Origin of the sequence: Legionella maceachernii, assembly GCF_900167045.1 — a bacterium.
Classification (GTDB): Bacteria; Pseudomonadota; Gammaproteobacteria; order Legionellales; family Legionellaceae; genus Tatlockia; species Tatlockia maceachernii.
The window spans coordinates 141920-257262 of record NZ_FUXJ01000003.1; the positions used below are offsets into that span (position 1 = coordinate 141920).

The window sequence follows — 115343 nt, forward strand, 5'->3', positions numbered from 1 at the left end:
GGTTTAGCGGAAGCTGTATGTATTGTCATAGCTGTCTTCATGGCGATCATAATCTTTGTCCAACAGCAGAACAGACTATTGTCGGGCGACATGGCGGATTTGCAAACTTAGTACGTTGCAACTCTCTATGGGCTATTGCGCTGCCTGATAAGCTGAATGTTAATGATGCAGGCCCTTTGCTATGCGGGGGTATCACAGTGTTTAATCCCATTGTGCAATTTGATGTGCGTCCAACTCACCGTGTTGCTGTAATAGGTATTGGTGGTCTTGGCCATATGGCGTTGCAGTTTCTTAATAAGTGGGGGTGTGAGGTGACTGCATTTTCCTCTACACCGGCTAAAGAAGCTGAAGCGAAGCGGATGGGAGCTCACGATGTGGTTAATACAAGTGATAGTAACGCGCTTAAAAAATTAGCCGGAAGATTTGATTTTATTCTTAATACGACAAATGCTGATCTTGATTGGCCCGCTTACCTTAATCTATTGGGCACCCGCGGGCGATTGCACACAGTAGGTGTGGTTCCTAATCCCCTACCTGCTCCAGCTTTTTCCCTTATTTTTAAGCAACGAAGTGTATCAGGTTCACCACTCGGAAGCCCCTCAACCATTGAGGATATGCTCGAGTTTTGTGTCCGTCACAACATCAACCCATTAACAGAACACTTTGCTATGAAGGACCTTAATCAGGCAATTGAACATTTACGAGCTGGCAAAGCACGTTACCGTATTGTTTTAGACAATTAGCCTTATGAGCTATAAGCCTTATTGTCTAAATAATCAATGCTATAATGAATTAAAATAGCTCAAAAAGGTTGGAGAGTATGGCAAAAGATAAACTTGAGAAAAAAGGCTTCTCTAAAGGTAAGTTTGAGGGGTATAAGTTTCAAGAAGATAATATAGCTAATCAAATGGCTTTCCTTTTTGCTGATGAGGAAGGTGAAAAAGAGGCAGCACGAATAGCCAAAGAAGCTCAAGAACGCTATCCAAACCCTATCCAAATGGTTGAGAGAAAAAAATTTATAGAGGATGAAGTCAGGAAGAGAGCTGAAACTGTCGATACAAAATTTCAAAACGGACTTTTGGATATCTTTAATACATTAAAAGATAAAAAAGAACCCCTTTCTGGCGAAGAGGCAGGCAAAGAGCTGGCTTTCAACTTGATGAAAGGTCTCGGGCTCAATGTCGATAAAGACAATCTACAAACTCACTACGACCCGGGCCCTCCCCAAGTTTTTCAAATCACTTGGATAAATCGTCCTTCTAAAAATCTGGCCGACGAAAATTCAAACATAAACAAGCTTGCACAAAATTATGCGGATAACTGTGATCAGAAGCAGAAAGAAGAGTTTAATAAAAATTGGAAAAATCACGTGGATAACGCAAAAATCGGCGGTCCTAAAATGGATAAACAAGAATTTTTGGAGAAGGCAGATAAATCATTTAAAGAAACGGTTGAGCATTATAAAAAACAGGATTTATCCGCTCCTACCGATTCTAAAGATTCTCAAGAAGAGGCCAACTCTATGCCACACCTATAACTCCTTAATTTTTAATCATCATGATTACAAAGGAAAAATGGGAAAAATTAGCAGTATGGATGCATAAACTTCAAATCACCGATGCTGATCTCATCGAAAAATTTATCTTAGGTAGTGGAAAAGGCGGGCAGAAGCTTCATAAAACAGCTTCGACGGTTTATTTGAAGCATGTGCTTTCTGGTCTTGAAATTAAATGCCAGGAATCAAGGAGCCGTGAAGATAACCGATATTTCGCGAGGGTGCGGCTTTGTGAAAAATTACATTCAATTGTCAGTGATGAAAAAACAAAAGAGCAACAACAAGTTGAGAAAATAAAGCGTCAAAAAAGAAGACGCTCGCGGCGCGCAAAGCAAAAGATTTTGGCTGAAAAATTTAAACAAAGTGAGATAAAAGAGTTAAGAAAAAAACCCAACTCTTATGAATAGTCTTAGCCTTAAGTCCGAAGAGAGCACTCTTTTAATTTCTATCATCTATACTGATGTTATATCACCACTTTACTCAAAAACACCATCAGCGAATAAGGATAAATGACAAGCAATTGTATGCGTTTTAGCATGAGATAAAAGGGAATTTTAATTCAATTTCGGAGGTGTGCTAGGAGAATCGGAGGATGCTGCAATCGGAAGTTATTATTGTTATAGAAGTAAGGAGTCTGTCAAAGCAGCCGCAGAGCTAATGCGCACTCCTCCTGTCGGTAATTTAGTGATAGTCGCATAGCAAAATACTCAACAAGTGCCGATTGGTGTGGATTTGATGATTGCAGGACTTGTAGCTGAGAGGATGAAAATAGAATGGATGAATTTAATGAAAAGCTTAATCAAGAGCTCGATTTTATTGAGCGGCAAATATGCAAGCTACATGATTCATTATTAATTCCTTGTGGGAATGTGTTGCAGTTACGAGCCTGGCGACCGTGTACGGATATTTATGAAACAGACAAAGCAGTTATTGTGAAAGTTGAAGCTGCAGGAATGCACCTCAACGATTTTCAAATTGCGTTTGCAAACTCTGTACTAACGATTCAAGGAATACGCAGAGACACAGAAGCTAAATTGAGTTACCACTGCTTAGAAATTCCCTATGGTGAATTTCAATTACGCGTGTTAATTCCTGGTTCTTTCGTTGGAGAGCACGCTGATCTCACCTACGAAAACGGATACTTGTACATCGAGCTACCTAAAATAACGAAACCAGGTCGTAAGCGTCGCGAACAATAAGGAATTGACGGGATTTTTATGGAAATATTACCAGAAAAAAAAGAATCTGAAGACCAAAAATCCCTAATGGGACTGGAGATTCCATCTGAGCTTCCTATTTTGCCCTTGCAAGATACAGTTGTTTATCCATTGACGATGATGCCGCTCAATATTGGTCAACCACATGTCATTAACTTAATCAATGAAGTGGTGGTTAAACAACCTCGGGTTATTGGATTGGTGGCGATGAAGGAGGGCGCCAAAGAAGCGGGTAATTCAAATAATTTGTACTCTATAGGGACTGTCGCAGTGATTCAGCGGCTCTTTCATGCACCAGACAATACGATGCGCTTGATAGTTCAAGGGATTGACCGCATTCGCATTAAAAAATTTATAACCTCTGATCCTTATCTTAAAGCAGCAATAGAAGTGTATAAGGAACTTGCTTATAAAGATAAAGAAATTGAAGCGTTAATGAGAAACACCATTGAATTGCTTCGAAAATTAACGGCGCTTGCCCCTCATTTGCCGGAAGAATTACTTCCATTGGCTTTAAATATTGAAGATCCTCGCCAGCTTGTTTATGTCGTTGCGAGTGGTTTTCGGGTAGGGTTGCAAGACGCGCAAGAAATCTTAGAGCTTAATTCAATTGAGCAAAAACTAACCAAGCTCAATGCGCTGTTAACGAAAGAGGTGGAAATTCTTGAGTTGGGAAAGAGAATTCAGCTCCAAGCACAACTTCAGCTCGACAAAACTCAGCGCGAATATATTTTGCGCGAACAGTTGAAACAAATAAAAAAAGAGTTGGGCGAAGAAAGTGAAGGAGCGCTCGAGATTAAGGAATATGAGAAAAAAATTAATTCCACACCTATGTCTCAAGAAGCAGAGAAAGAGGCTACGCGTGAACTTAATCGCATGAAAACAATTCCACCTGCTTCAGCTGAATACCCCATTATAAAGACTTATCTGGATTGGCTAGTTGAATTACCTTGGGAAACCATGACTAAAGATGATCTTGAGATTGCACGTGCAAGGCAAATTCTGGACGAGGATCATTACGACTTGAAAAAAATCAAAGAAAGAATATTAGAGTATCTGTCAGTGCATAAACTTCGGCTTGAGCGTAGTAAATCCGATGAATCGCAAGCGCATCAGGGTTCTATTCTATGCTTTGTTGGGCCTCCAGGCGTAGGTAAAACATCCCTTGGTCAGTCTATTGCTCGGGCGCTTGGTCGCAAGTTTGTCCGAATGTCATTGGGCGGTATGCACGACGAAAGTGAGATTCGTGGACATCGTCGTACTTATATCGGTGCATTACCTGGTAGAATTATTCAATCGATTAAGCGGGTGCAATCGCGAAATCCAGTAATGATGCTGGACGAGGTAGATAAACTAGGCAAGGACTTTCGTGGTGATCCTTCATCGGCCTTGCTTGAAGTGCTTGATCCTGCACAAAATAAATCATTTCATGATCACTATCTTGATGTTGATTTTGATCTCTCAAAAGTCATTTTTATTTGTACGGCAAACCAACTTGATTTGATTCAACCGGCTTTAAGAGATCGGATGGAAGTGATTACGCTTGCTGGCTATACCGAAGATGAAAAATTGCATATTGCAAAAGATTACCTCATTCCACGCCAAGTGATTGAGAATGGGTTAAAGCCTAAAGAAATTAAATTTAAGGATGAAGTCATTAGACTCATTATAAGAGAATACACTCGTGAAGCGGGTGTCCGGCAACTGGAGCGTGAAATAGGAGCAATCTGTAGGAAAATTGCAACCATGATTGCGCAAGGAACACCCTCATCTGCTGTGATTACGAAAGAGAAGATCGCGGAATTATTAGGATTACCTAAATTTTATTCAGAAGTGGCTGAGCGCACGACAATTCCTGGGGTTGCCACCGGGCTTGCAGTGACGTCTAGTGGCGGTGACATTTTATTCATTGAAGCAACAAAAATGCCTGGTTCAAAAAGATTTATTGTGACAGGGCAACTTGGCGATATCATGAAAGAGTCAGCTCAAGCAGCGCTCTCTTATGTTCGCTCTAAGGCTCCTACCCTTGGAATTGAGAGTCAAGCTTTTGAAGAAAGCGATATTCACCTGCATGTTCCAGAAGGAGCAACCCCTAAAGACGGGCCTAGTGCTGGGGTGGCTATGGCCACAGCATTGGCCTCCCTCATGACCAATCGTTTAGTCAAGAGTGAAGTGGCGATGACAGGGGAAATTACTTTGCGGGGACGAGTGCTTCCTGTGGGAGGGATTAAAGAAAAAGTTCTTGCAGCACATCGGGCAGGCTTAAAAACAGTAATTTTACCTAAACGAAACGAAAAAGATTTAGAGGATCTGCCCGCAGAAGTGAGTAAGAAAATGAACTTCATTTTGGTGAAAGACGTTAGCGAAGTGTTTGATGCTGCCTTAAGTCGCAGAAGTCGGCGTAAGAAAAGAAGCGATGGATAAGTGACTCAAATTAAAGATAACCTATGGAACAGAAAACGCCTTTAATTTTTGAACAAAATACCTTTTTTTGCCTGCTTTCAGCGCTTTATGCGCGTAATGTAGACTTTTTAGGTTTTATATAGTGCTATTTTAATGTAGCTACCCTACTAGGGAACGTTAAACCCCGCCAACTTGATAGTGATGCCCAGTATGCACAGTGAAGTTATTACTGAGATTAAGCTATTGTCGGGTTAAAAAAGAGCTAAATTCTGCACTTAGCCCTTTTATCATAGGATGAATCAGATGAAACAATGCTTATAGATAGTATCCATCTCTTGTTTTGAAAAACATTGCGCGAGCACGGACATTATTTTAAGCCAATGGTTTTCTGAAATAAGATCTTTAGCGGTAGTTATCATATTAATGACCTCATTTACGCTTAAACTGGGAAGAGTGAATTCCATTCCTTCAGCAAATTGTTCTTTTGACAAACTTTGAGTAAATTTTATCATTATTTCAGCAAGTGCTTCATCACTGTAATTCGTCCACAAGATTTCTTTTTGCAGCTGTTCTTCTTCATCGATATGTTGCAGATAAGCAGCTACAAATTGATTAAATAAGGAATATAACACTTCAGGTTCATCGGCTAAGCTTTTTTCCAGCTTATTGAGTAATGGTTCAAGTGTCTCGTGTTGGGAGTCTAGTAACGCCAATTTTTCTTTAAAAGGTTGGTAATACGAGTGAATAAAAGTTTCTTCATGTTCCATATGCTCTTTTAAGTGATTGATCATTCCTTGAAGCTCAGACTTTAATTGTGTGTATTGAAGGGAATCATTAACATCTATTTTTCCAATTTTTATAGATAAATTAAATAGATGGTAGCGTTGGGCTTTGTGCACAAACTTATATAAATCGACTCTCATTATTTCTCTCCACATTAGTAGGTAACTGAATTCCTTTTGCTTTGTAATCTCCTTTTCAATTCGGAAAGTATGAAAGAATGAGAGGGGGAAAAATTGTAAAAAAACGACAAATTAAGTGTCCCTTGTGACTTATTAATAATCCAAACTTATTGAGTTGTCTCTTTGTCAAGGAATTGATTGGGTGTCATTCCCGTGAGTTGTTTAAATTCTTTAATAAAATGGGACTGATCATAATAACTGAGATTTTGAGCAAGTTCTGTCCAGGAGGCCGCTGTTTTTAATGATTCGAGTGCTTGCTGAAACCGAGCTGAAATAATAAATTTCTTGGGTGTTATCCCCACACAATTTAGAAAATGCCTTTCCAGGGTGCGCTGACTATATCCATAATGTGCTCCTATTTCGGAAATTTTTATCAAATGCGGTTGTCTGCTGAGTGTATTGGCAATACTTATAATTCGCTTAGGTTCAAAATCTTCGTTGAGGGAATACTGTTTTAAAAGAAAATCTTGGATCTTATGGACTATTTCATTTGGAGAACGAGAGTAAGCAATTTTTTCTTCAAGCGAATGAAGGAATGTTTCATCCAAGATTTCTGATAATCCAATCGACGCATTGCACAAGGTGTGCGCGGATTCCCGAAATAATTTTGGAATACCCCAAGGATAAAGTTTTACCAGGATGGTTTTAGTGTTTGGTGATAGAGCCTGAAAATCCCTTGAGTTGAGTAATAATCCTGTCATGCCAATTTTTTTAAGCTTATGAATGCCTTTTAGAGAATCCATCACCGCTAATTCTCCTTCATATTGGTATCCAAGTGCGGGATAAAGGCTTGGAAAAACGCGATAAGGTTCTATAGAAAGGGTGGTGTGCGCTTCAATGGAATTAACGTAAAGCTGTAAACTGGGATGAACAGGATAAATTTGCATAGTCTAGTGGTATGATTTCATGCGCTTAAGTATTAAAGAGCATGTTGTAGTTTAAGAGATCTTCTTGTACATGCCAAGTGTTTACATTGCAATAAGTAATTTTTAAGCGCCATGCTCATTATACAATGAGGTTTTTATGAAGAATTAAACGATTTTTTATCGCAAGATGAGTGTAAAACAAGTTTTTTTTCATAGAATAATTCATTCGACCACTATTAAAGATTTCATTGAATCCCCTGGGTGGTCCCATACGGAAGAGGATCTAATTTTAGTGAATGGAAATCCAGTTAATTAAGTTATTTTATCCACAATCAGAATGGCGTTTCTGTGTATTTTATTTTGAGACTATACAGCGCAAAATATGGCATTTTGTTATGAGGTGAAGGTGATGCCGACAGTACATATATATGAAAAAGTAAGCGATAAAGTCAAAGAGATCTTGCAGAAGTTAGCGGACGGATATCAGGGCAAGGGATTAGGTCGGGAGAAACTGAAGGGGACGAAAAATACTATATCGGTGAGGTACAACGACGAAATTCGTTTAATTTTGATAGTAAAGAAGGATGATTTGGGTCATCGGCACTACCATTATATAGGGCAGATGGATAATCATAAACACGCGAGTAACAGTTTGGTTCAAGGCCGTAAAGATATCGAGGCAATGTGTGCACGTAACGGTCTTAGTGAAGATTATCAAGTATTAGCTAAATCCACGGCGTATACGTTTGTTCCATTAACGGAAGAAGATGCGCATTTATTGCCGAAGACGGGTGATAAGCGAGAGGAGGCGCAGTGGGTGCGTGATTACTACCTCGGTCAACGATTAGAGCTGACCTCAGAGCAAGAAGAGCCATTAAGAGCAGCGCCTGGTTTTGGGTTAACCGGCGCTCCTGGTGGCGGTAAGACGTCGGTGGGTACCCTTTATTTAATTGAGAAGATGGCTTATCAATTATTGGAAGCAATAAAGGTGGGGCTTTTGCCTGAGGGAAGTTTTCTCTGCTATTTAACCCTGTCGGAAGCCCTGCAGCAGGAGATGGAGGAGAAGCTTAGGACAGCGCCGGAATTTAAAGAGATTGGTCATTTAGTGTTTTCGATGACCTATAAGAAATTAACTTTAAGGCTGCACCCGGAATTAACAGCCTTAACAGCGGTTGAGAAGGACGACTGTACGCGTTGGTATAAGAATTTCATGAAGAGTGAGCGTCATGTTCTTTTGGCCAATCTGAGTAAGCGAAATGAGGCGACAAAAGCGAAAAAGAAAGGCGAGGCAATCCCTCCGCCAGCGAAGGAGTACCCCCTTATTAGTTTAGAAGTCTTTGATGAGTTACAACAAGCCGATGTTGAAAAGGTATACCAAGAATTTCGCATCATCAGTGGTTATGCGCAAGAGCGAGACGGAAAGAAAAATTATTTAGCTTATAGTAGTGCGGAGCACCATAGTCATTATTCCAACAGCGAACAAAAACGCGATTTTCTTTTTTACGTGTATTGTCGCTACCTCCAAAAATTAGCCGAGAAGCGACAATTTAATCTTGAGTTTTTTCGCTGGACAAACAAGGGGGAGTTCTGCGGTGGCTATCTGGATGAGGCTCAGCAAGTCTCCTTAGCGATGTTGGAAAACTTTATAAGAGCTTCGATGTGTCCGCGGGAAGGGAAAAACGAAGAGCCTTTTTTTGTTGTCTCCATTGGTACGCATCAGCAGGGCTCGTATAGCCCACTGAGTAATGCAGATTTTGTCAGTAGTCGATTCCCGATGTATACGCTAACCAAAACGCATCGTTGCCCTAAAAAAGTCATTGAATCGGCGAATCAGGTTGTGTCAGCAAAGCGAATAGCTTCTCCTGGAGCTAGTTCAGAGACGGATATTTCATTTATTAGACCTTCACGGGAGATGGAAAACGTTCTCGGCGAAGTGAAGTTTTTTCCGCAATTAATGCCAGATGATTGGGAGAAATTAAGAGCGCACGTGAGTGGGAATCTTCATTTTGCTGTTTTGACCTGGGAGTGTTATCGCAAGGAAGCGCAAGAGAAACTTGGAACGTCGTTAGTGTTTACCTTCGATGAGGCCACGGGTTTAGAATACGACGAGGTTATTATTTATTTGCCGCTGAATAATAAAAATCTTATCAAGGTAGCTCCTCTTTTTGCGCAGGCAAATGCAACGAAAGACTCGGAAGATAAAACTAAAATTCCGACAAATGAATATGGGAGTCAGAAAGTAAATTTTGCAAAACCAGGACAAAAGAATACCGAATTCGATCGCATTTTTGATGGGATATATATAGGAAAGACGCGTGCACGAAAGGCAGTCTGGGTGATTCAATGGATTACGCATTTTAATAAAGATTTGTTGAACTATTTATACAGTCAATGCACGTTTAAACATGTGGATGCTGTGGAAGCGACTCGCGTTCTCTGCACGAATGCAGATTGGGAAAACGAACTGGTACGTTTGTACAAGCTTGGGCAAAAAGAGATGAGCCGTAATATTTTTGTCAGGGAGCTAAAACGAAAAATTGAAGATTTTGATGCTTTCCTAACGGAGAAAGGCCTGAGACTGCCTGATGCTGCTCCAACTCCACCACTTCCATCCTTGCCTAAAGCAAAAAGTACACCGCCAACGAAAAAGGAAAAAAACAAAAAGACGAGTTTAGCCAAGCCCTCTAGCCTGACCTCAGAAGATAATGCGTTTTTTAAGGATTTAAATAAGGGAATAGACATTATTAAAAAAGTATTCCTCAATTCATCTTCTTTTCCAGAAGGCCTATTCGATTTGGATGATTCTGACGATGATTGCGAGGAAGAGGGGTTGCCAGCATTACCTAAAGAAACATTAAAGCGCATCGAATTTATTGAAGATGAAATCCCAGTAACAAAAGATTTACAAGGGCTTGCTCAGAATTTATCACAGCAATTTACTCTTGAGAATTTGCGCCAACAATATGAAAAAAGGATAGGAAGTAAAGAAAAATTCTTTGCTTTATTTTTTAAAACACTACTCCCTCTCTCTCAAGCACGGCAAAAAAACAATTGCTTACTGGAAGAAATATTACAGAATGCAGAAAAAACAAGCATATTATGGCGGTTTTTAGAGGAAAAAAAGGAATTATTTGATGTCCTGCAATCCATTTTTATTTGTCGGGAATGGCTAGTGAGCGATTGGAACCGCCAACGGGCACAATATTATTTCCCCATAGAAATATTTCTTAGATCCGCTTATGGCCCTAGGCTGTTAAATAATATTATAAATTTTTTTCAAAAAAACACGCTGAAATTTGAGTTAGGCATGACTGCCCGTATATTACTTATGCCAAAGAATATGCAAAAGCAAAGATGGCGAGAACTCAATCCAGAAAACGAATGGTTCATGTATTTACTCAACTCCAGTATTGCCGGTCCTTTATTAAGCAACTTATTAGCGAATGAATTAAAAGAAGCGATTTTTTTAATCGATAAAGCAGGAGATAATTTTCTTCATTATTGTGTTTCACGATGTAATTATGCATTAATTACCCAGTTAGATTTTCGTTCAGGAGAGTGTCATCGATTATTGGATCATAAAAATAATGCACAAGAAACGCCTGAGCAATATGCTGAAAGGTTGTCATTGGCCGCAGAATCACAGCCGGCTATGCGCCAAGCTTATAAAAACCTTCACGTATTGTTAAAAAATATAAGAGAAGGAGTCGTTCATAACAAGCAGCCTGATGTTCATTTACTTAAAAATTTTTCGGTTGCTTATTTAAAGGAAATGTTTATTGGTAATAATGATATTGAGACACTTAGTCCAGAGAAGTTACGTGATTTAGCTGCTAATTTTATGCAGGTTTTCTTTAAAATGAAAATTTCACCGCTGGAAATGCCGACAGCAAAGGGGAAAAAACTCTCCGCACGATTAATTTATCATGTTCTCCAAGACGATAAAAAAACACAAGTGTTGCTTGAGTTTCTGAAAGCAAACAAACTTTTATTTGCGCATCTGGATTTTGAATATTTAAATAAAAAATCAACACCGTCAAATCCGGTCACTCAAACTTATCACTGGCTAGAACGATTGTTTAGACCGAAAAATGGTCTATTGCTGGTTGATTTGTTCCTTTCTAAGGAGTTTGGTCTCAGAGAAGGGTTATTAAAGCAAATTAAAGGCGCTGAGAAAAAATTTTATATACGAGGTCTAGGCAAGGCATGGGATCACTCTGAACCCACCATTGATGAATTATTATTAAAAAATCTCCTGCAAAAAGAAAATTCTCCCGTCAAATTTAGGGTGTTAAATGAATTATGCAGTCTAGAAAAAGAAGATCCCCCTTTTTGCAGTACGCAAAATTCGATGTTTATCGAGGCGATTGACGAGAATAAGGATTCAATTTTACATCATTTTATTAAGACGTTATGTGTTGAAGGTGTCGAGGAATTCTGCAAAATACCTTGTTTCTCTCTTCTTAATTTATATTTACCTAATCAGCGAAAAGTTACGCCCAAAATGGCAGTAAGTATTTTAATTAATTTACATTTAAAATATAAAGAACAAGGCAATAATGATGCGATTTCAAAGACGGAAGAAAAATTAGAGAAATTACGAAAAATAAGAGAGTTACTTGATAGCAAAGAGAAGGAATTGCTATCCTTTTCCACGGATGTAAGAAAAGTTGCGGAGAAAGAGCCGGAAAAAGAAGATAAAATAAAAAGAAATGATCCACGATTTTTTACGCAACAACTAGCAAAAGAGATAAATGCCGACCCCCGGTTTCAAATTGAATCCTTACCAGAGGGTTCGGCGGATACTTTATCCAAATCAGGATAGGTTATTCCTCGAGTTTTGCTGTCAGCAATAACGTTTAGGGCCGCTGCCTAGTATGGATAATGTCCTTCTGGGCTGCATTACTCTCAATGAATGAACTCATCGTAGAGGATTGTGCAAAAATTCTCAATTAGGTATTTGTGCATTTTTTGACTACAATTAGATAAATTGGTGAGCTATAGTGAAATCTGGGTAATGGATTATCTATGATTAAATCATTGTTTCTCTATGCTTCTTTATTCTCTTCATTTTGTTTTGCTCAAGAACGCGAAATCGCTATTACCATTGATGATTTGCCTCTCGTCGCTTCAAAAATGAGTACGCTGCATGATCAATTGCTCGCTATGGAACGGTTCACCAATATTGTGAGCGCATTAGTGGAATACAAGGTTCCTGCTACAGGTTTTGTCATAGCGGGTGCGATTGAAAGGGGGCAATGGCGATTTTTAGAGCAATTTAGACATGCCGGTTTCTTACTCGGTAATCACACTTATTCGCACTATAACTTGAATCAAATGAGCGCTGAACAATACATTGCAGACATAGAACGGGCGGAAAAAAAACTCTCTCCTCTTATTTCTAAACCCAAATATTTTCGTTACCCCTACCTTGCGGAAGGTGATTCAGTTTCAAAGCAGAAGGTAGGTGCTTATCTAAGTAAACACCACTACACGATTGCTCCTGTAACCATTGACAGCAGGGATTATGATTTTAACGCCTTAATTTATAAAATTCCGTTTCATTTAAGAGCCTATTATATTAAGGGGCTTAAGCCATTTTATTTAATTTATATTTGGCAGAAAACGTTGCAGGCTGAGAAAAGAGCAGAGGAAGAAGGGCAAGGCACGAGGCAGATACTGTTACTCCATGCCAATCTGCTAAATAGCTATTTATTGAAAGATGTTTTAGAGCTATATCGAAAAAACGGTTATAAATTCATTAGTCTATCGGAAGCCTTAGAAAATCCGGCACCGTTGCTGACTGTACCTACTGCTGAAGAGAGGAGAAAGATGAAATTAGAAAACAATCCTCTTTTCAACCATCATCATTACCCTTACTGAGCTATCAATGGACGATAAGAGTGGTTTGCTCTTACCGTCTATTGGAATGAACTTAGTGTGCTTTTCGTCGAGAGCTTGGGCGTTTTCTGATCGGTTGATCCATAGCCTCCCGAGATTGCTGCATCCCTTGTCTTAAATTGGTCATGGCTTGATGAGAAGAAGAAAGCCAATTTTTCTCTAAAATCTCGGTCGCATGTTGAAAATATTCAAGCATTTTGTGGCCATTATTGATAAACATTCTCATGCTTTTGTCAAATAGCTCTTGAGGATTTTTTAAACTTGACAAATCCCCCGGTTGAATAAAACTTATGTTTCTTAATGTTTGCATGTTCAGTTCAATTAATTCGGGAACTGGATTTTGCATCGAATTAAAAAGATTTCTTCTGTTGCGAAAAGTTTCAGTTTGCATGGCATTCTCCTTATGCTGCATTGCACAAGTAAGGATAGTTTCTGAATCAAATTTCGTCAAATGGAAGGAAGGGAAAGCGAATGAATAAAGGCAGAAGAAGCGAACCCTTCTGCCTTTAGATTGTTAAGAAAGTGCCATTTCTTTTTGAATGGCTTGTGCTTTTTGAAGGTGGGCCATAACGTGATGACGCGTTGCCTCTAGATCTCTCACGACCACAGGATTAGATGTCATTTTAATGAGGCCGTTGAGCAAATTAACTGCTTCTGTGTGGCCTTTTACCATCATGTTTATATACATTTGATCAAATTTCACACCATTTGCATGGTTTAGAGTAACTAGCTCTTGCTTGCCTTTCTTCTGGAGCTTCATTGCTACAGGGCCATTTTGTGGCATAACACCTATTGTCTTACTTAAGGCAAGTGTGTCTTGTAAATTTTTGCTATGTTCTTTATACATCCAGTCTGCATATCTTCTGACCGCCATATTGCTCGCTCTATTTTGTGCAAGTGTCGCAAGTGCAATTTCATTCTGATTGAGAGTAGCTACTGCACCTAAAATTTTGGCGTCGGTTTGAGCTTGAGCGGGAGTGAGTGTGCCATTCACAGGAGGAGGATTATTATAGTTAGTAACAGGGGTACAGGCCGGTAACGCAATAACCGTACCAATGAGTAAAGACATCGCTAGTTTCAGTTTCATCGTATATCCTTATTTGATTTTGGGAAGAGAAAATCAGCATACAATATTTATAAGCAAAAAAATACTAGGAACAACCTTAAAGTTTTGCCGCTAGCGAAAAAGCCTCTCTCGGGAGAAAAGTTCCGTTTGATCAAGACAATAGCTCACGCGATACCTCGAAGGATAGTGCTATTTCTTTAGCCCATTCAGCGTTTTTGAGCCCGAAATCACTGATGGCGAATTGCTAAATAATTAACGTATTATCCTTTTATTTCCTTGGTCGCGACGGAATGATAGATAATTTGACATAATTATCATTTAATGGATAATAAGAGCTTATTTTGAGAAAATTGTTTTTGATTAATGCTTGCTAATTATCAATCAGTAAAGGCAGTTATCGTTTTCTGCTTAATTATCAATACGTTGCTGTGTTATCCAAGTGCGCAAAATCAAGAGGTAATGGGTCGAATATATTATCATCTGAATTTTCCTACAGCGATTACTGAGCAGACTGAAAGTTTAACCCTTGATTCCAATACAGCTGATTTAGTTATCTCTAATTTCGTTGCTGGAGCCATGTATGCTTATCTAATAAATCATCGTTACCCTAATCTCTATTTTAATCAAGAATATTTGAAGGGATCATTGTTTGCGCAATTATTGCAAGAAAACCTGCAAACAAATGGCTATAAAGCCGAGTCCAATTGGATTAATCCCGATGAGGCGATTCGTAATATGTTGTTGGCACCCGGCCAAGGAGGTCCTTATCAAATTAACGATTATGGTAAACGGTTAGAACATGGTCTGGGCTTAATCAATTTCGTAGTATTGCAGAAAAGCTTAGATTATCGTATTGAGGATCAAGACAGTGGAGAGCAAACTCTCAAGCAAGGGCCGATTATGCTTGATAATAAATATTTTGGCCCTTTAGCGGCTGCTTTTTTTCAATACAATACCATGCTCCGTTTGGAGGCCATCAATAAGGATCCATGGGGACCTTCTGCAAACGATTTTGGCGATTGTATGGCTAATCTAAAAGCAAATCCAAATAATTTCTTGGACATGATTTTAAACGCAGCTTATAACGCGGGTCCTTGGGCTAATATTACAAAAACATATATTAATTTGTGTGCTAATTTAACTAATCCCTCCTATGCGGATAAAATTAAACACATTAACGATTATTCTTTAGCTGATATCGAATACCAACAGGCTGTTGGTACGAATGAATCCGCAGGGAGTACTTTTATCCTATATCCTCGTCAAATTCGCGTTTATTTGGATCAACTTTATAATAACCCCACTTCCTTAAATACCTACTCTTCCACGATGCTTCCTTTGAGTTTAGTGCGCGAGGTGTTTAGTCAGGCGATGAACACGCTAGCCTATGAAATGAATAACCGTTATGAATTGATCCCCATTCGTGAGGCACAAACTGCTTTTGATGACGCTTCATCCGCTTTATCACTCAATAATCAATCCATAGACTTGGGGGACTATGCGAAGCGACAGCAATTTTTCGAGCTCCTTGATTTGGCTATTGCTAATTTAGCCGGGAAATTAAATATTGATTTCGCTGAAACAACCGAAATGAATCTAAATTCATGAATCAATTAGGGAGTTTTCCTAATACTCTATAATAAAGCTCCCTAAAGTGGTTGGAATAGGGAAGTATTTCATTCTCTTCCAGAAGGACGATGTCAGCATCGAGAATATCTTGATAAGAAGCTGGATCCTCTCGATTAATCGGCATTTCAATCTTTTTCCCTTTTTCCGCAAATTGGTAATGATTTAATATTAAATAATAATAATGATCCAGTTTGCTAAAATAGTTCGATTCAGTAAACATCTCCTTAAAAAAATGCGTAAAACTGCCTCCAATAATGGCGAGTTTTAACGGAGAGGGCTTCTCATTTGCTTTAAACGTAACATAAGGAACTTGGTAGTGCTTTGGTGGAAAAAGTAGCTTACAGAGATGTAATAAATCTTTATCCACACCAAGCGGTCGGGTACTCACTGTGTACGTAAAAGCCAAGGGCGGAAAAACAGTTTGTGTTTGTTGAGCAATTACATCAATTATTTTTTGTCCAGCTAATGCAGCACCAAGCATGGTCCAATGGGTTCCTCCGCGCGTAAAAAGCAAATTGCCGTATGGTTTTTGTTTATGAGCCAGCATCAATTCGCTTGCGTCGACATAAGGAACCTGAATTTTTTTTAAGGCTTCAAGTTTTAAGAAATAATCAGGACGAGGATTCGTAATGATTTTTGCGTAACTCTCTGGCAAATATTCCGGATAAAATGTTGCTTTTGAAGGAGTAATAAGATAAATAAATGTCTGTCCGCGTTTTGAAAAAAAATCAGCTAACTCTTTAAGGTCCATTGCCCATTTATCAAATTGCTTTGGAGTATAAGGCAGATGATGCGGATTAGTGTATTGATCGGTGTAGATTTTTTCATAAAGAAACCCTTTTTTGCCTACAACAATATTGGAGTTAAACATAAGCGAGGTTGAAAAAAGACTGTAATAGAATTGATTGTTAAATTTAGTGAAAGTTGATTTCAGAGGATTATGATCATTAAACCAAGTTTCATATTCCTTTTGTAAGCGATTATTCAGCAATTTTTCCATGCTGAAATCAGGTAGTTTTTGGGTATGTTTGGTCTGAAAAGAAAGCATTCGCCCTAATTGCTTTATAACAAATAAATTAAGTGGCAGTGCTAAAACGATCATGACGACAAAAAAGGGAATAAATTGTCGATAGGTTTTTAAGAATTTTCTAACAGAAATGAGCCAATTTTCCGATGCTTCTTTCGGAAGTTCATTAGAAGTGTGTTCTATGCTCATAATTAAAACCTAAAGTAGAGAAACGATTTGAAAGTTGCAGCCACTACCCTGGAAATTGCAAAAAAGGAGAGTGTGCTAATCATCCAGTGTTCTATGAGGCGATTATTTTTTACTAAGCGCCAGGGCTTTATTGAATTTATGCTCGGGATGAAACTGACAATGATAGCAGCAATCATAGCCGCCCAAATATCATGAGTAATATAAATAAAACTGCTTTGCTGGGAAGGATGAAAAAGTGCGCTTAAAAAATGTTCTAACTGTGCTAGTGAATTGGTGCGGAAGATTGCCCATCCGAACATCACCAAAAGAAAAGTAAGTGCAATGTTGACATAGCGCGGTAAATAGCTGCTAACACGTAACCACCCAAGTTTATCCAAGACTAAAAATAAACCGTTATAGGCTCCCCAAATGACAAAGTTCCAATTTGCTCCGTGCCACAATCCTGAAATTAAAAAACAGGTCCACAAATTAAAATAAGTACGTAGTGTTCCGTATCGATTGCCGCCTAAGGGGAAATAAAGGTATTCACGAATCCATGTGGATAGAGAGATATGCCATCGTCGCCAAAAATCAGTAAAGCTCGTTGCAAGATAAGGCATGTTGAAATTTTCAAGCAGATTAAACCCAAACATTTTAGCAAGGCCAATGGCCATGTCAGAATACGCTGAAAAATCTAAATAAATTTGTAAGCTAAAGCAGATGAGTCCAAGCCAAGCATTGTAAAATCCGAGCTGATCGCCAGGAAGAGAAAAGACCTGATCGGCGAGTTCGGCTACGGTGTCAGCAATCAGCACTTTTTTAATAATGCCCAAAAGAAAGCGCTTAAAGCCTTGAATAAAATTTTCTATGCTTTGATGATGATTTTTTAATTGAGTGGCAATGTCATGATATTTGACAATTGGCCCCGCTAAGAGTTTCGGGAAAAAAAAGATATAGAGAAGATAGTTTTTTAATGAATTGGCTGGAGTAGAAATACCACGATACACATCCACTAAATAAGTAATTTTTTCAAAAACAATGAAGGAAATGCCAATGGGTAATGCGATATTTAACAGAGGCAGAGATTGGATATTTAAATAGGAAAAGAAGGCATTCGTGGAACTAATAAAAAAATCGAGGTATTTGTAATAAAATAATAGGAAGACGTTTAAAATTATCCCTATATTCAAAGAGATAAGTGCTTGATGCTTTTTCTTTGCACGATAAATTTGCTGACATAAGTAATAGTCACAGCAGGTGGACAACACAGCAATAAAGAAGAACCGTGGCTCACCCCAAAAATAAAATAGAAAACTAGCTATCAATAAAACAGTGTTTTTGGCTTTTAACGGCACCATAAAAAACAGAAATAAGACAAGAGGCATAAAGAGGAATAGGAAGAATGGACTTGAAAAAAGCATAAAGTAAGCGCGGGTTTAAAAAATGAAGCTTGATTTTAAATAATGATCTTGTGGAGTGCAATCTTTAAGCGCGCAGACACACTTAGCTCTATTCGAATCTTGTGGTTGCCGTAATTGGTTTAGATTTAGTGAGAAACTTTCAGGCCCAGAGTTAACGGCTTTAATGCTTGCGTTGTGTCAAAGTGGATAATGCAATCGAATTGATGGGTTAAATGCGTAAAAAAATAGTGGCTTAATCGTTCAGTTTCAGGACGATAAATCACTCCGATTGCCCTTTGTAGTCGTGGAATTTTTAGAAAATGCTCCAGTTCTTCATTATGAAGGTGCAAAATAAAAGTGTCGTATTTTAATTGATGAAATAAATCTTCGTAACTTCCCTCAAGTCCGGGTGTAATCCGTTTATATTCATAAGGCATATCCCAATCATCAGCCGCGGTCACAAAGCCGTCATACGTTGAAAATCCGATTGAATAACATTGCTTGTCGTACGCTTCACGAATTAATTGGCCAATATTCACTTCGCCTTGTTGGCTCATTTCGGTAGCCCGTGCGTCACCGATGTGTGAATTATGGGCCCAGATAATGATTTTTGCGGGCTTTTTAAAACGATTTTCCAAATGGTCAACTAATTGTTGTAATGTTTCCATCATATGTTTGTCGCGTATATTCCAGGAGGAAGCACGTCCTGCAAACATCGTGCGATAATACTTTTCGGCATTTTTAACTAAACGAGCATTCTGTGCAGCAAAAAAATATTCATCTTCAGCGCGAATCCCATCCTTGTGAATATAGTCCAATGATTTTTTTTGTAATTCGATTAAGACGGAAATTGCTTCATTGATACATGTTTTTTTAACTCCCAAATTCGCTAAATACCCATAGGTTTGCGGTTCAGTATGATCGAAACAGGCGTATCTTGATTTCGCCCTCCGGGCCGCTTCCCGATCAACTTTCATTAAGTAATCGATTACTGCTTCCATAGAAGCGTTAAGACTATATAAATCCAGCCCAAAAAAGCCAATTTTTTCGGAGGGAAGTAAGTTATCGTTGTAATCACGAAGCCATTGGATAAATTGAGCGATAGAGGTGTTACACCACATCCAGGTAGGAAAGCGAGTAAAATGATGTAAAGCGTCTTGCCAACTCTCTTTGGAGCCTTTGCCTTGCACATAGCGATGGATGTTATAAGCATCAGGCCAGTCCCCCTCAATGGCGATAGCCATAAACCCTTTTTCTTCGATAAGTTTCTGCGTAATCTCTATACGCGCTTGATAAAACTCTTGCGTTCCATGAGAGGCTTCACCAATCAAAACAAATCGCTTGTCTTCTATTTCTTCTAATAAGGAAGAATATCTTTTATTGGTATTTTTTAAAGGAATAATTGCATTGTTAAGCAATTTAATTAACTTTTTATAGACGTCCGTATGCATAAGCGCTATTCCAATAAAAACTAAAATTATATATAGATTTTAGTAAATCTCGCTCACAGATTGTGATTTATTATCTTGCATAATGTAATTAATAGTTCCTTAATGTTTATAAAATATAATTACCTGCGTAAAATGAGAGGAACAGCAGAGGAAATTTAAAACATTAGCTCAAGTTATGCAGGAAGAATTAGTGCTAACGGATGGTCGGTTAGAAAAATTAGGTGATTGCATTATTGCTTATCATGCTTTGCGAGAAGCCATTGCCCTGCATAATTTAAAGCCTAACGTGGATTTTAAAACCAAACAAATTGGCTACGGCCCCCTTGATCAACGCCTTCAGGTTATTTTCAATAAAGAAGTTACGCCAGCAGTCATACAAACTGTAGAGAAAGCCTATCCTGGCTTAGTAATTCAGGGTAAAGAGTTTTTTGATCTGGACAGTTCAGTAAATTCCAGTTTAACGCGCTGAGCTTAATAAAGAGCGTGGCAATCATTTGATGATATTCAATAAAATTGCTACGCTTTCCAACCTCCTGCTTCAACTAGAAAGATCATAATTTATAACTGATGAAATTATTTTTTTCATTAACAATCCTAAAAGATTATAAATAAATTTTTCAAAAAAAAATGCAATTAAATTCATAGCATTCTATACGAATTTCCCATTAAATTTTTCACTTAACATTTGCGTTATTTATTTTATTGTTCTATCCCTATAGATGGGTAACCAATAAGGAGATTTACAATGGAAAATAAAGAATGGAATCAAAATCAACAAGATCCTAAACATCAAAGCCCTGGTCAGCAACGTCCAGGACAACAAGGGCAAGGACAACATGGTAAAGGAGAATCACAACGTCCTGGTCAGCAAAATCCATCCCGTGGTAAATAGCAGTAAGCCAAAGCGGTGTATTTACTTATGGAGTAAATACACCGCTCTTTAGTTAATAGCCAAGCGTGGAAATAGTTTTTTACATAAAGCAAAAAATAACAGCCATAAGGGTAGGAGAAAATTATGAAAAGGACATTGGTTGCATTAGCAATACTTGCTTTCTCTTCAGTGGGTTTAGCAACAGGAACAAGCACAAGTACTGGATCCTCAACCGGGACTGGAACCACTTCCGGAACAGGAATGGACACAGGCACTACAGGGACTGGTAGCACTGGCACAGGTACAACTGGAACGGGTACAACTGGCACAGGTACTACTGGCACAGGAACAACGGGTACTGGCACAGGAACAACAACTACTCCAGGCGGTTCGAGTGGAGGAACCACTGGATACTAAGCCAAACGGGTATAACTAATCACCGAGGGAACTCTTCTCGGTGATTAGTGAATTCTTATTTGCTCAGCTTTTTAATCATCGTATCGATATCTTCGACATCTCCGGAATAATGATAGTAAATTCGTTTATATTGGCAGTCGATGATGCAAAGCGGTTCTTTCGGTTCCCCATCCCGTTGCTTAAAAATCCAATAAAGTCCTTCTGAATTAGCCGCGTTAATGTCTTTTAGCATGTCGATCATTTTCTCTTCTTCAAAATCAGAATGAATTTGGGCGTTAACACCTTTAGAATCATTGGTTATTTTATAAGCAAAATGCTTTTCTATTATCATAGTGTCCCCCTGAATCTTTCGATAGAACTATCATTTAACAGGATTTAATGGGTAATGCCAAGGTGTTTTGCTTAGCTGATTGGAATTGCCTCACTGATTATCTGCATAATGGATTCTGTACCCCTATAAAATTCCATGACACGCCTATTTTGAACACAAAAAAGGAGTGTGGCTCTACTTGTCATGATTTTTGCTAGTAATACCTGGCAAGAATGGGGTTGCAGTCGGTGTAAGAGGTTAATTTGAATAAAATGATAAACCGAATGAACTAAAATTAAGAATATTAAGTTTATTTATTATTGGAAGGAAATGGCCATGTCGACGACAAGTAATATGAAAAATAAATCGAAGGGGCACATCATTTTAACTTCTCATCCTTCCGGTCATCGAACTGTACCATTGCCTATTAAGTGGGGAGCGAGGGATCCTAAAGAGCGCGGGCCAATTATTGCTTCTCTTACGAACATGAAGCATCGTAATGCAATTGGCACTCATTCTGGCTCCTATTCACTCTATCGAGCATTGGCCGTTGCGGCAGGTGTTTTGGATCCAGAACATAAGCCGGATTTAACTGATACCATGCCTCCGGTGGTCATTGGCCCACACGAGCAGTGGTTTGATCCTACCAAAATTGTTTCTATTGATCCTTGGGGGCACAGGGTAGCAGAGGTTTTTGCTGAAGAAATTGCAGGAGGTTACGATATAAGGCCAACCATCGCTGTCACCAAAGCACACATTAATTTACCTGAGATTCATAATGCTATTCGTATGGGGAGACTCAAGCCTGATGGGAAAATACTAGAAGAATCAGGAGATGTGGTGGTCACTAAGGCAGCAATTGATCCCGTTTGGTATTTACCCGGTATCGCTGAGCGATTTCAAATTTCAGAATCAGAATTACGGCATATTCTTTTTCAATACACAGCAGGAATGTTCCCCGAGTTAGTAACGAGAAGTGATCTCAGTGTATTTTTGCCTCCGATTGGTGGTTTAACCGCTTACTTCTTTGGTGATGTGACCACGATTCATGATCCAAAAATTGAATTATCTTGTCGCATCCATGATGAATGCAATGGTTCTGATGTATTTGGTTCTGACATTTGTACTTGTCGTCCCTACCTTGTGCACGGAATTGAATTATGTATTGAATCGGCTCAACGAGGGGGAGCAGGCTTGATTGTTTACAATCGCAAGGAAGGCCGTGCTTTGGGTGAAGTCACCAAATTTCTTGTCTACAATGCGCGCAAAAGACAAAAAGGCGGGGATACCGCGGCGAAGTATTTTGAGCGCACAGAATGTGTTGCCGGTATCCAAGATATGCGTTTCCAGGAGTTAAGCACGGATGTTTTGCAATGGCTAGGCATCACCAAAATTCACCGTTTTGTTTCCATGTCGAATATGAAATACGATGCATTAACAAGAGCAGGGATAGAGGTAATGAATCGAATTAAAATTCCTGACGACTTGATTTCGCCGGAAGCTCAGGTGGAGATGGACGCAAAACGAGCCGCAGGCTACTATTCACCGGATCAAATAATTGATATCAATGAATTGGCTAAACCCAAAGGGCGTGGGCTTCATGAATAATAATCAGGACGCAAGCAAATTATTGCAATCGTTGGGTGATTTGCAGACTATTCGCAAACAAGCAAAACGGATGTTAGCGTTAGCCCGTCAGAATAAGTTAACTTATTTTTCCTTTGTGGAAGAGAGAATGCCTGCTGCAGTGGACTATATTCTGCAGGTGATTTATGACCAATACCCCGATCTCGTTATTCCTTATCACAGCCGCTGGCGACATTTTGAAGTGGGAGGCATTGATCGCCTGCAAACAATGCGAGCTACTCTTGACCTTTTACCCCAAGAAGAACAGGGAAAAATTCTTTATGAATTGGTGATTATCAGCGTCTTACTTGATGCGGGAGCTGGTAAACATTGGCACTATCGAGAAGCCAGCACAGGTCATGAATACAGTCGCTCTGAAGGGTTAGCGATAGCTAGTTTATCCCTTTATTTAAATGGAATTTTCAGTGCGAAACCCAGTGAGCCTTGGCGTGTGGATGCCTCCCAACTTCTCACCTTTAACAAAGACACGTTTATAAAAGGGTTCCAGGTGAATGCCGAAAATCCACTTGAAGGGGTGGAAGGCAGGGTCGCTTTATTAAATCGCCTCGGTGCTGTCGTGAACAAATACCCTCAGTATTTTGGCAAGGAGGGACGCTTAGGCCATTTTTATTCGTATATTCTAAGCCTTAAAGATAACCACTGCATTTCAGTCCGTCGAATTTTTCAAGCAGTGCTTACTGTTTTTACTGAGATCTGGCCAGAGCGTCTACGCTATGAGGGTACGCCACTCGGGGATGTTTGGATCCATTCAGCACTAAAAAATGATGAGCTAGGATCTGAATGGGTTCCTTTTCATAAATTATCTCAATGGTTAACTTATTCTTTGATTGAACCTTTAGAGCAATTCGGTATAAAAGTAACTGATGTGGATGAACTTACTGGACTACCTGAATATCGAAATGGTGGTTTGCTTATTGACACAGGCCTATTAGAAGTAAAGGATAAGCACTTGTTGCAGCAGTTGCAAGCTCCCGATTCCGAAATGATTGTTGAATGGCGTGCTTTAACCGTTGCTGTGTTGGATGAATTAGCTGAGGCCATTCGTCACCGCCTTAAAATGAATGCTGCTGAGTTACCTCTCGCTAAGATTTTACAAGGTGGAACATGGGAAGCAGGACGTCGAATTGCCAAACAAAAACGGAAGGAGGGCACGCCTCCTATTCAAATTGTCAGTGATGGTACTATTTTTTAATCTAAGCTTGGTCAAGGACCGAAAATGAACGAGAAGCAAGTAATCGTAATTAAGCATCCCCTTATTCAACACAAATTAACAATTTTGCGAAAAAAAGACACGAGTACAGTCAAATTTCGCACGTTAGTGCAGGAAATTAGCATGCTATTGGCTTATGAATTAACGCGTGATCTTGAAATTGAATATGAGGAAATTGAAACTCCTTTAGCGACTATGCAAGCGCCTGTTTTAAAAGGTAAAAAACTTGTTTTTGTTTCTATTTTACGCGCTGGAAATGGTATTTTGGATGGCATGCTGCAATTAATCCCTTCCGCTCGTGTCGGCCATATTGGTTTATATCGGGATCCTAAGACTCTAAGTGCTATCGAATATTATTCCAAACTCCCTGAAAATATGGAGGATCGCGATGTGATTGTTGTGGATCCCATGTTAGCAACCGGGAATAGCGCGATTGCTGCGGTAAAAGAGGTGAAAGAGACGAATCCTAAATCAATTAAATTTTTATGCTTATTAGCAGCTCCAGAGGGAATTTCCACTTTTCATGAGGAGCATCCGGATGTGGTTGTTTATTCGGCTGCTGTTGATGAAAGAATTAATGAAAAAGGATATATCTTACCGGGCTTAGGCGATGCAGGAGATCGACTTTACGGGACGAAGTTACATAATTAGGGCATCAGCGGGCTTCTTTTTGGCTCTCTTGTCATCCTGTGCCTAGCGAAGGACCACTTGACTCTTGTAGTAGGAGATTCTTCGCTAGGCTTCGGGTGCAGGAAGACTTTCGCATAAGAAAGTAGGGGTGATTTATTACTTCCAGATGAATATATCTCAGGTTTTTTCCTTTTTAATCGAAACATCCAAGCGATCATCAACATTGGGTTGATAACACTGTAAAGGGTTACCTAATTCACAAACTACCGGACCTCCTTCCACTGTATCTCCTAGTGCGCTACCTACAACGAGTAGCGATAAAGTACAGAATTGTTGCGGAGCTAATGTAAATAGGGTAGAGCAATACCCGGGTGAAGGAATTTGGGTGATTCCCATGATAGGTGTCATCAACAAGGTGTGCACTTTATCGGATTGATTGACAACTAAATATTCAATTCGCGTTGTTTCATTACGTTGCACAGAAATGGCTGTGTCGGTTAAAGGAATGAAGGCCCATAAAGGAATACCTGCTTGCGCCGAATTTATCAACAGCATCCCAACGAGACTCGTCAGTAGCTTCATGAGATGGGAAGCAATTTTCATATTGAAGTGTCCTTATGCAATATAGGTCATATTAAATAAAATTCCACTGGTATAAAGATGATTGAGCGCTGGACCTCTTTTTCCCACAGATTGTCCTATGGCTTGGCCCAATTGGCTTTTACCCCAGTCAGCAAATTGATATCCGAACCCAATTTGCCAATTATTCATGACTTTTCGTTGTATACCCACCTCAAGATTATAGGTGAAGCCATTTTTGGTGTAAGCATAAAAATTATTATTGGGTAATGCTTCAGGGATAAGGGGAGCATTTGAAAATTCATTTGCATTATTAAATCCTACCCCTGCGCTTGCGCCAATCCAAGGCGTTACAAATAGATTCATATCGGCTAGCAGTCTGGCCTTTAAAGTGACTTGTGAATGCCTTAATTGATAACGGTAAACATGGTTGGCAAACTGTGAATTAGCATCATCGAGGATTAGACCTGAAAGCCTAGTATAACTGGCAAGCGCTGCGGCTACGCCCATTTGCGCTTGCACGATGTGAAATAAGGAGTGCTGAACGCCTAAAAAAACTTCACCTTCAACAATGGCATGGTTTCCTCTGCGCGCTGTGTAAGTCTTTTGAATCTCTGGTGTTAAGAAAAGAGTCTGGGTTCTGCCGGTTTGAGTCCATTGGGGACCTACGCTTAAGCCAATTAATGGGGACCATGCCGACGCGGGTTTGGCTTCTCCTACAGTTCCTCCGAAAACGATTGAAGAGAAAAGGCTTAGTAAAGCCACTGAAAAACCCTTTGTTGTCATGTTATCCCTCTTGGTTAAATATCTGCCGCCTTAGGTGCGCTTACTATACTAATACAGACCCTGATGTTAGTCATTGCTTTCTTCAGCTTTATTTTGCAACTCAAACAAATTCAGTTACTCTATTCTTGAGCAGACAAATTGACTAACCCAATGAACAAGAAAATAAAGACTATTACAAAAGAAGCGCTTTATAAAGGGTATTTGCAACTCTACAAATATGACTTAGAACTACCAAGCTTTAAGGATGAAAAAAGTCCTATTAAGTCTAAAAAGCGTGAAATAGTTCAAACTTATGATTCTGTGTTAGTGCTCGTCTATGCGCCAAAGATTGATAGTTTAGTCATGTGTCGAGAATTTCGCCCAGGTGTTTTTTTTAATACAGGCCAAGACAAAGAGGACCCATTTATATTGGAATGCGTTTCCGGAACCATTGATTCTGACAAAAAACCAGACGAAACAGCAAAAATTGAAGTCCATGAAGAAACAGGGCTTACCGTGGATACAGTAGAGCACATTGCGACTGCCTATAAGAGTCCAGGCATTCTGACCGAAAAAATGTATATCTATTATGCAGAGGTGAATGGCGTTCCTGAAAGCGGATTACATGGAGTAGGAGACGAAGAGATAATGACTCACATTATCTCGCGAGAAACCATCTATCAGTTAATGGATGAAATGAAAATTATCGATGCCGCTACATTAATAGCCTTAAATTGGTTTCGCGTACGGCACGCTTAATTATTTCTCTTTTTTCAACGCATAGCCCGCATCTAGCCAACCTTGCAACCCAGTTTCTAAAGAGTAAATTTGATCATAACCCATTTTTTGCAAGCTATCGGCCACCAAGGCGCATCGGAATCCCCCACTACAATAAACAACGATAGGAGTGTGAGGATCGGGAATTGTTTTTTCAATATCGCGTTCAATAATACCCTTGCTCATATGAATTGCTGTAGGGATATGTCCTGAAGGCCATTCATTATCTTCGCGAACATCAATCACATGAAGTGGTTCGTGCTGGTCAATTTTATTTTTAAGCTTTTGTGGGGTTATTTCGTTGATGCGTTTTTTGGCATCCGCGACCAACGCTAAAAACTGAGGTGAATGTTGTTTCATGAGTTGCGCTCCAAGATAAGTTTTTTTTAAGGATACAATCTTTTTTCACTGTTAAAACCAATTGTGGGTAGACCTAGTGTTGATTGAAATAGTCAGGGGGAACGCCATAGATTGAACAGGCTAAGCGTTTGTTTGATTTCCTTTCCCACTCGGGATTATTCAGCACATCGAGGGCGTTTTTATACCCTGTTTCGAGACGGTAATCGATGGCTGAGCGGACAAAATTATAATCTTTAAAGGAATGCGAAAAAGGGGTACCTCGATAAATAATATGCACTACGCTAAAGCGTTTTTCGTGGCCTAGTTTGAGCAATTCTTGGATTTCTGGGTTTGCTTTTGCCTCAGGAGTGAGGTGTTCGCCTAATATTTGCACTGCTGCTTGTAAATTTTGCCGACTAGTATAGACATTGGTTAAGCGGCGGGAATGGCTCGCGTATCGGATATCTTTTTGACGTTCCTCAAGCTCATCCATGGTTTCAGGCAAACGGCCTTTTAGGCTGAAACAATCGACAACGAAACAGAGTGTATCTTGTTCTGGTAAGGCATCGAGGACAGTGACGAGTGGGGTGTTTGCATAAATACCGCCATCCCAATAGTAATCGTCCCCAATTTTGATGCCAGGGAGACCTGGGGGTAGCGCACCACTTGCCATGACGTGTTCCGGAGTGATTTTTATTTTTTGATTATTAAAGAACTCCATCTCGCCTGAGACAATATTCACTGCTCCCAAACAGAGTGTCACTTCTTTAGCATTAATCCGATCAAAATCAATCAATCGCTCTAAAGTACCTCGCAATTGTGAAGTTTCATAATAACTTAATTGGTCAGGCGTATTGTGCGAGAAGAGGGTGGGGGGAATAGGTCGAGGTTTGAAAAAACCATCCAATCCAAAAAATAACGAATACAAAGCACCCATACGATTATGCAAATGATGGATAGGATCAAAGGTAAGATGATCGGGTAATTCATCACACCAAATTTTGGGGGTAATGGTATCCCAAAATTCATTCAATTTTTCGAGCTGCTTGTGTCGGGGATTGCCAGCTATAATGGCACAATTAATTGAACCGATAGAAACCCCAGCAAGAAAATTAGGATGATAACCCCGCTCATGAATCGCGCGAAACGCCCCTACTTGATAAGCACCCAGTGCTCCGCCACCTTGGAACACGCAGGCAATTCGGTCATAGGTTTGTTTTTCTTTGGTGGCCTGAGCAGGTTTATTAATTAGGCCAAGGGCTTTTTTATGGGATTCTTGCTTAACCCTCTTCTTGCTTTTCGCCATGGATAATTCTCCCTTCCTCAGCTCTGTATTTTACAAGTATATACCCAGTGATGATTTTTTGATAATTCGCAGGATAAAGCGATACGCCAGCGCATTCTGATGTCTGGTTTCAACTCAATTTATATTGTTTCTTAAAACATGAGCTAAAATTAAGTGATTTTACTGCTTTCATGGCGCTCTGATTTGTCCCCGAAAATGCTGATTGGAGTTTGGTAAGACATCCTACGCAGACAGGGGGAATATGGACAAGCGCTATAGAGGCCCAACAAAGGGGCAGCACAGAAAGCACGGGAGAGAGTCAATATCTTCAATCCAGCGCCTAGAGATGCTCAGCTTTTTTCAGATGAAATCTTTGCGACTTCTTCAGCGCCAAGATTAATATTTTTTGCTTCAGCTCAAGCGCAAAAAGAAAATGAGCAAAATAACAAACATGCGCTCGAGGCGCTAGAAGAAATTTCTGAAGCGTGCAGAAGCAACACATATAAAGGCTAAAGTTTTATGGAAATAGGTCCTGTGCTGATTTGTCGGATAATGGAGGAGAAATCTGCAAGTAGGACTACTTCAGAGTCATTTATTACAACGTGTTGTTCTGACAAAGAATGGCACGCGGTTAGTAGTTGGTTGACAAAAACGCTGCAAATTGGCAAGGCGCTAATAGGAATTAAAAAGCCGTAAGTCATTGCCGCTGCGTAGAATTTGTATTTACAGCTAAGGCATTTTAACGATTTCTAAATGGATGAACGCTTGCGTTAGTGGGAGTAAAGGTAAGCCTAAAATAGTACTATCGCTACCTTGCACGTCTTTAAATAACCATTTTGCTGCTCCTTCATAGTGATAGGCACCACAACTTTGATAGGGTTTTGCTAAGCGAAGGTAAGCTTCGATGGTTTTGTCACTCAACTCATGCATCGTCAGTGTTGCCACATCAGAATGATTCCAAACCACACTTCCTCTCTTAGCAATGCAGGTGGTTGCTATTTGCCGATGCGACTTACCACTTAGTAAACGAAGTTGGTTTACCGCGTTGGCGTGAGTCAATGGTTTATCAAGGTACTGGTCATCAATGACGCAAAGCTGATCAGCGGCAATCACAAAATGTTGAGGATAAAGCTGGCTTAGCTCTAATGCTTTGGTACTAGCAAGAAGAAGAGCCATCTCTAAGAAAGTCCCTGAATTAAAGCATTGCTTAATTTTTTCTTCATCACAATTCGAGGGGATGACCTCAAAACGCAGGTTTAAAGAACTTAATAGCTCAAAGCGGGCTTTTGATGCCGACGCTAAAATAAGGGGATGTTGCTGGTGGATAAAGTCAGACATAAGCAGCGACCGCAGCCATTAGCCCAAAGCCAATGATAACGAAACTAAAATCGCCTAAGTTGCAGCAGCGTTCAACCATGACGCAACGTTCAAGGCCATGTAAAGTCCCTAAGTAGAGAAAAGTACCCGCCGAAGCGGCAATTAAAATGGGATCGAAAAGGGAATGGGTTTCTACACCATGACCAAAATACCAGCCAAAAAGAATCCCAAGCGGTGTCATTAAACTGAAACTGAGAAAGAACCACAAACTTTGAGTGGTCGTTAAGCTACTTTTATTCAATTGTACAGCAATAGCGAAGCTTTCTGCCCATTTATGGGTAATAATGGCGAGAAATAACATAATGACCATTGAATTGCTGTGATTCAAACCCAATGCCGCACCTAACATGATCGAATGCACGGAAAGCATGCCCCAGGCAAGAATAGCAAACGTGGGATGTGCGGCATTTTGGTGGTGATAGAGTTCTTTCCCTAAGTGTTCAAACCATAAAAAGAATAAGAAGACGGCGCCTGTAATAATGTAAGCAAGGGGATATTGGTAACCCATTTCAAGAAATAAAGCATTTGCTTCGGGAAGCATGTGGAGAAGGGCTGCACCTAAGAAGACTCCTGTTGCTAATGTTTCACCTACAGGGAAATCGAGATGCGTATCGTCCTTCACTCGCTTTTTGAAGGGATACCAGCCTGCGAGCAAAATGACTATCACCGTGATTATGGCAAAAATTAATTTTAAAATACCCGTAGACATAGGTGCTCTCTCTGTGGTGTGTGCTCAACTCCCACATTCAGTTTTAGGTGTCAGTCCCGTAAAGGCGGGATTGCACGACATTAATGGGTTGTCGATTAAGAAAATGAATAATATTTTCACATACCGTATTTAGCAAGCGTTTTCTTGTAGTAAAGGAGGCCCAGGCCATGTGTGGGGTAATAAAGCAATTCTGTAATGCTAACAGGGGATTATCCACAGGTGGCTCTTGACTCAGTACGTCGAGATAGGCCGCTGTAATTTGTTTGCGCGCTAAAGCCTGTGCTAAAGCGGCTTCATCAATTAACCCTCCTCGGCTTGTGTTTATTAATGCACTGGTTGCTTTCATTTGACTTAGAGTATCACTATTAATAATTTGCTGAGTTGTTTTGTTAAGAGGGCAGTGTAAACTCAAGACGTCAGCGCGGTGTAAAAGTTCAGAAAAAGAAACGGATTGCGCAAGGGAGCTTTGAAAGCCAGAAGGCTTATAACCAATCACCTGCATCCCCAAAGTGGACGCAATCAAAGCCACTTTTTGTGCAACCCTGCCAAAGCCAAGTAATCCTAATGTTAAATCAGTTAACTCAATAATTGGATTTAACCAATAAGAAAAATAAGGCTGAGCCTGCCATTCTCCTCGTTTGACCGAGTGATTATGAAGCTCAATATGATTAGTGTGCGCAAGCAGTAAAGCAATCACATGCTGAGCAACACTGTCTGTGGCGTAGTGAGGAACATGAGTGACCACAATGCCGCGCTTAGCTGCGGCCAGCACGTCAATATTGTCTACTCCTGTGGCGGTTTCACCAATGTATTGTAATTGGGGTAAATGCGCGAAATGCGTATCGTTTAGTTTTACTTTATTGACCAATACAATTTCGGCCTCTTGAGTGCGTTCAATAATTTCCTGATCCGAAGTCGTATGGTCAAAGAGGGTAACATGACCTATATCATGTAATTTAGCCAGATCAAGCCCATCATTCACTAACGGTTTAGCATCAAGCATCACAATATTAGGCATTTTCACAATGAATGACCTCATGCAGGCTAATGAGACGTACCTGTTTTATGTCCTCATGTGATTTTAAGTCACGCTGGATATATTCGTTTAAAGCTTGCCACTCGGAGAAGTCTTTCGCACACTCAAGCTCGATGATCATTTTGCCGTCAAGGTAATGGAGGGTCCACGTTTGCAACCCTGGATATTTTTTCTGCCATCTTGAAAAGAGTTGTTGTTGCAAGGCGTTGCGATTCTTCAAATGCAGGGAAGGGCAGCACTGCTCGTCGTCTTCAGGATCCACGTGTACTGTGACGTCTTTCACCGCATCGAGTTGTTCGACGAGAATCTTGTCAACGTGTTGTGCGATGTAATGCCCCTCTGATACTGAGATATAGGGGTTTACCAGAATATGGACATCGATATAGATATCACCTCCCATCGAGCGACTACGGAGTTGATGAATTTTTTCCACACCGTCGACAGATTGAATAATCTGTTTGATTTTTTCTAACACACTGGGTTCAACAGCACTATCGACTAATTCTTTGACGCTATTCCAACCGTAGCTCATACCCATTTTAATGATCATGAGTCCTACGATAATCGCTGCTATCGCATCGAGATAGAAAAAACCGAATAGGCTGCCTAATAAACCAAGAGCAACGACAATAGAGGATGCAGCGTCTGAACGGTGATGCCAAGCATTCGCAATGATCAAAGAAGATTGAATCCGTTTGCCGATATGGTGGGTATAATGAAATAAGCCTTCGTTAGCTGCTATCGATAACAAAGCAATAGGAAGGGCAAATAGACCTGGTTTATCCACAGCGGAATTAATCAACTCATCGAGAGAATCCCAAGCAATTCCTGCACCAGCAAGAATCAAGAGTAGGGCTAAAAGTAAGGTCGCAGCGGTTTCGATGCGCTGATGACCATAGGGATGAGAAGCATCCGCATCTTGACTGCCGTATTTGGAGGCAAAAACAACCATGAAATCGGTGAGCAAATCCGAAAAAGAATGAACGCCGTCAGCAATAAGCGCATGAGAGTGAGAAAAAGTGCCACCCACCACTTTAATGCAACCTAAAAAAGCATTTTTAAGTGCACCAATCAGGGTAATCCTTTTTGCCTGCTGATATCGCTCCTGCTGAATCATGTGTTGTCCTTTACCAGTTGTAGCGTAAGATGAAATTCCCCATTGATTTCTTTGGATTCAATCAAGAGATGCCCGTTAATCCGGCACCAACAGGGTAAATCATGATGAGCGCCAGGATCGGTTGCAATGATAGTGATGGTATCACCATGTTGCAAATTTTTACTCATGTTTTGTGTTTTTATGACGGGCATCGGACAGAGTAATCGTCTGGCATCTAATTCATAATGGGCCATTTTATCGCTCACACATACCAATCTTGTTGAATCTCATCAGCTCGCATTGGCTGCACCTTTAACGTTTGGGATTGACCATCGAGATAATGCAAATTAATTTTAATCTCAGCTTCTTCGCGCCCGGAGCAAAATCGTCCAGCAATCCGTGCACAAGTCATGAGATCCTCTTCGTTAGGTTGACCTTCAATTAAAATCACAGGACCACGATGTTCGACCACTTGCATGTGGATAAACTGCTTACGATAGCCCATTAAAAAATTACTTTCTGATTCATCTCGAGCAATGATCATTTTGTAATGAGGTTCGAGACGCAAATGTCTCCCTGCTTTTAAGAGAATAATGTCTTCTAGGTCGTAATCCTTCGTCTCACGATGCGCCCACATATCACGCAGGCGACGGGTATAATTTTCGTCCGTCAATACACAGCAACCACCGGCAGGTTGCGCAAATTCTTCAATGGACATCGAAGCAGCAAGACCAAGTTGAGGCTTACGATTACGTCCTCTGAAATCATAAAGTGCTTCACGATCAACCCAGCCTTCTCGCTCAGGCAGAGTGGGTGATAGAAGTTTTGCACATAAAGGGCGCAATAAGCGATCTTCTGCCCCTGACTCCCGAGCAACAATGGGCATGGTCGCTTTGCGTTGCGATTTAGGACGCTGACCTATGACTTCGCCAGTAATAATAAAATCAAAACCCTGTTCCAACATCCATTGATAAGCGTGTTGTACCATGAAAATTTTGCAATTCAAACAAGGGTTGATATTTTTTCCATAACCGTATTTGGGATTAAGGAGAACGTTCTTATAAGGTTCAACAACATCGATAATATGAAGCTTGATCCCAAGTTGCTCCGCTACCCACAATGCGTCGTTGCGTAGCGGTTTTTCCATTTTTTTATTGCGAATCGCGGACGTGTGGCCAGAATGACAAAATCCCGTATAGAAATTGATTCCTTCCACATAAATCCCTTGCTCTTGCATGACTTTTACCGCCAACATAGAGTCTAAACCACCAGAAATCAACGCTACCGCTTTACGTTTTAACGACATGAGAAAACCTGATAATAAAATGGCCAATATTCTACCCAAATAGAGAGGCTAATCAAATAGGGACACTTATCGGGTGTGATTTTAAGTGCGGTTAAATCTGCTTCGCCTCGCCTGCTTGCGGAAGAGGTCAAAGCGAAGCGTCGGGTAAGGGTTTAGGATCGTGCCTCATGCTACATTTTTTCCGATATAAATTCCATAGATTATTAGCGCGCATCACTCGAAGAGATAGCATACTTCTGAAGACCACCAAGCACCTGCTACTAAAGTTCACAATATATGAGATTCGGTCAGCGCGTTAACACTTATTTGAAGTTATTCCTACTTGTGGTAAGATTAAAAGTAGGAAAATAAAAGAAGAGGATATTATGCTTGTTCAAAAACTATCTATTTCCTTGCCTCAACAACAATGTGAATTTATTGAGAGTTACCTTACTGAGCATCATCTAAAAAGTCGTTCTGAGGTTATTAAAGAGGCCCTTTACTTGTTGCAACAAAAGCAACTTGAATCTTATTACAGAGAAGCGAATCAAGAAATGGATGTAGCATTCGAAAAGACCTCTTTAGATGGACTTGAAGAAAATGAAACGTGGTGAAATTTATTATGCGGACCTAGATCCTACCATGGGCGATGAAACTAAAAAAATTCGACCGGTACTTATTATTAGCAATAATGCTAATAATAATGTTGCTAACACAATTACCGTTGTACCAATTACATCAAATGTAAACAAAGTTTATCCTTTTGAAGTTCTGCTTAATAGTAATGAGAGTGGCTTGTTGAAAACCTCAAAAGTACAATGTCATCAGATTAGAACTATTTCCAAAAATAGAATTTCTAATAGGCAGCTTCAAGGCAAGGTTAGCAATTTAATCTTATCTAAGATCAATTCTGCATTAAAGTTGCATTTAGATTTACCTTAGGCAATGTTGGTAAGTTCTCGGGCAACGCCACTTTAGGCTTTATTTTCAAGGTGTTTTACATCCTTTACACAGGATTATCCACAGATTTTGTGGATAAAGCATTTCGCAATGAAATGAAGTAAAAAGAAGAAAACCCTTATTTTGTCTGGGTCGTGTAAAGAAATAGGAGCTAAAAATGAAATGCTCTAGGAAAAAAGGGAAAAAATTATCCACAAGGGATGAATAAAAAGATAAGAGTATTAGCGCAGCTATCTTAGCTAAAGAAAAAACGAAAAAATAGTCTTGACTGAAAATTTTTGACATATTTATTTCGACCATGAGACTTGACTTTGATAAAAAGGTCGCCACCCTACCCAGGTTCAATACCTGACTAAATCTTGGCTTTCTAGGAAGAAAAGGTTAGTCAGTCATTGCCTAATAGCGCTTTTCCTTTATAAGGAAGGGTATGTCTAACTGAATTAAGCTGTGTACGGGTTCATTGGATTACCACTATTAATAGGGCATTTATCAAGAAATTAGGAAGATTTTTTTTCATGGGTATATAATAAAGAGCAAAATTTACATTTTACTGTCAGACTTGTTGACTGATAAAGCGTTTTATATAAAGCTATTAATAGCGTTGTGCTTTATCCAATATGGGAAGCGTAATTAGCTAGGGGCTACAAATGGGTAATACAAGTTATCGACGTGTACGTAAAGATTATTGGTATACCTCGGCTCAAATTATTGATGTGGGAACTGCCTGGGCACAATCGAGCCGCGACAGAATATTTTTATATTCCAATAGAGAAGTTCCTAATCGAACTTCTTTAGAAACTTCCGATGCACCTCCATTATACTCCTTACCCAAAAAAATGCTGTTGCCTTTAAATAAAGGTAAAAATCACTGGGCTGCTATTGCTATTACCTTGAATGAGGGGCCTGACAACGCAATCAATATCAATATATCGTACATAGATTCTTTAAACACCAAGGCAAATCTAAATCAGCTTGACTCAAGTATCAGAGATGAGATCAATCGAATTGAAAAAGTTTTCCGTACAAAATACTCTTTTAGACAATTAAACATTGTCACATCGGTTTACCCTTACAGCTGGCTACAAGCCGACGGCTCTTCCTGTGGTCCTTACTCTTTGGCGAATGCTATGCGTTGTTTGGATGGAAAGGAAGTTCAAAATAATCCAGGTCCACAAGCGATTCGAGAGCAACAACTTAACATGATGACTAATCAAGTAGCGATTAAAGGATGTTCAACTAGCAATATAATCGATACGATTTTATTAGACTGGATTCTTGAGCATGCTCGACAATCGCTTGCGGTGACAACGGCTGAGCAGGTTGAATCAATCTGCAATTATTATGCAACGAAACATAAGGTGAAATTGTCCGATGTTATCGCCTGCTTTCATGAAGAGTATTGCTCAGGAACTATGAATCCATGGTTTCGCCCGGATCGGGTTAATACTCGAATAAGAGAGCTCATTGGTGAGTATGCTATTAAGCCAGCCTATAGTAACGCACTTAACGTATATAATCGCTTTAGTAATTCAAAAGGTAGAAATTATGGGAACAGTGCATCACTCCGCTCGGATGAATGGAAGTCTAAATTTCAGTCGGATGAAGCGATACAAAGGCAGGTGGTTTCCATCCGTGAAGAAAACTTATGTAGAAAAATAGATGATATACGTAAAATCCTGGTTCATACCAGACAAGACAGTAGCTTTATCTTAGAGCTTATGGAGCAAATAGTCCGAGCAATTCAAAAAGTAAATGAGGATGAAGCTAAAATGCTGGTTAAAGAGGTGTTATCTTCTGAAAGCCAAAAAGTCGATTGCGAGCTTTGCCAACGCCTAATATCCGAAATTATCGGAGCGCGGCGCTATGACCGGGAGAATAATGAAAAATTTGTTTATTTAGCCAGTGCCTACCAATCATTAGCAGATGCCATCAAAAGGCTTAAAGAGGTTGAATTTACCGACCTAACGTTACCTGAACAGGTACTCGAAGCCCACTTAAACTTATTAAATGGGGCTATAGCGAGAAATACCGCGTCAGCAATTAGGCAGGTTAGTTTTATTATAAATGATTTTTTTTCAATGCTTTTGGAATACTTGTCTGGCGGCTACTGGGTCGCTGAGATTACTCGTATAGAACACTTAAGTAAGAGTTTTAAAGATACTGAAGGCAATTTAAGCATAGCGATGCTTGAACAAGAACAACAATCAATAGCAACCATCTTAAGTGTTCGTCAAATCCTGGAAAATGAAGACTTAGTCAATAACAATGATCGATTGATGGGAGCTTAGTTAAGTTGGATTCCCAGAAATATCGCTTTAATCGTTTAAAGTTAAAATAAAAAAAGAGGGATTTTTATGTCTATAATGCTGAGCCTAGGTGAAGTAGTCGCACAAAATCAACCTGCTGCTGTAAATCGATTGCATACGTTGTTCTTCAGCATCAGCCGCCGATTTCCATGCTTTGTGAAAATCTTCAATGCGCCGTGTAATTGACATTGACTTTCTAAATCAAGGCGCTACACATTGTTAAAATCAATTTACCGTAAGCTAATTTCATTAAAAGCACCTTTTATTTGATTTAAAATTTGTTCGCCACCTTTTTGTATATGAGAAAAGAAACTTTGAGGATTGGGTTGTACTGATTTGCGCATTTTAACTTGAGAGATTTCAGGAGTATTAGCGGGTTTACCAACATCTAAAGTATTTATCGCGGTTTCTGTAACCTTAATAAGATCAAGAGGTTGAACACTGGAATCCACACTTGTTAATTTGACTGTATTATCAGTAGTTTTTAACGTTTCAATTACTGCGGTACCCATTTCCTGAAGAGATAGGGTTTCGGGGAGTTTTCGGTCAATATTTTGAACTAAACCAGCAAGTGAGAAGGGGCTAATTTTTAATTGCTCCGATTCTTCTAAATCCAATTCGGGTAATAGAGTAGACTCTTGATCAGAAGTGTTCAAATAGACAGTAATGGGCTCAAGATAGTGCTCTTCAAGAGGTTTAATTGCTTCAATATGCCTTTGAATCTTTTGATAAAGAACAATACTTGCATAAATCACTGCCCCGACCAATGCGATAGGAAGAATGATCCAGGATAAGAGTAAGCCAACAACCAGCAAAGCTAAGCTTTGGAGCGGATGCTGCGAAATCCAGGGAAGCACATTCCACGAGGCTGGTTTGGGAGTTGGAGTCCTATTAGGTATTGGTTTAAGTGCATCAAGCTCCGCACGAAGCTTTTCAGGTGTCAAAGTAAATTTGGTTTTCAGTCTCTGTAGTTTCAAACGATTGTTTTCTTCAATACGCTCTCGATTTGTTTGAAATTCAAGAAGTTCCTGTCGAGCTTGCTTAACCTCTTTATTCATTGGCGCTTCCGCTGAATTAAGCCAAACTTTTAGGTGACCAAAATTCGCTTCTGCAGGTAGAACTTTTAAAAAATTATAAAAAATAGGATGGGCAAGTAGATGAACCAGATGAAAAAGAGAGAGAAAATCAAAATGATAAAATGCACTGAAAAATTCAGAATCCAGTGATGAAAGTTGCGTTAAAACCTCTTTGAGTATAGGCGTTTTTACCAACAACTGAACTAGATCAAGTTGGCAAGCTTGCTTTATAAGGGGAAGCAAGTTTTTTATGCTAACTAGTTCTTTTAGGGGCTGTTGTCGATAGGGTTTTAGGTATTCCAAGAAGCGTAGAAGTGAATCAAGTACCTTACCTCCTTCTTTATTAAAGAGACCTACAGCTCCTTTAATACTTGGATGCTGTAAAATAGGTAACAATTTATCGAAAACCAACGACCAAATTCCCTCCTCAGATTGTAGGCTTGAAGGGATAGCCAACAAAAAATCAAGAATTTGCGGCTCAATTTCTTGCATAATTTTCTTGAGCTGGATCTGAGTTTCTTCATCATTAGGAAACCATTGGGCGAGGAGTTTAGTTATTTTAGGCACCACATAAAGTTTGATGACTAAATGAAAAGCACCCGACATGCCGCTTTTTATGCTTTTTTTAGCAATACTCTGCAATAAGGAAGAAGCGATGTTGTCATCACTCGAAAAGATATCATCTGACAACGTCGGAAGAGCTAGCTCATCCCAACGTTCTTCCCGAATACATGTTTTAGTTTCTGAAAAATATTTTTTTACATAAGCTCGCGCTTTTTCCCTGGAAATAAATACTTCAGCAGCAGTGGGAAGTTCATCAAGAAATTGGAGGCAATCAGCTTCTAAACTTTCAAGATTCGGGATGAGCTCGGCGAAACTGATCAACTCAAAGCCAGAGAGCATTTTTACAGCGATTGTTTTCGGTCCACATTGATCGCTTGTATATCCATCTAGCTTAGCCATAATGGGTTCAATTTTAGAGAGACCTTGGTGAATAGCCTGATTGCCGATAGCCTCCCATCCCTTGGAAAGCAATTCGCTAAACTTCAGCAATTGACTGATTTTTACTCCGTTAATTCCTTTAAGTTCGTACAGTTTGTTTAAAGGAATCAATGGTTCAACCGGTTTGTAATCATTAAATCGGTCATTGGGTAGCCAAGATTTCTGATCTAGAATTTGATTGTATTCAGTCGCTACGTACTCTAAAAATTGTTGGGTCCTCGTCTCTAGGGGTATTTCATCTTGCTTAAGAAGCCCCTCATAGAAAGTTTCGACTTTTTTGTTTAAATCCCTCAAAGTTTTCATCAATTCTAGCGTAGGCACGAGAGAATATCCTTGCCCTTGTTGCTGACTAAGAATTTGATCTGCTTTGCGTCTCAGATCAAATAAATGCCAAGTAACAAAGAAGCGAGCATCCTCTAAAAGGCGTGTTCTAGCGCGTTCTTTTTGATTTCTTATTCCAATATTTTGTTGGAACGTTTTGAATGCAGCGGCAAGCTCCTTAGGCGCAGTATTTTTTTGTAAACCAAGTTGCTTAACATCAATGACTGAGCAAAATTGCCCTGGTTTACCATTTCTTGCAACACGTCCTTTGATCTGTACCAGCTCTTCTTCAGTCAGATGAGTACACAAATTAATTCCGAAATGGCCAAAACTATGCTCAGAATCAAAGTCAGCGCCCCGAGTTTCACATTTGGTTGTTATGCTAATTACATGCGGATTACTCGCATCCGCAATAAAATTTTCTTCGTCATGATGATTTGGACTATAACCATAATAACATTGAGTCTGCCAGGGGTGAGTAGGTGAGTTCAGTTCATCATGAAGCTCCGTCGCTAGTTGCGCGTTCTCACAAAAAATTAAAATGGGTTGATTTTGTCTCTTTTCTCGAGACTCTTTTATTAGAGACAGGACAACTGTTTTTTGATCTTCCCACCCATCAGCAGCTTTAAGACCTAAGTCTTCACAGCGATCGGGGTAAAAACTGGGATAATGAACCGCTTTAATGTCATACAGCTGGCGAAATTCTTGTAACTGATTTGGCATACCTGGTGTCGCAGTTAGACCTATAAGACATCCCCCTAATGTTTTTATTAAGTCAGCCAAGTTTTTAGGCGTCATAGTAACAACTGTTTCGGTGTCTGGAGCAACACTAAAAGATAACCCTGAGTCGGATAGACGGGTTCTATTTTTTTCAGCATGCAGTATCGGTTGAGCTCCAGAACCGTACCCTGCTCGTGGCTCAGGGCGGCTAGTGTGGGGCAAAAAGGGTGCGCAATAAAGGCTCTTTTTATCCGCTTCTTTTTTCTCCACCACCATATAATCAACTTTATCTTCTAATTGCACTGCAAGCCTGGCAGAGTCAATAATCATATTGAAGAATGAATCGGGGACGCGTTTGAAAAAAGCGGTAAGCTTTTTATCGGTGTTTTTAGAAAAAAAATACAATCGGAAGTTATGGATATCTGCGTTTTGGGTACAATGGTTATTTAGGAAAAGTTCTTTTTCTCGAACAAAATCCAAAATATAGTTATAAATTTGCGACCAGCTTTGTGTGTCAAGCAGAATGGGATCTAAGGTCGCTGCGAGACGAAAAGGTACAGTCGAAGTAAGGCTTGCGTCGATTTCGTCCCAGATTAGATCACAGTTTTTAGCGAGCCGTATTTTTTGTATAGCCATTGTGATAAAAAACAAGGCCAGACCATAAGGCGTGGAATAATTTACACCATTAGCTACAAAATCCGAATAAGGGCTATGAGCCTCAATAATACGGCGGCCACAAGGAATATCAAAGTAATTATAAAAATTCGTATACTCAGCAACACCTGTTCGGCCTAGCTCTTCGTTCTCAGTAGGTATAAGTGCTGTTCTCCCTGCAGCTACTCTTAAAACGGCATGTATGGCAGCGATAATACTTTTTCCTGCTCCTGTTTTCAGTTCCTGCACAAGTTGTCCATGCTCATCTAGACTATGCAATAATGGGAGCAGTTGGGTTGAGCGGGGAAATTTTTGACAAGTGCGTTGGAGTGCAACACAGCTAATAGCCAGCAGTCTAAGCTGGTTCTCTTTTTTATTCTCTCCTCGACAGATCTTCGCCTGCAATGCTTTGAAAAGGATAGGAAAATGTCGGCTTTTGAGTTGATGAGCGGTGAAAGTTTGCGATATACCGTCTTTTTTTTCAATATAGACAGGGTGCTTATGAATGTAGCCCATCAGAATTTTGTAATCACGCAATAGTGCTTTTTGTGCGGCGGGGGAAAGAGTTTGCGGGGGACCATTGTCACAGGAGTTGTAGGCAATTTCTGCTATTTTTAACTTAATCTGTTCTTCATCATAGACATAACAGCTTAAATCGTCCTCGTAAAGTTCTTCTTCCAGATTATCAATAGCCACTTCTAGCACTGAAGAATTCACTACTTCCATTAATCGAGGTATGGTTATTTTAGGGTGCTTAGCAACATGGACTAAGGTCTGTAAGCAGTTTTCTGGCGCCTTTTTCAAACTGTCGACTAAGTTAGGTAATGATACTTTTTGCTGATTATAAATTGTATTGCAAAGGGATAAGATAGCAGACAGTTGATTGGCTTCAAGACCTACAATCTTTTCAATCACTGAATCAGGATCTTGATCTTCTATTTCAAGAACAGATTCAATAAAACGGAGCACACTAACACGATTATTTGTTTCTTTGAGTAGTTTTGTTATTTTTTGTAATAAAGGTGCAGGAACCTTAAGCTCTCGATGACGTTGAAAAAAAGCATAAACTTTTTTATCCGATAAAAGTCCTAAAATTGATTTCAGCGTTTCTTCATCATCTCTCAGTTCATTGGCTAGTTTAAAACCAATCTCTAGCGATATTTCATCAGCAGAGGCATTCAGGCAATAATCTAAAACAAGCTCGAGTTGTGAACTCGACTGCGTACAATAAATTAAAAGTTTATGATTTGCTGATAGTCCCTGAAGAAAATGAATACAAGGTTTTAGATGCTTAGGATTCTGTTCAATTTTTGCCCTGCAGAGTTTTACTAAAGTAATCGCCATATTTACATCAGGGTTTTTTCTTAGAATTGCTTGTAGAGCTATAAATAAATTGCTGTCAGCATTTTTTAGATTCTTAAGGTTCTCAATTAATATTAACATGTCCAAATGCTGCTCAAGAAAAGCGCTCAAACTGAAGTTTGGAGTCAGCAAGAGATTAAGCAATTGAAAACACCTCTCAATCCTTGACTTGTCAGCAGGATCAAAAAGGTTAGCGATTAGCGACTCTGCAAGCAGCCTATCAGCTTGCTGCCATGAAAGGGGCTTTGACCCTCCTCTAATCATCACGTTTTGTAATAGAGTTGGAAGGGCTTCCTTTAAATCCGTAGACTGTTTTAACAGAAATGTTTGTAATTGATTTCGTTCGAATTTATAGCCTAGAACCTTGGGTATAGGTTGGTTTGGGAAATGAAAAAAAAGATCATCCTTTTGCCAAAGCGCCCATAAGCTTAAACTCCCATTCGTCTCTGGTGTTTTAGTTTGTTCGAGTCTTGTTAAAAATCGGCTAATTAGAATAATTTTGTCCGCAGTTGATTTTTTAGCATGCGGATGTTTTTCTCCCAAAAAGTTAAAGCATTGCTCAATAAAATGGATATCCTCAGGATAAGGATTGTAGCGGCTGCCTGTGCATCTTGTCACATAATAAGCCCAAATCAATTGATTCAGTCTTGATACCTCAAGCGGCTCTTTTGGATCGTGGGGAGGATATAATTTTCGATAGAAATTGAGCTCTTCACGAAAAGTTTCTTTGCCAAGATAACGAAATACAGCGGTTTTTAACGGCAAAAATTTTTTATTTGAAGCGCTGAGATTGAATTCAAGAATAATTTTTTCTAATTCGCTCAATGAAACAACATAACTGTGTCTGTCCCAACCGATCGAACCTGCTTTAATCTCCATTTCTTTGCAAACTACGGGAAAACCATTATAGGCAGTCGCGTAAGGAACATCTGTCCATCTTAAGGAAATGTCCTCTAATTCAGAAATCTGTTCGCGTAAGCAATGGTTTGCTATGGCGTGGTCCAGCAAGTTTTCTAAACAAACGAGTAATGTGTCAATTTTTCTAAGACGTGCCAATGATAGGCCATCTTCTGTGATAAGATTATCGAGAAAATGTGCAATTAATAGCTGCTGTTGTTTTACATCTCCTTCACTATAGGCTAGGAATTTTGCGCTAACTCTATACCAGAATGATTCTATGTCCTCTAAATGAGCAGCAGTAAGCAGCATGTGGTGTTTGGCTGCGAACACTAAAACACTATGGGCAAATTTTTCGTACGCAGGCCAACTCTTAGTCGACGAAGAAATGGGGGTACGCTCGACCAGCGTTAAAAAACAAGCTTCTTTTGCTTCATTTATCTCTACGTAAGCACACGTAGGGTCTAATTCTTTACCATGATGACTATGACTGGTAGCAATCCATTCTTTTCTCATTGAAAACAAATTAGCAAGAGAGAAAATGGTTGGAGCATAACTGAAATAAATTTTATAAAAAGGTTTTAACAAACACTTCTGATCAAGGTAGACAAGATAATTTAAAAATACGGTAAATTTTTCTTTATTGACAGAGATAAAAAATTGCAAAAGAATACGAATATTGTCCAGATTGTGTTCATCAAAATTTTCGTAAAGTCGGTTTAAAATATAAACATGATCTGGAAAAGCTGATTTGATTAGCGCCAAAAAATCGGCTTCTTTACTTGCGATATAATGGGGATCTTCGAACCTATTTGGTAAGCTTTGGTGTGAACTTGGTGTTAAAATTTCTAACAAAGATTCAAGGTAAAGTGATTCTGAGGGATATTCCTTTAAAAAGTTCGCTTTAAGATGGCTCTGATAGCCTCGATCAGATCGATTGGCTCTCAAACCTAAGTTAGAAACATAAATAGGCAAGTTTTTAGTATCAAACTCTGATGGGTCTCGAGTAGTGGACACATTATACCAACCTTGCATTAGCGAATTTCTGAAAATAAGCGAATGCCCAAGACCGCGAGAAGTTGGATCTAAGCCATCCTCAAAATCACTGAACCGATTGAAGATAGGCTCAAATAGATAAGCCTCAATACTTTCTGCAGAATACCCAGGGAGAGGTTGCATAACGAACTTCCCGAGGAAAAAATGAAAAGGAGTTGTTGCTGTTCTTTGGGCGACATAATTAATATCTTTAGCTGTTTGAACAATCGATGAAAACGGCGCATCCGAAAGTATTCGCTCTGATTCCGGAGAAATGCTATACCCAAGGCCCATGGTTCTTGCTACTAGCTCAGCAACAAATTCAGAAGGATGATCTTGCGCTAGCTGCTTTAAAAGTGTGCGCGCAGAAAAATTCGTGCGATACCAAGAAGTGTAATAGATCTCTTCTTGTAGTTGTTTTTCCTTAGTCCAACGTTTTAAAGCTTGTCTTGCAGATCCTTGCAGGGCTACAAAGGTGAGTGATAAAGGAATTGGTGGAGTAAAAAAAGGGTAATCCACCTGTTGATTGAGCACTTGTTGCCTTTGTTGATTAAGAGTTTGCTGCTTGGATAGCTGCTGAGCTTGTTCCAATGATTGAGATTGCTTGACTTCTTCATGCAAATCGACGTGGTAAGTAAAGGTTAGACCAGCTTTTGCTGCTAATTGTTTTTTTCCACAGTGCTTAGAAGCTCGGGTAACCTCAATCGGTTCATGGCCATAGATATAACCTTCCGGCGAGATTTTGTCTGGTTCGACTTCAACGAGTGATTCTTTTACAGACAGTTCTGCTTTTATTAGACACTCTGGGCTGAGAGCTTTATTCTGCTGCTCCTGAATATATTCATTGATGGAAGCAAAAACGTGAGGATCACTTAAATAATAGCCTGATCCATTCGGTAGTGGACTGAAAGGATCATCCTCTTTATGATAAACAGGTGCAAGAGAAAGTAGCGTGTCCTCCGTTTTTAGGGATTCTGAATTTTTAGTTAATAAAAATAAATGAAAAAAATTTGTGCAAGGCTTTAATTTAAGAAACCTTAAGATACTCTGAGAGAGCTGCTTTCTCTCTTCCGGGTTTTCATAAATTTTTCCTTGAAGAATAATAATGATTTCGGAATAAAACTGGTAATAATAGTCAACGCAGGATTCTAAATCAATAGAGACATTTTGCAACTTAAAAGAGACTATAACTAAATCCCTATTGGACAAATACTGATTTCTGGTGGTAATTTTATGGTAAATAATCGCTTCATCAATGGAACCAAAGTGAGGTATTTTATTGAGTGAAACTTCAAGATCAGTGACCGGATCTTTTTCACACTGGCTTTTAATACTCGTGTATTGTGAAGCTATGAGTTTGTCTGTTTTTGAACTGTCTGCATCAATTTGAGGTCTAAATTGATTAAATAAAGCCCTTGCTACTTGATAAGGAACACTCTTTAGAAGACGTTCCTTGTCCTCTGCACTCAAGGACTTCCCTTCGGAAGGTAAATCAATTTCGTTAAAATCAAAGGCGATGCAATATCCCATATCAGCAACTACTTCAATCACATGAATAAGAGCCGGGATTTGACAGCTCTCGCTAAAATCGTTAAGAGAAATTTTCAGAAAATCTGAGGTTATCTTTTCTTTCAAAAATATCGATTTTAGTTGATTGGAAAAAAAGCGACGCGGACGATACCGATAATTTGACTGCGCAAATTGCTCTAATATGGGCGCTATTTCTTGAGCATTCTCAGCTTCTTTAGCCGACAGAGTTTTCCATTGATAATTTTTTGTATTAAAGAAGAATCCTGATTTTTTCTGTCGAAAGCTAAAGTACATTTAGGTGGCATATTAAATATGGATAAAAAAGATACTGCATTATACAGAAGCAGGCAAATAGTTCAAAACAAAGAACACAGTTCTTTTACCTCGAATAAGACCCTGGGGCGAGAATATGATCTTAAATTTGAAAAGTCTTTGTTCAGAATCCTCTTTGAGACTAACGCTATATACCCGTGATCCTTCAAAACGCTATGTTTGGTCTATTGCTTTTTCCGCCTGGCCAAAAAAAATCAAGTTGCCCAAAACATAGCATTTTGAAGGATCACGGGTATATCTCGAAAATTTTGCTCAATTTGCATCCTCAAAGTATACAGGGCAACAATAGTTCTTGTGCCTTCATTATCGAGTGACTGCCTTATTTAATTATTAAATGGAGCACTTAGTTGTAGGCACATCGTTAGAATATGGCTTTTTACTAGGTCTTGGATTAAAAAGTGAAAGATCTCTCAAAGGAGAATGAGCAGTTGGCATTGATGCCGGGTTACCCTCAGTTAAGTCTCGCTTACGTTTCCGGTTATTTGGAGGTAACGCATTTTCGGTTCCTTGTGTCGTTCTGGGAAGAAGTGTCGGTGAGGTAGAGAGGGGTTGTCTATCATTTTCCAAAAACAAGGAGGATTTAACGCCTGTAATGGTTAATTTCATAGGCGTCGATTGGTCGATTTGGAGGCCTAATTGAGTGTATAGATTACTTTTGATCCAGTTAATGGCCTGAAGAGAACTAAATTGTTTAAATAAAGTAACGATTTTAGATTTGCCATTGCAATTGAAAAGATAAGTTCCCTCTTTATCCCTAAACATACCGATAGTATGACTTTTTTCTTTATTATAAGCACTGATACGGATCATCTCGTATTCTGCCATAACCTTGGTAAGAATATTTTGCCACTTGCGTGCAGTAAAGCCCTCTCCGTCTGGATCAAACCAGGTTATTATTGTAGGCACACCTAGAATGACATCAATGCTTTCTTGGTTGGTGTTTGGATAATATTCCCATGGGTGTTGGGCCTTATCTATTTCAGTATAAAATTCTTCTATTTTTTCGCTATTCATCGCGGTTGTTTCGAGCCCTCTAACAACCTCATTGTAAAGATTAAAAAACTCCTTTTGTTGATTTCTAGCTGCATACTTTAACCAGGTCAAAGTTAAACCATGGCACCAGCCCTCTTCCTTAACCTGAGGCAGTTGGACTCTCTCTCGATGCCAGTTATATTGCTGCATAAATACGCTTTGCGAGACATTGAGCGGGCTTAATAGGGACTCCGCTAATTCCTCTACTTCCTGAATCGTCGGATACATTGGATTGAAAATGGCACTCGCACCAAATGGATCCTCTATTGTATTGGCGAGTAAAAGACTGCCTAAAGTTTTTTTGCCCATGGTACACCTGCTGAATTAATAGCGATAAAACAGGTGATTATATCTTAAAAAATAAGATTCTTATCCAAATGAAATGAGAAGTGAAATGATTTATCTCGAAAGCAAATTAGAATAAATCGAAGTGTCTAGCTTTGTAGAAACTGTTCAAAATCTCCGAGCCAGCGTTTGGCAATGGTACGGGCCAGCTCAGGATTTTGCAGCACTAATTCTTTTGCTAAGGAAGCCACTAAAGGCAAGAGTTTCTGATCGCGTTGTAAGTTAGCAATTTTAAATTGACGATAACCTGTCTGTCGGGTGCCTAAAATTTCTCCTGCCCCTCGAAGCTGCAAATCTTTTTCTGCGATGACAAAACCATCCGTAGTAGCGCGCATGACACGTAACCGCTCTGCACCTAGTTGTGATAGCGGGGATTGATAAAGCAATAGACAATGAGATTGAGTGCTTCCCCGTCCAACTCGACCGCGTAATTGATGGAGTTGCGATAATCCTAAACGTTCCGCATTCTCAACAATCATCAAACTCGCATTCGGAACATCAACACCAACCTCGATGACCGTAGTGGCAACGAGCAAATCAATTTCACCTTGTTTGAAAGCAGCCATGGTCGCTTCTTTTTCCATGGCTTTCATACGCCCATGCACTAAACTGACTCGCACCTGAGGTAATTGTTCTTGTAAAGTTGTGGCCGTTGCAGTTGCCGCCATGCATTGTAATTTTTCAGATTCTTCAATCAAAGTGCATATCCAATAAGCTTGTCGTCCACTGGCGATAGCAGTCCGCAAACGATCAATAATGGACTCTCTTTTTTCTTGATTGATGACGGCAGTAGTGACTGCAGTGCGTCCGGGTGGCAATTCATCAATGATAGACAGATCCAAATGAGCAAACTGAGTCATGGCGAGCGTCCTTGGAATAGGGGTGGCTGTCATGAGTAATTGGTGAGGGAGAAGCTCGGCTTGCTGGCCCTTTTGTTGAAGGAGTAAGCGTTGCTCGACCCCAAAGCGGTGTTGTTCATCAATGATCACTAAACCCAGCTTTGCGAAAGAAACGTCTTCTTGAAAAAGCGCATGTGTGCCAACAAGTAACTGACATTCTTGATTCGCGAGCTGGGCCAATGTTTCACGTCGTTCACTGGATTTCATTTTCCCATTGAGTCGTCGACAATGAAGACCCAGTGGCGCAAACCAAGCTTGTAAATTGGCTGCATGTTGCTCGCTAAGTAATTCGGTAGGCGCCATGAAAGCAACTTGGTACCCATTGGCAATGGCTTGCAAAGCAGAAAGGGCGGCAACAACTGTTTTTCCAGAACCGACATCACCTTGCACTAAGCGCAGCATGGGTTTAGTTTGTGCTAAATCCTCAGCAATTTCATCAACAACCCGCTGCTGTGCAGCGGTTAAGTGAAAAGGCAGTTGCTTCAGAAAGCGTTCGCGTAAATTGCAATCGAGGGAAATCATCGGGGCACTGAGATGGCTTCGATGAAGTCTGGCAAATTGCATGCTTAAGCGTTGGCCTAATAATTCATCAAAGACAAGCCGTTGCAAAGCAGGATGGGAGCCATCTTCCAAAGCCTGTAAAGCAATATCCGGGGGTGGGTTATGTAGCAATTCTAAAGCAGCTGCTAATGGGTAAAAATGATGTTTTTCTAAGCGTTCTGGAGTCATCCATTCTAAGTCGTGTAGCTGAGCTTGATAATTGGCTAAAGCCAATTTGACTAATTGGCGTAATCGAGTTTGAGTTAAGCCTTGCGTGGTCGGATAAATAGGGGTTAGTGTCTCTGCTACCGTGTAATTTTCTTCATCCGCAAATAACTGATATTCGGGATGGATCATTTCCAACGCGTTTGCAAATTCACGCACTTCGCCAAAAGCGCTAATTCGGCTGCTTTCATTGAGGGCTTTGATTTGTTGCTTGTTAAAATGAAAAAAACGCAATTTCAAAACGCCTGTTTTATCCTCCACATAACAGTAAAGCATCATGCGCTTACCGTATTTAATTTCGGTTTTACATACCCTACCTGCAATAACACACCAATCATTAGGGCGTAAATCACAAATCGGTGTAATCCGCGTCCTGTCTTGATAACGGTAGGGCAGATGAAACAAGAGATCGGCTATCGAATTTATTCCGCATTTGCTCAGTTTATCACTGAGGGTAGGACCGACACCCGGTAGTGTTTCACACGATTGTTGAAGCACGATTCTTAAATTTAAGAGAAAAAAACTGATAATAGCAGGAAAATAAGTTAGAGTTGATAGAAACTTAGCGATTAGGTGATTTCAGTGAGAAAAAGCTTCATTAAAACGGGAAGCAAAGGCATGAATAACCGTACCGTTACTTTTACCGCCGGATTAATCTTGGTATGGATTATTGGTTATTTGCTAATTATTGGCCGCAATTTATTGATTCCAATTGTTATCGCTATTTTTATTTGGCATTTGCTGAATACTGTTAGGGAAGGCGTACGACGTATTCCTTTCATTGGTGCACGATTACCTTACTGGTTAAGTATGTTCTTGGCCTTAGCCATCGTTGCTCTTCTTATTAAAATTTTGATTGACATTATTTCTAACAATGTCAGTGAAGTCATTGCTGCAACACCGCGTTACCAAGAGCATTTAAACAAAATTTATAATGTCATTGATCAGCGTTTCCATATTAAAGCATTAGTCTCTGTGGATCAGGTGCTTAAGAGCCTAAGTGTGCAGAGCATGATAATGAATATTTACGCCGTTTTTAGCACCATCACTAGTTCGGCAGTGTTAATTACGCTGTATGTCGGTTTTTTATTTGTAGAGCAGCATTTTTTCAAGGAAAAACTTAACGCCCTTTTTCCTCATAAAGAGCATCGTGATCTCGTGAATAATATTATGAGCCACATCATTAACGACACGCAAATTTACCTGGGTTTGAAAACACTGATGAGTCTTTTTACAGCAACATCCAGTTGGATCATCATGAGAGCCGTGGGTTTGGATTTTGCGGAATTTTGGGGATTATTGATCTTTTTTCTTAATTTTATCCCTAATATTGGTGCCATCATTGCAACAGCCTTTCCTGCCTTGCTTGCACTGATTCAATTTGAAAGTTGGTGGCCATTTATTATTGTCACTTCTGGGATTGTAGCCATTCAATTTGTAGTGGGTAATTTGGTGGAGCCGCGGTTCTTAGGAAAATCCTTAAATTTAAGCGCGCTGGTGATTTTATTTTCTTTAGCATTATGGGGAGCAATCTGGGGTATTTTGGGGATGTTTCTCTCCGTTCCGATCACCGTTATGATGATGATTGTTTTTGCGCATTTTGAGTCGACTAGACCGTTGGCAATTCTTTTATCCCAAGACGGACAAATTAAAAAAGCTTACGAAGCGATAGGGAATAATTGATGCAAAAACCAAATCATTTGATTAACGAACCCAGCCCCTATTTACAGCAACATGCCCATAATCCCGTAAATTGGTACCCCTGGAGTAAAGAGGCCTTAGAGAAAGCCCAAAAAGAAAAGAAACCTATTCTTCTTTCCATTGGCTATGCTGCTTGTCATTGGTGTCATGTCATGGCGCATGAATCGTTTGAAGATAGGGAAACAGCAGAACTAATGAATAAGCTGTTCGTTAACATTAAAGTGGATAAGGAAGAACGCCCTGATTTAGACAAAATCTATCAAACTGCGCATTATTTTTTGAGCCAACAAAGTGGGGGTTGGCCATTGACTGTTTTTCTGACGCCTGATCTAACTCCCTTTTTTAGCGGTACTTATTTTCCACTAAAAGAACATCATCAATTACCGTCTTTTAAACGAATTTTACAGCTTATTGCGGATCTTTATCAGGATAAACCCAATGAAATCAAGCAGCAAAACCAAGAATTAAGGCGTATTTTGCAACAGCAACAATCGACCAGTTCGGATGTTCATTTAAATGAAAAACCGCTGGCGATTGGTTTTGATTATTTGCGAGAGAATTTCGATGAGGAATATGGCGGATTTGGAGGTGCGCCTAAATTTCCTCAAGCCAGTAAATTGGAGTACTTGTTACGCCATAAGTCACCCATGGCGTTTTCTACCTTAATGCACATGGCTCAGGGCGGGATTTATGATCAGTTGGCTGGCGGGTTTTATCGCTATTCAGTGGACCAAAAATGGCGAATCCCACATTTCGAAAAAATGCTTTACGATAATGGCCAATTGCTATCGCTTTACGCGCTAGCGAGTAAGCAATATGATGATCTTTTTTTTAAGGAAATTGTTCGTGAAACATCGGAATGGGTTTTGGAGCAGTTACAAGATCATGAAGGAGGTTTTTTTGCCAGTTTTGATGCCGATTCGGAAGGTGAAGAGGGTAAATTTTATCGCTGGGATGAGAAAGAAATTCAACGATTATTAACACCGCAGGAACAAGCTGTGGTAAGGCTTCATTTTGGATTAAATAAGCCTCCTAATTTTGAGGGATATTGGCATTTTTATGTGGCGTCTTCTTTAGAAGAAACTGCAAAATTACTAGCGATTAGTCTAGAGGAGGCCACAGCTCGATTGCTTAGCGCAAAAAGAAAACTTCTACAGGCGCGCAACCAGCGAACTCCCCCTTTTCGCGATGAGAAAATTTTAACGTCTTGGAATAGTTTAATGATTAAGGGGTTATTATTGGCAGGGCGCCTTTTAGACGAGGAACGCTTTATTGCGTCTGCCCAGCAATCACTCCGTTTTGTTAGACAAAAAATGTGGAAAAATGGCTATTTACTGGCGAGCTATAAAGAAGGAAAAGCTTATCTGTCGGCGTATTTAGATGATTATGCTTTTTTACTGGACGCGCTCATTACTGCACTTCAGTTCAATTGGGATTCGGAGCAATTGCAGTTTGCCATCGCCCTTGCCGATCGCGTGTTGGACTCTTTTGCGGATCAGCCTAACGGTGGATTCTTTTTTACCCCGGAAAACCATGAAGCTCTACTTTATCGGCCCAAAACCATGATGGATGATGCTACTCCTGCGGGTAATGGGGTTTTTGTTCGCGTACTCCTTGTGTTAGGGCATTTATTGGGTGAGACACGCTATTTAAATGCAGCGGAAAAAACACTGAAAGCGGCATGGCCCTTTTTAATGCGCTATCCTGGCGAACACTGTACCCTGTTATTAGGATTGAACGATTTCTTAAAGCCTCCAGAAATTATCGTTATTCGAGGCGATCGAAATGAAATGAAAGCTTGGCAGGATGAGGTGCAAGCAATCAACAATTATAGCTTTGCCATTCCAGCAGAAGTCACTGATCTTCCTCAAGCACTCGCGCTAAAAAATGTACAAGGGTCGTGTTGTGCGTATGTTTGTCGGGGAACCCAATGCGAAGCAGTGATCACAAATCGAAACCAATTGAAGACCAAGATAAACAATTAGCTGTGCTAAACTTTGAGAAAATAGGCTTAAAGGATTTCTCTGTGAAGACGATATTAATTACCGGTTCAAACCGTGGTTTAGGACTCGAGTTCGCAAAGCAGCTAGCGGTGCAAGGTGACAATGTGATTGCTACCTGCCGCCAACCGCATCGAGCAGAGGTATTGCAGGAATTAGCTAAAAAGAATGAGAATTTTTCCATCATTACATTAGATGTCAGCGATGACCAAAGCATTGCCAGATTAATGACCATGCTCGGCGATACTCCTATCGATTGGCTCATTAATAATGCAGGGATTATCGGCGAGCAAGGGGTCACTGTCGGTAACATCGCCAGAGATAATTTTTTGAATGTGATGAATGTCAATTGTTTAAGCGCACTGAAAATCAGTGAGGCATTATTACCTAATCTCCAAATAGGGACAGATAAGTTAATTATTTGTATGAGCTCCCGCTTAGGAACAATCTCTGAGAATCAAAGGGGCCGTGCTTATGCCTATCGTGCAAGTAAAGCTGCTTTGAATTGTGTCATGCATTCTTTTGCCGTCGATGTGGCCGATTTAGGCGTTAAGGTATTGCTTCTTCATCCGGGTTGGGTAAAAACGGATTTAGGAGGCCCACAAGCGGAGATCGATGCACCCACCAGTGTCGCTTCCATGCTCAACGTGATTGAAACGCAGAAGGCAAATGCTCATGCTGATGTGCTCCACACTTATGAAGGTAAAACCGTTGATTGGTAAACAAGAGTTTTGGCTTTTTTGCTATTTATAGAATCTGAAGGATAAATCTATAGAATGACTAAGCCACAGCCCTAAGCTAAATATCAGAGCTGTAGCTTAATAGTAACCCAATTCAACTTGTTACATGTACCGGGGAAGTGGTTAAATTAAATTCTCTATCCCGAGTATCTTGAACAGTTACTTTTGGTTTAGAGTCAAAGAATCCCAATCCATAAGCGCCCCCGAACGTGACTGCCGCACCTACAGCAATCACCCATGGCTGTACTAAAAGACAACCCACAATCGTCATTGCAATGCCACCTAACAAGGCTATGCCGGCTAGTGCTTTCAGCATAAAAGAAGGTCTAATTTCTTTGGATGAGGGTGATGATGAAATAGCCGGATTTTGGTTTAGCATCAAGGGACTTTGCAAGAGCGGTGCTGAACCACTAATGGGCGAGGTAGTGCAGCTTGAATTTTGGGCATCATAGTGTGCAGCTAAGAAAGCACTTGAACGTCTTACTTGCTCTTCTACGGCTTTCCGAGCCGCTTCCGCTCTTCGAAGCTCTTCTTCACCATTTTCTTCTATTTTCTTACAAGCAGTTTTAGCAGTCTTCATGGGTTGAATAAATAGCTTATCAATTGTGTGTTCTAGTGTATCGCCAGAACTTTGCGCTTTTTCCCTCAATCTTTGAGAAAGATTTTCATTAGACAACACTAACTTGATTACTTCGCTAGTGAGCGCTTCGTCGGTGAGTGTGTCATTAAAATATTGCTCCTGTAATTTGTTTAGAGCCTTCGAAGTTTTCACCGGTTGAATAAAACGCTTAACAATCGCATTTTCTAAGGTATCGCCAGATTTTTGCGCTTGTTCCCTTAATGTTTTAGAAAGGTTTTCATCAGACAACACTAACTCGATTACTTCGCTAGTGAACTCCTCGTCAGTGAGCGTATCCTTTAAATATTGGTCCTCTAATTGCTTAATCGCATCCATTGAATCTTTTGATGTGTCAGTATATGGCATAAATATCACCTAAAATTGTGGATTAATTTCTTGAGTAATTGATTGGGGTGGGCACAACCGTCATTTAATTTCATATTGAATACATACACTGTGACCTCTCATTTTGTTTAAAATTTAATCTTATCAGAGGGTTCTATGAAAAAAACATACGGGAAAATCACGGAGTAATATGGCTCAACGTAAAAATTAGATGCTATGTAAGGGAATATTTAAACCCTAATTGCAAATCGCAGGGGTAGGTTAATCAGCAGCTAGATAACCAGCTAAAATAATACGCTTTCAGCAAACGTTGTGTTTGAAGATAGTAAGGAAAACAGTACCGCTGATCGATAATGAACTGCGGCGAATAGAGGCCTTAGGGTAATCATTTCGCTACCAAACCTTTGATAAATGCATTAAAAGCTTTGAAGTTAGGGTGATATTCAATTTTGTTTTTGCATTAGTAATATGCGTTTCTACGGTTCTATGCGATATTTCCAGCTGATTGCCGATAGTTTTATAACCATGGCCACGACTTAAATAATAAAGACATTGGATTTCGCGAGGCGTTAAACGATTTAATAGAGCCATGGGAAATATTTTTCTTAACTTAAGTTGTCTGAAAAATTCGTCAAAATGAAAAAGTCGGCCGTCCTGTTCAGATGTAACGGGAACAATAGGGGCCAAATGGGGAGGTAAAATCAAGTGGTTTTCCTCATTATCTTTAAATAAGGGATCCATTTTTTCAGAAAAATCAGTTACAAAAAACATCAAGTCTTTCATATGATTTAAGTAACGATTAATAACAGGATTATCACCTGGGGCAGAACAAAATACAGCTACTTCAACGTACTCTAAAGTTTGATTAACTAAATAGAGAGGATTATCGCTATTTAAAATTAATATGGATTGCTTTAAAAGCGTATTGTAATTTTTTTCATTACAAATTTTTGTTAAATAAAAGAAGGATTGATATTGCCAATAGGGAGTGGGAATAGGAGCCATCGGTGGCGAGTTTAATTCTAAATAAAGCTGTGCGAATAAGGGTTCACTATGCAATGCTAAAAGACTTTTATCGGGATAAATTCGCGCATAATTAAAGGTTGTCAGTTGGTATTCTTTTAAAAAAGGCTTACAAAATGTTTTTACATGCTCTGAGGTTGAAACAGAAAACTCATTATTTACGTGCATATTACCTCCCAACATCGAAGTATATTTTATTAACCTTAAGAGAGTATTAAAATTTCAATAATAACCGCTACACTTCGCTTTAATCGCAACCATAACAGGAAGACAGAGGTTCGAGAACGATTGGACTCGCGGTGGATTAGAAGGGCAATTTAAGAATCCAAGCCTCGCGCTTTAGAGGCTTGAATTTTTTCTGGTACTTTTTATTGGCATGCGCCTCTTAAGTCGATGTCCCAAACATCCACAACGATACCCTTGCTTACAAGGTAAAATTTATCGTGCAAGTTAATCGTAGGATCACAATGTGGCACAATGAGCTCGAGGACCTCTTTATTGGTCGGTAATTGCCCATTGTCCACAGTCATTATTTTTCCATGTTCGTCGCCGAAACCGCCCCAATCATAGATGAGGTTAGGATGGCTAATAATTTGAGGTTTGAGATGCAGATCGATATAAATGGCTTTAGTTCCTGCATCAACAGTGACATGTTCACTGTGATTGCTGGATATTACTGTGGTCAGTAACGTCATTGCGTGATGAAAATGATTGAAGCGTGATGGGTGGGTTTTTGAGCCAATGGAGGCGTATTCGACATCCATCACTGTATAAGAACCGGGTTGAATTTCAGTGAGTTCTGTTGCAGCAACATCAATGTCATAAGTACCCGTTCCGGAGCCAGTAAGAATTTCACAAGAGAGATGGTCATTGCGAAAATCTTTAACAATCTCGCTGGCAAGTTGCATGATCTGTAATGATCGTTCCTTACGCTCCTCATAGGAAAAAATATGCTGTAAATTGCCTGCATAACATTGGATACCTTTGAGGCTGAGCCACGGCGCGCGAGCAATGTGGCGACCTAAATCCAAAGCAAGATGCGGTTTAACGCCGGTCCTACCAATCCCAGCATCCACATCGACTAGTACGTTGATTTTTTGCTGAATTGAAGCGCCTGCATTATTGAGATCGCTTAAGTTTTGCGGATTGTCTAAAACCACAAGCGTATCAGGTGCCTTTTTTAGACAACGAAGCAAGCGAGCAATCTTGTATTGGCTTACCACTGGAGAGGTGATTAAAATCCCTCTTAATCCTTTGTCAATAAGCGCTTCAGCTTCTGAAACTTTTGCCACACTAAGGCCAATTGCCCCATGCTCAAGCTGCAATTTAGCTAATTCACTGCATTTATGAGTTTTACAGTGCGGTCTTATGTTAATCTTGTGTTTGATTCCATGCTGCTGCATTTGTTGTAAATTAAAGAGAAGCTTGTCGCGATCAATAACGAGGCAAGGGGTATCCAGTTCTGTTTTAGGCCGCCCGACGAATTGTTTTGTCATGGTGTTTAGAGGGGAACTTAATGCTTGAAGGAATAATAAAGATACCTGATAAGAAATGTCAAAAAAAGGCCTTGATTTAAAAAAATCAAAGCCTTATGTCAACAGGTACTACTCGGTTTCAGGATAGATCACTGAATTTTTATGTTCAGCGTACCAAATTTCTTCTTCACTTAATTCAGTCTCTATCAGTTCAATAGGCGTGCCACATTCAGCGATCATAGCCACTTTGAAACCAGGAAAGGGTTCATAAGGTCCTAAAATGACTTCCTTTCCGGCAATGGCCGCAGCGATATTGTCTACTTTAAAGGCAACATGCGTTTTGGTTTTAATCAAAGGATGCAATGGGCAATCGGCTTCAAAGCGGTGATATTGCACTCTAAACTCACTGTTTTCGCCACCGCTCGTATACATTTTAAAAGTCGAACTATAGCGCTCTCCGGGTTGCGGTATTTCAGTGGGAATTCCTATGTGATGAAACGAATAATTTATTGTTTTGATAGTCATTACTTATCTCCTGTTTTCTTACTTAAATTATATTATTTAGGAGAAAAACGTGTAAATTGACTTAAAATTCATTCATTATGAACTATTAGTTCATAATAGTGGTTTGAGAATAATGTATAACTTGCGCCAAATTCATTGTTTTTTAAAAGTAGCTGAATTGGAGAGTTTTTCTCTCGCTGCAAATCTATTGCATTTAAGTCCCACGGCTGTCAGCAAACAAGTTAAGCATCTTGAAGAAATCATAGGAGAGCAGTTGTTTTTAAGAACGACTCGAACAGTGCGTTTAACGGAATTTGGCCAGTTATTTTATGAGCGATGCAAATTAGTGGAGGAACAAATAACTGCTGTCAGTCAATTGATTGAGTCGAATAAGGAGCAGCCACAAGGTGAATTAAAAGTTCTGGTATCAACGATCACTTCAAAAGAATGGGTGCTTGAGCATTTGCAGGATTTTATCGCGAAATACCCACTGCTTCATTTGGAGCTCATTTTTTCAGAACAAGATGAAGCGCTTTCCCGTCCAGACATTGACATTATGGTTGGTTTTCCTGTCATTCCGCCAGCCACGGAATCATTGAAGTATCGAAAAATGTTCAGTTGCAATAATATTCTCTGCGCATCCAAAGACTTCGTTAGCCGTTATGGCAAGCCACTGACTGCCGAGGATTTACCTCAGTTTAAAATTATTTCTCATAGCTTACGCAAACCCGCCCATTTTTTACCTTTAGCAGACGGTGGGCGCTTACGTTGTGCAAAGCCTATTATTTATATGAATGATTTTGATGCTCTTAATAAAGCTTGTTTAGCCGGCATCGGTTTATTTTTAACCGGGGATAGTTTAGTAAAAGAATGGTTGGATAAAGGGGATTTGATGCAGGTATTACCTCAATATCGCTTTCGTTATTATGAAATTTTTATGTTCTATCGTGCTTATGATTTTGAATTACCCAAAATAAGGGCTTTTCTTGATTTTTTCACTGAGCGTCTTCCGGGCTAGTCTTTTAGTGATGCAATAGAGGGATAAAAAAACGGGCGTAGGTTGAGTCTTGGCCGAACAGTTGTTTTGTTTCTGTAACAATATTGAAATCTTCTGCTCACAAAGCTTATCACTTCCATTGAATCTTTACCTATCCAGAACGCATCTCTCGGATAACACTAAGGGAGCAGGGATGCCTCAGAATACCAAGCTATGAATAGGATATGGAATTATCCTTCTCTACTTCCAAATCCATTTCTTGTTGCGCCTGTTTTAACAAGCGTTCACCTAGCTCTATAAGTTGTTTAAATCTTACTTTACATAGCGTTAACAAGCCCGCCAAATTTTCTTGTAATATCTGCGGATCTCCCCATTTCTTGGCGCTACCCCAGCCTCCTATGCGCTTAACCCGTCGATCGCCCGGAGCATTATTGTAATTAAATATGCCAAAATCATTGCCGAGTTCTTTCTCCTTGTGTAGAGGGAACCATGTGTCTTTACTATCCGTTACCCAACTATAAAATTCTAGCGTCCTGGGAAATTCAAGTTCAGTAAATGAGCGTTTTTTCGTTAATGCCAAATCGGTACGGCAGTATTCCTGGGCAATATGGGCAGGCACCTCACGCTGAGCCATACCCACCTGATGACACCAGTGATTTTCTCTCTGAGACCAATTCCAGTTGTTGTATTGTTCACAATAGGTGTTCAAACTACTAATCAGTGCTTGGGGATGGGTATGTCCGCGCATCGAAGTAATTTTTAAGAGAGGAGTAATAAAAGGTTTTATGTCTTCAGCAGTGTTTAATTGCGTAAGTGGTGCTAGCTGCTCTAAAGGAATGCTATCGCTCACTGCTTCGCCCGATAAACTAACCAGCGTGTAATGCAGAGAATCTTGTCCAATCTTGATATAAATTTTGCCTTTTTCAGGGACAAAGTTAGCTTCTTGTGGCATCAAACAAAACTCAGGGCCTATTAAGTCAAAGTGGGTTTCCCCTTTAACGTGCACAACCATGGGTTCACCGTTTTCACCCATTCTGGTAATCGTATAATCAAGCCCTTTACCCACTACCTCATCATATTGTTGCTTTAAACGGGTTCGTATGTCCGCTACCTCGACTTTAGTCAGCGTCATCACTTGGTTTCGTTGGTGTTCTGGAAGTGCCTCCCATTCTTCAGTCGTCAATGCGCGAGCATAAGCCTCATCTAAGGCTTTCAACATCCTCTCCCATAGATGCCAATCCCTTGCCCATAATGCATACTGGAAAGCAGAGATGTTTTTAAAGCACCTTCCTGAATAATCTTCAACATCGTTTTTGGCAGTTAAGCTGCGAATTAAGTGGGGGGACATCGCAAAGAAATTTACCACCTCCGCTTCTTTGCCTTGCGCAGTGAACAATAACAGTTTGCTGGCTAAATGCCGGGGTTGGGTTAAATGGTAAAAAAAGCGGTTTACTGAGACAAAATTGGCAAGCGGGGTGATTTCACTTGTGCTTTTCTCACCGGTTTCTTCATCGATACTGGGGAGTACATCGGCGGTAGGAATAAAATCAGCAATGCGTTCGGCCAGTCATGAACTGCCACAGGATTGCTTGGCGAGGCTTCAGCTGACTTCACTTCAGAGAGTCCAGTGCTGGATTGACAGGCAGCAAGAGTATTCTCTTTTTGAATGAGTGATTCGAGCTGAACTCTAGTGTTTCGGGTAGGGTGTTGTGTGGGCATCTTTAGGATATCCTGCTCTCATAAAAAGAGCATATTTTATACTTTATGGTTTTTATTTGTCAAAAAATCGCTTCTTGTGTGAACATGCGCATGACGTATTGTTGCCATCTAATACAGTTTACTGTTTGATTAGGATTTCAGAATCAAATTTAATCTGGGCTCATCACGAAGCGATAGTTAGGTGACTTATTACTTCAAATTTGCCCATACGGTATGCGCCTTGCTTTGCAACTGGCATCAAAAAAGCGCATAATAGCTGCTTTTTGACGAATTAAAAACGCCGCTATGAAACAAACTGTCGAACAATTACTCGCACAGGCTCTCGAAGTTCTCAAGAAGTCTTCTGTTGTACCACATGATCTTGATACTGATATTAAGGTAGAACGGGCTAAAGATAAAAGCCATGGTGATTTCGCTACAAACTTGGCCTTAATGTTAGCTAAACCCTGTCGTCAAGCGCCAAGACAACTGGCTGAATTAATCGTAAAACATTTACCCGCAAATCAAGCGGTCGAGCAAGTTGAAATAGCGGGTCCCGGCTTTATTAATTTTTTCATGCGTGATGAAACCCGCTCGCAAGTGATTGCTGAAGTACTTCAGCGCGGTGAACACTTTGGCCGTAGCAATTTAGGTCAAGGGCAGAAAATGATTTTAGAGTATGTCTCTGCGAACCCAACGGGCCCTTTACATGTGGGGCATGGCCGCGGGGCTGCTTTTGGGGCGACATTGGCAAATGTCTTGGCTGCTGCGGGTTTCAATGTCACCAGTGAATATTATGTGAATGACGCCGGTCGACAAATGAATATCCTCGCCGTCAGTGTTTGGCTTCGCTACTTAAGTTTAGCGGGTGAGGAAATCACTTTCCCGGCGAACGGTTATCGTGGTGATTATGTCTTAGACATTGCTCAACAAATTTTGGAGCAATATGAGCGCGAATACGTGCATTCTTGGGATATTATTCAAAAAGGACTACCTCTTGACGAACCGGATGGTGGCGATAAAGAACTTTACATCGATGCGATGATCGCACGCGCAAGAGAATTGATTAGTGAACAGGGCTTTAAGCTATTTCATCGGCATGCCTTGGACTCTGTCTTGGATGATATTAAAGAAGATTTAGCGGAATTCGGTGTGCATTATGATTATTGGTTTTCTGAGCAATCCTTATTAGATGGAGGCGCGATAGAGAAGGGTATCAAAGCACTGAAAGAGGCGGGGCATACTTATGAGAAAGAAGGCGCATTGTGGTTTCGTGCTACTGATTTTGGTGATGAAAAAGATCGCGTGCTGATGCGAGCAAACGGTCATACGACTTATTTTGCTTCGGATGTGGCTTATCATTGGAATAAATACGATCGTGGTTTTGCACGTGTTGTGGATATTTTTGGCGCTGATCATCATGGATATGTCACTCGAGTAAGAGCAGCAGTCAGAGCATTAGGCCACGATGATAATGCGCTAGATGTGGTCTTGGTGCAATTTGCCATCCTTTATCGCGGTGGAGAACGAGTACAAATGTCAACCCGTAGCGGTTCCTTTGTCACCCTTCGTGAACTGCGTGAAGAAGTAGGGAATGATGCTGCTCGCTTCTTCTATATTCTGCGTAAACCCGAACAACACATGGATTTTGATTTGGATTTAGCGAAATCAGAATCGAATGATAACCCTGTTTACTACATTCAATATGCCCATGCGCGTATAAGCTCAGTTTTACGCCAATTGCATGAGCGGGGTTTAAGTTGGGATGAAGCAAAAGGTCTTGAGAGCCTTGATTTATTGGTTGAGCCCCATGAGGTGGCTTTAATTTCGTTAATTAGCCGCTACCCAGAAGTTATTGAAGCTTCGGCCAAAGCGTGCGAGCCTCATCAACTTGCTTATTATTTACGTGAATTAGCGACTGGCTTGCACAGTTATTACAATGCAGTACAATTGCTGTGCGAGCAAGAGATGCTAAGATCAGCCCGGTTATGTTTATTAAAAGCCGTACGTCAAGTACTGAGAAACGGTTTACAACTAATTGGAGTATCGACTCCTGAGAGTATGTGATGGCAAGGGATTACGGAAGAAGAAGGCCAGTAAGACAAAAAAGCAGTGCTCCAAAACAATTATTTTGGATGCTTGCTTCTTTTCTAAGCGGTTATCTCGCTGCAACCGTCTTTGATTTTACCAGCTTAAGCAGCTGGGTAAGAACAAATATATTGGCTCATACCAATGAAAAGCCGGCGGTTAAAGTAGCCGCTAAAGAGCCCCAAGTGCCCAAACCAAAATTTGAGTTTTATACTCTCTTAGCCAAGGACGGAAGTACTCCGAACCCAGCACCGAGAGCAGTTGTACCTGCACAACCCAAACCTGTAACACAATCAGCCCCAGCAATCGGTAATGCTCCCATAACACCCATTAAACAGGTAGGAGTTCCTTCTAAACAGCCTGGAGCGGTAGCTGTGGTGGAAAGTAAACCGGTTGCCTCTGCAAGTGCCAGCAAAGACTCTTATCAAATTCAAATTGCCTCATTTAAAAAAAGGCAAGATGCCGAACACATGAAAGCCGCGCTGACTTTAAAGGGTTTTGATATCAGTGTTGTTCCTGTCTCACAACCTCAAGGCACTTGGTTCAGAGTGATTGTCGGCCCCTTTGGTTCGCGCACAGCGGCTGAAAAGGCACAGCTCACTTTGGCACAAAGTGAACATATTAAGGGAATGATTCGTAAGATGGACGCTTGAGAAGCTTGAGAGCCGCTGCTTCGCAGTTCTTGTCCAGTGATAGCTACATGATGCAGACCGTGAGGAAGTATGAGGTGCTCAATTTGTTTTCGAGGCCCCGCTGTGGGGCGCACATCGGGTTGATTAACGTCCTGAATTTTGTCTTAGCAACTAAGCTATGAGATGAATTTCCCAGCTCTATGCTAACGATTCAATAACTCAACATTGAAAAGAATGCGTTTTCGAATGTGTTAGCAGAGCGTCCTGATCATTTGAGGATTGCGTTATGCGTTTATCGGCTCGAAGATGTTCGGTAATCGCAAAAGAAAAGCTCGGATCCTGGGTAACCGGAAACTGTAAATCGCTCTTTTTTGTTAAGTGATGGGTTGAGTTAACGGCTTCTTCCTCCGCTGAAGTAATCATGCAATGATTCACCACCAAATGAGAAGCAATCAATAAACCAAACAGACCAAACAAGGTAGCACCTCCTACCGCACAAGCGCTACTTACTGCTAAAGCTGCCCCTGCGGTAAATACTATCGGCAGGGCTAATCCCCCTGTTGCGATGGTGGCGATGAGTACTGCACAAATAAGCAAACTGCTCGCACTAACCAGCAAGCCAATCGATCCATCAGAAGCCAAAAAACGCGTTGGCCAGCTCGCATTTTCATCTAAAGCACTATCAATAGACAATTGGACTCGGTAGGAATTAAATAAAATAAAAAAGGTCGTGGAAAGCATAATGACTAAAGGGATGAGTGGGGAGACAGCGATCCCTGCGATTGAAAAACTGATAATAAACGCGAGAAAAGCCACTGAGCTGTATGCTAATAACCCTTGATTTTGCAGAACATTCTTTTTCAAAAAACGATTCAGCTTATTATGCTGAAAGAGATAATCGAATGAACCATTTAAACTGATATCCGTAAAAAAAGCAGCTTTATCATCGGGCGATATTGCGCAGCTTACCCCACCTCGTTCAGACACAATTCTAGCGCAGGGCGCGTCATTTAAGCCATCACCAACAAACCAAATTCCCTCTGGGTTTTCTGTTTCATTCATTAATTTCAAAAGAAAATTTTCTTTATCTTGAGGTGTGTTTGCTGCATGAATATTTTTCTCCTCATCAAACACAGAGCCAATCTGGTGGTTAAAACCTTTTGCCGATGATTCACTGTCTCCCGTCAACATAATGATATTGACTGGTTGTTCTTTCAGGCGTTTAAGTGTTTTTTCAATGTTTTTCCTGGGTTCATGGCGAATAAAAATAACCCCTTGGTACGCATTGTTTTCCGCGACAAAAAGAGGAGAAAGCCCTGGGGGGATTTCCATTTCAGGTAAAGGGATATTCGCCTGCTTAAAAAACTCAGCATTGCCGAGGTGAATTCTTATTCCTTGCACATTGGCTGATAACCCGCGATTTTTAGTGTCCAGAATTTCATCTTTTACTTCGGCAAAAAGAGGAGCGGGCTTATTTTTCCAATAATGGGTAATTGCTTTAGCGATCGGATGTGCCCCACCGTGCGTTTTTTCTAACAAGTAAATTCGTTCCCATAATGAATTGGTAATGCCTTCAAAATGGGCAATGGTACTCTGGCCTGTAGTCAATGTCCCCGTTTTATCAAAGACCACCGTATGTATGTTATGGGAATGGGTATACAGCTCCTCATCACGCAAGTGGATTCCTCTATTCCCGCGATGAAAAACACTCACTAAATGAGGCAGTTGGTGGGCAATAGCAATCGTGCAAGGGCAAACTGCAAATAAAATGCCCATTACATTTTGCAGTAGTAAAGGCAGCGTAAGTATCCCTAAGGCTAAGGGAGCGGCGATCGACGCGATAATTCCTGCAAAAATCAAACCGGTATAAAGATAGGTAAACGTGGGTTTTGTTGCCGGGGCGGGTTCTCGGTTTGAGGTTATAATTTCTTTAATTTGCTCCTCATTGAGATGTAATTTAATCTCATCTTTCTTTTTAATGGCATTGATTTTTTTTTCGAATAAATGGAAATCAATAATTTTTACTTTTTCATATTCCCCATCGGGCTTAACGTAATACAGTTTCTGAGTATGTTCCTTTTTGATCAATAGATAGCTGTTGATGTATTTTGCAGGACTTGTAGGTAATTCGGAGATCAAATGGAGGCGAGTGACCTTGTTTTGGGCTCGATTGGCACGAAATAATATCCGATTGATTGTACTGTCATAAGCTTCATTTTGTGCATACACAGTAACGGTGCGCCCTAAATTAATTGCGCCCGCGGGAATAGAACTCAACACGGTTTTTTCAAGTTGAGACTCTCCTGAGAGAATGGACGCATCAACCATCGTGTCCCCGTTGATGAGAATGCAATCGACTGGAAAACATTCTCCGTGTTTGACAACAATACACATCCCCTCTTTAAGCTCATCCGTATTTTCTTGAGTCAATTTTTCGCTGGTAAACAAGCCATGAGTTGCCTCAAGAAATTGTTCAGTACCCACAGCAGACTGGATTAAGTGGGCTAATTCACTTTGTTCCGATGGCGATAATGCATAGCAGTCGTATTCATTTTCCATTTGTGGAAATAACGTTTGCATCCCTTTAAGCTGCATTTTCTTTGATTTATTAAGGACAACGCGTTTAATTTCATCCATGCCGTTAATTATGGTTATGAGCATCACAGGCATGATAAAACTCATGAATGCCATGGAAAAACTGCCCACATGGGGCATGTGAATGGAGTGATAGAGGGTATGCGCTAACGATAAAAACCAACCAAAGCTGATTGTGGTAGTCATGTTCGCTAAATTTTTATCACGCAAATTGCGGAAAAAATTAAGCAGGTATTCTCTTGCTGTGAAAGCAGTGGTTAAGAAACTAATACTCGTTAATGCAATAGTGAGTGGTAAGGAAGGAGGAAAGGCAAACCATAAAGCAATCATTACCCCCATCGCCAATAAATTGATTAATATATTGACCCAATTAGCCTTTCCTGAAACTTCTGATTGCGTATCATGAAGATCAGTAATAATTCGCAAATTGGCATCGGTTAAACGCGTTGTTAATTCCTCAAAAAAAGCTGTTTCTACATGTTCTTGAAGCAAAGCTTCTTCACTTTTAATCTTTATTTTTAAACTATGAATGCCCAATTCGTCAGGTTGCGGGTATTTGCACAGTTCAGCATCTTTGGGGAGATGGCCTTTGTCCCTAAACTCTTCAAATAGGGTAGTAAGGATGTGGTTGACGCTACTCCCACATCCTCCACACATGATTTTCTCAATTAAAATTTTCTTTTGCAGGATTACCTTTTTAGTCATCGCCGATCCCTTGAAAGAGGCATGCTGGTGAAGATTAAGATAATTCGTTCTAAATTACCACATAAAAATTGCAAATAAGGTACTTAGCGAGTAACAGTAACTCGCACATCCGCTGCATTTTTAATCGCGCAAGGTTTGCTCACCGAGACAGTAACTTGAGGGAGATGAAATTCGGTTTTAATTAACTGCGCCACTTCATTGGCAACTGTTTCAATCAGCTGAAAGGCATTCGCTTCAACATGATGAGTCACGCGCTGACAAAGTTTGTCATAATCAATGGTCGTCTCTAAGCGATCATCACACCCACTCAAATCGGTAGGAATAGTAATATCAAGCAGCAACCGTTGAGAAATCTGTTGTTCCCATTGATAAACACCAATGCGCGTTGCGACCGCTAAGGCTTTGATTTGTAGGCTATCCACTGCTTGCTCCACATAAGCCCTCTAATCTCTATTGCCATAAAGTAGATTGGGCTTGGCCCAACAAAAATGGGTGATTTAAGCAGAGTCCAATGTCGGCCAAGTCCCAACCTACTTAGAGAGCTGTTCTTTAACGATGGCGCTAGAATAACAATTCCTCTTCTGAAGAGCAATGTGGCCTTAGGCGCTTCGTGAAACTAGGGATTAACTGTTAACAAGTGCTCTGAAGTAAAGTCTGCTGGTTCTTCTTTAGGCGTAGAAAAAAGAGTTAAATTCGTTACATCCTCATAAGACGCTCTGAGTGCTTTTCGATGTACTCCAGTGAATGAGGATTCAGCAGTATTCACATTGCTCAAGGTTAAATCAGCTTTGTTTTCGGTGTCTGCTTTTATCGGTAAGGAAATGCCGAGTTTAACTTGAGGGGTAGTTGGTTTAGGGGAGTAGATGAATCCGAGAATTCTTAATTTGAACACCAATTTAATTGCTTCAAAGAAAGTTAATTCTTTATAACCGTGCTCAGCAGGGTTTTTCAATGTCTTTTTATAGTCTTTTGAAGACAACATGTCTATCTGGCTCACGTTAGTGCGAAAATAGATTTTTTGGTCAAGACCATAAATCAGTAAGGGTTGGGGTTGAGCTTTGGTGTAATCAATCTCAGGTAAAAAGGTTAAGCCACCGTAGTTAGCCGCTTCTAATGGCTTGCCTGTTTTCATTAACCGAGTAATGTCACCTAAGGAGTTATCCATCCCATTGATAAGCAAATTGCTGGTTTCGTCATTCCCTCGCTTAAAATATGTACCGTCCCCATAAGCTTGAGAATCTTCACGGAGAGTAATGTATTTCGACGAACCGTTAATTTCATAGGGATTAACTACTTTGACACTGTCCGTATTATCTTCGTTATGCATGTTGTTAATTAAAATGCCACCTAGCACACCAAAGCGTTTGGGCATTTCTTCACGAAGTAAACCAATACGACTTATATGGCCACCAGCAAAATGGTCTGAATAAAAATGCATGGCAAACAGGTCACGACTAACGGCTAATGCATGGTAACGGCGCCAAAGCTCAGTATAGAGCGCTCTTTCATCGGTAATTTGCTTGGAGGTGAAATGATACTGCGCTGGATTAGCCTTAATTTGCTCAACGATACGTTGTAATTCTGGAAATGCAGCTTTAGGTATTCTTCCGCGATGGTTCTCGGCTAATTGTTTAAAATAAAAGGCCAATGTTGCCATACGCAAAGCGGATTCGTGACCCACTATATAGGCTCGTGCCGACCACGGTGCAAAGTGGGCTGCATTTTGGTTTAACTTATCACTGTATCCTTTAACAGAGAAAGAATATACCAGTTGCTGAAAGAGGCTATTGAGCGATTTAAAAAAGGGAATATAAGTGGTGGTTTCAATGTCATAGATTTTATCAATATCTGCTTTTTTTACTGCGGGCGAAGCGAGATCATCATAGGCTTCCCGAAAAGCACGGGATTCTTTTGGAGAGACTGGGATTTTAAATAGTGCTTCATTCTCGGCAATGACATCGCCTGTCCTTGGAGGAAGGGTCAATTGATATCCCCAACCTGCTTTGGTGTAGTAGTCGCCAGCCATTGCGACAATATCACCGGCACTTAATTCCAATGCCAGGGGTATGGGAATGCCGTTGACCGTGCTCATCACAGTGACGAGGAGATCATTCTTAGGGTCCTCAGATAGGCTTGTGCTTTTTTTTAGATAGGGGTTATTGAGGGTTTCAATACGAATCTGATCACCAATTTGTTTATGTTCGTTCGTTTCCATTTGCCGCTTTATAAGTTGCAGTGTAAGTATTTTAATTGATAAAAATTAACACAATATTAAACCGATAAACATGTTACAATGGATAATTTTCATGTGGGTTGGGACTTAGGTCCAATATTAGGATGATGTGATGTTCTAAATTGCTAGGCTAAAGCCCTAATCTACGCATTCAATCTTATTTAAAATTGAGTCATTATGAACGATATGGGTGAATCTTTATTTATTCGGGCGCTGCAACGGAAAACAGTACCGCGTACGCCTGTTTGGTTTATGCGCCAAGCAGGCCGTTATTTACCCGAATATCGCAAAGTTCGCGCTCAGGCTGGTGATTTTTTAAACTTATGCAAGACACCGGAATTGGCTTGTGAAGTGACTTTACAGCCGCTAAGGCGTTTTCCTCTTGATGCCGCCATTTTATTTTCTGATATTCTCACCATTCCTGATGCAATGGGTTTAGGACTCTATTTTGTTGAAGGAGAGGGACCTTGCTTTGAAAAACCGGTGCGTGATATCAAAACAATCGATACGCTGCCGATTCCCACCGATGAATTAAGTTATGTGATGGATGCTGCGCGTCTCATTCGCCAGGAAATGCCTGCGCATTTACCGTTGATTGGTTTTTCAGGAAGCCCTTGGACTTTGGCTTGCTACATGGTGGAAGGAGCTTCTAGTCGGGAGTTTAACAAGGTTAAACAGTTGCTTTATACCGAGCCTCAAGCCATGCATCTTCTTCTCGATAAACTTGCTGAGGCTGTCAGTTTTTACCTGGAGGAGCAAATAAAAGCGGGCGTGAATGCACTCATGCTTTTTGATACTTGGGGGGGCATTTTAACCTCCCAGTCTTACCAAGAATTTTCGCTTAGCGCCATGACAGACATCGTGAATCGCTTAAAAAATAAATACCCTTTAATACCCATTATTCTTTTTACTAAAGGCGGCGGGCAGTGGCTAAAGCAAATGGCTGCCAGTGGTTGCGATGCACTGGGTCTGGATTGGACAACTGATCTTGGTTTGGCGCGCCAACAAGTGGGGCAAACAGTCGCTTTGCAGGGAAACCTTGATCCTTCGGTATTACTCGCCAATACTGAAAGTATACGGCATCAAGTGAAGCAAGTTTTGGCGTCTTTTGGCCATGGTTCAGGTCATGTCTTTAATCTTGGACATGGTATAACACCGGAGGTACCGCCTGAGCATGTCGCAGTGATGATAGAGGCGGTGCATGAATTTAGCCCTCGTTATCATGGTGAAAATGATGATAATCAATAGCAATTTTAAGCCTGCTTGGTGGTTAACCAGTTCACACGGTCAAACGGTTTATCCTACATTAGCTCGCTACATTAGTGCTCCTGTGGATTTAGTGGAACGACTTGAATTGCCTGATGGCGATTTTATTGATTTGGCGTGGGCGATTAATGGGTTGGATAGCCAAGCCCCGTTAGTGATTTTATTGCATGGCTTAGGTGGATCGGTTGAATCGACATATGCTGGTGGCTTCATGCAGGCCTTTAATCGCTGCGGTTGGCGTGCCGTACTTATGCATTTCAGAGGTGCAAGCCCAGAACCCAACCGTTTACCACGAGCCTATCATTCCGGTGATACAGGGGATGTCGATTATTTTCTTAAATTACTTGCTCAGCGTGAGCCTAACACTAAAAAAGCAGTGGTTGGGGTTTCGCTAGGGGGCAATGTCTTATTGAAATGGTTAGGCGAGCAGGGGTCGCAAACCTTGGTGAATGCTGCTGTGGCCGTGTCTGTTCCCTTCGAATTGCGTTTAGTCGCTGATCGAATCGGCCGCGGATTCTCCCGCATTTACCAAGCGTATTTGTTGCGCCGTATGAAACGCGTTTTTGAGCGCAAGAAAACCCTGTTCGATGATGACATGCCTCAAGCATTCAAAGACATGGATAAATGGCAATGCTTTTGGACTTTTGATGAATATGTAACAGCTCCGTTAAATGGTTTTCCGCACGTGCATGATTATTACAGAGAGGCCAGTTCCAGACCCTATATCGCTAAAATTGCCACGCCCACATTAATTATTCACGCGCTGGATGATCCGTTCATGACACCTGAAGTAGTGCCCTCAGAGGAAGAATTATCCAACGAGGTGACTTTAGAGCTCAGTGCAAAAGGAGGCCACGTGGGTTTCATCATGGGTAATCTGCCCGGTAAGCCTGTTTATTGGTTAGAGCAAAGAATTCCTGATTATCTTAGTCAGGTGTTTGTGGTGTGAGGGGCTCAAAAACCGGATAATCCGTCATTGCCCCCACTGCGGTTATTCAGAGGTGTTAAGAAAGAGCCAGAATTTCGCGATTTTCCGCTTCAATTAACTGGTCAAGCATGGCCGAAGTGCGACGGCTAAAAAAGCCCGCGCGAAGCACCCTTTCTGAATCACTTTCCTCAATGAGTTGCGTCAGTGTTTTGCTGCTATTGATTTCATCGGTTATTTTTTTAACTAAACATGCAATAGCTGCTGTTTTGCCATCTTTACGCTTATGATTCATCGAAAAGAAGCTCTCTTTTTCCTCTGCTAAGGTCTGTGAATGAGCGGCCAACTTATCAAGCGCTGTTTTGAAAAAACCATGTTGTTGGGTACGAATCTGGGTACGTAAACGCGCTCGTAATTCCGCAATCTGCAAATCTTTATTGCTCACTTGTCGCTGAAGCTCTCCATTATCCCTCTCTTTATTGGAAAGCTGCCGGCGAAGCTCCTCTTGTTCCTTCCCTAAAGTGGTGTACTGTTGCCTAAGCTCGGATAATTCTGTCTTTTGGCTCTCATGCTCCGATCGAAGAGTGGCTAATTTCTCGCCACGAGCCTCATGCAGTTGCTGAAGTTTAAACAGGTCTTCTTCGCGAGCTTTGCATTGTAAACGAAGATCAGTGATTTCCCTTTCCTGACGACTACGCTGTGAAAGATGAGTGCTTACTTCGAGAGCGCGGGTCTCGCACAGTTGCCGCTGAGCTTGTAATTCTTCTGCAACAAGCTGGTGCTGCTTACTAAGAGCGATGTGTTTCTCGTCTTGAACCTGACGTAATCGCAAAAGTTCGGCCTGTTCTTCTTCCAAGCGCATCTTATGGAGCTGTAATTCTCTAAGTTCTTCTTTCAGCTTTTGACATTGGAAGCTCAGCTGCTCATGGTCATGATTTTTTTGCAAAAATTGCTGACGAAGCGATTCGATTTCTTGAAGTTTGGCCAAATTATCTTTTCTTAGCGTATCGAGGGTTTGATTTATTTCAATCAGCTTTTGATCTCGTTCTAAAGTGGCTGCCTTTTGCCGCTCATTGCTTTCAGAGAGGCATTTTGTTTCTTCTTCTTTAATTTGAAGCTGTCTTAATAAAACGGATTTCTCTGATGTCAATCTCTGACCCGTTTCAGCAAAAAATTTTGATTGGGTTTCGGCGGACTCTAGCCTCACTGTAAGTTGTTCAATGGCTAGTTTGTCTTCATCCATTAGGAAATGTCGTTCATCCACATGAACGAGATCTTCCGAGGACATTTCTTGTGGTGTTTTTCCTGCGGTATTTTTAGCGTTGGGATTGGCATTAATAGAAAGCAAATTATCGCGTAATTTTTGGGCTTTGCTAAGATGGGCTTGGAGTTGTTTTCGTTCAGTAGTATTGCTTGCTACTTCTAAACGTACTTGTAATTGAGTACATATCAGATAAGCAAGATGTAAAGCCGTATTGCCTTTTTCATCCCTGCTATTGTTTGGATTAACTAAAGTGCGCAAATGCGATAACTCAGTATCGGTGCAATTGGCATAGAGCCTAACTATTTGTTGAGGTCGCAATTGCAGTTGGCTTAAATGAATAGCAATGCGATGAGGTTCTATTTTTTGAATTTTTGCTCCACCAAATTCGACCAATAATTGTAAGCTGGTTGGAGAAAGCGCTTGCAGCGGGTGATGACCACAGCGGCGATTTAAGAAATCATGAACACCTTGTCTTCCTTCTTGTGCTAACTGGAATAGTTTTTCAGGGGAAGCATTAAAATCCATCGCGCCAACATCACGTGTATTGATATAAATAGTGCGCTCATTATCGGTGCTTTCCAAATGAGTATGCTCTTGATGATAAAGCAGAGAACTAATCAGTGCTGAGAAATAGCCAAACCCGCCATCAATTTTTTTAGCTGCGGCTTTAATTCCGCGTTCAAATTCAAGTTTTTCATCCGGGGTAGCAAGGTAGAATCCGAGGACATTTGGATTATACGTTTGCTGTTTGCTGCTCATGTCTTTATCAAAAGCGCGCACAGGATAGTTATCCATGACGCCGCCATCGATCAAATCAACATCCACATAGTCTGGGTGAATCTCGCGTGTGAAATCTCCTCCTTTTTCTACCCGGATATAGTATTTATGGGGTCTAAAGGCGATAGGAAAGGACATTGAAGCCCTAATCGCGTCAGCCACTATGGCGTTAGGCGTCTCCTTCGCTGAAAACCACACCGCATGTGCACGGTTCACATCGGTTGCCACCACACGCAGATCTTTAAACCCCGCATCGGCTAAATCTTGGAAAGTGACTAACTCAGGGTGCTCTTGCAAGAAGGTGCTGAGTTTTGAATCTTTAATTTTGTCTTTGATTCTTGCTCTAATCCAATCTAAGAATAAATCCCCCTTCATAATGCCTTTATTCACGGTAATGGTGTCAATCAGTGCTTTTGCTTTGCTTACATCACCAGGAGAAAGTGCGGTCCATAAAGCACCACTAGCAATCCCACTTGAAAAATTGGCAATGAGGCGTTCTAAAGCTTCTTTTTGTTGGTTAAAAGCGGGATCGATTGGATCAACAAAGTCGAGTAAATTCACTTTCCCCATGATTTGCTCGAATTCGTTTTCATCATAGTTTAAAGCGATTAATCCTGCTGTGATTGCACCGGCTGAAGCACCAGCAACAGCGTCTATCTCTTCAAGTTTAAAGAGGCCTTTTTGTATCGCTTCTTTAATGGCATAAGGATAGGCAGCCCCTTTTACGCCTCCTCCTCGGATAGCGAGCTTTGTGTATTTACCCGTAGCGGAGGTGTGTAGTGCAGATTCTGGCTCAAGCGAAGGGTGAGTGAGGTTTTTTAATCGGGCTTTAATCGTGGGATTTTCGGTTAAGTGTTCTGGCAAATTTCCTTCTGCATCAGGAATTGTAAAATCAGCACCATAATAATTGAAGAGAGTAAAAAAATTGGATTGCTCGGTTGCTGCAGCATAATGAACTGCTGTTTTTCCAGTTTCATCCTGAAAATTGGGATTCGCTTTTTCCTTGAGAAGTAAAGCGGCGATATGCGGTTTTTTTCGTATAATGGCCACACTTAGCCAAGTGGGCTCAAGAGACACGCCTGAATCAAGAAGTTTTTTAATAAACAAGGCATGATCAGTATTTTCTTGCGCTGTGAAGATTAATTGTTCTGCCCATTTTTTTCTAATATGGATGTCCGCTTGTTGGAGTAATTCTTTATTTAAGAGGCCATTGAGGACAGAAAAATGATTCGCTTTAAGAGCGAGTTCGACTAGATCGATGTAGTTATTAAGATTAATTTTTTCATGAAAAGCCTCAAAAAAAACGCAGACCGCAGTAGGATGATTTTCTATCAGTACCTCTTTAAGTAATGCTAATTTTCTCTCTTCGGGAATATAAGGCACAAGAGCATTAAGAAACTCCCGAGGAAGATTGTTTTTTAGAGCAAAAATAACAATATCTGAAAAAGCCACCTCTGCTCGCCAATTTTCTTTATTTTCAGTAGCCAATAAATGAAGTATTTCTTGGATTCGGGCTAAGTATATGCCACGAAGGGAATCAGGTGCAGTATGGTATTTATTGACTAGGTAAACGAGCGGGAAAAGATTAGCCCCTTCTTTTTGGTTTGTGGCAAATTGATGGTGCAGTAGCGCACTTAGAACAGATTCCTTCGTAGAAACTTTTGCATCTTGCGCGCAGGTTGTAAGCTGCTGTTTTAGATCTTCAGGTTTACAGGTATTTAGAAGGGTGAGTAGTTTTGCGCCAGCGCTATAGGATAAATTAGCCATCGGACCACCAAATAAAAGTCAAAATGGCGACATATTACTACATGTTTACAAAATTAGTCCACACTATGTTGATTTTCGATAATTAGATGAAAATAAGAACAATAATAAGTTGTCGTGTTCCAGGGCTCTTAAGAAGGTAAAAATCGAGCCAATGAAGCTATTAGGCTGAATAACCCAGCCTCCTTCCCTTGCATCGGCCCGCTTGTCGCCGGCGGAGAAATTAAGGATAAGGAGGTGGTGTTATTGATGCACCTGATTTGTATCTGCTTTGAAAGCCAAATTCAATCAGTACTAGCTATTAGTGAGGAACAAGGTTGCTTCTTTCTTCAGGCTGCGATGAAGAGGGAAAGCAATCCGCGAAGCAGTCACTTACTGCAGAAACAACAGTAGCTCCACCGCGAGTAAAGATCGAAGCAACTGCCAGAGGGGTTGCAATAGCAGCGATTAAAACCAATGCAGCAGCGGCGATAGCACATCCAATAGTAGCTAATGCTGCAATACCACCTACAACGGCTGCACCTTTCGCAGTCTTTGCAGCGTCTTTATTAAAAATACCAATAACACCCGCGCCTGTTGCAAAGAGTAAACTTACTGCGGATACAGCAGCCGCTACCGCAGCGCCGATTGCAATAACACCAGCAACAATCCCTAAAGTTAGGGGGATAGTCACAGGTCCTGCCACAGTCCCTGCTAGGTCCTGACCACTTTTATAAGGAGTAAAAAATCCAGGGCGATTCTTGTATTTCTCTATTGCAATTTTCCATAATCTTTCTTGCGCTTCCTCCTTCGCCGCTCCCTCGCCAGACATAGCTGTTATTGCGAGAGCCCTTATTTCCTCAAAAGTTAGTTCTGTTGATTCAGATGGTATAGAACGGTCTTGCCTTGTTTGCATACTTAAACTCCATTCGTGGTTAAAATTTTCCCATTATACAAAAAAATCACTCATTGTTCAATCCATAGGAATAAAAAAAGAATTTTGCACTATTTTGAGCACATTATCTACGTCTTAAATTCCCTTGTCAGCTGGATTGCCATTTCGAGGGATTGTTCGTAATTGAGCCGCGGGTCAACCAGACTTCGGTAAGCATGCTTTAAATCGTCCTCATTCAAACCCCGGGCTCCGCCAATGCATTCAGTGACATTATCACCCGTTAGTTCAAAGTGAACCCCGCCTAGATAACTGCTCATCTCATGATGAATTTTAACCGCTTGGCGTAGCTCGCTTAAGATGTTATCGAAGTGTCTGGTTTTAATGCCATCCGCTGTGGTTTCGGTATTGCCGTGCATGGGATCGCATGACCAGGTCACTGGGCATTTGGTTTCACGTACGATATCAATGAGAGGAGGTAGTAATTTATCAATTTGTTTCGCACCTAAGCGCGTGATCAGTAACAAACGGCCTTCTTGATGTTCCGGATTTAAAATCTGGATGATTTCTTTTAACCATTCTTTTGTAGCATTTGGTCCTACTTTTATACCAATCGGATTTTGGACACCACGAAAAAATTCCACGTGTGCGCTATCCACTTTTGCAGTGCGCATGCCAATCCAAGGGAGATGGGCAGATAAGTCATACCACAGACCATCATGCAAATGGCGAGTTAAGGCTTGTTCATAATGCAAATGCAAAGCCTCATGGGAAGTGTAGAAATCTACCTTATTAAGGTTGCTAGAGCGAAAGCCATCGATCGCTTCAATAAACTCCAGTGATTCTGTCAAGGAGCGTACCATATCATGGTACTCATCGGCCTGAGGAGAGTGTTCTACAAAGCGTAGATCCCAGCGTTGCGGGTAGTTTAAATCAGCAAAGCCACCATCAAGCAATGCACGAACAAAGTTAAGCGTCATTGCTGCACAGCTATAACCTTGAAGCATCAATTTAGGATTAGGGAGGCGGGAGGCAGCATCGAATTGTTGAGAGTTTATCAAGTCACCCCGATAACTGGGCAGCGTGACGCCATTAATTGTTTCTTGGTCAGAAGAGCGTGGTTTAGCATATTGCCCCGCAATACGCCCAATTCGGACAATTGGTTTTCTCATTCCGTAAATCAAGATGAGACTCATTTGCAGCAAAATTTTAAGCTTGTTACTAATGATGTCTGAGCGACAGTCACTAAACGATTCAGCGCAATCACCACCTTGTAGAATAAACGCTTCACCCCGACCCGCCTTTGCAATGGCTCGCTTTAAATTTTTAACTTCGCCCGAGGTGACGAGGGGGGGAAGTTGACTTAATTGTTCAACGACGCGCTCGAGTTGATTTTGATCTGGATAGGTAGCGGCTTGTTCATAGGAGAACTGCTGCCATGAAGTAAGCGACCATGCCCGCATAAAACAAAACCTCTTGATTATCTATAATACTGAGTATGCGATGAATGAACACTTCACGCAAGTGAATGCGTTGCTTTTCATTCTCTAAAGATAAAATTCCCGTGAATTGCACTTGAATTTTTCTTATTAGTCCCCAACTACACTGACCAATATTTTTGGAGACTCCTATGAATAAAGATAAGAGCAAAGATTGGCGAAAAATAAAAAAAGAAAGTGAATTAGACGAAATGGAATCCAGCGAAGAAGAAAGGGAAGACGACGAAGAAGGCGGTGCTTCGGGTGGTGAAGCAGCTTTAGAGCATCCGAGCTACGCTGTTTTAGAAGAGAAATTAACCTTGGCCGAGCAACAAGCGCATGAAAACTGGGAAAAAGCGGTTCGCGCTATGGCTGAATTAGAAAATGTTCGTCGTCGCGCTGAGCGCGATGTGGCTAATGCTCATCGCTACGGTCTCGAGAAGCTAATTCATGGTTTTTTACCCGTGATCGATAGTCTTGAACAAGCATTACAACTTGCTGAAAAACATGCGGATGAAAGCATGCGTGAAGGATTATCACTGACAATAAAATTGTTTATGGACGCATTGAAAAAGCTCGAGGTTGAACAAATTGATCCGCTTGGTGCTGTCTTTAATCCCCAAGAGCATGAAGCGATGTCAATGCAAGAAGCGAAAGACGCTGAACCCAATACGGTGCTGGCAGTGTTTCAAAAAGGATACAAATTAAATGACCGAGTGATTCGTCCAGCAAGGGTGATTGTTGCTAAGCCAAAACCGATAAACGAAAAAGCTTGAAATTAGCAAACGTCATCCCCATATGAGAAACATTGCAATAAATACATAGATTGGAGCAAGATAATGGCAAAAATTATTGGAATCGACTTAGGCACCACAAACTCTTGTGTGGCGATAATGGAAGGCGATAAACCACGTGTGATTGAAAATAATGAAGGTCATCGTACGACTCCTTCGATCGTTGCTTACACGAATGATGACGAAATTTTAGTGGGGCAAGCTGCTAAACGCCAAGCGGTAACCAATCCAGATAATACGCTTTACGCAGTTAAACGCTTAATTGGACGCCGATATGATGATCCTGTGGTCCAAAAAGACATCAAAATGGTTCCTTACAAAATCATTAAAGCCGATAATGGTGATGCGTGGGTACGTGTGAAAGGTCAAGATAAGGCGCCTCCGCAAATTTCTGCTGAAGTATTACGCAAGATGAAAAAAACAGCCGAAGATTACTTGGGCGAACTTGTGACAGAAGCGGTCATTACTGTACCTGCTTATTTCAACGACTCACAACGCCAAGCGACTAAAGATGCTGGGCGTATCGCTGGTTTAGAGGTCAAACGGATCATTAACGAACCTACAGCTGCAGCCCTTGCTTATGGTATGGATAAAAAGCGCGGTGATTCCGTCATTGCAGTCTATGATCTGGGTGGTGGTACTTTTGATATTTCCATTATTGAAATCGCTGAAGTGGATGGTGAACATCAATTCGAGGTGTTAGCAACTAATGGCGATACTTTCCTTGGTGGTGAGGATTTTGACTTAGCGTTGATTGAGTACTTAGCCGCTGAGTTTAAAAAAGACACTGGAATTGATTTGCACAATGATCCTTTAGCGCTGCAGCGTTTGAAAGAAGCAGCAGAAAAGGCCAAAATTGAGTTATCTTCTGCGCAGCAAACCGATGTCAATCTGCCTTATATCACTGCTGATGCTTCTGGGCCAAAACACTTAAACATCAAGTTAACTCGAGCCAAATTGGAATCACTCGTGGAAAAATTGGTTGAGCGTACGGTTGAGCCTTGCAAAATTGCATTAAAAGATGCTGGACTGAACGTTTCACAAATTAACGAAGTGATTCTTGTCGGGGGACAAACTCGCATGCCAATGGTCCAAAAAACCGTACAAGATTTCTTTGGTAAAGAACCGCGTAAAGATGTTAACCCTGATGAGGCTGTGGCTATTGGTGCTGCTATTCAAGCGGCTGTATTGTCAGGTGAAGTAAAAGACATCCTATTACTTGATGTTACACCACTGTCTTTAGGTATTGAAACCTTAGGTGGCGTCATGACTAAACTGATTGAAAAGAACACTACCATTCCAACAAAAGCCAATCAGGTATTTTCTACAGCAGATGATAGACAAACTGCCGTAACCGTACATGTATTGCAAGGGGAGAGAGAGCAAGCTTCCGCGAACAAATCGTTAGGTCGATTTGACTTAACCGATATTCCGCCTGCTCCCCGTGGCGTGCCTCAAATTGAGGTGACTTTTGATATTGATGCCAACGGTATCTTGAATGTTTCTGCTAAAGATAAAGCAACCGGTAAGGCACAGTCCATCGTCATTAAAGCATCAAGTGGTTTGAGCGAAGAAGAAGTTCAAGCCATGGTTAAAGATGCGCAGTCTCATGCAGAGGAAGATAAAAAATTCAAAGAGATGGCTGAACTTCGTAATCAAGCTGATGGTCTCATCCATAGCAGTGAAAAATCGCTGAAAGATTTAGAGAGCGAATTATCTGCAGAGGAAAAAACCAGTATAGAAAAAGCGATTGCCGAGTTAAAAGAGGCGGTGAAAGGCAATGATAAAGCACTCATCGAAGATAAATTGAAAGTCTTAACCAATGCTTCTGGTAAAATGGCGGAACGCATCTATGCAAAAAAATCAACTGAAAGTCAAACTGCAGCCCAAGAAGCCGCTCAAAGCGATCAGACCCAGCATGAAACTAAGGCTGAAGAAGGGGTGGTCGATGCTGAGTTTGAGGAAGTTAAAGAAGAAGATAAGAAGTAATACGTATTAAGTTATTAATGCGTATTGTGCCGTCCCGAACGAAGTGAGGGATCTCCTAACGAGGGGGTCCTTTGTTTCGCTTTGGATCCCTATTTTTAATTGGTGTTTGAGTTATGGATCAGAAGGATTATTACGAAATTCTCGGTGTTAGTCGCGGGGCTGACGAATCAGAAATTAAGAAGGCTTATCGCAGATTGGCGATGAAATATCATCCCGACCGTAACTCGAATAACAAAGAGGCCGAGGAAAAATTCAAAGAAGTCCAAAAGGCTTATGGGGTATTGTCTGATTCCCAGAAGCGTGCGGCTTATGATCGCTTTGGCCATGCCGGTGTTGATCCTTCAATGGGGGGGGCTGGCGGTGGTTTTGGTGGGTTTGGTGGCTTTGGGGATGTATTTGAAGATATTTTTGAAAATATTTTCTCAGGTGGCCGCGGCCAAGGGCGCCAATCTAGAGGCCAACGCGGCGCGGATTTACAATTTAATGTGAGCTTAACGCTAGAAGAAGCAGCACTAGGCAAGCAACTGGAGATCACGGTTCCGCGACATACCGGTTGCCAGGTTTGCAATGGGTCGGGTGCTAAAAAGGGAACACAGCCAAAAACATGTGAAACCTGTAATGGAGTAGGCCAGATAAGAATTCAGCAAGGCTTTTTCTCAATTCAACAAACTTGTCCAAGCTGTCACGGTGAAGGTCATGTCATCACCGATCCTTGTCCTAATTGCCATGGACAAGGCCGCGTTAGAGAAAGTAAAAAATTAACCGTTAAAATACCGGCTGGTGTTGATAATGGCGATCGGGTGCGTTTAACGGGTGAAGGAGAAGCCGGTGCGTATGGTGGAGGCCCGGGGGATCTTTATGTCCAAATCAATGTAAAACCTCACACGATTTTTGAGCGCCATGAGAATGATCTTCACTGTGAAGTGCCCATCAGTTTTACCACAGCAGCACTGGGTGGCTCCATCGAAGTACCTACTTTGGAAGGCAGGGTGACACTAAAGATTCCTCATGAAACGCAAACGGGCAAAGTTTTTCGTTTACGCGGAAAGGGAATGAAATCGGTTCGTGGTTATGGCACAGGCGATTTGTTATGCAAAGTAGTCGTTGAAACCCCGGTAAACTTATCACGTGAGCAGAAAGAATTATTGACCCAGTTGCAAGATTCATTAGCTACGAGCAAAAGCCACTCCCCCCGTTCGAGTTCATGGTTTGATGGAGTTAAAAAATTTTTTGAAGACATGAAGTTTTGATCACTTAGTCCCTCTTTGCGTCCGCGGACAAGGACCCGTAGCTGGGGCTTTTATCATTGAAGTTTTTGGTCAACACTAGACGTCTCCATTTGGACTAGGTGTAGTGTTTTAAAGAGCGGAACGCAGTGAATAATGTTCGTTTGGTGCGATTGCCGTGCTTTTTGGCTAAAACAGTGGAAATAACTACAAAGCCTGCGGTACAATCAGTCATTTTGCTTTGCACAGTGCAATACTCTAATAAGAGCCATGTATGTTTAATAAACCAGCAATATTAGTTCTTGCCGATGGTACAGTGCTGCACGGGATGTCTGTTGGTGCTAATGGTGATTGCGTGGGGGAATTAGTCTTTAATACCTCCATGACCGGTTATCAAGAAATGTTGACCGATCCCTCTTATGCTAAACAAATTATTACTCTGACAACAGCTCACGTGGGAAACACCGGTTGTAATTCAGACGATATGGAGTCCTCACGAATTTGGGCAGCAGGCTTGGTCATGCGTGAATGTTCATTACAACCCAGTAATTATCGTTCGCAGCAATCTCTCCCCGATTGGCTAAAAAAACACGGTGTCGTGGCTATTGCAGGATTAGATACACGCGAATTGACGATTCGCTTACGTGAGCAAGGCGCAATTGCTGCATGCATTAGCACCAATGTTCAGCGTCCAGAGCTCGCATTCGAAAAAGCCCGCTCTTTTACAGGAATGGAAGGAAGTGATTTAGCTTGTGAAGTTTCTAGGCAAGCGATCGAACGTTGGCATTTAGGTCGCGGGGAGTGGGGCACTTCTTCTAAGCCACCGCAGTATCACGTTGTGGCTTATGATTTTGGGGTGAAACACACTATCTTGCGAATATTGCATGATAAAGGTTGCCATGTCACTCTGGTTCCCGCGCAAACCACGGCACAAGAAGCTTTAGCGCTTAATCCGAATGGTATTTTCTTATCAAACGGCCCTGGCGATCCTTTGGCTTGTGATTATGCAATAAAAGCAACGCAAACATTTATAGAAGCTGGTATTCCTTTATTCGGTATTTGCTTAGGATTTCAAATACTTGCATTAGCATGTGGTGCAAAGTCATTGAAAATGAAATTTGGTCATCATGGTGGCAATCATCCTGTCGTAGAAACGAATGAATCTAAACGCGTCTTCATCACAAGCCAGAACCATGGTTTTGCTATTGACGAAGCGTCATTGCCTGACTCGTTAGAGGTGACTCATCGTTCATTATTCGATCAAAGTTTGCAGGGAATTCGACATAAACATAAACCTGCTTTAGGTTTCCAAGGACATCCCGAAGCGAGCCCTGGACCTCATGACATCGATATTCTATTTGATGAATTTATTACCATGATGGGTTAACTAAGCGATATTAAACGACGTATTAGGTAATTCTAATAGGGCTGAACACTTATTTTTCGTAATAGCTCTCTTCTTATCCGCGGCTTGTCCGCGGGACGTAGAAATAAAGATGAGACGGAGTTATTACTGTTTTCAGGGTGAAATAACGATAAGAGGAAATAGTGTGAGTGATTTTCATGTTTTTACGTCAGAATCCGTTTCTGAAGGGCATCCAGATAAAATAGCCGATCAAATTTCTGACGCTGTCCTGGATGCCATTTTAGGTAAAGATCCCAGAGCCCGTGTTGCTTGTGAAACATTCGTTAAAACAGGAATGGTATTGGTGGGGGGGGAAATCACGACTTCGGCTTGGGTTGATGTCGAAGCCATTACCCGCGAAGTCATTAAAGATATTGGTTATGACAGCTCGGAAATGGGTTTCGATTGGGCATCCTGTGCGGTATTGTCCGCGATAGGTAAGCAATCTCCTGATATTGCTCGTGGTGTCGATAACCAAGAAACAAAAATTCTAGGAGCCGGTGATCAAGGTTTAATGTTTGGTTATGCGAGTCGCGAAACTGATGTCTACATGCCAGCTCCTATTGCATACTCACACCGATTAATGGAAAGACAAGCCAAGCTTCGGAAAAGCAAGCAATTAGATTGGCTTCGTCCTGATGCAAAATGCCAACTTACTCTGAAATACATGGATGGAAAGCCTGTGGCTGTGGATACCGTTGTATTCTCCACCCAGCACTCTCCCGATATCAGCCATAAAGATTTGATTGAGGCAGTGCGCGAAGAAATCATTAAACCCATTTTGCCAGCAGAATGGCTGCTTCCAAAAACGCGTTATTTTATTAATCCCACTGGTCGATTCGTGATCGGTGGACCTCTTGGCGATTGTGGCCTGACTGGGCGTAAAATCATTGTCGATACTTATGGTGGTATGGCTCGGCATGGGGGTGGGTGTTTTTCGGGTAAGGACCCCTCTAAGGTTGATCGTTCTGCCGCTTATGCGGCACGCTACGTGGCTAAAAACCTTGTGGCTGCGGGGATTGCCGATAAATGTGAAATTCAAGTTTCTTATGCAATTGGTATCGCTGAGCCGACCTCCATTAGCGTGGATACCTTTGGTACTGGGAATTTGCCCAATAATGTGATCATTGATTTGATCAATACCCATTTTGATTTAACGCCGCAGGGTATTATTGATCATCACGAATTATTACGGCCTATTTATCGCAAAACGGCAGCTTATGGACACTATGGCCGGGAAAACTTTCCCTGGGAACGCTTAGACAAAGCTGAAATTCTAGCGAAAGCATTGTAAGCCTAACTTTAGATATGAGGACACCAAATGAAACAGGATGCTGTGATAGCAACAAATCAGACAAAATATGATTTTAAAGTAGCTGACTTATCGCTTGCTGGCTGGGGACGCAAGGAAATTGCGATCGCCGAGACCGAAATGCCGGGATTAATGGCCTTGCGGGAAGAATTTGCTGACAAAAAGCCATTGAAAGGTGCTCGTATCGCTGGATGCTTGCATATGACTATTCAGACAGCAGTTTTAATTGAAACGCTATTGGCGTTGGGCGCTGAGGTTAGATGGTCATCGTGTAATATCTTTTCCACTCAAGATCATGCTGCGGCAGCGATGGCACAGGCGGGTATTCCTGTCTTTGCTTGGAAGGGTGAAACAGAAGAAGAATATTGGTGGTGCGTCGAACAAACACTTTATGGGCCAAATGGTTGGACCCCAAATTTACTCTTGGATGACGGAGGAGATTTAACTCAGATTATTCATGAAAAACACCCTCATCTTCTCGAAGGAATTAAAGGTGTGTCTGAGGAAACCACAACAGGGGTCGCTAGACTTTATGAAATGGCGAAAATAGATCAATTAAAGCTCCCTGCCATTAACGTGAATAATTCCGTCACTAAGTCTAAATTTGATAATTTATATGGGTGCCGTGAATCACTTTTAGATGGTCTAAAACGTGCTACAGATGTCATGATCGCAGGAAAAATTGCGCTTATTCTGGGTTATGGTGATGTCGGCAAAGGCTGCGCACAAGCTTTACGAGGCCAAGGTGCAACCGTATGGATAAGCGAGATTGATCCCATTTGTGCTTTACAAGCAGCGATGGAAGGTTATCGCGTTGTGACTCTGGACGATGTGGCTGAACAAGTGGATATCGTCGTGACAGCAACGGGTAATTATCACGTCGTAAGCCACGAACACATGCGACGTATGCGCAACCAGGCTATTTTATGCAACATAGGCCATTTTGATTCCGAAATTGATATTCAAAGCTTACGTCAATACACCTGGGAAAACATAAAGCCTCAAGTCGATCATGTGATTTTTCCGGATGGCAAGCGAATCATTATACTTGCCGAGGGCCGATTAGTTAATTTAGGCTGTGCTACTGGACACCCCAGTTTTGTGATGTCTGCTTCGTTCACTAATCAAGTTCTGGCTCAGATTGAACTGTTTCAAAATGGACAAAATTATGAGAAACAGGTCTATGTCTTGCCTAAACACCTGGATGAACGAGTTGCTCGCTTGCATTTAGATCGTATTGGTGCAAAGTTAACACAACTGACTAAGGAACAGGCTGCCTATATCGGTGTTCGAATCGAAGGACCTTACAAGCCCGATCATTATCGTTATTAATGTAAGCGTTCATCAAGGTCATGTACTGTCGCAAAAAGGATTATTGGGTAAGTTGGCCTCGGCCTAACAAGTTTAGAGATTCATTCTAAGGTTGGGCAAAGGTCCAACCTACTTTAATTTGATTTAATTGTTTGAGAAGTCACAAAATTCTACCGCCGTCCCTTAAGAAAATAAGTGCGCATTTTGCCTTTGCCTTTCACTTCAATCTCATCTCTTTCTTCAATAACGAAATGCTCTTCAAGGAGTAATGCCATCTTCTCGGTAATCTGAATTTCTCCCGGAATATTAGTCGCTTCCATCCGACTTGCTGTATTAACTACATCACCCCAAACATCGTAGATAATTTTTCGATGGCCAATCACCCCTGCAATGACAGCTCCACAGGTCATCCCTATGCGAACTTGTAATGCTATTCCATAAAGTTGAGAAAATTCTTTCGCTTTTTCCTTAATTGCAAGCGCGAAATCAGCCATGCGAAAAGCATGATCTGCGGCCGGTTCAGGAATTCCCGCCGCGGCCATGTAAGAGTCACCAATTGTTTTAATCTTTTCAACCCCATACTTTTGGGCAAGATCATCAAGCTCATCAAAAAGATGTCCTAGAATATCAAACATTTTACTCGTGCCTATTTTCACCATCATGGAAGTGAAATCGACGATATCACAGAACAGAATACTGGCTTGAGGGTATTCATCGGCAATAATTTTTTCACCTTTTTTAAGTCGTTCTGCAACAGCAGAGGGAAGGATGTTAAGAAGAAGCAATTCATTTTCTTTGGCTGCGCTGGAAATACGATGTAAAGCTTTGCTAATTGAAATCAACATAAAAACAGTGGACAAGACGGCAAGGATAATGGCAAGTGAAATGATGCGGGTAATCTCTTGAGAAAACTCTTTGTTTTTTTGAGTCGTTCTTTCAATTACTTTTTCGATAAACAATTGAATGGGAGCCATGATTTTTGCTTTGGCCTCCATGTATTCCTTACCAAAAACTAAATTGATAGCTAGTTTTTTATCGGGCTCTCCCTGCAGAGTATACTGACCGGTTCCATTATCAAATTTTCCTTCAGCAGCATTCATGGCTTTGATTTCAATTGCAGCAAGTGCATTACTCGATTCTTGTGCTTGTCGCAGAAGATCAAATTCCTGGAGAGAAAAACCACGTTCTATCATCATCTGTACCAACGATTTTGGTTTCCCATACGGTTTTGGTCTTTTATTGTCGAACACCAGATCCCAATAGACAGTGTCGTATCTTTCTGGCCGCGGACTTGTGCCATTGCGAATGGAAAGAATTTCATTGAAATAATCAAGGTATTTTTTGTCCCCTGTGACCACATAAAGACGAACCATCTTAGTTAAATCGTCTGATGAGGTTCGCAGTTCCTGAGCAATACGATAGGATTCGTAACGTTCATCGCTGCTTTGCAGTTGCAGGGTGGAGAGATGTTTCAACCATAATAGGCAACCAAGCAGGGCAATGATAAGAAAGATTAATCCAATAAAGAAAAAAACCAACAGATAATCTTGCTTGAAATGAAAACGGCGCATTCTTCTTTCCTTTAATATAAAGAGCTGCGTAAAGAAAAATTTTTTTAAGACTCATCTTCTTGGATAAAAATTATTTAATCCCTCTCATTAGTTTAGGTCTACTTTCGGACATGATACCAAGTTATTGCAAAAAATTATGACCAGGTTTAGTGTTTTCGCTATTCTGGGCTATTGCTTTATCTTTCATCACGTTAACAGTTTATAGCACTATGAGTTATGTGTTTGATGATTGTACTCAATTGGAGGAAAACCGTTTTACGCAGCGAAATTCTAATATGGCCCTACTTTCAACCCTACTCTTTCAAATAATCGTTTAGAATCCTCAAGCATATCCAAAGCCGGCTTTGTAGGGTTCTTAGCAGAGTTAGGGATTGCAAATAAAGTAATAGCTTTTGCGCATAAAGCTTGTAGTCCATAAATTATTTGCTCATTCATTGGATCTGGATCGATGAACGATTTTTTCTGATTATTCCACAGAATTTTTTCAATTTGATCCCTAGTTTCTTTGCTCAAGCCTTTATACCCATTGTAGTTTTGCGTAAAAGTGGATTTTAGTTCTAGCCGTGTTATTTTGGAGTGTGCTAAGAATGGGAGTAAGGAAACCATCTGGCTATCATCAAGGAGATTAGCTGACAAGCAAAGTGATGTAAGATGTCTAGTGCATAGGCAAGAAAAAGCGTCTTGCAATTCTGTGAGGGATAAAGAATTTAAACCATTTTCACTCCAATCAAGCGAAACCAAGCCTTTAGGCAAAACTGCAAACAGCTCATTGAGGTTGGCACCCGTTGTTCTTCCGATGGCATTGCCTAAATCTAAATGTTTGAGTTGTTTTGGAAACGATGAAATAATTTGAATTTGTTCTTCATGGGTATAATTACCCAGATAATTGCCTCTAAAACTAAGAGAGATTAGGTTTTCAGGTAGAACCTTCAAAACTTCAACGACTTCTGCAGCCGAAAATTTTTCATGGAGTTTAATCCAGTCCAGATTGAGAGACTTTAAACCTTGAGGAAGCGCTTTTAAAATTTTGATTAGGTCACTAGCAGAGTAATTTTCTAAAGCATTTGAAGCTAGGTTTAAAGATTCTAACTGAGGTGGCAAAACTTTTATAACTCTAACTAAATCATCCGCTGGGAGCCAATGAAGATAATTATACGATAAATCCAGGTTCACAAGATCTCTAGGCAATCCGTTTAATATTGTAATCAAATCATCAGTTGAGAACGGGCGCCGTCCATCATAATAACCTCCTAAATCATTTTGAGATAATTTGATAGCTTCGACTTTTTTGGGTGATTTTTTTAGAATTTTAACAAACAGTTCAGGGGGTACATGTCCACCACTCACTGGACTCAAACGTAAATTACTCAAATTGAACTCTTTGGTGTCAGGTGGTATAGTTAACATATCGAGATTTGTTAACATAAATGATTCTAATTTATAACCCATTTGAAACTACCTTAGGCCGATTTATAGTTGAGCCATAATATTATAATTCGGTCATTTATGTCAATTTTTGATCATATTCATCCTCTGGTGCTTTAATCGATATTCTATGTAAACATCCCCTAAAATAGGTGTATTTCTGATATTTTGGCTGGGGCTCAACCAACCATCTCGGGAACATGTTTAGCTGCCCATTTTGCAAAAAGTTTTGAAACCTTAATACTCGCATATTCAGAAATGTGAACGTCATCTCTCATGAGGGGCATCCCATTGTATACCATCGAACATTTTCCGCCTTTGCAAAACAAATCGTTTTGATCAAAGAAGAGAACGTCCGGATTCGATTTAGCAAAGGATTCCCTGATTGGCTTAAAAAGGGTTTCTATTTCTTCCCTTTGTGCAAGGCTGAATTCACAGGTTGCTGGGGGAGTAGAGCTAAAGGGCCTAGAAAAACATTTTTGAATGTTGGTATCAAAATGGAGGGGCCTTAAAAACACGATGACTTTAATGTGGTTTTTCTCTAAAAAATCAACTCGTTTTTTCAAGCGCGAAATATAACTGGGATCGTTGATACTCCCACTTAAGCTTAAGATGGCATATTTCAGCGAGTCCGCATTATTTTCAATGAGTTGATTGATAAATTGCTGTTGATGAAGGGGGCGGTCACCTGAGCAAGGTGAACGGGTGTAATCTTTAGTCAATTTTGTTTTATCCACTTCAGCGGGGTCACAAGTGCCTATGGAGAGAATGTTGTATTTTGAGAAGACACTGTTTTGCGAAAGTCCCGCATAAAGCTGATTGGCTAAACTGTCTCCAAGCAGGATAAGATTAGGTTTTTCATCGCGAGTGAGCATACAAAACCACCAGGAGTACTCCTTCGCCTTGGCAAAAGGAAAGCGCTTTAAACAAGTCTCATTTTTAGTGTATTTCCATAGCGGACCTACAAATTGGGAGTACGCTTTTTCAGTGTATTGCACGAAGGGTCGAGCAGCAAAAAAACCATTTTCCTTATAGCAGTAAAGGCCAATACACCCTACCATTGCCATGAAGAAAAGAAGAGTGATAGCAATCTTTTTTTGCCCGCGTCGACGAATGGGTTTTTCAATGAATTCAAAGGTTAGCCAGGCTAATACAATCGAAAGTAAAATTAGGAAGAGACGGGTTTTAGGGGAAGGAACTTGGCTTTCGATGATTCGGGCAAAAGAGAGTATGGGCCAATGCCAGAGGTATAAAGGAAAGCTAATTAAGCCAAACCATACCAATATCTTGTTAGAGAGAACATGACGATTGAACCATGTGTTCGGCCCTGCTGAAATGATTAAAGCAGCTCCGCCACAAGGTAATAATGCCCACCATCCGGGAAAAGCACGTCCTTTGATAATAAACAGAATGCCAAGAATAATTAGGATTCCACCCAATGCTGAGCGTGCATTAGGTGAAATAAGAAAAAGATTAGGCCGATTGGAGTGCACAGTGGTTTTTTTGAATTTCAAGTTAAGCTTTTCGACAAAGGCGAAGTAGTTTTGGGGATACAACGTCAGATAGGCTAAAAGTGAACCCAATAACAGCTCCCAAAAGCGAGTTTGCGGCGCGTAGAATGCGCCAATCACATCGCGGTGCACCCTGCCAATATTTAAGGCAAATGAAATAAAACAGACTGCGATGACAATCGATAAGAGATTCATTTTTCGCTTCCATGCGAAATACAGCAATAAAGGCCAAATAATATAAAATTGTTCTTCGATACCCAGTGACCAAAGATGCAGTAGAGGTTTTGTTTCAGCCGAATTATCGAAATAGCCGCTTTCAGTCCATAAGGTAATATTTGAAATAAAACTGGCGCCGCTAAAAATATGCTTGCCTAATTGCTTGTATTCATTAGCAAACAAGGCAAACCAACCCAATAAAAAACAGCTTAGTAAAACGAGTAAAAGTGAAGGGAAGATCCGCCTTATGCGTCTGCTGTAAAAGTCAGTAATTTTAAAGTTATTTTGCTCTAAGCTGCCAAAGATAATCGACGAAATTAAAAATCCGGAAATGACAAAAAAAATATCAACACCAATAAAGCCGCCTTTAAGTAAACCTGGAAAGGCATGAAAGCCAACCACAGAGAGGACGGCTATTGCACGTAACCCGTCAATGTCTGGACGATATTTCGGATGAGATGAAACCATTTATGAATCCAATGTGGTCCTTAATTCCTACCCTCCCGCGAACTGTGCGGAATTCATAAATTAAGCGGCTTGGTGGTCTGGGATTTCGCGATAAACCGCAGAAATCAATGCTGCTTTATTGCGTAGGTCCTGATAATAATTTTTGCTCAGTATTATCAAAGCGAACAATTTAGTCCAGATGTCTTATCTTGTCAATTGAACAAGATCAAACTAAATGCAATAGAGCTCGTTGTCTGATATCAGCTTGCCAATGAAATGGGAGTGACCACCGAACTTTCATTTGCGGTGAGAGGGACGGATTTTTTAGAGATAATTAAATAAGCTAATGGAACAATGTATAAAGAAAAAAATGTTCCCACCATCATACCGCTAATAATGACTAGACCTAATTGCTGTCTGCTTTCACCCCCGGCTCCGGATGCTAAAGCTAAGGGTAGAGCACCTAAAATCATGGCTAAAGTAGTCATTAAAATAGGGCGTAACCGAATCCGTGCACTCTCTATAATTGCTTCGCGTTTATGACGTCCTCGCTTAATTTGATGATTAGCAAATTCGGTAATCATAATGCCATGTTTGGTAATAAGACCAATGAGAGTAACCATGCCAATATTGGTATAAATGGATAAATTTTCCCCAAACAAATAAAGAGCAGATATTGCCCCAACTAGGCATAAGGGCACACTGAAAAGCACAATGAGTGGGTCAATAAAACTTTCGAATTGAGCCGCAAGTACAAGATAAATAAACAGTAAGGCAAGCAAAAAGGCATAAAAGCTATTGTGAGATGATTCAATGTAGTCTTTAACAGCACCTATAAAGCGATATTGAACGTCTTCGGGTAGCTTTTCTTTTAACAGCCGTTTGACGTCTTTGATGACCTCATTAAGCCTAGCACCTGGCGTTAATTCGGCACTGATGTTGGCTGCACGCATTCGATTTAAATGAGGGAGGCTGTCTGGTCCTATGGTGTTTTTAATTTGTATAAGGGTAGACAGAGGGATCATACGGCCACGGCCGCTTCGCACGTAAAGTTTATTAAGTACCGAAACATCGCGCCGATCGGATTGTTGCAGTTGCAAAATGACTTTATAGGATTGGCCATCAAAATTAAAATTGACTGGATTGTTTCCGCCTAACATCGTTGAAAGCAGTTCAGCCACATCGGCCAAATTGACATCTAAATCAGCGGCTAATTGGCGGTCAATTTCAATATCAACCTGTTCACTATCGAGTGCTAGATTGTTTTTCACGTGTCTTAAACGAGGATCATCAGCGAGTGTTTTTACAATTTCACTGCTGATATCATTCAGCCTTAAATAGGAACTATTTCCTAAAAGGGCTACATTGAACTGACTATTCGTTCCTCCTCGATGACCAAAAGGGTTGGGGCTAACCGGAAAAACGCTAACGCCGGTAATTTTTTGCATTTTATCACTCAGTTCATTGCTAATTTCTTTTTGTGAACGGTGACGCTTATCCCAAGGAACGAGTTTGAGTAAGGTGAATGCGGAGTTTGGTTTCACAGAAGTCAGATAAGTTGCTTTTTCCGGTATAGTTTCATAAATCGCTTCAAGTTCGCGACTGTATTGATCGGTGTAATTAGTGCTGGAGTTAGTGGGGGAAGAAATGGGGCCCATGATGTAAGATTGATCTTCAATTGGTGCAAGTTCTGCACCTAAGTGGAAATAGCAAAACAAACCTAGCAAACAGGAAAACAATAATAGAAGGGATAAACGTCGCGGATGATTGAGAGCAAGATTTAAGCTTTGCTGGTAGCAAGAGCCTAATTTGTCAAATTGGCGATCTAACCAGCGACTATAGCGCCCGTCTTCTTGTTTTAGCAATTTTGAGCACATCATGGGAGATAAACTTAAGGCAACAATTCCCGAGATAATGACACTGAGTGCCAGAGTGGTACCAAATTGAAGGAACAATTTTCCTGTAAAACCCGCAACAAATCCCATGGGGGCATAAACTGCGGCCAAAGTGATTGTCATTGCTAAGACCACAAAGATAATTTCGTTGGATCCTTTGATTGCAGCTTGCATAGGACTTAATCCTGCTTGCATGTGGCGATGGCAGTTTTCTAATACGACAATTGCATCATCCACCACAAGCCCTATGGCTAAGACCATAGCCAAAAAAGTAAGGGTATTGAGTTCAAATCCAAGTAAATACATGGGCCAAAAAGCACTCACTAAGCAAATTGGGATAGTGATAATAGGAATAATGGCTGCGCGAAGATTTCCTAAAAAAAGAAAAACCACTAAACCAACAAACAGCACTGCTTCAATAAAGGTTTTATACACCTCATGGATGGATTGTTTAATGTAGCGAGTGGAATCAAAAACAAATTGAATATTAAACCCAGGAGGGAGGTTTTGTTTTAATGAATTAATCGTCTTATGAACTGCAGCGGCAACTTCTACTGGATTAGCTGTGGATTGGGCCAATATTGCTAGTCCCACAGCAGGTTTGCCGTTAATACGCAGCAAATTATCTTCATTTTCGCTACCGACCGTAATTCGAGCAATTTCAGCTAAGCGAATGACTTGATTATTGCGTTGAGCAATCACTAAATCAGAGAAGTGTTTAGCGTCTTGTAAGCGCGCATGCGTAACCACGGTATAATAACGATTTGTGCTTTTAATTTGTCCACTTGGGACATCAATATTCTGCTGCATTAGTGCATTTTTTACCTCGGCAACGGTGACCTGATGAGCGGCCATTCTAACCGGATCTAAAGCAATCTTAACCGCATAATCCCGCCCACCGTGGAAAATAACTTCGCCAACTCCTTTAATTTCTTGCAGAATGGGTTTGATATTACGCGTCACGTAGTCCGTGATCTCCAGGGGTGTTTTTAATTGATCATTAAAACCAATAACGGCTACAGGATTGGCCTCAGCATCGTTTTTACTCACAGTGGGCGAATGACTATCATTCGGTAATTTTGCTGAAAGAGCAGAAAGCTTATTACGAATATCATTGACTGCTTCATTAATATCGACACCGAGTTGGAAATCAATATTGATTCGACTCTTGCCAATAAGGCTCATCGAGCGAAGCGTATCAATTCCTGAAATGCCTGAAATCGCATTCTCTATAGGAATAGTGATTTCTTTCTCAACTAACTCAGGGCTTGCTCCATCAAAATCTGTTGCAATATGCACGATTGGCTTATCGATATTCGGTAGATGCCTGAGGGGTAGTTTACTGAAGTGAATTAAACCAGCGATGACCAAAATCAAAGTAAGAACAATGGTAAAAACAGGGCGTTTAATACATCGTTCTGGAAAATTGATCATGAGCTTTATCCTTTACGAATATCAATAACTCGACTGCCTTCTTTTAGCTTATGTTGGCCACGTATAATAACAATATCGCTGGAATTAAGCCCACTACAAATTTCAGTCATCGAAGCGTGATGTACGCCCGTTTTAACGCGAACTGCGACTGCCTTTTTGCCGCGTAAGATAAAAATTTTCTGGCCATTGATCGTAGGAATCAAACTTTCTTCTGGGACAAGAAGCCGCTTTTTTCTTTCTCCGAACTGATGACTTACGCGCACGAATAATCCAGCGGATAATAGGCGTTCTACGTTATCGATTAGGGCTTCGACTGCAATGGTACGTGTTTGTTTGTCGACCGCAGGATCGATATAATTGACGATGCCTAGGTAAGTTTTATTGGGAAAGGCATCCGAACGCACGGTAACTTTTTGTCCAAGATGGAGTTTAGGCAAATAGCGTTCTGGCAGATTATATTCGACGCGCAGTTTTTGATTAGCCACTAAACGAACTAAGGGCTGTCCAACTTTAACGTATTGCCCAACACTCACTTGCCTTGAGCCTAGTGTGCCAGAAAAAGGGGCACGCAAACTTAGTTTTTCAAGTTGAGCTTGTTTTACCTTGACGGTGTTTTCCTTTTCCTGCAAATCAGCTAGCGTTTTATCCAAAGCTTGTTCAGAAGCAAGGCTGCGCTTAGCTAATTCTTTGGTGCGAATGTAATTGGTTTCGCTTAACGTTAAATTGGCCTTTGCGCTCGCTAATTCACTTTTTAATACCGTATCATCCAATTGGATAAGAAGAGTTCCTTTTTTCACGTAGGCCCCGGGTGTAAAATAAATGGCAGCAATTTGCCCCGCCAATTCGGAACTAATATCAATATTGTCAGTGCTTGCGAGACTTCCTAGCGTTTCGAATTTTTCAGCCAGAATTTTTTCAGTCACTTGAGCGGTCTCGACAGTGATTGCTTTTACTTCATTACCATGGGTGTCTATTTTCTTGTGATGGCTAGTATAGATATAACCAAGCGTGGTGAAGAGGATGAGTGTCGAAAGCAAGAGAATAGAGCGATTTTTCATGCAACAGGCACTCCGAGGATAGAATAGCAAGAAATTATAAAACACTTTGGGTGAAGATTCAAAAACGCGCCGAGTTAGGGTTGGTTTTTGATGAATCGTTGTGGATGGGGTGACTACCGAGAATCGGAGGTCCCTCGCTTTGCTCGGGATGACAGAAATATGCCGAGAAGCCAGATTATGCCCCGAGATGCCAGCATTTATAGGCGTGATGCCAGCATTATACGTGTGATGCCAGCCATGTGTGATGCTAGCATATATGTGTGATGTTAGTACTCTACATGTGATCCCAGCACTCTACTGTGATGACAGCATTTACGCATGATGACAGGGTCATACGCGAGGGCCTAAATGTCTCGTTTCGGACGGAGTGAGATCTCCAAGCGTGAAGATTGTTTGCTGTGCTTGCTGAGATTTCTTATGCCGACGGTGATGCGTCCTGGGCAAGCCAATCGGTCAGAACTTCAATAATTTTTCGTGCTTGCTCTTCGCTGGAAATATTGAATTTAGATTTCATCCAGTATTGATTGTTACGCTTTTGATAACGCCTAATCGAGTATTTCACCGGTCCGAAATCGTTTTTGCTGTTATCCCAATCTTGATAGCGAAATAGAATGGTTGTCCAGGCGCCTTTGGATAAAATATGTTTTCCCAATTCCCTTGTTGTTTCAGTACCGTCTTCGCTATAAGCAATAGTTAAATCATCGATCGATGCACTCATGGTTGATTCCACAATAGAAATTAATCGATGGATTGTAATTTGCCATTAACAAATGTCAAGGTAATTGGCGATTGATATTCTCCCGGCTGGTAAATCCAAATTTGTGGTTTTTGGTTAGATTGGATGGGTTGATTGATATAAGAATTATTCACCACAGAAGGACTACCGCATGCGCCGTAGACTTTAGAGGCAGGATCGCCAACTTGAATGCTAGTACCTCCACAAACGGAGAAAGCATTAGTCCCTGAACCATTGATATTGACCGATTGAACTTTATTATCAACAATGTTGACTTGCAGCTGGGCTCCGCCACTAGTACCAGTAGGTATTGACCATACCCCATAAAACGCTGTTGGGCTTCCTGCGTTATTATACATGAGCTGCTGCACGGGTACCTTTTGCATCACAGGTTGATTGGATTGTTGTTGGCTTAATGGTTGCCCACAAGCAGCAATAACTTGATCCGGGGTCATACCTACATTGATATAGCCCTGATTTTGAGGACAATAATAGGATTGTACACTGGCCATTGCATTCATTGAGAAAGAAACAATTCCTACAGTGATGACTAATCGGCTGCTCATGAGCTTATCCAAAATGGTCCAACTTGATTCTAGTATAGCTCTCTTCCTGCTAAATTGTGATACTTTTCAACAAAGCGCTCTTAAATTTTCTGTAGGGAAAAAATTTTATTCATTTGCTTTGCAAAAGATTCCCGCTTTCGCGGGAATGGCAAACGTTAAATAAGTCTCAATGGTAATGATGCACTCATGAATAAGACAATGGCTTTTAGAATGATCATGATAATAAAAGGTGAAAAATCAAAACCAGAAATATCAGGGATTAAATAACGTCCGAGTGCTAATAAAGGATCGGTAATCTTTCTGATCACCTCTTCAACAGGATGATGCCAATCGGGCTTGACCCAGCTCATAACGACTCGAATCAAAATGAGATAAAAAAGCAGATTGCAGGGCTGAGAGATGAGATCGGCCAACACAAACACAAATAAGTAAGTTAAAGGCATCATAGTGCCATAAAGAAAGAAGCTAAGTAGAATGTACTTAATGACTTCAACAATAAAGATGACTGCTAAACAAGCCCAATCATAACGACTTGGATGCGCTTTATCAGAAGGAATTAAACCTTGAACAGGTTTTATTAACGGATCCGCAAAGGTGTTAATCATCTGAGAAACGGGATGAAGTGGAGAAATTTTGAAGTAGCGCAAAAACATACGCGCCCATAATAAGAGCAACACTAATCCGAAGAAGAGTGAAACTAAAAAATGACCCACAGCGATAAATCCTGACATGTTACCCCTCGTTAAAAAGTATTCTTAAGCTATACAACTATAGCATGGGTGAGGCACCAAGCTGTTTCGCGCGTTCGTACGCCGCTTCCATGGCTTTAAAGAGCAATTCGGCAAACCCTTGCTGCTCAAGTATATCGATAGCGGCTGCCGTTGTGCCAGCAGGTGAGGTTACCTTTTTTCGCAATTCTTTAATTTCAAGTGTCGAATTTGAGGCTAATTCTAAAGCACCAACAACGGTTTGCAAGGTAAAAGTTCTGGCAATTTCTTCATTCAGACCTAATTTTTTTGCTGAATCAATCAGGGCCTCTAAAAAGAAAAAGACATAAGCAGGTCCGCTACCAGAAAGAGCGGTAAAGGCATCAATGTCCTTTTCCTCTGTTGTCCAAGAAACAATTCCTGAGTTCTTGAAAATTTGTTCTGCAATGCCTTTTTGTTCGTCGTTGACAAACGAATTGGCAATCAGAGGTGTTGCGCCTTTGCCTAGGGTAATAGCTATATTGGGCATGGAGCGGATTATCGGTTGTCCCGGACGACAGTGTTGCCCTAGCCAGTTTAAACTTAAGCCGGCAGCGACCGAGATGAGCAGGCAATGTTTAGGCAATGCTTCTTTAATTTCCGATAAAACAGTCGCCATCTTAGTGGGCTTTACTGCCAATATCACCAGATCTGCTTCTTTAATACCCACTAGATTATGAGGATGTGTAATAATTCCTTCAGAGGTTTTTCCTTCGTTTAATGAAGGAGAGGTGGCAGTAAGATGATAGTTAAGTTGACCGCATAAGCTGTGCGCAATGGCTTTCGCCATATTACCGAAACCAATAAAATGAATTTTCATTAAATTACCTTCGTTCGCCAAAAATGGCTCTACCAATACGAACCATTGTACTTCCTGCACGAATTGCTGCAACTAAATCCTCTGTCATTCCCATCGATAATGTATCGAGATTCAAACCCAGTTCTTGATTAAGTTGGTTAAAAAGATTCGTTAAACGCAATAAACTCTCATACTGCTGTTGCTCGCCTAACTGTGGTTTAGGAATAGTCATCAAGCCACGCAATTTTAAACGAGGTAGCTGATGAGCAATTAAAGCAAGTTCATGCACCTGCTGCGGGAGAAGCCCAGATTTAGTTTCTTCTTCATCCAAATTCACTTGCAGACACACATTGAGTGCGGGAAGATGTGCTGGCCTGTGTTGGGCAAGGAGCCGAGCAATTTTTTCTCGGCTCACACTATGGACCCAGCTGAAGGCTTGAGCTATTTCTTGCGTCTTATTACTTTGAATTGGACCAATAAAATGCCAGCAAATGGGTAAATGCGTTAAAGCACGCATTTTTGTTTTTGCTTCTTGCCAATAATTTTCACCAATATGGCAAATTCCTGCCGCAACAGCCTCTGCAATTGCGTTAGTAGGTTGTCCTTTACTTACTGCCAGTAACTCAATCTCATGAGGTGAGCGCTGGCAGGATTCGGCTGTTGTGGCAATCACTTGTTGAATTTGCGCGATCCGTTCTGCAATGGTCATCATTCGATAACCCATTTAATCGGCATTTTTTTGCAACTCAATTAACTGGGTAATGCCGCTTTCTGCCAATGAAAGCATGCTATTTAGCTGATCCCGAGTAAAGCTTCTATCCTCAGCAGTGCCTTGAATCTCAATGAAATGGCCTTCTTCATTCATCACGACATTCATGTCTGTTTCAGCAAGAACGTCTTCGGCGTAATCCAAATCTAAAACGGGTTGGCCTCGATAAATACCTACCGAAACTGCAGCGACATAATTAAAAGCAGGCATTTTGCGTAATTTTTCTCGGGTCACCATCCACGTCAATGCATCTTTCAGCGCGATGCAAGAGCCGGTAATTGCTGCGGTGCGTGTGCCTCCATCAGCTTGGATGACATCGCAGTCGATGGTTAGGGTGACTTCACCTAAAACCTTTAAATCAATACAAGTGCGTAAGGAACGACCGATAAGGCGTTGAATTTCTAACGTTCTACCGCCTTGTTTGCCTTTACTCGCTTCTCGCTCTGTTCGGCTGTGAGTGGCACGGGGTAGCATGCCATATTCAGCAGTTATCCAACCCTGGTTTTTACCTTTAAGAAAGCGGGGTACGCCGTCAATGACTGAAACATTGCAAACCACGCGAGTTTGACCAAATTCGATGAGCACGGAACCTTCGGCATGAGCGGTATAATTTCGTGTAATTTTAATAGGACGCAGTGCATTGGGTTCGCGATTACTAGGGCGCATGATAATCCTCGATGAAAATGGGAAATTATACCCAACTCTCTTCGGTATTCATACCCAAGAGACTCAAAATGCTCTTTTTGGGGCTCTTTTTTATAGGTATAGTCGGTCTCATTATTGACTTCTGAAACGCGAAACCCAAAATTTGAATTTTTTGGCATAAATTATTTATTTTAGAGGAGTTTAAGTTGAGGGTTATTGTACAAAATAAATCCTAATTAGTAAGTATTAGGTCATGATTGCTGCCATATGGTAAAAATAAAACACACCAAATCTATTGTTTAAGCAATGGCTTACGTTAAATCCAAACAATAATCGACGCATAAGTAAGCTGTCATCAAACGCTGAGGGCACTTTCAAACCATCTACTCACATGCAAAACCTTGCATTTGTACAAATTTAGTTTATATTCGCCCCACCTTAGATTAGTTAGTAGTATTATGACTCAAAGCATGACGGCTTTTGCCAGAGTACAAAAAGAACTGGATACAGGTATTTTTTGTTGGGAAATCCGATCGGTAAATCATCGTTATCTGGATGCGACTTTTCGAATTCCTGACGCATTTCGATTTTTGGAAACCGCATTACGTGCCATGCTGCGTGGCAAGATAAGTCGTGGTAAATTAGAATGTCAGCTTAAGTTTCAAGATGTCGGTAGTCATGATCAGGCTATCCTTATCAATGAAAATTTAGTCAATGGGTTAATTAATGCAGGAAATAAATTATCCGCCACTCACCATTTGGCGAATGATTTGTCTTTAACTGCTCTCCTGACTTGGCCTGGCGTTGCACAAACAACGCAACCTGATATTGAAATGTTAGGTCAATATGCGGAACAATTATTCGATGAAGCATTAACCCGATTGCTTAAAATGAGAGAAATAGAAGGACAAGCTTTGCAAACTTATGTGCTAGGCCGTCTGGAAAATTTAAGCGTTGTTGTGAACAATGCAATGCTTCATGTGGCGGCTAATACACAACAAGCTCGAGACAAATTACTTAATCGTTTGAAAACATTGCAAATGGATGTGGATAATGTTCGAATTGAGCAAGAAATTGCCCTATTGCTAACGCGTTTAGACGTCAGTGAAGAATTGGATCGACTGCAGATGCACATTAAAGAAGTGGCTAACGTTTTAAAAAATACTGAAGCGGCTGGGCGGCGTTTAGATTTTCTAATGCAAGAGTTAAATCGAGAGGCAAACACACTTAGCTCGAAATCAGATTCAATGGTGTTGACTCAATGTGCAGTTGAAATGAAAGTGCTAATCGAACAAATGCGAGAACAAATTCAAAATATAGAGTGATAACTATGGATGCACCTTATCCGGGTAATTTAATTATTGTTGCTGCTCCTTCAGGTGGAGGCAAAACGAGCCTAGTTAAAAAATTAGTGAGCACTTTGGAGCATATCGAGGTCTCTATTTCTCATACGACTCGGAAAATGCGTCCTGGAGAAAGGGATGGTGTGGATTATTTTTTTATCAATGAACAGCAATTTTTAGAGATGATTAATGCCAATGCCTTTATTGAGCATGCGCAAGTGTTTAATCATTATTATGGCACTTCAGTGAAGCAAATTAATGCACGACTTGCAGCAGGGATTGACGTGGTGTTAGATATCGATTGGCAAGGTGCTCAACAGATCAAAACAATTTTCCCCGATGCAATTTCAGTGTTTATTATTCCGCCTTCTCTGGAAATTTTACAAAAAAGACTCTTTGATCGACGCCAAGACGACGAAGAAGTGATTGGTAATCGCATGAAACGAGCCCAAGACGAATTAAGCCATTTTTCTGAATTTGATTACCTTATTGTGAATGATGATTTCGATAAGGCTTCTTTAGAGTTACAATCCATTGTTATGGCAAGTCGCTTGCGGATGGCACGCCAAAAAATAGAGCAAGGAAAATTACTTTCTTTCCTGCTTGCATCGCAGTAAAATAGAGTATTTTCGCCTCAGTTTGGGATGCATTTGTCAAACCGACAGACGTTTTATCCTGTCTGGGGCTGCTCAGAACGTACAAGCATTCTGCTTGAGCTATTAATTCGGAGGTAAGAATATGGCACGTGTGACTGTGGAAGATTGTTTAGAACATGTAGCAAATCGCTTTGAACTGGTAATGGTTGCTACAAAGCGTGCTCGAGATATCGCAGTGCGAGGAGAACAACCTTTAGTGGAGTGGGAAAATGATAAACCCACAGTGGTTGCTCTTCGAGAAATTGCGCAAGGGTTAATTACGCCAGAGATATTGGAAAAGGATTAGGATTTAACAACCCCAATTGACTATATTACTAATAAAGGCCTTGTAAATATTAAGTTTTGCACTAAAGGGCCTTCGCATGACATACGTCTTACGTTCTGCGGTTATCGGCGGAATTGAGTGATGTTACACGATGGATGAATCCCGCGAAGAAGTTACGGGCGTGGGGTTAAGAGTGAGATTGGATTTAATAAATCGTGCGTAGCCCTGGGTTTTCGAGCACGCGATTATTGTCATGTGCTCATAAGCTTTTGTTGAATGATAATCTGCTGTTGACTTTGCCTAATAAAGGTTAGCGGTAGTGGAATAGGGGAGTACGGCGTGGGCTACTTTAAGGAGCTGGATGAAGAGCTTAAATGCTACCTTGAGCAACCGCTTATTGAAAAATGCTATCAAGCTTATTTAGTGGCTGAAAAAGCACACCGCGGCCAAATGCGCCGCTCAGGTGAACCCTATATTACTCACCCGGTCGCAGCGGCATTAATTTTAGCCCGTATGCGGCTTGATCATCAAACCATCATGGCAACCCTTCTGCATGATGTAGTCGAAGACACTTCCATCAGTAAAGAGGATCTTATCCAGCAATTCGGTGAGGATGTCACTGCTTTAGTGGATGGGGTAACTAAGTTAACAAAGATTAAATTCGAATCGCGAGCCGAAGCACAAGCGGAAAATTTTCGCAAAATGGTGTTGGCGATGGTCAAAGACATTCGAGTTATTATCGTAAAACTCGCTGATCGCTTTCACAATATGCATACTTTAGGCTCAATGCCCTCCGTTAAGCGACGAAGAATTGCTATTGAGACTTTGGAAATTTATGCACCCATTGCGAATCGCCTAGGAATGCACGCCATTTATACCGGTCTTGAAGATTTAGGCTTTCAAGCGCTTTATCCCATGCGTTATCAAGCAATCAAATCAGCGGTTGAAAAAGCACGAGGCAACCGACGTGAACTAACCCAGAAAATTGAAAAAGATTTACAAGAGGCCCTAAATGGGTTGAATATTCCCTACGAACACGTTTTTGGCCGGCAAAAACATTTATACAGTATTTATCGCAAGATGCGGCAAAAAAAAGCTTCTTTCACTGAAATCACGGATGTTTTTGCATTTCGGATAATTACAGAAGACATTGATTCCTGTTATAGAGTGATGGGTGCCCTGCATCGCACCTATAAGCCAGTGCCGCAGCGGTTTAAAGATTACATTGGTATACCGAAAGCAAATGGATATCAATCATTACACACGACGTTATTTGGCCCTTACGGGGTACCTTTAGAGGTACAAATTCGTACGCGCGACATGGATAAAGTGGCTGAAAATGGAGTGGCTGCTCACTGGATTTATAAATCGTCTGGTTTGGAAGTGAATGAAGCCCAATTGCGAGCTCGCGAATGGGTGCAGCGATTGTTAGAAATGCAGCGAATCACAGGAAGCTCTTTAGAATTTATAGAAAACGTGAAAATTGACCTTTTCCCAGATGAAGTTTATGTTTTCACCCCGAAAGGCCATATTATGGAGCTACCAAAAGGAGCAACACCGGTTGATTTTGCTTATACCGTTCATTCAGGGGTGGGTAACGGTTGTGTGGCTGCCAAGGTTAATCGCCGGTTAGTCCCTTTGAGTGTCCCTCTCACCAACGGGCAAACTGTCGAAATTATTACTGCCCCTGGCGCCCATCCTAATCCTGCTTGGTTAAATTTTGTGGTTACGGGTAAGGCCCGTTCCAACATCCGCCATTTTCTCAAGAGTCAGCAACATGCTGAGTCCATCGTTCTCGGCAAGCGCTTACTTGAGCAATCCATCACTGAATTAGGAAGTGACTATAATAAAGTCCCTCCTGAGACCTTACAGGCATTACTTCACGATCTCAGCTACAAATCAGAGGATGAGCTGCTGTACGCCATAGGTATTGGTAATCAAATGCCAATGGTAATTGCCAAACGGCTATTCTTAAATCAAGATGCCAGCGAACTGGATAAAGCGGACAAAAGCCGTCCTTTAGCCATCAAAGGCACTGAAGGGATGGTGGTGCATTTTGCTGATTGCTGCCAACCTATTCCAGGTGATAACATTGTGGGTCGTTTTCAACAAGGACGAGGAATTATGGTACACGCCAGCGATTGCCCTAATATAAACCAAGGACGTAGCCATCCTGAGCAACTTATTTCATTGCGTTGGGATGAGCAAGTTGAAGGGGAGTATTGGGTTGATATTACCGTTGAGGTAGCTAATCAACGAGGGGTGTTGGCAGCTCTTGCTACTGCTATTTCTGAAGCAGAGTCTAATATAGGGAATATTAATGTCGATCCGAGGGATGGACGCCATAATGCAGTCACTTTTTCCATCAGTGTACGCGACAGATCTCACTTGGCGCGAGTGATGCGTCGTTTGCGTGCCAACAAAGTAGTCATGCGCCTTTATCGTAAAAAGCAGGGAGAATAATCAATGCAACCTATCCAAACTGATTTGGCACCCGCAGCAATTGGTACATATAGTCAAGCAATTCGTTGCGATAACACGGTCTATTTATCAGGTCAAATTCCGCTCGATCCTAATACTATGCAGCTCTGTAGTGACGAAATTCGTATGCAGATTAATCAAGTGTTTGACAATTTAGCTGCTGTTTGTGAGGCCGCAGGGGGTGGTTTGGCTGACCTGGTGAGAATTACAGTATACCTCACCGATTTAAACCATTTCCCTTTAATTAATGAGGCAATGACGCGTTATTTTACTGAGCCTTATCCCGCTAGAGCTGCGATCGGTGTGTCCGCGCTCCCTCGTGGTGCTCAAATCGAAATCGATGGAATAATGGTGCTAAAATCATCACATCGAGGATAGTCGTGTGAATAATAAACAATACGCCCAAACTGGGCGTTTAATGTTTATTATTGCGTGGTTGATGCTTTTTGTGCTCTTGTTCGTCTTTTTTTACTCTTATAATGAAAGCGAGCAAGGCTCTTATCAAGTTGAGCATGGAACCATTACAATCACACCAGATGCTGAAGGGCATTACCGTATAGACGGCTATATCAATGATTATCCAGTGAAATTCCTGGTGGATACAGGAGCTAGTCTGGTGGCTATTTCACAGAATTTAGCTGCTCAATTAGGATTGCAAGGCCGTTACGTTATCCGGTTACAGACAGCGGGTGGTGAAGTGACAGGCTCCTTAACACGCTTGCAAAAACTAAGTTTTGGCAGGTTTACACTGAATAATATCAAGGCAGTGATTATTGCTGGTGGTAAAGAGGATGAAGTGCTATTAGGGATGAATGTTTTGTCTCAGTTTAACTTATCGCAACAAGATAAGCGTTTAATGATAAAGAAGTGAGTTTAGGTTTGTATGAGTATAGTTTCCCTTCACAATGTCCTCTTAAATTTAGCGGGTAATTGTTTGCTTGATCAAGTGGACTGGCAAATCCAACCTCGTGATCGGGTTGCATTGGTGGGGCGAAATGGAGCGGGAAAGTCCACTTTATTGCGTCTTTTGCAAGGCGAATTGGTCCCGGATAGCGGGCAAATCAATCAGATGAGTGGTTTGCGCATCGCTGGTTTAACCCAAGAAGTACCGTTGGATGCTAATGACGAAACGGTCTATCATTTTCTGGTGAAAAGCTTAGGTGAAGTTGGCGAAGTGTTAAGCCAATTTCAGCAGTTATCAAATTCAAGCGATACATCTGCTTTGGCGCATTGTCAGCAGCAAATGGATCATCTGCATGCTTGGGATTTGTTGCCACGCGTAGAAATGATGGCCAGTCGTTTAGGCGTTGATACCCAAGCTAAAATGAGTAAATTATCGGGTGGGATGAAGCGCCGTGCTCTATTGGCAGCAGCGCTTATTGTCTCTCCTGATCTTTTATTACTTGATGAGCCTACTAACCACTTGGATGTGAATGCCATCGAGTGGTTAGAATCCTATTTAAAAACCTATTCAGGCAGCGTGTTAGTAGTTACTCATGATCGCGAGTTTTTAAGCCAAGTGGCCAATCGCATTGTGGAAATCGATCGAGGGAAACTCTATTCCTACGAATGTGATTATGAGACTTATTTGGATAGACGAGAAGCGATGCGCTTGAGCGAGCAAAAACAGAATGAACTTTTTGATAAGCGCTTAGCTGAGGAAGAAGCTTGGATAAGAACAGGAATTAAAGCACGCCGCACTCGTAACGAAGGCCGAGTTCGTGCACTTAAGGCCATGCGCGAACAATATAAAGCTCGTCGCGAACAATTAGGCAAAATGCAGGGACTGACGTTGGATGTCACGCGCTCAGGAGAGATTGTTCTTGAAGCAAAGCATCTTAATTATCAGATTTCTGGTAAAACATTAATCAATGATTTCTCCCTGCTGCTGACTCGCGGCGATAAAATAGGGATTATTGGTCCCAACGGTTGTGGGAAAACCACATTAATACGCTTGTTGCTAGGCGAGCTAAAGCCGGATTCTGGCACACTCAAACATGGCACCTCGTTGGAGGTCGCCTATTTTGATCAATTGCGCCGGCGCTTAGACGAGCAGCAAACCGTGATGGCTAATGTGGCCGAGGGAGCCGATCATGTCACCATTAACGGTAAACAAAAGCATGTGGCATCCTATCTACGTGAATTTTTATTCCCTCCCGAACGCTTCAATCAAGCCGTTTCAACCCTTTCCGGAGGAGAACGAAATCGTTTGTTATTGGCCAAATTATTCGCCAAACCGGTGAATCTTCTGGTCATGGATGAGCCGACTAATGACTTAGACATAGAAACCCTCGAGCTACTTGAAAACAGGCTCATGGAATACCGCGGAACGCTACTCTTAATTAGCCATGACAGAGCCTTTATTAATCAAGTCGTTACTTCGGTGCTGGTCTATGAAGAGGATGGGAAATTTAATGAATACGTTGGCGGATATGAGGATTACCGCGCGCAGAAAAAACAACAACGCGAACAAGCGGTTTCACCCAAGCCTGCAAAACGAGCCAGCAGTTCCACCAAACTTAGCTTCAATGAGCAACGCGAATTGTCACAATTACCGAAAAAAATTGAAGCGTTAGAGGAGAAAATTTCAGCACTGCAACTTAAAATGGCTGAGCCCGAATTTTATCAACAAGAAGCGCAGATTATTAGCGAATGCAATCGACAGCTCTTGCAGGACGAAGAAGAACTGGCGAAACTCTATGCTCGTTGGGAAGCTTTGGAAGAGAGAGGGTAACTATGGACAGTATGCTCACGGTTGCATTAGTCGTTTTGCTCAGTTCGATTGTGGTGTTTTTTTCGAAAGAATTTGGCGACTTATTTAAAAAAATATTCGCCATTCCCGGCATGAAGCTCTTTTTGCCACTTACCTTAGCGACGGCTTTAGTGGTTAATTATGAATCTTGGGCCTATTATGGCCTTATAAAATTTCAAGATTTTTGGCTAGGGCTAACGGGAATATTAGCCAGTTGGATGCCTTTTCATAAAGGCGCAAGCAGTGTGGCAAAAATTTTAACTCTCATGATCTTATCCTTTCTTCCCGTTATTGCTATTGATTATTGGATAAAGAGGAAGAGAAGCTACCAATCTTATCAATACCCCGGTTTAACAATTACGGTTTTATGGCTAATTTTTGCTGTGCTGTTCACCATTGATTATCGCTATTAAATAAAGTTAGACCTCTAAACATGATCGGTTTATTCCCACTAATGCAACCTTGGGCAAAGGTAGGGTCAGTAAAAGAAGAAATAAAGAATAACCATTTTATTCATGCCACATTCTTGTAGCTTTGGTATACTATACAAATTATACGGACTTTCTTTCATTTCCAGCCTTTTCAACAAAAACACAGGAAACTTAAGGTGGAGTTAAGAAAGAAAGATTAAAATTAGGGTATATAGTTTTCAAAAATCCGGAGCGGTAGTTCAAATGACCAAAAATATAGCCTTTCACGCTGCACTTTCAGATTCTCAACTTGCCAGCAAACCCAATGTAATTGATGCTCTTAATGACCTCCTTGCTGCTGGCGCTGCCGATGTGAACCAATTTAGACAGGCAATATTAAACCGTAGTGCTATTGTTTGGGATGGTTTAGGTGCACCTCCAAATACCTTTAATGGCCGAGGGGAGGCTAATAGAGATAGTTTCTTATTAGCAGATGGTGGAAATGGTTATTCGAGGATACGGGGTGGTGGCCCTGATCCTCTCTATGATTTTGCAGCTTTAACTAAGCTTGCGGCTGAAAAGCGAGTTCTTTTTACACTTAAAGAGGCTACCGAAGCGCAACTTGAGGCTATTTTAGATCCCGATCCCACCAATACCGACAATGAAATCCGCAGAAAACTTTTTGGAGACAATGGCGTCAGTACATTTGGTCAACCGCAGGTAACGCTAGCTGTCGGTTCATGGAATGTTGCAAACGACAATATTATTACGAATCAAGCCATCACTCGGATTAAAGCAGAAGCCGAACGGCAATTATTAATTAAAAAAATTGCAGCACTGGGTGACAATGATAAACCTAAAATTGATGCACTCTTTGCGAGTATCGGTAATCAAGGTTTGTTTACGGCCGCAGTAAGGGATATTTTTGGCCTTCCGGCAGTTGCCCCTGTGCCTCCAACGTCAACAGATAATATAGTTAATGCGATGCAAGTTGGCTCAGTGCTAACTCAAGAGATACAATGGGTTGCGGCTAAAAAAGGGACTGAGCAATTTATTAAGCATATGCCAGACGCTTCTGTCTTGCGTGAAGCGGCTTCGATAGTTAATCCTCCTTTAGGCAATCCAGTTGATTTCCGTACTCACTTCAGAGCAGAGGCTTGTGTACATTATCTAAAGAATGAAGATATTCTACCGATGCAAGGCCAATTCGCAGCACGCTACCTTGCAGCGAAATATGCCAACTTACTCGGCAGAGCTGCCGATTTAGAACGAATTGCTGAGGCGGTAAGCGATGTCTCACTGAAAACTGTCATTCGCGGGAACCCTCCTGGTGGTATCCCTGCGATGCCCGAAGTGGCAGAATTAGGGGCTTCTTTTGACCACGCAATTACTGCTGCTACTTTACCTGCCATTCGCCAAGCTGCCGCAAAGCAAGCGTTAAAATTAAAAATCGCACAATGCAACGATGAAGCGGCGCTTACTGAATTGATTTCTGTAACCAACGATAATGAATTAAAAACTAAATTAGCTACGCTTAATGCCTTAGGCTATACCGGCAAAAATGAATTTCGCGAGGCCCTCACAGGTTCTTCTGCTGCTGATATCGCTGAGATTGTAGCAATGGCGCAAATTCGCAAGAGTTTAGCTATTATCCCCACAGACTCTGCTGCACGAGATAACCATTTAAATAAGCTTAAAGAGCTTATCTTGGATCCCAACTTTTCTGCTAAATATTTAAATACCTTTGCTGTGGGCCAACCGAATGCAGTACAAAATGTTTTAACCAGTTATTTTGCTGACCCAGCAAAACTGAATGCCGCTCGAGAACAGGCTGTGCTCACGTATTTGGAGCATAGAATTGCGCAATTATCAGCACCTGATATCGTAAATTTAGCGGGTGCGGCAGGTAATGCTGGACAGGTAATTAATCTTATTACCCCTTTATTTAGACCGCAACCAGCCGATCTTTCGCAAGATGGGGTAATTACTCCTGTATTAACTCGTTTAATAACCGATGCGAATCGTGGTGTAGGGTTACAAATTCGCAGTTATGCGGCTGCTGAAGCCATCGCTAGAACCGCAAAAGCTACCCTTATTGATTTATCAACTGCAAGCCCTGTAAGCAATCAAAACCATACCCATTTATTAGACAAAATCAATAATCCCAATAGCCCGCACCTTGATCCTTTAATTACTGCAGGCACTTTTCCTGTTAAAGAGAAACAACGCGTTAGAGCAAGTCTAGTTGAAACTTTAGTGCGTAATTTCCCTGCGGACAGAATTCCTCCGCTTCCTGCGGCACCCGCCCCGGATCGTTTAACCGCCCTCGCTAAAGCAGCGGATATCGATAAATTTAAAGATGCCTTAAGAGATATTGGTGTCACTGAGCACGACTGGGTCAATCCAAAAACAATGGAGCAAATCCAGAAAGCCGCTTATGTGCAATTAATCAAACTGGATGGTGAGCAACGGCTACCTTTAGGAAATGAGAACAACAAAATACATCCCAAATTAATTCAATTAATCGACCAACTTCCTCTAGCTCAGCAGCGTGCTTTATTGGAAAACAATAAAGCCGTAGTTTCTTTGAGCCAGGTGATTGATCCTAAGGAAGTGGACCGTATCTTAGGCGCAAGCGACGTCGTTGATGATGCTTTTGTCACCGCATTAATTCAAGAAAATAAGAAATTGGCTAATTTAACGGGGATTCCAAACAAGGAAGTTGCCAAAATATTAGCAAAGATAGAGCCAGCACTTAATTTAAGCCCTCAGCAGATCACGCAAATAAGCAACGGTATTTTGAGTGGCCCTAATTTATTTGATCTGGCGGGAGCGGCTCCTAATATTCCTTATATACAAAGCGTGCGAGCCATTGCTGGTTTTATTGGCCAACGCCAACAGGAAATTTATAATGCGTTTGGGCTGGACAATCCAGGCACTGGATTTGGTGTAGGTCCGAATGACCTAGCGATTCGAACGGCGGTTCGTGATCAGGAAACGCGCAATCAACATGTTTTGGCGCTCTACACTCCCGCATCAGGTGAGAGTAAAGTCATCTATAAAGGCATCGCAGGATTAACTAAATCTGCTCCCCTTAGCCAAGCGGCTGCGACAGCAATTCATAACGCGATAAAAGACTCAAAAACCCACAGTGAATTTATTGGGAAAATTACAAAGCCTGCTTTCGCCGGTCATATAGCTGCCTTTGCGCCGCCGGCTTCCTCCTTAGACAAACAACTGACCCCAAAATTTTTTGCTCAGATGAAGGTGGATGCAAGGAAACAAACACTACTCGATCCCAACACCTATGAAACTGAATTTGAGGAGCAGGAAACCGCGATCGAAAGTCTTAAAAAGTCGTTTGCTAACTTACAATTAAACAGAAATACTTCTCGACTAAAACGTCTGGCTGAAGCAAAACCAATTTATTGGTTTCATCCAGCATTCCAAGGTGCCGCAAAAGAAAATGCGAAAAAGATGGGTTCAGAATTTCGCGAGTTATCCGAAAACTGTGACACGATGATTGCGCATCTTAAAGAGCAAATGGAGCAAATTAAGGATCACTGGCGTAGTTTGCCCTCTGAAACAGACATTAGGCGAAGTGCAGCAGGGGCAGCTGAGAAACAAGAAATTGCAGAAAAAGTATCAGAGAAGCAACAGGAGTTAGTTGATCTCTACCAACAAATGGATAAAGAATTAAAGGAATATGAAAGCCTTCAACTTTTATTTAAAGGTAAACCTGATGCACGTCATCCCCTTCTAAAGCAAGGACTTTTAACTACACTGAAACAAGCCGAAGAAGGTAAAAAAGATATTCGTATCCGAGGATTTCATAGTTATGCTAAAGATTACCCAGTGGATCAAAAAGAAGCTCATTTTGCTGCAACGTGGCAGGGAGAAGGGGTACGGCCAAATGCCCAAAACAACGTGAGTATAACTGCCACTGATTTACCTACAGAGCCTTTTGAAACGGTCGATATGGTGGAACCGGGCAAATTCCGTGAATATACGGTTTATCATGATAAAACCGATCCAGCTGGGCGACCGGTAACTAATAAGTATGCGTATATCAAGGAATGTGGAGTAGGTAATTTAACGGGTAAAGTGGGTGCTGATGGTGCATCGGCTTACGCGGCAGAAGTGAAATTGACAGCAAATAAATTTCCTCCTCCTAGCGAACCTGATGCCTGTGTTCGTGTCGCCATGGAAATGGCAACACATATTTTAGCGACGCGCCATAAAGCGCCTACGGCAGATCACCCGCTTATAATAGATGGCCCCCTTTATCAGATTGAATACGTCTGGACAGCGTTAATGGCAATCGGTAAAAATGATTCAAACCTGCGTTTTGATGAAAAGGCAATCATCATCGACAATGCCCAATTTAGTCCTGATAGCCAATTGGGGATGTTTGGGCGCTGGAAAGGGGATTCGCTTTTTAAAAGGCAATTTGAGACAAATTCAAGCTATACGGGCTTATTAAAAGGGATAAAAGAAGTCGATAAGCTTAAATTTGGCAAGCAAGAACAAAAAGGCATGGAAACTGCAAAAAAAGACACTGCAGAGCTCATGCAGTTTTATAAAAGTAAACAAGGTATACTCACTGGTGTAAAACAAAAAGTGAAAGAGATGGATGACACCATTGAACCTCCACCAGCATCACCTGCTGCTTGAGGTGGGTAAGGAAATTTAAGAACAATGGAGATGAATAATAATAAATTGCCTATCGGCGTCTTTGATTCAGGAATGGGTGGTTTGACGGTGCTTCGGGCATTAAAAACCACACTTGCACAAGAATCATTTATTTACTTGGGTGATACAGCGCGCTTACCCTACGGCACTAAAAGCCCCAATACCATTCAGCAATATGCTATTCAAATGGCGCGCGTTCTAGTTGAAAGGCAGATTAAAGCCTTAGTGATTGCGTGCAATACAGCAACCACAGCGGCCCTACCGCACTTGCAGGCCATGCTTCCCGATATACCCGTGTTAGGTGTTGTCACCCCTGGCGCTTCTGCGGTGATTGCTGCTACTAAAAATCATCGAATTGCGGTGTTGGCCACAGAAACCACTATTGCTTCAAATGCCTATCAGCGCTTAATTACGGCTCATCTACCGCAGGCAACAATTAGTGCCCGTGCTTGTAGTCTTCTAGTGGCTTTAGCAGAAGAAGGCATGGTGGGAAATGCGATTGCTCGGGAGACTTTAAAGCATTACTTATCGGAACTCAGTGGCGAGGACACTCTTCTTTTAGGTTGCACCCATTTCCCTGTGTTTAAACCCCTTTTAGCGACTCTTCTACCAGAGAGTGTCACTATAGTCGACTCCGCCGAAGCCACAGCAAAAGCCTTAAAACAAGCGCTTGAACAGACGAATTTGCTGAATACGGAGCAAGTGCAGGGTAATAGGATAAGCTATTTAGTCACCGATTCCATCAAGCGCTTTCAAGCAGTCGGGGAAATTTTCTTAGGCGAACCACTGCAGATTCATCAGATTGAATTAGTCGATGCGCAGTCACCTTCTTAACCTATTCAACGCTGTCATCCTGAGCAAATAGTTTTTTTGTGGTCCCAAGCAAAGCGAGGGACCTCCGAATTTGGCAGTACCCTGATGAAGAAGATCCTCATTGCGATCAGAACGACGTAGCTGCCTAACACTGGCTCTAACTACTCTGCTAGCTCCTTCTTGCCACCTTGCTTTTTAAGCTCAATCTGCTTACCACGTGCTGACAAATAACGTGCTTCCATTTCAACATCAATGTAACGATCCGTTGTCACGCTAGAACTATGACCCGCATCATCGCGTACATGTTCTCGTGGTCTATTCTTCACATCTTCTGAAATGCCGGTATGTCTTAACCAGTGCACCGTAGCAGCTGCTAAGTTATCAGCCTCTTCCCTTTGGCCTTGTCTCTTTAATTCTTCCGCGGCCAAATCAAAGCAAAGCTGGACTATGCGACGAATAGGCGCTGTATCACTCATGGGTCCTGTGCCTTTAATTTTAGGGAGAAGTGGTGAATTATCCGAAGGAGAGGGAAGTGGCGTTAAGCCTAAAAACGTTCGCCAACGCACAAGACTCGCAAGCATGGCTTCACTGACGGCGATTTGGCGCTCCTTATTCCCTTTACCCACCGTTGTAAACCACCAAAAACCATTGCTGTCTTTCGCAAAGTCATTCATTGTAGGAATCCATCGTTCGCTTGCGGCAAGTTCAGAGATACGGAGATACATGCCAAAAAGCATACTGAGAATAAAACGCGTGCGCTCATGTTTTTCAGGATTCTCTGCAGCTAATTTTTCACTCGCACTAAGAACCGCGTCCCATTGACGCAAACTTAATCGTCTGATAGGCGCATTTTGTTGCCGCTTACGGATAAATTTACTTTTTTGCCGAATTAATGCAACCGGGTTAGAGACAAGGTATTCTTCAGCAATTAAAAAATTAAATAAAGTGCTTAAGATTGCAAAAATTTCCTGTACTGCCCCTTGAGACAAATTAAATTGTTCAATGGATGCGGTGGCTCCCTCTTTTCTGGCAGATTTGCTGATAGTGGCCACAAAGGGGCGCCATGCTTCATTGGGCACACGTCTTCCTTCCTTCTCAATGAAACGGGGCACTTTTTTTAAGCTAATCCAACTTTCTGGTGGGTTTTGGCAAAAGCGAACAAATTGCTCAATATCGTCGCGCTTTAAGGCGGTAAGCGAGCTTTTTTTAATATTCCAGCACCATTGAAGCAGGCGTTCTGTCTCACGTCGATAACTATTAAAAGTGCCCTGACTACCAGCGTAACTTTTAAGAAAATTCAGGCAATGATAAAAATCGTCTTGGAATTCTGCACCCGGCAGAACAACATTTTCTCTATTTTTATGCAAATTATCTAGATTATCAAAAAGGGGTAAAAGAGGTGTTTTCATGAGTAAGACAGCGGATAAGAATACGTTAATGCTAGCTTACAATCTCTCCCTACAGCAATATTTTCTTTACACAAATAATGACGATTTTATGATTCTTTCCTAAAATTATCTAAGTGGGGTTATTGACCTCTAGTAAAGCTCCGAGTATCATTTGCGCTCTGTCCTTGGGGCGGGTTTAAAAACGGGGTGTAGCGCAGTCTGGTAGCGCGCCTGCTTTGGGAGCAGGATGTCGGGAGTTCGAATCTCTCCACCCCGACCAAGATTTGCGCCCGTAGCTCATCTGGATAGAGCATCGGCCTTCTAAGCCGAGGGTAGCAGGTTCGAATCCTGCCGGGCGTGCCAGCCTTAGAGCAGATTCTCCTCCTAGTTAAGGGCAAATTGTAAAATGGTGGGCGTAGCTCAGTTGGTAGAGCCCCGGGTTGTGATCCCGGTTGTCGTGGGTTCAAGTCCCATCGCTCACCCCAGATCCCTTTTAACCTGACTGTTTGTGCTTAAGATTCATTCTGAGTCTTTACAAGATAGGCTTACTGTTCGATAATTCCACCCTGTTTTGCGAAAGTGGCGGAACTGGTAGACGCGCTGGATTTAGGTTCCAGTGGGGTAACCCGTGAGAGTTCGAGTCTCTCCTTTCGCACCATTTATGACAATATCCGAGAGGTGACTAGATGCAAGTTTCTGTTGAGACCTTGAAAGGTTTGGAGCGTAAAGTAACGGTTTCAGTGCCCACCGAAAAAATAGAGGAAGAAGTGAGCCTTCGTCTCCGCAATCTTGCTCGCAAAGTAAAAGTAGACGGTTTTCGTCCTGGCAAAGTTCCCATGCATGTCGTAAAGAGCCGGTTCTCTAACAGTGTTCGCGAAGAAGTTGCCCGTGAAATGGTGCAATCCACTTTATTTGAAGCATTGCAAAAGAACGAGTTAGTGCCTGCAGGTATGCCCACGGTTGAGCCAGAAAAAATTGAGTCAGGTAAAGATTTCAAATACACGGCCTTTTTTGAAGTATTCCCAGAAGTGGCTATTACCGAATTAAACCAAGATGAAATCGAAGTAATCCGTGCGAAAGTTAAGGATAGTGATGTAACTGCTATGCTGGACAAATTGCGTGAGCAAAACAAAGAGTGGCATGAAGTTTCACGCGCTGCTGCGAAAGACGATAAGGTTATTATCGATTTCGAAGGATTCATAAACGATAAACCCTTTGAAGGGGGTAAGGCCGAAGGATACGAGGTGATTATCGGTTCAGGTTCAATGATTCCAGGGTTTGAAGAGGGATTAATTGGTGGTAAGAAAGGGAAGTCATTCGATATTAAAGTTACCTTTCCTGAAAACTATAGCCATCAAGCATTAGCGGGCCAAGAAGCTACATTTAAAATCACTCTACACCAAGTGATGGAAGGAAAGTTACCACCTTTAGATGATGCTTTCGCTGAAAAATTTAATATTACCGAAGGCGGCGTAGAAGCCCTGAAAAAGGACATTAAAGAAAACATGGTGCGTGAGCTTGAACGTCGCGTTAACGCAATGAATCGTGAACGCGTTTTCGATAAATTACTGGCTATCAATCCATTTGAATTGCCAAATGCCTTGATTGACAAGGAAATTGAGCATCTCAAACATGACATGTACCACCGTCTCTTTGGTCATGAACATTCTGACAATGAGAAGATCCCAGACTTTCCTCGTGCATTATTTGAGGAACAAGCAAAACGAAGAGTGCATTTAGGTTTGCTCTTTTCTGAATATGTCAAGAAACATG

89 protein-coding genes and 4 tRNA genes (2 of these 93 running past the window's edge) are annotated in these 115343 nt (G+C 41.1%); 48 read left to right on the plus strand and 45 right to left on the minus strand.

Annotated elements, in window-relative coordinates:
* The 5 genes from ahr to lon all read left to right on the plus strand — a co-directional run.
* Window positions 1–743 carry the 3' portion of an NADPH-dependent aldehyde reductase Ahr gene (ahr, locus tag B5D33_RS02370; protein WP_058452731.1) on the plus strand. Its footprint begins 265 nt before the window's first position, so only the last 743 of its 1008 coding nucleotides appear in the window; its start codon lies off the left edge, out of view; the stop codon is at window positions 741–743.
* A gap of 77 nt (window positions 744–820) precedes the next feature.
* Window positions 821–1537, plus strand: coding sequence for a hypothetical protein (locus tag B5D33_RS02375; RefSeq protein ID WP_058452732.1), 717 nt, complete (start codon window positions 821–823; stop codon window positions 1535–1537).
* Window positions 1538–1557: 20 nt separating this feature from the next.
* Entirely contained in the window at window positions 1558–1962 is a 405-nt protein-coding gene (locus B5D33_RS02380; RefSeq protein WP_058452733.1) for a peptide chain release factor family protein, read from the plus strand.
* A 366-nt stretch (window positions 1963–2328) separates the two neighbouring features.
* The gene (locus B5D33_RS02385; RefSeq protein WP_058452734.1) at window positions 2329–2754 is read left to right on the plus strand and encodes an Hsp20/alpha crystallin family protein; all 426 of its coding nucleotides are present in this window, start codon (window positions 2329–2331) and stop codon (window positions 2752–2754) included.
* A gap of 18 nt (window positions 2755–2772) precedes the next feature.
* Entirely contained in the window at window positions 2773–5196 is a 2424-nt protein-coding gene (gene lon, locus B5D33_RS02390; protein ID WP_058452735.1) for an endopeptidase La, read from the plus strand.
* A 278-nt stretch (window positions 5197–5474) separates the two neighbouring features.
* Here the strand turns inward: lon and B5D33_RS02395 are convergent, their stop codons facing one another.
* Entirely contained in the window at window positions 5475–6098 is a 624-nt protein-coding gene (locus tag B5D33_RS02395; protein ID WP_058452736.1) for a hemerythrin domain-containing protein, read from the minus strand.
* 146 nt (window positions 6099–6244) lie between these two features.
* Window positions 6245–7024: a helix-turn-helix domain-containing protein gene (locus B5D33_RS02400; protein ID WP_058452737.1), complete on the minus strand. Its 780-nt coding sequence runs from the start codon at window positions 7022–7024 to the stop codon at window positions 6245–6247.
* A gap of 166 nt (window positions 7025–7190) precedes the next feature.
* On the opposite strand from B5D33_RS02400, the gene B5D33_RS17030 reads away from it, so the two are divergent.
* The 3 genes from B5D33_RS17030 to B5D33_RS02415 all read left to right on the plus strand — a co-directional run bounded on the left by B5D33_RS17030 (window position 7191) and on the right by B5D33_RS02415 (window position 12886).
* A complete protein-coding gene (locus B5D33_RS17030) occupies window positions 7191–7319 on the plus strand; it encodes a ubiquitin family protein (protein WP_078767309.1) in 129 nt (42 codons plus the stop codon).
* A gap of 93 nt (window positions 7320–7412) precedes the next feature.
* The gene (locus tag B5D33_RS02410) at window positions 7413–11828 is read left to right on the plus strand and encodes a hypothetical protein (protein WP_115304873.1); all 4416 of its coding nucleotides are present in this window, start codon (window positions 7413–7415) and stop codon (window positions 11826–11828) included.
* Between the two features lie 203 nt (window positions 11829–12031).
* Window positions 12032–12886, plus strand: coding sequence for a polysaccharide deacetylase family protein (locus B5D33_RS02415; protein WP_058452739.1), 855 nt, complete (start codon window positions 12032–12034; stop codon window positions 12884–12886).
* Window positions 12887–12938: 52 nt separating this feature from the next.
* Here the strand turns inward: B5D33_RS02415 and B5D33_RS02420 are convergent, their stop codons facing one another.
* Both B5D33_RS02420 and B5D33_RS02425 read right to left on the minus strand, forming a co-directional pair.
* Window positions 12939–13295, minus strand: coding sequence for a hypothetical protein (locus tag B5D33_RS02420; RefSeq protein ID WP_058452740.1), 357 nt, complete (start codon window positions 13293–13295; stop codon window positions 12939–12941).
* A gap of 123 nt (window positions 13296–13418) precedes the next feature.
* Window positions 13419–13991: a DUF4142 domain-containing protein gene (locus tag B5D33_RS02425; protein WP_058452741.1), complete on the minus strand. Its 573-nt coding sequence runs from the start codon at window positions 13989–13991 to the stop codon at window positions 13419–13421.
* Window positions 13992–14333: 342 nt separating this feature from the next.
* Here B5D33_RS02425 and B5D33_RS02430 point away from each other — a divergent pair, with 342 nt between their 5' ends.
* Complete coding sequence (locus B5D33_RS02430; RefSeq protein ID WP_058452742.1) at window positions 14334–15578, plus strand: hypothetical protein; 1245 nt, start codon at window positions 14334–14336, stop codon at window positions 15576–15578.
* A gap of 1 nt (window position 15579) precedes the next feature.
* Here B5D33_RS02430 and B5D33_RS02435 read toward each other — a convergent pair whose 3' ends face one another.
* The 3 genes from B5D33_RS02435 to B5D33_RS02445 form a co-directional block, all read right to left on the minus strand.
* A complete protein-coding gene (locus B5D33_RS02435) occupies window positions 15580–16815 on the minus strand; it encodes an alginate O-acetyltransferase AlgX-related protein (RefSeq protein ID WP_058452743.1) in 1236 nt (411 codons plus the stop codon).
* 2 nt (window positions 16816–16817) lie between these two features.
* Complete coding sequence (locus tag B5D33_RS02440) at window positions 16818–18152, minus strand: MBOAT family O-acyltransferase (protein WP_202972390.1); 1335 nt, start codon at window positions 18150–18152, stop codon at window positions 16818–16820.
* A gap of 188 nt (window positions 18153–18340) precedes the next feature.
* Window positions 18341–19645: an erythromycin esterase family protein gene (locus B5D33_RS02445; protein ID WP_058452745.1), complete on the minus strand. Its 1305-nt coding sequence runs from the start codon at window positions 19643–19645 to the stop codon at window positions 18341–18343.
* Between the two features lie 175 nt (window positions 19646–19820).
* Here B5D33_RS02445 and B5D33_RS02450 point away from each other — a divergent pair, with 175 nt between their 5' ends.
* The 3 genes from B5D33_RS02450 (at window position 19821) to B5D33_RS02455 (ending at window position 20933) form a co-directional block, all read left to right on the plus strand.
* Window positions 19821–20114 carry a hypothetical protein gene (locus B5D33_RS02450; RefSeq protein ID WP_058452746.1) on the plus strand — a complete coding sequence of 98 codons (294 nt, stop codon included), beginning with the start codon at window positions 19821–19823 and terminating at the stop codon, window positions 20112–20114.
* Between the two features lie 276 nt (window positions 20115–20390).
* The gene (locus B5D33_RS16525; RefSeq protein WP_156415014.1) at window positions 20391–20537 is read left to right on the plus strand and encodes a hypothetical protein; all 147 of its coding nucleotides are present in this window, start codon (window positions 20391–20393) and stop codon (window positions 20535–20537) included.
* A 123-nt stretch (window positions 20538–20660) separates the two neighbouring features.
* The gene (locus tag B5D33_RS02455) at window positions 20661–20933 is read left to right on the plus strand and encodes a hypothetical protein (RefSeq protein ID WP_058452747.1); all 273 of its coding nucleotides are present in this window, start codon (window positions 20661–20663) and stop codon (window positions 20931–20933) included.
* A 55-nt stretch (window positions 20934–20988) separates the two neighbouring features.
* On the opposite strand, the gene B5D33_RS02460 is transcribed toward B5D33_RS02455, so the two are convergent.
* A complete protein-coding gene (locus B5D33_RS02460; protein ID WP_411550291.1) occupies window positions 20989–21264 on the minus strand; it encodes a hypothetical protein in 276 nt (91 codons plus the stop codon).
* A gap of 315 nt (window positions 21265–21579) precedes the next feature.
* Here B5D33_RS02460 and B5D33_RS02465 point away from each other — a divergent pair, with 315 nt between their 5' ends.
* Genes B5D33_RS02465 through upp form a run of 3 tightly spaced genes read left to right on the plus strand, consistent with a single transcriptional unit; the run spans window position 21580 to window position 24751 of the window.
* Window positions 21580–22851: a GTP cyclohydrolase II gene (locus tag B5D33_RS02465; protein ID WP_078767310.1), complete on the plus strand. Its 1272-nt coding sequence runs from the start codon at window positions 21580–21582 to the stop codon at window positions 22849–22851.
* Window positions 22844–24082: a URC4/urg3 family protein gene (locus B5D33_RS02470; RefSeq protein ID WP_058452748.1), complete on the plus strand. Its 1239-nt coding sequence runs from the start codon at window positions 22844–22846 to the stop codon at window positions 24080–24082. Before B5D33_RS02465 ends, B5D33_RS02470 begins: the two co-directional genes overlap by 8 nt.
* A gap of 24 nt (window positions 24083–24106) precedes the next feature.
* The gene (gene upp / locus B5D33_RS02475) at window positions 24107–24751 is read left to right on the plus strand and encodes a uracil phosphoribosyltransferase (RefSeq protein WP_058452749.1); all 645 of its coding nucleotides are present in this window, start codon (window positions 24107–24109) and stop codon (window positions 24749–24751) included.
* A gap of 156 nt (window positions 24752–24907) precedes the next feature.
* Here upp and B5D33_RS02480 read toward each other — a convergent pair whose 3' ends face one another.
* Window positions 24908–25333, minus strand: a complete 426-nt coding sequence (locus B5D33_RS02480; RefSeq protein WP_058452750.1) for a hypothetical protein — start codon at window positions 25331–25333, stop codon at window positions 24908–24910.
* A gap of 12 nt (window positions 25334–25345) precedes the next feature.
* On the minus strand, window positions 25346–26095 hold the full coding sequence (locus B5D33_RS02485) for a hypothetical protein (RefSeq protein ID WP_058452751.1): 750 nt from the start codon (window positions 26093–26095) through the stop codon (window positions 25346–25348).
* Between the two features lie 150 nt (window positions 26096–26245).
* Here B5D33_RS02485 and B5D33_RS02490 point away from each other — a divergent pair, with 150 nt between their 5' ends.
* Window positions 26246–26833 carry an NUDIX domain-containing protein gene (locus B5D33_RS02490; protein ID WP_058452752.1) on the plus strand — a complete coding sequence of 196 codons (588 nt, stop codon included), beginning with the start codon at window positions 26246–26248 and terminating at the stop codon, window positions 26831–26833.
* Here B5D33_RS02490 and B5D33_RS02495 read toward each other — a convergent pair whose 3' ends face one another.
* From B5D33_RS02495 to B5D33_RS02530, 8 genes are all read right to left on the minus strand, one after another.
* Window positions 26834–27211, minus strand: coding sequence for a rhodanese-like domain-containing protein (locus tag B5D33_RS02495; protein WP_058452753.1), 378 nt, complete (start codon window positions 27209–27211; stop codon window positions 26834–26836).
* Between the two features lie 73 nt (window positions 27212–27284).
* Window positions 27285–28496 carry a patatin-like phospholipase family protein gene (locus tag B5D33_RS02500; protein WP_058452754.1) on the minus strand — a complete coding sequence of 404 codons (1212 nt, stop codon included), beginning with the start codon at window positions 28494–28496 and terminating at the stop codon, window positions 27285–27287.
* Between the two features lie 708 nt (window positions 28497–29204).
* Complete coding sequence (locus B5D33_RS02505; protein ID WP_058452755.1) at window positions 29205–29813, minus strand: Maf family protein; 609 nt, start codon at window positions 29811–29813, stop codon at window positions 29205–29207.
* Window positions 29806–30561 (minus strand): ZIP family metal transporter, encoded by a 756-nt coding sequence (locus B5D33_RS02510; RefSeq protein WP_058452756.1) that lies wholly within the window; start codon window positions 30559–30561, stop codon window positions 29806–29808. Before B5D33_RS02510 ends, B5D33_RS02505 begins: the two co-directional genes overlap by 8 nt.
* Window positions 30562–30604: 43 nt before the next feature.
* Entirely contained in the window at window positions 30605–31579 is a 975-nt protein-coding gene (locus B5D33_RS02515) for a D-2-hydroxyacid dehydrogenase (RefSeq protein WP_065240021.1), read from the minus strand.
* Window positions 31572–32714 (minus strand): cation diffusion facilitator family transporter, encoded by a 1143-nt coding sequence (locus B5D33_RS02520; RefSeq protein ID WP_058452757.1) that lies wholly within the window; start codon window positions 32712–32714, stop codon window positions 31572–31574. The genes B5D33_RS02515 and B5D33_RS02520 overlap by 8 nt, the downstream gene beginning before the upstream one ends.
* Complete coding sequence (locus tag B5D33_RS02525; protein ID WP_058452789.1) at window positions 32711–32947, minus strand: sulfurtransferase TusA family protein; 237 nt, start codon at window positions 32945–32947, stop codon at window positions 32711–32713. Before B5D33_RS02525 ends, B5D33_RS02520 begins: the two co-directional genes overlap by 4 nt.
* Window positions 32948–32955: 8 nt before the next feature.
* The gene (locus B5D33_RS02530; RefSeq protein WP_058452758.1) at window positions 32956–33999 is read right to left on the minus strand and encodes a tRNA (5-methylaminomethyl-2-thiouridylate)-methyltransferase; all 1044 of its coding nucleotides are present in this window, start codon (window positions 33997–33999) and stop codon (window positions 32956–32958) included.
* Between the two features lie 365 nt (window positions 34000–34364).
* Between B5D33_RS02530 and B5D33_RS02535 the strand changes: the two genes are divergently transcribed.
* From B5D33_RS02535 to B5D33_RS02545, 3 genes are all read left to right on the plus strand, one after another.
* Window positions 34365–34592 (plus strand): ribbon-helix-helix domain-containing protein, encoded by a 228-nt coding sequence (locus tag B5D33_RS02535; RefSeq protein WP_058452759.1) that lies wholly within the window; start codon window positions 34365–34367, stop codon window positions 34590–34592.
* Window positions 34579–34920 (plus strand): type II toxin-antitoxin system PemK/MazF family toxin, encoded by a 342-nt coding sequence (locus tag B5D33_RS02540; RefSeq protein WP_058452760.1) that lies wholly within the window; start codon window positions 34579–34581, stop codon window positions 34918–34920. The genes B5D33_RS02535 and B5D33_RS02540 overlap by 14 nt, the downstream gene beginning before the upstream one ends.
* Window positions 34921–35585: 665 nt before the next feature.
* On the plus strand, window positions 35586–37226 hold the full coding sequence (locus B5D33_RS02545; protein WP_058452761.1) for a Ulp1 family isopeptidase: 1641 nt from the start codon (window positions 35586–35588) through the stop codon (window positions 37224–37226).
* Between the two features lie 248 nt (window positions 37227–37474).
* On the opposite strand, the gene B5D33_RS02550 is transcribed toward B5D33_RS02545, so the two are convergent.
* The 3 genes from B5D33_RS02550 to recG all read right to left on the minus strand — a co-directional run bounded on the left by B5D33_RS02550 (window position 37475) and on the right by recG (window position 49713).
* On the minus strand, window positions 37475–46135 hold the full coding sequence (locus tag B5D33_RS02550; protein WP_058452762.1) for a hypothetical protein: 8661 nt from the start codon (window positions 46133–46135) through the stop codon (window positions 37475–37477).
* A gap of 369 nt (window positions 46136–46504) precedes the next feature.
* Window positions 46505–47515, minus strand: coding sequence for a hypothetical protein (locus B5D33_RS02555; RefSeq protein ID WP_058452763.1), 1011 nt, complete (start codon window positions 47513–47515; stop codon window positions 46505–46507).
* 125 nt (window positions 47516–47640) lie between these two features.
* Window positions 47641–49713: an ATP-dependent DNA helicase RecG gene (gene recG, locus B5D33_RS02560; protein WP_058452764.1), complete on the minus strand. Its 2073-nt coding sequence runs from the start codon at window positions 49711–49713 to the stop codon at window positions 47641–47643.
* A 120-nt stretch (window positions 49714–49833) separates the two neighbouring features.
* On the opposite strand from recG, the gene B5D33_RS02565 reads away from it, so the two are divergent.
* From B5D33_RS02565 to B5D33_RS02575, 3 genes are read left to right on the plus strand one after another with little or no spacing between them, the layout of a single operon-like run.
* Entirely contained in the window at window positions 49834–50898 is a 1065-nt protein-coding gene (locus B5D33_RS02565; protein ID WP_058452790.1) for an AI-2E family transporter, read from the plus strand.
* Window positions 50898–52901, plus strand: coding sequence for a thioredoxin domain-containing protein (locus B5D33_RS02570; RefSeq protein WP_058452765.1), 2004 nt, complete (start codon window positions 50898–50900; stop codon window positions 52899–52901). The genes B5D33_RS02565 and B5D33_RS02570 overlap by 1 nt, the downstream gene beginning before the upstream one ends.
* 41 nt (window positions 52902–52942) lie before the next feature.
* Entirely contained in the window at window positions 52943–53638 is a 696-nt protein-coding gene (locus tag B5D33_RS02575; RefSeq protein ID WP_065240022.1) for an SDR family oxidoreductase, read from the plus strand.
* A gap of 112 nt (window positions 53639–53750) precedes the next feature.
* On the opposite strand, the gene B5D33_RS02580 is transcribed toward B5D33_RS02575, so the two are convergent.
* The 4 genes from B5D33_RS02580 to B5D33_RS02595 form a co-directional block, all read right to left on the minus strand.
* Window positions 53751–54641: a hypothetical protein gene (locus B5D33_RS02580; protein ID WP_058452767.1), complete on the minus strand. Its 891-nt coding sequence runs from the start codon at window positions 54639–54641 to the stop codon at window positions 53751–53753.
* 372 nt (window positions 54642–55013) lie between these two features.
* Window positions 55014–55811: a helix-turn-helix transcriptional regulator gene (locus B5D33_RS02585; RefSeq protein WP_058452768.1), complete on the minus strand. Its 798-nt coding sequence runs from the start codon at window positions 55809–55811 to the stop codon at window positions 55014–55016.
* Between the two features lie 200 nt (window positions 55812–56011).
* On the minus strand, window positions 56012–57139 hold the full coding sequence (locus B5D33_RS02590) for a DSD1 family PLP-dependent enzyme (protein ID WP_058452769.1): 1128 nt from the start codon (window positions 57137–57139) through the stop codon (window positions 56012–56014).
* A 108-nt stretch (window positions 57140–57247) separates the two neighbouring features.
* Window positions 57248–57643 carry a VOC family protein gene (locus B5D33_RS02595; RefSeq protein ID WP_058452770.1) on the minus strand — a complete coding sequence of 132 codons (396 nt, stop codon included), beginning with the start codon at window positions 57641–57643 and terminating at the stop codon, window positions 57248–57250.
* A 112-nt stretch (window positions 57644–57755) separates the two neighbouring features.
* On the opposite strand from B5D33_RS02595, the gene B5D33_RS02600 reads away from it, so the two are divergent.
* A complete protein-coding gene (locus tag B5D33_RS02600; protein WP_058452771.1) occupies window positions 57756–58640 on the plus strand; it encodes a LysR family transcriptional regulator in 885 nt (294 codons plus the stop codon).
* Between the two features lie 190 nt (window positions 58641–58830).
* Here B5D33_RS02600 and B5D33_RS02605 read toward each other — a convergent pair whose 3' ends face one another.
* Together B5D33_RS02605 and B5D33_RS02610 are read right to left on the minus strand one after the other, a co-directional pair.
* Window positions 58831–60015, minus strand: coding sequence for a hypothetical protein (locus tag B5D33_RS02605; RefSeq protein ID WP_078767312.1), 1185 nt, complete (start codon window positions 60013–60015; stop codon window positions 58831–58833).
* Window positions 60016–60068: 53 nt separating this feature from the next.
* On the minus strand, window positions 60069–60338 hold the full coding sequence (locus tag B5D33_RS02610) for a hypothetical protein (protein WP_078767313.1): 270 nt from the start codon (window positions 60336–60338) through the stop codon (window positions 60069–60071).
* A 285-nt stretch (window positions 60339–60623) separates the two neighbouring features.
* On the opposite strand from B5D33_RS02610, the gene argS reads away from it, so the two are divergent.
* On the plus strand, window positions 60624–62384 hold the full coding sequence (gene argS / locus B5D33_RS02615) for an arginine--tRNA ligase (protein WP_058453245.1): 1761 nt from the start codon (window positions 60624–60626) through the stop codon (window positions 62382–62384).
* Window positions 62384–63058: an SPOR domain-containing protein gene (locus B5D33_RS02620; protein WP_058453246.1), complete on the plus strand. Its 675-nt coding sequence runs from the start codon at window positions 62384–62386 to the stop codon at window positions 63056–63058. The genes argS and B5D33_RS02620 overlap by 1 nt, the downstream gene beginning before the upstream one ends.
* Window positions 63059–63256: 198 nt before the next feature.
* On the opposite strand, the gene B5D33_RS02625 is transcribed toward B5D33_RS02620, so the two are convergent.
* The 3 genes from B5D33_RS02625 to B5D33_RS02635 all read right to left on the minus strand — a co-directional run bounded on the left by B5D33_RS02625 (window position 63257) and on the right by B5D33_RS02635 (window position 68552).
* A complete protein-coding gene (locus B5D33_RS02625) occupies window positions 63257–66337 on the minus strand; it encodes an HAD-IC family P-type ATPase (RefSeq protein ID WP_058453247.1) in 3081 nt (1026 codons plus the stop codon).
* 83 nt (window positions 66338–66420) lie between these two features.
* Window positions 66421–66759 (minus strand): dihydroneopterin aldolase, encoded by a 339-nt coding sequence (folB, locus tag B5D33_RS02630; RefSeq protein ID WP_058453456.1) that lies wholly within the window; start codon window positions 66757–66759, stop codon window positions 66421–66423.
* A gap of 194 nt (window positions 66760–66953) precedes the next feature.
* Window positions 66954–68552 carry a hypothetical protein gene (locus tag B5D33_RS02635; protein ID WP_058453248.1) on the minus strand — a complete coding sequence of 533 codons (1599 nt, stop codon included), beginning with the start codon at window positions 68550–68552 and terminating at the stop codon, window positions 66954–66956.
* 195 nt (window positions 68553–68747) lie between these two features.
* On the opposite strand from B5D33_RS02635, the gene hemE reads away from it, so the two are divergent.
* Both hemE and B5D33_RS02645 read left to right on the plus strand, forming a co-directional pair.
* On the plus strand, window positions 68748–69818 hold the full coding sequence (hemE, locus tag B5D33_RS02640) for a uroporphyrinogen decarboxylase (RefSeq protein ID WP_058453249.1): 1071 nt from the start codon (window positions 68748–68750) through the stop codon (window positions 69816–69818).
* Window positions 69805–70785, plus strand: coding sequence for a hydrolase (locus B5D33_RS02645; RefSeq protein WP_058453457.1), 981 nt, complete (start codon window positions 69805–69807; stop codon window positions 70783–70785). Before hemE ends, B5D33_RS02645 begins: the two co-directional genes overlap by 14 nt.
* Before the next feature lie 55 nt (window positions 70786–70840).
* On the opposite strand, the gene B5D33_RS02650 is transcribed toward B5D33_RS02645, so the two are convergent.
* From B5D33_RS02650 to B5D33_RS02660, 3 genes are all read right to left on the minus strand, one after another.
* Window positions 70841–74569, minus strand: coding sequence for a patatin-like phospholipase family protein (locus tag B5D33_RS02650; protein WP_058453250.1), 3729 nt, complete (start codon window positions 74567–74569; stop codon window positions 70841–70843).
* 298 nt (window positions 74570–74867) lie between these two features.
* Window positions 74868–75461 (minus strand): hypothetical protein, encoded by a 594-nt coding sequence (locus B5D33_RS02655; RefSeq protein WP_058453251.1) that lies wholly within the window; start codon window positions 75459–75461, stop codon window positions 74868–74870.
* Window positions 75462–75568: 107 nt separating this feature from the next.
* Window positions 75569–76900 (minus strand): 3-deoxy-7-phosphoheptulonate synthase class II, encoded by a 1332-nt coding sequence (locus B5D33_RS02660; protein WP_058453252.1) that lies wholly within the window; start codon window positions 76898–76900, stop codon window positions 75569–75571.
* 167 nt (window positions 76901–77067) lie between these two features.
* On the opposite strand from B5D33_RS02660, the gene grpE reads away from it, so the two are divergent.
* From grpE to ahcY, 6 genes are all read left to right on the plus strand, one after another.
* Window positions 77068–77691 carry a nucleotide exchange factor GrpE gene (grpE, locus tag B5D33_RS02665; protein WP_058453253.1) on the plus strand — a complete coding sequence of 208 codons (624 nt, stop codon included), beginning with the start codon at window positions 77068–77070 and terminating at the stop codon, window positions 77689–77691.
* Window positions 77692–77754: 63 nt separating this feature from the next.
* On the plus strand, window positions 77755–79698 hold the full coding sequence (dnaK, locus tag B5D33_RS02670; RefSeq protein WP_058453254.1) for a molecular chaperone DnaK: 1944 nt from the start codon (window positions 77755–77757) through the stop codon (window positions 79696–79698).
* A gap of 113 nt (window positions 79699–79811) precedes the next feature.
* Window positions 79812–80948 (plus strand): molecular chaperone DnaJ, encoded by a 1137-nt coding sequence (dnaJ, locus tag B5D33_RS02675; RefSeq protein WP_058453255.1) that lies wholly within the window; start codon window positions 79812–79814, stop codon window positions 80946–80948.
* Between the two features lie 250 nt (window positions 80949–81198).
* Entirely contained in the window at window positions 81199–82311 is a 1113-nt protein-coding gene (gene carA, locus B5D33_RS02680; RefSeq protein ID WP_058453256.1) for a glutamine-hydrolyzing carbamoyl-phosphate synthase small subunit, read from the plus strand.
* Between the two features lie 163 nt (window positions 82312–82474).
* Window positions 82475–83623 carry a methionine adenosyltransferase gene (gene metK / locus B5D33_RS02685; RefSeq protein ID WP_058453257.1) on the plus strand — a complete coding sequence of 383 codons (1149 nt, stop codon included), beginning with the start codon at window positions 82475–82477 and terminating at the stop codon, window positions 83621–83623.
* Between the two features lie 27 nt (window positions 83624–83650).
* Window positions 83651–84973, plus strand: coding sequence for an adenosylhomocysteinase (gene ahcY, locus B5D33_RS02690; RefSeq protein WP_058453258.1), 1323 nt, complete (start codon window positions 83651–83653; stop codon window positions 84971–84973).
* A gap of 149 nt (window positions 84974–85122) precedes the next feature.
* Here the strand turns inward: ahcY and B5D33_RS02695 are convergent, their stop codons facing one another.
* The 11 genes from B5D33_RS02695 to rph form a co-directional block, all read right to left on the minus strand.
* On the minus strand, window positions 85123–86523 hold the full coding sequence (locus B5D33_RS02695) for an adenylate/guanylate cyclase domain-containing protein (RefSeq protein WP_058453259.1): 1401 nt from the start codon (window positions 86521–86523) through the stop codon (window positions 85123–85125).
* A 270-nt stretch (window positions 86524–86793) separates the two neighbouring features.
* On the minus strand, window positions 86794–87972 hold the full coding sequence (locus B5D33_RS02700; RefSeq protein WP_058453260.1) for an NEL-type E3 ubiquitin ligase domain-containing protein: 1179 nt from the start codon (window positions 87970–87972) through the stop codon (window positions 86794–86796).
* Between the two features lie 155 nt (window positions 87973–88127).
* The gene (locus tag B5D33_RS02705) at window positions 88128–90143 is read right to left on the minus strand and encodes an acyltransferase family protein (protein ID WP_058453261.1); all 2016 of its coding nucleotides are present in this window, start codon (window positions 90141–90143) and stop codon (window positions 88128–88130) included.
* Between the two features lie 239 nt (window positions 90144–90382).
* Window positions 90383–93451 carry an efflux RND transporter permease subunit gene (locus B5D33_RS02710; RefSeq protein ID WP_058453262.1) on the minus strand — a complete coding sequence of 1023 codons (3069 nt, stop codon included), beginning with the start codon at window positions 93449–93451 and terminating at the stop codon, window positions 90383–90385.
* A 5-nt stretch (window positions 93452–93456) separates the two neighbouring features.
* Complete coding sequence (locus tag B5D33_RS02715) at window positions 93457–94509, minus strand: efflux RND transporter periplasmic adaptor subunit (protein ID WP_058453263.1); 1053 nt, start codon at window positions 94507–94509, stop codon at window positions 93457–93459.
* A 415-nt stretch (window positions 94510–94924) separates the two neighbouring features.
* The gene (locus B5D33_RS02720; protein WP_058453264.1) at window positions 94925–95227 is read right to left on the minus strand and encodes a hypothetical protein; all 303 of its coding nucleotides are present in this window, start codon (window positions 95225–95227) and stop codon (window positions 94925–94927) included.
* 20 nt (window positions 95228–95247) lie between these two features.
* Window positions 95248–95811 (minus strand): DUF2845 domain-containing protein, encoded by a 564-nt coding sequence (locus tag B5D33_RS02725; RefSeq protein ID WP_058453265.1) that lies wholly within the window; start codon window positions 95809–95811, stop codon window positions 95248–95250.
* 155 nt (window positions 95812–95966) lie between these two features.
* Window positions 95967–96542, minus strand: a complete 576-nt coding sequence (locus B5D33_RS02730; RefSeq protein WP_058453266.1) for a YggT family protein — start codon at window positions 96540–96542, stop codon at window positions 95967–95969.
* Window positions 96543–96579: 37 nt separating this feature from the next.
* Window positions 96580–97377: a pyrroline-5-carboxylate reductase gene (gene proC, locus B5D33_RS02735; RefSeq protein WP_058453267.1), complete on the minus strand. Its 798-nt coding sequence runs from the start codon at window positions 97375–97377 to the stop codon at window positions 96580–96582.
* Window positions 97378–97381: 4 nt separating this feature from the next.
* On the minus strand, window positions 97382–98065 hold the full coding sequence (locus B5D33_RS02740; protein ID WP_058453458.1) for a YggS family pyridoxal phosphate-dependent enzyme: 684 nt from the start codon (window positions 98063–98065) through the stop codon (window positions 97382–97384).
* A 15-nt stretch (window positions 98066–98080) separates the two neighbouring features.
* Window positions 98081–98791, minus strand: coding sequence for a ribonuclease PH (rph, locus tag B5D33_RS02745; protein WP_058453268.1), 711 nt, complete (start codon window positions 98789–98791; stop codon window positions 98081–98083).
* Window positions 98792–99228: 437 nt separating this feature from the next.
* Between rph and B5D33_RS02750 the strand changes: the two genes are divergently transcribed.
* The 10 genes from B5D33_RS02750 to murI all read left to right on the plus strand — a co-directional run bounded on the left by B5D33_RS02750 (window position 99229) and on the right by murI (window position 112203).
* Window positions 99229–100095, plus strand: coding sequence for a YicC/YloC family endoribonuclease (locus tag B5D33_RS02750; RefSeq protein WP_058453269.1), 867 nt, complete (start codon window positions 99229–99231; stop codon window positions 100093–100095).
* A 5-nt stretch (window positions 100096–100100) separates the two neighbouring features.
* Window positions 100101–100730, plus strand: a complete 630-nt coding sequence (gene gmk, locus B5D33_RS02755) for a guanylate kinase (RefSeq protein ID WP_058453270.1) — start codon at window positions 100101–100103, stop codon at window positions 100728–100730.
* A gap of 121 nt (window positions 100731–100851) precedes the next feature.
* Entirely contained in the window at window positions 100852–101055 is a 204-nt protein-coding gene (gene rpoZ, locus B5D33_RS02760) for a DNA-directed RNA polymerase subunit omega (protein ID WP_058453271.1), read from the plus strand.
* 318 nt (window positions 101056–101373) lie between these two features.
* Entirely contained in the window at window positions 101374–103497 is a 2124-nt protein-coding gene (gene spoT, locus B5D33_RS02765; protein WP_078767314.1) for a bifunctional GTP diphosphokinase/guanosine-3',5'-bis pyrophosphate 3'-pyrophosphohydrolase, read from the plus strand.
* A gap of 3 nt (window positions 103498–103500) precedes the next feature.
* Window positions 103501–103893, plus strand: coding sequence for a RidA family protein (locus tag B5D33_RS02770; RefSeq protein ID WP_058453273.1), 393 nt, complete (start codon window positions 103501–103503; stop codon window positions 103891–103893).
* 4 nt (window positions 103894–103897) lie between these two features.
* Window positions 103898–104386, plus strand: a complete 489-nt coding sequence (locus B5D33_RS02775; protein WP_058453274.1) for a retropepsin-like aspartic protease family protein — start codon at window positions 103898–103900, stop codon at window positions 104384–104386.
* Window positions 104387–104398: 12 nt separating this feature from the next.
* The gene (locus tag B5D33_RS02780) at window positions 104399–106249 is read left to right on the plus strand and encodes an ATP-binding cassette domain-containing protein (RefSeq protein WP_058453275.1); all 1851 of its coding nucleotides are present in this window, start codon (window positions 104399–104401) and stop codon (window positions 106247–106249) included.
* A gap of 2 nt (window positions 106250–106251) precedes the next feature.
* On the plus strand, window positions 106252–106680 hold the full coding sequence (locus B5D33_RS02785; protein WP_058453276.1) for a hypothetical protein: 429 nt from the start codon (window positions 106252–106254) through the stop codon (window positions 106678–106680).
* Window positions 106681–106941: 261 nt separating this feature from the next.
* The gene (locus B5D33_RS02790) at window positions 106942–111351 is read left to right on the plus strand and encodes a hypothetical protein (RefSeq protein ID WP_058453277.1); all 4410 of its coding nucleotides are present in this window, start codon (window positions 106942–106944) and stop codon (window positions 111349–111351) included.
* Window positions 111352–111381: 30 nt separating this feature from the next.
* Window positions 111382–112203 (plus strand): glutamate racemase, encoded by an 822-nt coding sequence (murI, locus tag B5D33_RS02795; RefSeq protein WP_058453459.1) that lies wholly within the window; start codon window positions 111382–111384, stop codon window positions 112201–112203.
* Between the two features lie 140 nt (window positions 112204–112343).
* On the opposite strand, the gene B5D33_RS02800 is transcribed toward murI, so the two are convergent.
* The gene (locus tag B5D33_RS02800) at window positions 112344–113591 is read right to left on the minus strand and encodes a tyrosine-type recombinase/integrase (protein WP_058453278.1); all 1248 of its coding nucleotides are present in this window, start codon (window positions 113589–113591) and stop codon (window positions 112344–112346) included.
* Window positions 113592–113773: 182 nt separating this feature from the next.
* Here B5D33_RS02800 and B5D33_RS02805 point away from each other — a divergent pair.
* The 5 genes from B5D33_RS02805 to tig form a co-directional block, all read left to right on the plus strand.
* Window positions 113774–113850, plus strand: a tRNA-Pro gene (locus B5D33_RS02805).
* A gap of 6 nt (window positions 113851–113856) precedes the next feature.
* Window positions 113857–113933 (plus strand) — tRNA-Arg (locus B5D33_RS02810).
* Between the two features lie 46 nt (window positions 113934–113979).
* A tRNA-His gene (locus B5D33_RS02815) sits at window positions 113980–114055 on the plus strand.
* An 88-nt stretch (window positions 114056–114143) separates the two neighbouring features.
* Window positions 114144–114228 (plus strand) — tRNA-Leu (locus B5D33_RS02820).
* A gap of 28 nt (window positions 114229–114256) precedes the next feature.
* Window positions 114257–115343: the 5' portion of a trigger factor gene (gene tig, locus B5D33_RS02825; RefSeq protein WP_058453279.1), read on the plus strand. The gene runs 245 nt beyond the window's last position; the window shows 1087 of its 1332 coding nt (coding positions 1–1087); its start codon is at window positions 114257–114259; its stop codon lies off the right edge, out of view.

Coding starts and splice junctions, on each gene's coding strand:
- B5D33_RS02555 (WP_058452763.1), bottom strand. CDS start 47,515: ATGGGCAAAAAAACTTTAGGCAGTCTTTTACTCGCCAATACAATAGAG.
- B5D33_RS02415 (WP_058452739.1), top strand. CDS start 12,032: ATGATTAAATCATTGTTTCTCTATGCTTCTTTATTCTCTTCATTTTGT.
- B5D33_RS02620 (WP_058453246.1), top strand. CDS start 62,384: ATGGCAAGGGATTACGGAAGAAGAAGGCCAGTAAGACAAAAAAGCAGT.
- B5D33_RS02710 (WP_058453262.1), bottom strand. CDS start 93,451: ATGATCAATTTTCCAGAACGATGTATTAAACGCCCTGTTTTTACCATT.
- B5D33_RS02435 (WP_058452743.1), bottom strand. CDS start 16,815: ATGAGCATAGAACACACTTCTAATGAACTTCCGAAAGAAGCATCGGAA.
- B5D33_RS02695 (WP_058453259.1), bottom strand. CDS start 86,523: ATGCGCCGTTTTCATTTCAAGCAAGATTATCTGTTGGTTTTTTTCTTT.
- B5D33_RS02570 (WP_058452765.1), top strand. CDS start 50,898: ATGCAAAAACCAAATCATTTGATTAACGAACCCAGCCCCTATTTACAG.
- B5D33_RS02800 (WP_058453278.1), bottom strand. CDS start 113,591: ATGAAAACACCTCTTTTACCCCTTTTTGATAATCTAGATAATTTGCAT.
- B5D33_RS02480 (WP_058452750.1), bottom strand. CDS start 25,333: ATGAAAATTGCTTCCCATCTCATGAAGCTACTGACGAGTCTCGTTGGG.
- B5D33_RS02510 (WP_058452756.1), bottom strand. CDS start 30,561: ATGTCTACGGGTATTTTAAAATTAATTTTTGCCATAATCACGGTGATA.
- B5D33_RS16525 (WP_156415014.1), top strand. CDS start 20,391: ATGGAAAATAAAGAATGGAATCAAAATCAACAAGATCCTAAACATCAA.
- B5D33_RS02780 (WP_058453275.1), top strand. CDS start 104,399: ATGAGTATAGTTTCCCTTCACAATGTCCTCTTAAATTTAGCGGGTAAT.
- lon (WP_058452735.1), top strand. CDS start 2,773: ATGGAAATATTACCAGAAAAAAAAGAATCTGAAGACCAAAAATCCCTA.
- carA (WP_058453256.1), top strand. CDS start 81,199: ATGTTTAATAAACCAGCAATATTAGTTCTTGCCGATGGTACAGTGCTG.
- B5D33_RS02610 (WP_078767313.1), bottom strand. CDS start 60,338: ATGCCCACACAACACCCTACCCGAAACACTAGAGTTCAGCTCGAATCA.
- B5D33_RS02725 (WP_058453265.1), bottom strand. CDS start 95,811: ATGAGCAGCCGATTAGTCATCACTGTAGGAATTGTTTCTTTCTCAATG.
- B5D33_RS02655 (WP_058453251.1), bottom strand. CDS start 75,461: ATGCAAACAAGGCAAGACCGTTCTATACCATCTGAATCAACAGAACTA.
- rph (WP_058453268.1), bottom strand. CDS start 98,791: ATGCGCCCTAGTAATCGCGAACCCAATGCACTGCGTCCTATTAAAATT.
- dnaJ (WP_058453255.1), top strand. CDS start 79,812: ATGGATCAGAAGGATTATTACGAAATTCTCGGTGTTAGTCGCGGGGCT.
- B5D33_RS02530 (WP_058452758.1), bottom strand. CDS start 33,999: ATGTCGTTAAAACGTAAAGCGGTAGCGTTGATTTCTGGTGGTTTAGAC.
- B5D33_RS02485 (WP_058452751.1), bottom strand. CDS start 26,095: ATGACAACAAAGGGTTTTTCAGTGGCTTTACTAAGCCTTTTCTCTTCA.
- B5D33_RS02375 (WP_058452732.1), top strand. CDS start 821: ATGGCAAAAGATAAACTTGAGAAAAAAGGCTTCTCTAAAGGTAAGTTT.
- B5D33_RS02590 (WP_058452769.1), bottom strand. CDS start 57,139: ATGACAAAACAATTCGTCGGGCGGCCTAAAACAGAACTGGATACCCCT.
- hemE (WP_058453249.1), top strand. CDS start 68,748: ATGAACGATATGGGTGAATCTTTATTTATTCGGGCGCTGCAACGGAAA.
- B5D33_RS02720 (WP_058453264.1), bottom strand. CDS start 95,227: ATGAGTGCATCGATCGATGATTTAACTATTGCTTATAGCGAAGACGGT.
- B5D33_RS02700 (WP_058453260.1), bottom strand. CDS start 87,972: ATGGGTTATAAATTAGAATCATTTATGTTAACAAATCTCGATATGTTA.
- rpoZ (WP_058453271.1), top strand. CDS start 100,852: ATGGCACGTGTGACTGTGGAAGATTGTTTAGAACATGTAGCAAATCGC.
- B5D33_RS02400 (WP_058452737.1), bottom strand. CDS start 7,024: ATGCAAATTTATCCTGTTCATCCCAGTTTACAGCTTTACGTTAATTCC.
- B5D33_RS02380 (WP_058452733.1), top strand. CDS start 1,558: ATGATTACAAAGGAAAAATGGGAAAAATTAGCAGTATGGATGCATAAA.
- B5D33_RS02750 (WP_058453269.1), top strand. CDS start 99,229: ATGACTCAAAGCATGACGGCTTTTGCCAGAGTACAAAAAGAACTGGAT.
- B5D33_RS02460 (WP_411550291.1), bottom strand. CDS start 21,264: ATGATAATAGAAAAGCATTTTGCTTATAAAATAACCAATGATTCTAAA.
- B5D33_RS02515 (WP_065240021.1), bottom strand. CDS start 31,579: ATGCCTAATATTGTGATGCTTGATGCTAAACCGTTAGTGAATGATGGG.
- B5D33_RS02595 (WP_058452770.1), bottom strand. CDS start 57,643: ATGACTATCAAAACAATAAATTATTCGTTTCATCACATAGGAATTCCC.
- B5D33_RS02410 (WP_115304873.1), top strand. CDS start 7,413: ATGCCGACAGTACATATATATGAAAAAGTAAGCGATAAAGTCAAAGAG.
- B5D33_RS02545 (WP_058452761.1), top strand. CDS start 35,586: ATGGGTAATACAAGTTATCGACGTGTACGTAAAGATTATTGGTATACC.
- dnaK (WP_058453254.1), top strand. CDS start 77,755: ATGGCAAAAATTATTGGAATCGACTTAGGCACCACAAACTCTTGTGTG.
- B5D33_RS02540 (WP_058452760.1), top strand. CDS start 34,579: ATGAAACGTGGTGAAATTTATTATGCGGACCTAGATCCTACCATGGGC.
- B5D33_RS02535 (WP_058452759.1), top strand. CDS start 34,365: ATGCTTGTTCAAAAACTATCTATTTCCTTGCCTCAACAACAATGTGAA.
- B5D33_RS02385 (WP_058452734.1), top strand. CDS start 2,329: ATGGATGAATTTAATGAAAAGCTTAATCAAGAGCTCGATTTTATTGAG.
- B5D33_RS02785 (WP_058453276.1), top strand. CDS start 106,252: ATGGACAGTATGCTCACGGTTGCATTAGTCGTTTTGCTCAGTTCGATT.
- B5D33_RS02525 (WP_058452789.1), bottom strand. CDS start 32,947: ATGGCCCATTATGAATTAGATGCCAGACGATTACTCTGTCCGATGCCC.
- B5D33_RS02565 (WP_058452790.1), top strand. CDS start 49,834: ATGAATAACCGTACCGTTACTTTTACCGCCGGATTAATCTTGGTATGG.
- B5D33_RS02650 (WP_058453250.1), bottom strand. CDS start 74,569: ATGGCTAATTTATCCTATAGCGCTGGCGCAAAACTACTCACCCTTCTA.
- B5D33_RS02600 (WP_058452771.1), top strand. CDS start 57,756: ATGTATAACTTGCGCCAAATTCATTGTTTTTTAAAAGTAGCTGAATTG.
- B5D33_RS02740 (WP_058453458.1), bottom strand. CDS start 98,065: ATGACCATTGCAGAACGGATCGCGCAAATTCAACAAGTGATTGCCACA.
- B5D33_RS02635 (WP_058453248.1), bottom strand. CDS start 68,552: ATGGAAACGAACGAACATAAACAAATTGGTGATCAGATTCGTATTGAA.
- argS (WP_058453245.1), top strand. CDS start 60,624: ATGAAACAAACTGTCGAACAATTACTCGCACAGGCTCTCGAAGTTCTC.
- B5D33_RS02445 (WP_058452745.1), bottom strand. CDS start 19,645: ATGCATACGGACGTCTATAAAAAGTTAATTAAATTGCTTAACAATGCA.
- B5D33_RS02645 (WP_058453457.1), top strand. CDS start 69,805: ATGATAATCAATAGCAATTTTAAGCCTGCTTGGTGGTTAACCAGTTCA.
- grpE (WP_058453253.1), top strand. CDS start 77,068: ATGAATAAAGATAAGAGCAAAGATTGGCGAAAAATAAAAAAAGAAAGT.
- upp (WP_058452749.1), top strand. CDS start 24,107: ATGAACGAGAAGCAAGTAATCGTAATTAAGCATCCCCTTATTCAACAC.
- B5D33_RS02455 (WP_058452747.1), top strand. CDS start 20,661: ATGAAAAGGACATTGGTTGCATTAGCAATACTTGCTTTCTCTTCAGTG.
- B5D33_RS02660 (WP_058453252.1), bottom strand. CDS start 76,900: ATGCGGGCATGGTCGCTTACTTCATGGCAGCAGTTCTCCTATGAACAA.
- B5D33_RS02470 (WP_058452748.1), top strand. CDS start 22,844: ATGAATAATAATCAGGACGCAAGCAAATTATTGCAATCGTTGGGTGAT.
- B5D33_RS02715 (WP_058453263.1), bottom strand. CDS start 94,509: ATGAAAAATCGCTCTATTCTCTTGCTTTCGACACTCATCCTCTTCACC.
- B5D33_RS17030 (WP_078767309.1), top strand. CDS start 7,191: ATGAGTGTAAAACAAGTTTTTTTTCATAGAATAATTCATTCGACCACT.
- B5D33_RS02440 (WP_202972390.1), bottom strand. CDS start 18,152: ATGGTGCCGTTAAAAGCCAAAAACACTGTTTTATTGATAGCTAGTTTT.
- B5D33_RS02490 (WP_058452752.1), top strand. CDS start 26,246: ATGAACAAGAAAATAAAGACTATTACAAAAGAAGCGCTTTATAAAGGG.
- B5D33_RS02625 (WP_058453247.1), bottom strand. CDS start 66,337: ATGACTAAAAAGGTAATCCTGCAAAAGAAAATTTTAATTGAGAAAATC.
- B5D33_RS02425 (WP_058452741.1), bottom strand. CDS start 13,991: ATGAAACTGAAACTAGCGATGTCTTTACTCATTGGTACGGTTATTGCG.
- B5D33_RS02580 (WP_058452767.1), bottom strand. CDS start 54,641: ATGCCATATACTGACACATCAAAAGATTCAATGGATGCGATTAAGCAA.
- B5D33_RS02770 (WP_058453273.1), top strand. CDS start 103,501: ATGCAACCTATCCAAACTGATTTGGCACCCGCAGCAATTGGTACATAT.
- B5D33_RS02395 (WP_058452736.1), bottom strand. CDS start 6,098: ATGAGAGTCGATTTATATAAGTTTGTGCACAAAGCCCAACGCTACCAT.
- B5D33_RS02550 (WP_058452762.1), bottom strand. CDS start 46,135: ATGTACTTTAGCTTTCGACAGAAAAAATCAGGATTCTTCTTTAATACA.
- B5D33_RS02730 (WP_058453266.1), bottom strand. CDS start 96,542: ATGTCAGGATTTATCGCTGTGGGTCATTTTTTAGTTTCACTCTTCTTC.
- B5D33_RS02790 (WP_058453277.1), top strand. CDS start 106,942: ATGACCAAAAATATAGCCTTTCACGCTGCACTTTCAGATTCTCAACTT.
- B5D33_RS02420 (WP_058452740.1), bottom strand. CDS start 13,295: ATGCAAACTGAAACTTTTCGCAACAGAAGAAATCTTTTTAATTCGATG.
- gmk (WP_058453270.1), top strand. CDS start 100,101: ATGGATGCACCTTATCCGGGTAATTTAATTATTGTTGCTGCTCCTTCA.
- B5D33_RS02520 (WP_058452757.1), bottom strand. CDS start 32,714: ATGATTCAGCAGGAGCGATATCAGCAGGCAAAAAGGATTACCCTGATT.
- ahcY (WP_058453258.1), top strand. CDS start 83,651: ATGAAACAGGATGCTGTGATAGCAACAAATCAGACAAAATATGATTTT.
- B5D33_RS02505 (WP_058452755.1), bottom strand. CDS start 29,813: ATGTCTGACTTTATCCACCAGCAACATCCCCTTATTTTAGCGTCGGCA.
- proC (WP_058453267.1), bottom strand. CDS start 97,377: ATGAAAATTCATTTTATTGGTTTCGGTAATATGGCGAAAGCCATTGCG.
- B5D33_RS02705 (WP_058453261.1), bottom strand. CDS start 90,143: ATGGTTTCATCTCATCCGAAATATCGTCCAGACATTGACGGGTTACGT.
- B5D33_RS02450 (WP_058452746.1), top strand. CDS start 19,821: ATGCAGGAAGAATTAGTGCTAACGGATGGTCGGTTAGAAAAATTAGGT.
- B5D33_RS02430 (WP_058452742.1), top strand. CDS start 14,334: ATGCTTGCTAATTATCAATCAGTAAAGGCAGTTATCGTTTTCTGCTTA.
- B5D33_RS02500 (WP_058452754.1), bottom strand. CDS start 28,496: ATGGCGAAAAGCAAGAAGAGGGTTAAGCAAGAATCCCATAAAAAAGCC.
- B5D33_RS02495 (WP_058452753.1), bottom strand. CDS start 27,211: ATGAAACAACATTCACCTCAGTTTTTAGCGTTGGTCGCGGATGCCAAA.
- B5D33_RS02465 (WP_078767310.1), top strand. CDS start 21,580: ATGTCGACGACAAGTAATATGAAAAATAAATCGAAGGGGCACATCATT.
- B5D33_RS02585 (WP_058452768.1), bottom strand. CDS start 55,811: ATGCACGTAAATAATGAGTTTTCTGTTTCAACCTCAGAGCATGTAAAA.
- murI (WP_058453459.1), top strand. CDS start 111,382: ATGAATAATAATAAATTGCCTATCGGCGTCTTTGATTCAGGAATGGGT.